The sequence below is a fragment of the Poritiphilus flavus genome (assembly GCF_009901585.1).
In the GTDB taxonomy this organism is placed as follows: domain Bacteria; phylum Bacteroidota; class Bacteroidia; order Flavobacteriales; family Flavobacteriaceae; genus Poritiphilus; species Poritiphilus flavus.
The window spans coordinates 1-115,343 of the sequence record NZ_WXYO01000002.1; the positions used below are offsets into that span (position 1 = coordinate 1).

The window sequence follows — 115,343 nt, forward strand, 5'->3', positions numbered from 1 at the left end:
TTGATTCTAAATATTTTCGGCAATTGATGTGGACTGCGTCCACCGAAGCCCGCTGTTGCTAACCCAAATGGGAATTATTGAGGAAGAATGAAAAGCCCACCTTCGCTCAGTTGGCACTGAGCTATGGTGGGCGAAGGTGGAGCCGGAGGGATTCGAACCCTCGTCCAAACAAGCAACAGCCATGCTTTCTACATGCTTAGTCTTTGTTCGATTTTCGATGTGTAACTGACCAAAAACCGCCCATTACACACTTAGCTTCTTAAGATTTACGCCCTTACCGAAGCCGTAAAAGCGCTATGTTGACATTTATGGTGCCCCTGAGTGGGTCGCCGTCAACAAGGGCTACCCAGGGACATTCAGCTTTCCCGCCTTGCGGGACTAGGCCAAGACTTACTGTAATTCAGTCTGTTAGGCAGCTAAAGCGTAGTTAGACTCGCCATTTAAAAGGTGTGAGTCATGAGATTAACGAGCTGTATCTCAGCGCTCGACATGCTTACATCGCCATTGGTCTCGCTGTCAAAACCAGTCGGCCCCAGTGAACCTGATACGCTGTGCATATCACAGGTGAACTGTCCGGAATCGATCTCGGCATGGAGTCTGACTTCGGGACTTCAATCCTGTTGTTCGTTATCAAAGATCGTATAAGACGAATCAACAAAGGTACGCAATTTCAACAGGATTCAGCCCCACCCGGAATCCGTGTATCAAATGTTTGCGTACCCTCGTGATTCCTTTTATTTTCGTCAAAAATAATACCAGAATGGTCGTATTGCCATTTTGACTCATATCTACAACAACGCATAACTTAATAAACCTATTCCAGCAGTATGAAATTCGGTATCATTCAGGAACGCAAAAATCCGCCGGACCGCCGCGTAGTCCTTTCTCCACAAGCTTGTCAGGCCGTATTACAAGCTTATCCTCAGGCAGAGATCAATGCCGAACCTTCGCCCATTCGCGTTTTTGCCGATGAAGAATACCTTGAAGCCGGGATACCCCTAAGCGATACTATGGAAAACTGCGATGTGCTGCTGGGTGTAAAAGAAGTGCCCATAGAAGCCCTGGTACCTGACAAAAAGTACTTCTTCTTTTCGCATACCATCAAAAAACAGCCCTATAACCGGGAACTACTGCGCGCCATCCTGGAAAAGAATATCGAATTGTACGACCATGAGGTGATCACCAATGCCAAAGGGATCCGTCTGGTGGCTTTTGGTCGCTACGCGGGTATTGTTGGAGCTTATAACGGCCTTAGGGCTTATGGCCTCAAAACCGGACGTTTTGATATGCCAATGGCCATAGACCTGAAGGACCGGCAAGCGCTGATCTCCGAGCTAAAAAAACTACAATTACCAAACATAAAAGTAGTGCTTACCGGAAAGGGTAGGGTAGGGAATGGCGCTAAAGAAATGCTGGATGGAATGGGTATGCGTGAAGTTGCCGTTGAAGATTACCTTCAAAAGGACTTTGACGAACCCGTATACTGCCAGATCGATGTTTTAGACTATAACCGCCGCAAAGACGGAACGGAATTGGGAATGCAGGATTTCTTTGACCATCCTGAGGCATACGAATCCACTTTTATGCGTTTTGCTGCAGTTTCAGAACTCTATATTGCCGGACATTTCTACGGAGACGGGGCCCCTTACCTTTATACCCGTGCAGATGTAAAACATCCGGATTTCAATATACAAGTCGTGGCCGACATCAGCTGCGATATTGACGGGCCTGTAGCCACCACGCTGAGAGCCTCAACCATTGCCGACCCGGTTTATGGATACCATCCCGCAGCAGAAATAGAAGTACCCTATACCAGCCCGCACGCTATAGCTGTGATGGCAGTAGATAACCTTCCCGCGGAGCTCCCAAGGGACGCCAGCGAAGGTTTTGGGGAAGCTTTTGTAAAACATGTTATTCCGGCCTTTTTCAACGGGGATGCTGAAGGCATCCTGGAACGTGCCAGGATGACACAGAACGGAAAGCTCACAGAGCGGTATGCTTATTTGCAGGATTACGTCGAAGGAAAGGAATGATCAGTAGGCAGTTGGCGGTTGACAGTTGGCACAAATCAGTAAACAGTAATCGGTAAACAGTGAACAGTCCTCCTTCGCTAAAGCCTCGTTTACGGTGGTTAGTTGGCAGTTTTCCACATTCGTAATTCAATACATAAAATTCAAAACCTACAACTTAACGCCCATCAACTTAATCTTGAATTTATACTTATGTTTAAACTTGAAAAAGTAAATAGTCCTTCTTCTCTTCGTTAAGCAGGATAAATGGGTAGTGAGCGGTAGCGATATGCTGTGAGCTTCACAATTCCTCAATTTAACAGTTTTACAAATACCCAATCCTTCTAATTTTCACATTGCCACATTTTCTAACTGAGAAATAGTCTTCCTGCTATAAAAATGCAGTACCAAGGATTAACTTGAGTTTGGGGTGGGGTTGAAAACCCCGTGAGAATTGGCGAGCCAATTTTCAGTATGCAGTTAGCAGTCCTCCTTCGCAAAGGCTATGGAGGATGAGATCGGTGAACAGTAAACAGTTGGCAGCAAGCGGTTTCACAGTTTTACGTTTTTACACTTGCTCATTTTCAAATCTTCAAATCTTCAGATTGACAAATCGTATTCCTGCTTTTCAATTGCAGTGCCAAATCTTAACTTGAGTATGGGGTGGGGCTTTGGGCCCCGGTTTCAGTAACCAGTGAACAGTAAATAGTGTTCTTATTAAAAAACATTTAACTGGCATGAACATCACAACGTACACGAACCTGATCCATCCAACCTTCCAACCGTCGAAAATTCCAGCAATCCAAAAATCTAACTGTCTAACAATCCAACCATCTAACCATCCAATCGTCTATCCGTCTAAACATCTAACCATCCACCTATCCAACCGTCCAAGAATCCAACTATCTAACCATCTAACCATCCAATCGTCTTACCGTCCAACAATTCAACCGTCTATCCGTCTAAACATCTAACCATCCACCTATCCAACCGTCCAAGAATCCAACTATCTAACCATCTAACCATCCAATCGTCTTACCGTCCAACAATTCAACCGTCTATCCGTCTAAACATCTAACCATCCACCCATCCAACCGTCCAAGAATCCAACTATCTAACCGTCTAACCACTCAGCCATCCACCAATCTAACTGTCTAACAATCCAACCATCTAACCATCCAATCGTCTATCCGTCCAACAATCCAACCATCTATCCGTCTAACCATCTAACCATCCAACAATCTATCCTCCATCTCACTTCCGCAATGCCAACGATCGGACCAGAACAAATAGCACCCATATAAATCCTCCGAAACCAAGAGTCATAAACCAGGCCTTAGGTTCCTGAATGCTGGCTGTTATCTCAGAGAAAAGTGTCAGAGGCTTGGAAAATACATCCCAGGAATTAAATCGTAAGAATCTACCCATATAGATCCCGAAACCACAGAGAAGACAAATAGGAAAAAGGGCAACTTCTGCCATTCTGCTGGAAAATCGCACTGCCAGAACTTTATAAATATCTAACATTGACAATAAGCCCAGAACCAGGCCGGTAAGTGCAAATACGAAAACCAGGAACAGATCGTACCACAACAAAACAGAACGCTCATTGTGTAAATGTACCAGATCGGTGATGATATAGGGACTATTTGGCAGAAAAAGCAGCCAGAGCCCAAAAACCAAAACTTTCCATCGCCCTCGCAACGCCCAGAGCAAGTTTTTAAATCCCTGGGTGATCAGATAGGGCACAGCTGCCAGAAATAAGTTCCAGACGAGAAAGGAATAGAAAAACGAATGCGTAACATAAATACGGAAAGCCAATAAACTAAGTGCAAAGCCAATGGCCAGGACGAGTTGGGAATGCAGTATGTTCCGTTTGTATAATCTATTGATCAAAACTTTCATAAATGTGGAATTAGTAAATTAAAATATAAGAGCGCTAAAGGCAGATTCAGAAGAAGTAATGCCATTGCGGATAAAAACTCTTGTAACCGCCTGAAATGAATCAGGGCAAATACAAAAAGCAGGAGTAACATCAGTGTACTGGAGAGTGAGGCCAGGAAAAGGAATACGAGCCCGAATCCTATTACTATCTCGTGGTCACTTACCAGGGCGACAAGGAACAGCAGGCTTCCCAATGTCGCGCAGAACAGGGATAGCCTACATGCCGCTCTGCAGCTTCTATGAGTAAAATACTTCGTGGTTTTCATGGTTGCTTATTGAGTTGATACCAGGTGTATTCCTGCCAGCTTCGGTCTGACTCTGATTTGAGGAATGCGACATAGCGGTTTTTCAAGGATTGCCTCCGCATGTCCGGGATTTTAGATTCAGGCTTCATGGAATACTCATACAACAGTCGGCTGTTGCTGGCTCGGAGACTGGTGAGGTAATGTATATCCGGATTTGAGATTGCGTGGAGGTTGTAGTAAGTAATAGCACGGTCCCAGGGCAAAGCGGAACAAAGCATAAGGCAGGCAAACACCAGATTAGTGTTGGTCCTAAGCAGGTACACAAAGCTCTTTTTCTTGACCACCTTGGCATAGGTGGTGGCCAGGCCCATCAGTACCAAAGTCAGGTAAACAAACACGCCAATTCGCTTGTATGTCAACCCAAGAGCGGTGACATAACTCAAATTCTTGATACCCGTAAAAACCACCAGAATGATGTTCAGGGCGATCCATAGAAAGGCCAGGTTTTTGAGTTGCCGGTTCCCTTCAAAAAAATTGAGATCACCTCGGAAAAAATACAGTATTATAGCTATTGCACAGACTATGGAAAACATCAGGGCATAAACTCCCTGGTGTACGGAATTGGAGTAATCCGAATTAGAAACAATGTCCGGACGAAGCAAATAGATAAGATCAGTGATCAGGAAAAAAACCAGTAGCAGATTCAGGGCCCCGAGGATCACAGTTCCTATGGAGTGTTCATTCCGTAATTTAGCTAACAGCTTTTCGGGAAATGCTTCGGAAGGTCTGGGTAGTTCGTTGCTCTGGGCAGCATCCTGTTCAAACAAAACAGTAGGCTGGTAGGGTCTGAGCAGGTGAAGGAACAATGCATAACCCACAAAAGTGCAAAAAACCCAGGGAATGCTTATAAAGCTTAGGTCGATGTCATTTACAAGCTTCTCAAAAACCGGATTGGCCTGCCGGTATAGCATACCAAAAAATAGGAATAGTATAGCTGCTAAACCACCTGCTTTGAGATATATAGCGGTCTTTGGTAAAACTCCTTTGACTTTGTTCTTTTCGGATTTTTGCCGCTCTGCCCTGTTGATTAAGGATGCCCCGGAAAGGTTGAGCAGTCCGACAAAAGCTGAAAGATATGAAGAACTCTCTGGCCCTATATATTTCCCAATGAACATAAACAAGGCGGCAAGACAAGCAAAGATCTGAAAGCCGGATGGCTCCATAAAGACCATCAGAGCGCTGAAAAGATACACCAGGGCATAAGGCCAGGGAAAAGTTTTCTTTCGCCCGAGGGTCCATAATAAGACAACTGCCATTATGGAGATAAGTAAGAAATTAAGACCGATACTTTTGTTATAAAACAGCAGACTGAATATAAGACCGGATAATAAGGAGCTGATATGAATTCTCATAAGAATGGTTTTAAAGAATTGAAAATGCTTTTTGAATTCGTTTTATAGGTTGTTCCAATAGTTTGGAGAAGTCTAACTGGTGGAAAGGCATAGCCGCCCTTCCTCGTCTGAAGGCCTGGAAAAAACGTGAGAGTTCGTCCGGGTAGAGTAGGGTACCTATGCCAATCACCGTAAACAGATATAAACTGCGTTTTCCGTTCCCAAACAGGTAATATTGCATACTGATCTCTTCCGGCACCGAGATACCGGTTCCTGTCAGTACGTGGAACACATCGTGATTTTCCAATTTGGGCTGTATGTCAAAGCTGTGTTGCATCAGAAAACAGGCAAGGTGAAATCCCAGGCTGCTTTCCGGATAGCGGAGCAGTTCCCGGACGGTTACCGGCCAGGGAGCATTTTGTTTTAAAAACCTTTGATAGGGTTTCTTGCTCCACTCGTAAAGACTCTCCAGAATAATTGCTCTCATAAAATGTATAAAGTACTTTGAAAAACAAAGTAAATAGATAAAATTTTTTATTTTCCTATCAGTCTTTCAAGGGCGTCAATGTGTTTTTTGAACGCCTCTTTGCCTGATTTTGTGGCCGTATAGCGGGTGTTCGGTTTCCGGCCAATGAATTGTTTTTCAACTTTGATGTAGGCTGCCTTTTCCAGGGCTTTCGTATGACTCGCAAGGTTTCCATCTGTAGCCCCAAGTAGTTCCTTCAGCATATTGAAATCGGCATAGTCGTTCACCATCAGCACGGACATGATCCCTAACCTGATCCGGTGGTCAAACGCTTTGTTTATGTTGTCTATGATACTCATAACAGTTCCCTGCGGATATCGACCTTAATCCTGCTTTGCCCTGTCGTACCTATAATACATCAGGGTTCCGTATAGTATATGCAGTACACCAAAGCCCATCGCCCAGAAAAACAATCCATAACCCACAAACTGGGTAGCGATAAGACCTAAGACAATATTGGCAATACCCAGGTAACGCACGTCGCCATAGGTATACTTGCTGGCGTTTACACAGGCCAGTCCGTAAAAAACCAAAGTGGCCGGTGCAACAAGGCTGAGATAGCCGTACTGCAACATGGCTATCGAAAAAAGTCCTCCGGCAAGTAACGGAATAAAAAAGTTTATCACAAGCCGCTTGCTGGAATGGTTCCATATCTTTTCCCCCTCCCGCTTTGCCTTACGGATGGAAAGTAGTATACCCGTTCCAAGTGCTAAAACCAAAACACCTCCAGCGATCATCAGTAACTCAATGGTCAGCTCACGTTCCTGTAAGATGGTCTCCATTTCCGAAAGGTCGCTATAGGCACTCATACGGTCTGCACTGATCTTGGAATGCGCCAACCATGCGCCTCCCAATGCATATATTCCGGCCATTACTCCGGAAAGCCCACTGAGGCTTATAAACCGGGACGACTTATTCATCATATTCTTGATCTCGGAAATGTCGTCTAAATACTTTTTTGATTCCATTATATATCAGATTTTAAAGTACTTTGAAAAACAAAGTAAATAAAAGTTTTCGGATATACCAAACCTAGATCGCATAATACGGTGTTTCTTGTTATTCAACCGGGATTGTCCATCGGATAACCGGTTGTACCTTAGGGGCTGTGTAGGCTTTCAGGGCTTTTAAGGCCAGGGTGATCTCTTCTTTTTGTTCTAAAGTCTTGATCTGAAGTGTATAGTTGCCTCCGGCGGGAATGCTAAAGACGGGAGAACTACTGTAGAAGGTGTAGGGCATTTGGTTTTCGAACAAAAGATCGCTGCTGGAAACATTTTCCAGGACCACTTTCAGTATCTGGGTGTTCTCAATATAACTGGCCTCCGTCACATTCAAACACTTTTGAAGCAAAGGTTCCAGGTATTCCGGTTTCCCGATCATTAATGAGTTGTAGACGGCCACGGTTCTACCGGCAAAAAGGGCTTTTTGTATGGACTCCAGGCTTTTTTCCTCGGCAAAAACCAGGGTAATCGGGCGATGGTGTCCTTTTTCTATGTAATCCCATTCAATGAGCCCATGGATGTCGCTGGTCCCCAAAATAGTCAGGTTCTGTTCCAGGGCAATGGAGAGGGATTCCTCAGCATAGTCAAAAGAATTGATGACCTCGATACCGTGCAACTCACCTTTCTTAATGCGTTCTTTCTGAAAATCACTCAAAATAGGCGTTCCTTTAGGACTTTGAGCGTACCAGGCCGGATGATTCCAAAAAATAAAGGCATTCTGTTTTTTAGCTTCCGAAAAGGAAGCAGCCGCCTCTTCCTGCATGAGCGCATTGGCATCTGAAATGAAAACCGCATTGCTATGCCCGATAGGGGCGGAACGGGTGATCTCGGAGCCGTGGATGATCAACAGGCCTTTATCCTTGGCTTCCTTAACTGCGAGCAAATAGGCACGATTGCGGTCCGGGTGGGGTATGTCGTCCTTATGCGGCTGATACTCCAGGTGTTCCGTAAGTGATATGGCATCCAGGCCTTCACGAATAGCCTCTTGTACCCTAATAGTTGGCCAGACATTGCCATCCGAAAATACCGTATGTTGGTGCAAGTCGGTGCTTAGTGTCTTATAACCTTCTATATCCGGATATTTTAGTGGATCCAGTCTTCCATGTCGGTGCTGTCCGGTTAAGAAATTGAGCATCAAAACTGTAGTGAGGAATGTAAAAACGGCTTTCATTTTTTTGGTGGTTTAGGCTAAAGTTAATTAACGGCTTCTTAAAGTCCCAATCCGCAATAGATTGTAAGGTGATTAAATTGTTATTTTTCTAAAGCAGAAAGGAACAAAATCGCAAAAAGTCAAGCGTATATCGAAAGATAACGTTGATTTAGCATTACATAAAGATTAAAATAGTATATTCCGTAGCTTTTTAAGCTTGCGCATGAAGTTTAACTGGATATCAACCGCAGAGGCAGACGATACATTGAAAAAGAGATGTATCGAGCTGGAATACCAACTAAGACCAAAGATTACGCGTTTCCTGATGGCGAGACTGGAGCAGGAGTGTTGTGGTGATTTTTCCTGTTTCTATTTTGATGTAAACCTGGAAACCCGACAGATCAGCATCGCCAATAAAACCCCGGTAAGATATACGCGCCGAATCGCATTTGATTTTGACAGAGAGATCAATCAGCAATCTCTCGTACATTCAGATAAATAGTCAGGGTTCTATCTTGAAATTCAGTATGGGCTTATTATCCATATAAACCGTCAGGAAATCATAACTTCTTTTCAATCTTCGCTTTAAATGGATCTTAGAGATGTAGGCTTTTTCATTTTTCTTTTTGAGTCCCAGTCTTTTGAATTCATCCCGACCATTTATTGTATAGGTCATACCGTGAAGCCTCGGAAGTTCATCAAAGTGGATGTAGTTTTCATCTGGGTTGGATAGACTTAGAATCCCATCTGTTTCGGTGGAGAGCCGAATACCTTTCCTAAAGAACTCCGGATAAAAAATGGGTCCACTGAAAAAGGTACTTGCATTTACCGGGTTTTTGAGCAACTGCCATTCCGGATGAATAGGGAAGTGGGTCTTGACGAATTCTTCGGGTTCGGTAAAAAAATAATGATCTTCATACAGTCGATAGAACCGCTTGCTTTTACGATCCACCAGCCCTGAAGCCCAGGTAGGGTCCATAAGACGCCATTGACCATCCACTTTCACCGCATTCCAGGAGTGATCTTTGAAAATGCTCTGGGGGTTGGTTTTGGTGATCTCCGATTTAGATACCCCGGTTATGATCCTTGATTTGAGTCCGAATTGTTCAAACAACGCATTCAAAACTAAGGAATAATCAATGCAGACTCCTCTTTTAGCATTGAAAGCCCTGTTTATCTTGGATTGTACAAGGTTATCAATATGTGTCTGTGTACTGGTGGGGAAGGCGTATGATCCAAAGGCTTCTCCTCTAAAATCGTCTTCCAAATGCTTGCCATAGGTAAGATTCTGGGTAACCCAGAAAAAAGCCGCCCGGACCCTCTGGACGTCCTCATTAAAGTCATTCTGAATGCGATAGCTCAGGTCTGTAACCGACTCGAAGTCCGGATATCGCATCACTTTGTTGTCTACATCGGAAAAATCCTGGCAAAATACGGCAGCAGGAAAGAAAAGAAAAAATAATATCTTGAACCCCATCTTTTTCATGCACTTAAATATATGAAACCTTCGGAAGAATATATCTTAAAACAATGTGAACCTTTTAGAAGTATAATGCTTCATCTTCAGTCGGTTATAGAACACACCCTACCTGGTGCAGAGCTAAAGTACAAATACCGGATCCCCTTTTATTACATCGATGGAAAGCCATTTTGCTACATGAACCAGACCAAGGATTATGTGGATCTGGGATTCTGGAATTCCGCGCACCTCACCGTATATCCGGAACATATGACCACGGCAGGCCGAAAGGTCATGAAAACGCTGCGTTATCACACTCTGGAGGCTGTAAATAACGAAATTCTGGTCGCCATTCTGGAAGATGCTTATTCGGTTAGGGAGAAAGGGTTTTTTAAGTAGTTGGCAGTGAGCAGTAATCAGTAATCAGTGAACAGTAATCAGTGAACAGTAATCAGTGAACAGTTCACTATCCAATAATCCAACCGTCCATCGATCCAACAACCCAACACCCCAAAACTTAACACTTCCAACTTAAAACCTTGACTTTGTACTTGAGCTTGAACTTAAACTTAGGCTTATACTTTTCCTTGATCACGGTTTCCAAATGAAAGCATTGCAGCAATTCACCCGCCTGCTTTCAAATTGCAGTGCAAAACATTAACTTAAGAATGGGGAGGGGTTTAGAACCCTGGTTTCAGTAGGCAGTGAGCAGTTAGCAGTAATCAGCGAGCAGTAATCAGTGAACAGTAATCAGTTCACCATCCAATTATTTATCTGTCTAACGCTCTATCAATCCAACGGTCCAACCGTCTAACAGTCTAACCATCCAACCGTCTAACGATCCAAACATTCAATCTTCAAATCCTCAAATTGACAAATCGTATTCCTGCTTTTGAATTGCAGTGCCAAACATTAACTTGAGAATGGGGTGGGACTTAGAGTCCCCTTACCAGTAAAACCCCTAAATTTTCAACCCAATAAATAGGCTATTCAACAAAAAGTAGCCTTCCAACTTAAAATCTAACACTTAAAACTAATTACCATCTGCAATTAGCCTTCCTACTATCTTCAAGAATTTTTCTTCAAAACAATGAGGCTGTTATTCTGAATATCCAGGGCGTAGCTAAAGATTTCCTTCAAGGCCTGATAATAGTCCGAAGTGAAGTGAGGCGATTTGATAACCAGATTGTAATATATGTTAAGATTGTTGCCCTTTACCCCGGTATCGAACTTAAGTAAGCCTAGGTTATTAGGTAGTTTTACAACCTTGGGTTCAGGGAGTTCCGCAGCTTCGTATCCATCGGGCAGGATGATGTTCAAGGAATAATTGTAATTCCTGGCATAGCCGAAGTCTATCGGAAAATGACGCTCTTCAGTTATGAACGGATCGCTGTCAAAGAACTTGATCAAAAACGGATCAAGGTATATCTTTTCTTCGCCTGCCAGGCCGGTTATTTCATACTCAAAGCGCTCGGATACCATCTTTTCATCGGTGCGCTCAGGTATAAGTTTGTAAGAGGTGATCTCAAAGCCGTTTCCTACTTCATCCTCCATCTCTCCCAAAAACGCATCTTCATCCTGCTCCGAAATGTTTTTTCTCCGATTGATAGCGTCATACCCGAAAGTTACCACATCAAATATTCCTGAAACCTTGTCGTCTGCAGGGTCCAGCTTTACCTGTGCCCGTACTATATACCGGCTTTTTTCTGCAACAGGTATGTCCGCCCAGTAACTGTCGTTCTTAAAGTCCATCACACGCCCGTAATAGTTCAGGCAGCGGTACGGAAGCATGCCAAAGGGGTTGAACTTGTCCGTCGCATCTAAAAAATAATCCTTGCCATCAATTACGGTCTTGGCCAGCACATAGTTAAAGTCGGACATGACCGGATGTATCTTTTTGGGCATCCCGTGTTTGCGAGTTGATGTCAGCATCAGATTGGTAGGGATACCCGCGGAATTGAGAAGGTTTATCAGCGTAATGTTGATTTCGCCCACATTGCCCTTGCGGTCCTCAAAAGCTTCCTTTACCCTTATATCCCGATAGATCCCGTATTTACCGTTCCAGGTGTAATGGTCCCTCACGAATTTATAGATGTTCTGGGCTCTGCTCAACTCATCCCCCTCCGTTAGCAGGCTTTCCGGTACCTGCTTTTCAAAAAATCCTTTCTTGGTCAGTTGTCTGCCGATATTTTTATCCAGACGGAATTCCTTATCCACATCCTTCCAGCTTTTGGTATAACGATCAGTAACCCCGTCAAAACGGTGGTGTACAGAAAGCTCAAAATCCAATCTGGATTTGTAGTTAGAAGCTGCCAACATAAACTCTTCTTCCTTAAAGGCTGGAATATCTTCCATGGCGTATTGCAAGACCTCGCAATCTGCTGCATTAGGATAACCTTCTACCTGGAAACAGTCTTTTTTTAAGCTGGCGTCATCTTTACTCAACTTAAGTGTACCCACCAGAGTTCTATTGTAGATATAATTGCCGGGAATCCTGGCGTTAAACTCGCTGTACAGCTTTGGAATATGAGATTGAAAATCCCAGCCGTTAAAATGATAAATGAAAGGAGAGATAATTTTGTATTGATATTCTAAAACCGAACCTTTTTTGATGTTGGGGAAGGAAAAGGTCTTTTCCATCCAATATTGATTCACGTCTTTGTGAAATACCTGGTTCTGCATCACGCTGGTCTTTACCGTACCGTTATGCGTGACAGCCCTTAGATTTTTCAATTTTTCCTTGCTGTTTTCTCCTTTGCGCAACCAAATGGAGACAGTACCTTCATCAAAACCCTTTTCGTCCAGTATTTTAATTTTTACGTGGTAGTCCTTAACCACCCGTACCCATCTGTCAATGACTTCGAAGTAATTATCTCCTTTTTCGTAAAGCACCACGGCACTTGCGGATGGATCTTTTTCATAAGAGGTAAAGTTCCTTTCCTCAATATTAAGGGTTCCGAAATTGTCTTTCTTTTTCTGGCCTATGGCGCTCTGGGCACATAGGAACAAGCACAGAAGGGGGAAATAAAGAATTTTCATACAGAATTGGTTTGGTTGTTTTGCAATAACAGTAAAAAGAGGAAAATATTATAAGGAGTTGATAGTAGTCCTCAAAGCGGTCAGTTGTGTTAGTAGTTTTTCCAGCAAGTCCAGATGAAGCATATTGGCACCATCGCTTTTGGCATTTGCCGGATCAAAATGCGTTTCCATAAAAAGGCCGTCCACTCCTGCCGCGATTCCGGCACGGGCCATGGTACTTATGAGTTCCGGTCTTCCGCCGGTAACCCCTGAAGCCTGGTTGGGCTGTTGCAAGGAGTGTGTTACGTCCAGTACCACCGGGGCGTATTGTTTCATTGTCGGTATGCCTCGGAAGTCTACTACCATGTCCTGGTACCCGAACATGGTCCCGCGGTCTGTGATGATGGCTTGCTCATTGCCTGAATCTGTAACCTTACGAACCGCGTGTTTCATGCTTTCCGGGCTCATAAATTGTCCCTTTTTGAGGTTTACTACCCGCCCGGTCTTTGCTGCCGCCACCACCAGGTCTGTCTGCCGGACCAGGAACGCCGGAATCTGAAGCACCTCTACATACTCTGCTGCTTTTTCGGCATCGCTCACTTCGTGAATATCGGTTACCGTAGGTACATCAAAAGTCTCTGAGACTTTCCTGAGGATCTTCAGAGCCTTTTCATCTCCGATCCCGGTAAAGGAATCTACCCTGCTGCGATTGGCTTTTTTAAAACTTCCCTTGAATATATAGGGGATTTTTAGATCCTCTGTGATTTTTACGATGCGCTCCGCGATTTGTAAAGCCATAGTCTCACCTTCAATGGCACATGGCCCGGAGAGTAAAAAAAAGTTGCTACTAATGCTGTGCTTCAGCTTGGGTATTTTGGTAAGATCCATTCGGTAGAATTTTCGGCAAAGTTACAGAATAGAAGTAAAAAGCCCGACCTGTTCCTACAGTATCAATTTCTTGATCTTATCCAAATAACCCCGGCTCACCCTAACCACATCACCGTTAAGCATGGTAACATCATAACTTTTGCCGTATTTGTCCAGTTCCTTGACACCGTTGAGGTTTATTAGTGAGGACCTGTGGACCCTGACGAAATGATTCGGATCCAATTTTTCCTCCAGGGTAGAAATTCCGTAGTTACTGAGATAAACTTCCTTTCCTACGTGCAATTTGGAATAATCACCATATGCTTCAACCCAGAGTATATCCTCCACCGCTATGGTTATCAGTTTCTTGTTGTACTGTACCAGCACCCTTTCCGGATAGGACGGTCTTTCCATGATCAGGCTGTTGGTCAGGGAGGCAACTTGCTCGTTCCCGGATTCCAGCCGTTGCACGGCTACCGCGAAGCGCTCCTTGGTATAAGGCTTTAAAAGATAATCTACGGCATGTACTTCAAAAGCCTGTAAAGCGTATTTATCGTAAGCGGTTGAAAATATGATTCTTGGGATCTCCTCCAGGTGGGTAAGCACTTCAAAACCTGTAAGCCCGGGCATTTGAATGTCCAGAAAAACAATATCAGGTTTGAATTTATTGATCTCCTTAACCGCATCAACACCGTTGTTGGCTTCCCCCAGTAAGACCATATCGGGATAGTCATGAAGGTATTCTTTAATCAGCTGCCTGCCGGCTTTCTCATCATCTACGATAATCACTTTTTTCATATCGCAAATTGGATTTTAAGGCCGTTCGGAATGTTATCCGAAAGCTCAAGCTGGCTCTGATACATTTTCTGAAGCCTGGCCCTGGTATTGGTCAGTCCGATTCCTTTTTCAAAAGCGCTCTTTTTATCTTTTATACCCACTCCGGTATCTGAGATTTCAAATTTAAGACGTTCTCCCTCCTTAAAAACCCTGATACTAATGGATCCTCCCTCTATCAGACTGGAAAGCCCGTGTTTCACAGAATTTTCCACAAGTGGTTGTAACAGCATAGGGGGGATCTTTTCGTCTAGCAATTCCTTTTCCACATCGATACTGATCTTAAGCCGGTCTTCAAAACGTTCTTTTTCAAGATCCAGGTACTTTTTAACAAAATTCAGTTCTTCTCTCAGACTGACCAATTCCTGACCGGATGCCTGGAGCTGATATCGGAACAGGTCTGAAAGCTTTGCGATCATCTGCCGGGTTTTTTCATTTTGAGCTGGAACAGAGGCATTTATGGTGTTAAAGACGTTGTATAGGAAATGTGGATTGAGCTGTGCTTTAAGGGCGGCTAATTCACTCTTTAAAGCAGCCTGACGCAGTTCCCCCTCAATCCTCAATTTGCGTTGGTTCTCGCGGAAATACTCATAAGCGTGAAAAAAACCGAACTGAATAAAGTAAAGCAGAGCAGGAATGTATACATCCCATATTTTTCCACTTCCGCCTAAATGGCCATGACCGAAAAGATCCGCCAGGTAGTAATACAACTGTTGGTTTATGTAAACGAACAGCGGAAGGGTAATGATGTGGGTAAGTAAACGCCATTGTATAGGCTTTTTTTTGATCTTGACAAAGATAAACCACCATATGGGGATTGTGGAAAGTAAGAACAATAGATATTGCAGCCCCCCGTCATCAAAGAATTCAGACAGATCGAAGAAATTTTCACCTGGCCTGATGAAATCCGCCTGGCTCAACCTTAAGGTTAAATAGTACGACAGGGCAAAAAAGAAATAAAAGAGCAATAACACAATGATTTCCTTTACTCTGATACCCCAAAACAACTTTCGATCCATCATAAACTCCGGAATTATGATTATAACGCAAAAGTTAGCCAGAATCCGCTTATCCTGGAAATGATAAATGATAAGTTGACCTATTTGTCGACGAATTGCCCCGGTCATTTTAACGCCCTATAGGCCAGTTGGTCTGGTTTCACTTTCCGAGACTCATCCAAAGGCCAATATTTGTGTATCTATAAAAAAGACGAACATGAGACAGATAAATTTACTGCTGCTTAGCCTTATTTTAATCGGTTTAACCTCAAACGCACAAGACATCACAGGGAGTGTCATCTCCGATCTGAAACAACCTATTCCTTATGCCACGGTATTGCTCAACGCATTTCAGGACAGTAGCTTGGTAAAAGCAACCACTACTGGAGAGGATGGTTTCTTCGCCTTGAAAAACATCAAAACAGGAAGCTACCGCCTTCAGATCAGCAGCGTGGGTTTCGCGACATTCCAACAAAATATCAATCTGGACAATTCAGACGTAAACCTCGGTTTCCTTATCCTGGACACTGCCACAGAGCAATTGTCCGAAGTGACGGTCACCGCGGAGAAACCCATGGTTGAGGTATTAGCGGATAGAACCGTTTTCAATGTACAAAATACGATCAACGCTACCGGGACAAGTGCCCTGGAACTGCTGAGAAAAGCTCCGGGGGTCATTATGGATAATAATGGAGGAATTATTGTCGAAGGAAAAACAGGTGTACAGATATTTATTGATGGAAAATTATCTGTACTTCAGGGGGAAGATCTCACGAATTACCTGGAAAGCCTGCAGGCCACAGATATTGAAGCTGTTGAGATCATTACTCAACCTTCGTCAAAATACGACGCTGCCGGAAATGCCGGCATAATCAATATCAAACTAAAAAAAGACAAAAGCCTTGGCACTAATGGCACCTTTACAAACGGGGCTACTACCGGGGATTTTGTACGCTATAATTCAAGCCTGAATTTCAATACCAGGGGTAAAAAAGGAAATCTTTACGGTACCTACAGCAACCGTTTCGGGAAGACCAGCGGATTTATTAACCTATTAAGAACACAGTCCAATACGCAGTTTGATGCCAGGACAACCAGCATTTACGACAGAAACAGCAACAACCTCAAACTGGGATACGACTACTATCTGAGTTCCAAACACACTCTGGGGGCAATCTTTAATGGCAATTTCAACAACAGCTTCAATACCAACAATACCACTACTCCCATCCGTGAGGCCAGTACGGTGGAAAATGACAGTATACTGGTTGCTCTGAACCAGACAGACAATACCTCCTACAACATCAATGCTAATCTGAATTACCGATATGCCGATTCGCTGGGATACAGCGTAAATATCGATCTGGACTATGGCAGATACAACAGTGACCGGAATGCTTTTCTGCCGAATACTTATTTTGACGGGATGGGTTCTATTGTGATTAGTGAGCGAATTACTTTCCAGGAGACCCCCATAGATATCGACATTGCCACAATAAAGGCAGATTACGAGCAAAAATTCCTCAAGGGCGTACTGGGACTCGGGTTTAAGCTTTCATTTATAACCACCAACAATACTTTTGATGTCTTCAATGAACTTAATGGCCAGCCTATTCTGGATCCGGGCCGTAGTAACCAGTTCCAATACGATGAAAACATTAATGCGGGCTACTTCAATTTCAATCGTAAATGGGGAAAGTGGAACCTGCAATTCGGATTGCGAATTGAGAATACCATTTCAGATGGTAATCTTGAGAGCGCACAGCAGAATGAAGATGACAGGGTTAAACGAAATTATACCGATCTTTTCCCCTCAGGCGGGCTTACTTACCAGTTGAACCAAAAGAATCAGTTTGCGCTGACCTATAGCCGAAGGATCCAACGTCCGAACTATCAATCCTTGAATCCTTTTGAGTATCAGTTAGACGAACTTTCATTTAGCAAGGGAAATCCATTTTTGCAACCTCAGTATACGAACAATATCAAACTTTCACATACCTACAACTACAGGTTAACCACATCCTTGAGTTATACTTACATTTCGGATTTCTTTGCCAGAGTAACTGTGGCCGAGGGGGAAAGCACTAATTTTTTAACTACTCTTAATGTAGCGGATCAGGAGGTATTGAATCTAGGGATATCTTACCCCAAGAAACTGCTGAACTGGTGGGATCTCTATTTCAGCCTGAATGCCTATATCAGTAATTATAAGGCCACCAGTCCGGAATTCCTGCCGGTACGCCAGGAGTCTTTGGGTCTCTATGCGCAAAATACGTTTTCACTACCCAAAAAGTGGCGTATGGAAGTCTCAGGCTGGTACAGTTCTCCATCCATTTGGGGAGGGACTTATCAAACACGTTCTCAGGGTTCACTTAACGTGGCGGTTCAGAAAAGGTTCTACAATGATCGCTTTACAGCCAGACTCGCGGTTAACGACCTCTTGTTTACCGTACCCTGGAGGGGAGTTACCCAATTTGGCGATCTGTTTATTGATGGTAGTGGAGGAAGTGATTCCCGAAGAGTTGCCTTCAGTCTCACTTATGATTTTGGCCGTAGCGAGATCAAAAAAGCGCGTAATCGAAAAACCGGCCTGGAAGATGAACGGGATAGAATATAAGGGTAGCTACAAAAACCCCTCATAATCAATAAGATAAAAATAACATCACTTTGGCTTTTGCTGTAAAAAATAGGCGTATCTTTGCAGGCTGAAAAACGCAGCTATGTCCGATACAAAGAATATTGCCATAATCGCCCACGTAGACCACGGGAAAACTACCCTGGTGGATAAGATCCTCCATTTTTGCCAGCTATTTCGTGAAAATGAAAAGACCGGAGAACTCATCCTGGACAACAATGACCTTGAACGGGAACGTGGCATAACCATTGTTTCAAAAAACGTATCGGTTCAATATAAAAACACTAAGATCAACATCATTGATACCCCTGGCCACGCGGATTTCGGAGGAGAGGTAGAACGTGTCCTGAACATGGCAGACGGAGTGCTGCTATTGGTAGATGCCTTTGAGGGTCCAATGCCGCAAACCCGTTTTGTGCTTCAGAAAGCCATCGGAATGGGATTAAAGCCCTGTGTGGTGATCAATAAGGTAGACAAGGAAAACTGTACGCCGGATGAGGTGCATGAAAAGGTTTTCGACCTGATGTTTGAACTGGACGCTGAGGAATGGCAGCTTGATTTCCCTGTGGTCTATGGCTCAGCCAAGAATAACTGGATGAGTACTGATTGGAAGGAAGAGACAGATTCCATAGAGCCTCTGTTGGAAATGGTCGTGAAACACATCCCGAGCTTTAAGCCGGAAGTCGGAAACACCCAAATGCTAATTACCTCCCTGGATTACTCCTCCTTTACCGGAAGGATCGCCATAGGCAGGTTACAGAGAGGCACGCTTAAGGATGGACAAGCAGTTTCCCTGGTAAAAAGGGACGGCAGTATTGTAAAATCCAGAGTAAAGGAGCTATTTACTTTTGAGGGACTGGGACGAAAGAAGGTAGCAGAAGTGGCCACAGGAGATATATGCGCTATAGTGGGGCTTGACGGTTTTGACATTGGGGATACCATTGCGGATATTGAACAACCGGAAGGCCTTAAGACCATTGCCATAGATGAGCCTACAATGAGTATGCTCTTCACCATTAACGATAGCCCATTCTTTGGGAAAGAAGGCAAATACGTGACTTCCAGGCATATCAAGGAAAGACTGGATCGGGAATTGGAGAAAAACCTGGCGCTTAGGGTAGAGGAAACTGATAGCGCGGAAAAATTTATGGTTTTTGGCCGTGGTGTTTTGCACCTTTCGGTCCTGATCGAGACCATGAGGCGCGAAGGTTATGAATTGCAGATCGGACAGCCGCAGGTAATTATCAAGGAGATAGATGGGGTTAAATGCGAGCCGGTAGAGTCACTTACTATTGATCTTCCGGAGACGGTTTCAGGCAAGGCTGTAGAGATGGTTTCTGTCCGAAAGGGAGAGATGAACAGTATGGAGGCCAAGGGAGAAAGAATGGTTTGCGAGTTTACCATCCCTTCCCGTGGGATCATTGGCCTGCGAAATCAGTTGTTAACCGCTACGGCCGGAGAGGCTATTATGTCGCACCGTTTTTTGGAATATCAGCCGATGAAAGGAGATATCCCGCAACGCCAGAACGGCTCGCTGGTTTCTATGGAAAACGGCAAGGCCATACCTTATTCCATTGATAAACTTCAGGAACGCGGATGCTTTTTTATCGATCCGGGGGAAGATATTTACGAAGGACAAGTGATCGGGGAGAATTCCAGAGGTGACGATATGACGGTGAATGTCACCAAGACCAAGAAGCTTTCCAACGTACGCTCTGCAGGGGCTGATGAAAAAGCAAAGATCGTCCCGGCTATCAAGTTTTCTTTGGAAGAGGCCCTGGAATATATTCAGAAGGACGAATATGTTGAGGTTACTCCGGAACACATCCGCCTGAGAAAAATTTTCCTGAAAGAAGTAGACCGGAAGAGGAATAAGCCGGACTAACTGCCAGTGGTCAGTTCCGGATGACAGATCAGGCAGGCTGTTGCCGCACCCACAATACCAGCGTAATTTTTTAGCTCAGCAGGGATCACTTCGGTCTCTATGGTAATCTGGTCCCGGTATTCTTCAAAGTGTTTGGATGCCCCTCCGCCCAGGATGATCAGGTCCGGTGAGACGATCAACTCCACAATTTCAAGGAATTTGTTGAATCGCTTACCCCATTTTCTATAGGAAAGACCTTCCCTGTCCATAGCGGAACCCGCTGCCCAGGTTTCTATCTTTTCGTATTTTTTGTAGGGGATTTGACCCAATTCAAAATTTGGGATCAGTCTTCCGTCCAGGAAGGCGCCACTGCCTAAGCCGGTTCCAATGGTGATCATGACCACAAAGCCATTCCGCCCTTTGCCAATACCGTAGTTCATAACCGCGTATCCCGCCGCATCCGCGTCGTTGATAACGGTAAAGTCCAGTCCCGTGGCCTTTTCAAACAGCGCCTCAGCGTTAACCCCTTCCCAGGAAGGATGAAGGTTGCCAGGCGTTTTACAGACCCCTTTTTTAATTACTGTAGGAAAGCCACACCCTACCGGGCCCTTATAATCAAAATGTTTAACGATTTGTGCGACCACTTCGGCCATTTCTTCCGGTTTGCGGGATGGAGGGGTGGGAATTCGGAACCTTTCGGTCAGTTTTTTACCTGTTTCCATATGGACCAGGGCTCCTTTGATCCCGGATCCTCCTATATCAATACCAAGAACTTCCATGAAGATTGCTGCTAATTTTGGTTGGTTTTGCCTTTTGGGCTTCAGGGCAAAAATAACAAAAAGATGAGACGAACATAATTTTAACAGCCCAGCTTTCGTTGACCGTACCTTTATCCTGGGTGATTATAGTCCCTCTTTGATCAAATGCACCATCTTAACAACCAAAAATGCAGGCATGTTGACTCGTAATTCAGACTGATTGATCACTGTGACTACCGTTAGTCCGGGTTTTTCCACATAAGCCAGGTAACAGGTATATCCCGGATCGAAGCCACTATGCCCGACGACCCTGCCCGTTTTCCTGTTTTTCTCAAACTGCATCACGCCCAGGCCATAGCCTTTGTGAAAGTTCAACATTTTTTCTAGTGTTAAGGGTGATCGGAAAAGCCTCCCACTGAACACCGCGTTTCCAAATATTAAAAGGTCGTCCACAGTAGTCAGTATCCCGCCGGCCGGATTCTGACGATTGAAGTAATAGGTGAAGGAGGTGAGGTCCCAATCGGTATAGTAACCCTTAAGCATTTTGGACATCATTTTTTCCTCCGGGTTCAGGCTGGTGTTATTAAGACCTAAAGGCACAATAATCCTTTGGTTGATAATGCTACCGATATCTTTGCTCTCCAGTTTCTCAAGGATCATTCCGAGCAGGATATAGTTGGTGTTAGAGTAATGGTATTCTCCGGGGCGACTTGTGGCAGACCCTACGTCCAAGGCAATAGCCACTCTGTCTTCCAGGGTATAGGTGCGTTGTGGATGATTTTTATAGGCCTCCAAATGTGTCTGGGTTTCGTTTAGATAATCGAAGATCCCACTGGTATGCCTGAGGAGTTGCGCTATAGTGATCTTGTTTTCATAAGAAGAACCTTTGTAAAGACTTAGGCGCCTGATCAACTCCTCGTCCAGGTACCGAGTTACCTTATCGGAAATAGCCAGTTTTCCCTCTTCCTCCAATTGTAAAATACATACTGCAACAAAGGTTTTGGTAATACTGGCGGCGATAAAAGCTTCCTTACCGGTCAGAAAGGAATCCCTGCCAAGCCCTTTGTAACCTTTGCTGTATTTCCAGGCTTTTGAGCCAGAGTTTCCAATGGCCGCGATTACTCCGCTTGCCTCCGGGTTGACCTCTAAATACTCGTCTGCAATCGCCTTGAGACTTTCACTATCTGGAAGTTCCTGGCTATATCCAAAGTTCAGCAGCAATAAGGTGCAGGCTGCTAAAAGGGAGTAGATTTTGTTCTTCATCTTATGCGCATGGAGGCTAGAGGTGGAAAACCACATAGCAAAGACAAAGAATTTTACCAGCTGTTACAGCTTAAATTGGGTGGGTGACAGTGTTCTGTGATCAGACAGCCTTCTGGATCACCTCGAAGACCTTCTGGCCATCACATTTCAGGGTTTTGGAGGGATATTTCAGGATCAGGGCGTAGTCATGGGTGGCCATCAGTATGGTACGGCCTGCCTTGTTGATCTCCTGTAATACTTTCATGACCTCAACACTGGTTTGAGGATCCAGATTCCCTGTAGGTTCATCAGCCAGGATGAGTTCAGGGTCATTCAGAAGCGCCCTTGCAATGGCTATACGCTGCTGTTCCCCTCCTGAAAGCTCATGCGGAAACTTAAAGCCCTTGGTTTTCATCCCAACTTTCTCCAGTACCTCCTCTATCTGGGTTTGCATTTTTCCCGGATCCTTCCATCCCGTGGCTTTGAGTACGAATTCCAGGTTTTTATTGATATTTCTATCCGGAAGCAGTTTAAAATCCTGGAATACTATACCCAGCTTTCTCCTGAGAAAAGGAATGTCTTTTTCTTCAAGGGTCTTGAGGTTGAAGCCTACGATCCGGCCGTTGCCTTCCTTCATTGGCAGGTCTGCGTAGAGCGTCTTCATAAAACTGCTTTTCCCACTTCCCGTTTTCCCGATCAGGTAAACAAATTCCCCCTTTTTTACCTCCAGGCTGATGTTGTTCAACACCATATTTTCCTTTTGGTAAACAGCGACGTCCTTTAATGTTAAGATGCTTTCAGCCATGAGGCCAAAGATAATCAATGATTACTTCATTTTACATCGCAGTGTTGAGATCGATTAAAATTGATGTGATGAAAAGGTGATAGGAACAAATCGTTTTCCCAAGGCCATATAAACCGGATGTCCAGGCGTAAAACTGTTGATATTAAAGTGATAAGTTCCCATTTAGTACAAGCCGGAAACCCTTAAAAATATGTTATTTCGTTGGCTAATATACTTCGGAACAATATTTGACGTTATTAAGAGAAAATCCGGTAATTCTTAACGGCAAGAGAACATTATGCGCCAGAAAAACACCGTTTTATTCCTGATATTGGCTGGAGCCTTCTTTCTCGGCCAGGGACAGGAATCAAGGATCTACACACACGACCAGAAGTTATATCAGCAAGCGCTGGCACTGTATAACGAAAAACAGTACCAGGCAGCACAAACCTTATTTGAACAGGTTAAATCCTCCACACGGGATGCTGAAACTGAAGCGAATAGCGCCTACTTTGTGGCAAATGCAGCCGTCAGACTAAACCAGCTTGGTGCAGATCGCCTCATGGAGGATTTTGTCGAACGGTATCCCACATCTACAAAACGAAATTCTGCCTTTTCAGACGTGGCCGACTACTATTTTGAGAATGGTAAGTATCCCTACGCCTTAAAATGGTATAAGAAAGTGGATCAGAGTTCACTTTCCCGAAAGGAGAAGGATCGCTTTAATTTTAATATGGGCTATTCCCTTTTTTCCTCCCGGAAACCCAAAGAGGCGGAGCGTTACATGAGCAAGGTTCAGAACTCTCCCACATACGGTTCCCAGGCTCAGTATTACCTGGGATATATCGCATACCAACAGGACGATTACGAAGGGGCAAATGAGCGTTTTGACCAGATCACAGACCAGGAATTGCTGGACGAAAAACTGTCTTATTACCAGGCGGATATGAATTTCAAACTGGGGAATTTCCAGGAAGCCATAGCACTGGCGGAAAAGCAGCTTCCAAAATCAGACCGCAGGGAGGTTTCCGAACTGAACAAGATCATCGGGGAGAGCTATTTCAACTTACAACAGTATAGTGAGGCCATTCCGTACCTGGAACAGTACAAGGGAAAACGAGGGAAATGGAGCAATACGGACTATTATCTGCTGGGATACTGCTATTATAAGCAGGAAGATTTCGCCAATGCCATCCAACAATTCAACAAGATCATCGGAGGCACGAACAGCGTTTCCCAGAATGCCTATTACCACCTGGCCGAGTGTTACCTGAATCTGGACAAAAAGCAGGAAGCCCTCAATGCCTTCCGGAATGCATCTCAGATGGACTTTAGTCCGGAAATGCAGAAAGACGCTTTGTTGAATTACGCCAGGTTGAGTTATGAGATCGGGAATGCCTATGAGCCGGTTCCTACTGTACTGACTTCCTACCTGGAAAAATATCCCAATGACGAGCATTCAGAAGAAATGCAGGAGTTGCTGGTGGATTCGTACATCACCTCCAAAAACTTTAATGGTGCGATGGAGTTGCTGGAAGAAAACCGGGATTTCGCCAGCAAAGCAACCTATCAGAAAGTCGCTTTTTACCGGGGTGTAGAGCTCTTTCTTGAGGCGGATTACGCTGCAGCTTCGGAAAGCTTTGAAAAATCCTTGAACAATGCTGCCGATGCCCTTTTTGAGGCCAGAGCGAGTTATTGGAAGGGGGAATCGGAGTACCTTTTGAACCGTTTTGACCAGGCACTTGCGGATTTTACCCGCTTCAAACAAAATTCCATAGCAACTTCCACCCCGGAGTACGATGATCTCGATTACAATCTGGGGTACACCCATTTTAAGTTAAAAGATTATGGCAATGCCATAGCCTACTACAAGGCCTATGCAGACAAGCACAGCAGCGGAGAGAAACTAAATGATGCCTATGTAAGGTTGGGGGATAGCTATTTTGTAACCAGCAAATACTGGCCGGCCATAGAGTCTTACAATAGCGCCCTGCAAACCAATGGCCCTGAAAAGGATTACGCTGCCTTTCAAAAGGCGATCAGCTATGGCTTTGTAGGTAAAAATGACAGTAAGCTGGAAGAATTGGGAAGTTTTGTTTCCAGGTATCCCAGGTCTTCCCTCAAAGACGATGCGCTCTTTGAGTTGGGTAATTCCTATATAAAGGCCAACCGTGAGACTGAAGGTCTGCAAACTTATGACAGGCTAATAGGGGAATACAAAAGAAGCCCACTGGTGTCGCGGGCACTGCTGAGACAGGGACTGGTTCACTACAATGCCAGCCGAAATGAAAAGGCGCTTTCAAAATTCAAGACGGTAGTAAGGGATTATCCGAACAGCCAGGAAGCCGTTCAGGCAGTGGCAACTGCCAAACTGATCTATGTAGACCTCGGACGCGTTAACGAGTACGCGCAATGGGTACAAGGATTGGACTTTGTGGAAGTAACAGATACCGAACTGGATGAGGCTACATTTGAGTCTGCGGACAAGCAAAACCTTGACGGTAAAAAGGATGCGGCTATAAGGGGATACGAAAATTACCTCAAAGAATTTCCCAATGGCATTAATGCGGTTAAAGCCAGCTTTAATTTAGCCCAGTTGTACTATGCAAAAAACGAAAAAGACAACGCACTGCCTCATTACCTAACGGTTGTGGACAGCGGTACCAGCGAATATGGGGAACAAGCGCTCACACGTGTTTGTGAGATCTATATCGGTAAGGACGATTATAACAGTGCCATTTCTTATCTGGAACGCCTGGAAGCAACGGCGGATATCAATCAGAACCGGACTTTCGCGAGGTCTAACCTGATGAAGGGCTATTACCAGCAGAAGAATTACGATCAGACCCTGGCTTATGCGGAAAAAGTACTTGCCACTTCGGGTATAGACAATCGTATTAAGAGTGACGCCCAGATCATGATCGCGAGATCGGCCATTCAGACCGGGGACGAAATTAAGGCTGAAGAGGCCTATGCGAAAGTGCTAAAGATAGCCACAGGAGCAACCGCGGCAGAGGCCTTGTACTATGACGCCTACTTTAAGAATAAGGCCAATGAGTACGAAGCTTCAAATAATTCAGTACAAAAACTGGCCAAAGACTATGCCGCATATAAGGAATGGGGAGGAAAAGGTCTGTTGCTTATGGCATCGAATTTTTATGCGCTTGACGATGCCTATCAGGCCACTTATATTCTGGAAAGTGTAATAGCGAATTTCGGCCAGTATCCGGAGATCGTTGCCGAGGCAGAAGGCGAATTAGCCATAATAAAAGCTAAAGAAGCACAGCGAAACTCATCCGTGAATTCGGATGGCAACTAAAAACGTGAGGACAGGCAGGTTATATGCCTTTGTCCAAACCAATATGAGATTGTTCTTTCCGCTTTCCAACCGTGTCGGAAAGAAAGATATAATTGAGAAGAACACATGATGCGACAACAGATCAGTTTGGCGTTCCTGTTTACGGTATGCCTGAGTCAATGGGGGATGGCCCAGGAGCGGGATACCGACATAGGAACGGAGACCGTAACCGTGGTCAGGCCTTATTCCCCTACGGTATCGGATGCCTTTAAGATCCGGTCTACACCGAATCTGAACGATTCCATTGTACTCCAGAAAAAAAAGATCAACTACAGTATCTTTTCTGTGCCGGTGGCATCTACCTTTACTCCGGCCAAGGGCAAGGCAGCCAGGGTGAAGCGAAGTAAGCCGGAGAAGATCTATAATTCGTATGCCTCAGTTGGCTTGGGTAATTTTAACAATGCCCTGGTGGATTTCTATACCAGCCGTGATATCAATAGGGGAGATGAACGAATAGACGTGGCCCTGAATCATCATTCCTCCAGGGGAGATATAGACAATACCCCTCTGGATACGGATTTTTACAATACCAAACTGGAGGCTTCCTATTCCAAAAAAGATAGGGATCTTGACTGGGGAGCTAATATCGGTCTGCAGCATCAGCGATATAATTGGTACGGCCTGCCGGAAAATGTATTTGACGAAACTACTATTAACGCAATAGACGAAGGACAGAATTATTTCACTGCAGAGGCAGGGGCTCATATAAACATAGAAGATTCTGCCTTTAAAAAAGGAGAACTGCTCTTCAGGCGATTTTGGGATGAAGTGGATTCCGGAGAGAACCGGGCAGTTTTGGCCCCGGTATTTGAACTGCCGATAACAGAAGAATTGTTTACCATTAAGACGCGAATCGACTATGTAGGAGGCAGTTTCGAAAACGCCAATGTCAATAACGAGCTAAACAATCCGCCAATAGATTACAGTCATGTGCAGTTCGGTGTTACTCCAAGCCTGCTGATCCTAAGGGATGAACTAACCCTGAACCTCGGAGCGAATATCGTCTATGGATTGGATAATGAAAACAGCGATAACAATTTTTATATCTACCCGGCAGTCACCGCTTCCTATCGCCTCTTAGACGATGTGGCCATTGCCTATGGGGGAGTAGAAGGAAGGCTGCAACAGAATTCGTACTATGATTTTGTACAGGACAATCCCTATGTTTCACCTACCCTGAGTATTCTGCCTACGGATCAGCAATACGATGCTTATGTTGGACTTAAAGGACAATTACTCCCAAACCTGAGCTATAACATTAAAGGCTCTTATACCGCAGAAAACAGAAGGCCACTGTTCAAACTCAATCCGCAAAACCCCTTCCGGGACGACGAAAAGGGGTACTATTTCGGGAACTCTTTCGAAGTGTTTTATGACGACATCAAAACGCTGGGCATTTTTGGCGAATTGAATGTGGATATTAACCGGAATTTTTCCTTTGGTATTAATGCCGAAGTCTATGATTACGACACTGAAACGGATAACCCAGCCTGGAACTTACCCAATCTTCAAGGATCGCTTTTCCTGGATTACCAGATCGGGGAACAGTGGTTCATGGGCGCCAATCTATTCTACGTAGGAGAACGGGAAGACCTGAGTTCTGTCGCGGTACAGGGTGCGGACCCTGAAGACTTCATAACCAATGTATTGACCCTGGACAGTTTCTTTGATGCAAATGCGCATTTGGGATACCGTATCAATGAGCAGCTTTCCGTATTCGCAAAAGCCAGTAATATTGCAAACAATCAATATCAACGTTGGGCGAACTTCCGTGTTCAGAGTTTCCAGATATTAGGTGGAGTAACCTATAAGTTCGATTTTTAAAGGGGTTACGAGAGTTTATTGCCAATCCCTGGGAAAAACTTTAAGATAGTTTTAAACTAAACTTTTCCTAAAGTGTTACCCTGGCTGCTCATAAATTTCTACCTTTTTCCTATCATCAATCATAAACCTGATCAATTGTGAAGAGACGTCATCTCATTACTTCCTTTATTGTTCTCATTTTTCCGGTCATTGTGATCTCCGCCCTTACAAACTACGGTTTTGACAAACCCGTACTGGAAAACGAAAAAACTGAGCAAGTAGAACCAAAATCCGAATTCTCCTGTCATAAAAAGTCTAGCCAGAAACAAGTAGCCACCCCTGGCTCCAGCTGATCCATCCGGGCCATTTAAAATGCCAAGGATTTGGACCAAATAGACAAATTACTCCACAGAATTTGACGTAGTTTAGTGCCTTAAACGAGCACTGAGAATGATCCAGGACTACAAACAGATCAATCTTTATGGTAAAAAAGTCTTTGAAAAGGCCGTGGTTTCACCGCCCTTCAGATTTTTTTATAGCATGCCCGATGAAGCCTGCTTTTTTTACCTTCTCAAAGGGAGCAACGCCGTTTATGCACCTACTGAGAAACAGCTGGTAGACCGGAAAGAAGGTGTGGTCATGCAGTGCGGTAGCTATTTTTGCGATGTTCTGGCCTCGGACGATTCGGAATTTTGCGAGGCAGTTGCGGTGCATCTCCCATTGGAGGTATTAAGGATGATCTACGATAAGGAGTTTCCGGATTTTCTTTTAAAGGTTAACGAAGTGCAACCCCTGCAACTGGAAAAATACGAGTCGTCAGAACTTTTAAAGAGTTATATAGACAATCTGCAATTCTATTTTGACAACCCCAGTATTGTTACCGAAGAGATCCTCAAACTAAAACTGAAAGAACTCATACTGATACTGGCGAAAACGGATAATGCAGAGACCGTCAAGCAGATCCTGGCAGGCCTGTTCACCCGGGTTGAGGTAGAGTTTAAGGCTGTAATTGAAGCGAATCTATACAATAACTTTTCTGTAGAAGAACTTTCCAAACTCACCCACCTTAGCTTGTCCTCTTTTAAACGGGAATTCCAAAAACATTACGGTACTTCCCCGGCCAAGTATATCAAAGAGCAAAAACTGAAAAAGGCGGCCAAACTATTAAAGGTTACCGATCTTAGGGTCTCATCCATCGCTTTCGATTGCGGTTTTTCGGATTTGGCACACTTTTCCAGGTCTTTTCAGAAGTTCCACGGGCTTTCGCCAAGTGATTTTCGACTGAACGTCAAAGACAAATCTTTGGACTGATTGTCCAAAAACTTCCGCGTTGCACGTCTCATCTTTGTAGGGTAATCCAGTGATAACCCTAAATTCAAAAAAATGACAGATGCAATTAAAAAAAACACAGTATTTCTTTTTGTTCTCACCTTCGCAACTACGGTTCAGGCACAAAAGAAAGTACAGCAATTCACGGAATCAAAAGTCCTTGACGTTCCTGCGGAAAAAGTATGGGCTATTGTAGGGGAAGATTATGGAGCCATTGCCTATTCGCATCCCATGATAATGTCCTCTGACTACGTCAATGGTACGCTTAAAGCTGAAGAGGGAGCTGAAAGGGTATGTACCTTCAACAAGAAAGGGACTAAGTTCGTTAAAGAAAAAATGACGAACTATCGCCCAGAGGAGATGAGCTTTACCAACACTGTTTACCAGGCCGGCCGCTTTCCGGTGGACCCGGAATACACCAAAGCCATATACAAAGTAGAAGCCCTTAGCAATGGGCAGAGCAGGTTTACTTTTAGTATGCAATACAGGACCAAACCTGCATTCATGGGTGCCATGGCCAAGGGGAAATTCAAAAAAATGATCCGGGATTATTTTATTGCTGTTGAACATCACGCAAAAACCGGTGAAAAGGTGACAAAAGAAAATTTCAGGAAGATCCGTAAGAAGTATTCTTAGATGCATTAGGCATGAAAATTCCGAACCCCGGCTCCTTCAGGAACCGGGGTTTTGCATTTATAAACCATAGTGATTTGCTCATTACACCCTAATTTTAAGCCACTTAGGCGAAGGATGGCCTTAAAAAAATCACTAAATGCCCCATATTCTGTAATTTAGCTTTAGTGAATTATTAAAGCCTTGAATTTTCGTGAGACCGTTATGGCTACATATCGTCATATCCGCTCTAATTCTTTGGGTTTCGGACGGTTCTGCCCAAAATCTGGTGAAGAACCCCAGTTTCGAAGAATATGAGAAATGCCCGTCCAGTCTGGGTAATTTTGCTTCTGATGTGGCCCATTGGAGCACGCCTACCCATGGATCTACGGATTACTTTAATTCCTGTAGCAAGGCCATGGGTACTCCTAAAAACTTTAATGGAGAACAGCCCTCCGATTTTGGCAAAGGCTATGCCGGACTCTACCTCTATGCTCCTGACGATTACCGCGAATACATCCAGGTAGCCTTGACAGAAACCCTGAAAAAAGGTGTTTCCTACGAACTATCGTTTTACGTAAGTCTGGCCGAACGCTCGGATTACGCTGTAAAGGATTTTGGAGTTTTGTTTTCCAGGGATGAATTAGTGGTAGATATTAAGAAGACCTTATCCCGTATGCATTTGTACCGGCAGCAAGGCAATGCCTACAACAGTATGGAGATCGGATATACGAATTTCTACAGGGATACCAAAGACTGGATACTGGTCAATACGCGTTTTGAAGCCAAGGGTACAGAAAATTACATGACCATAGGTAACTTTCAAAGGAATAACCGCACCAGGAAATTCAAGACCAAACGGGATGCCCGTAAGGGAGCCTATTATTATATTGACATGGTGGAGCTAAGGCAGATCAGGCGGAACCAGAATGATGCTGAAACTGCTATTGCAGAACTCCCTACACAGACTCCAGATTACGAACTCGATAAGTCCATGGTCTTTGAGAATGTACTCTTCTCTTTTGATAAGTATGAGCTAAAAAGCGAAGCAAAGGAAGAACTTAGCAGGATCTATGAATACCTTAGGACCGATACTTCACTTATGATCTACATCGAAGGGCATACTGATACCAAAGGCGGTAAATCCTATAATCAAAGACTTTCGGAAAACCGCTGTCTCGCGGTTGCTGATTTCATGAAGAGTCTGGGACTGGAAGCAGACAGGTTGCGCTGGAAAGGACTTGGGGGTTCCCGGCCAATAGCGGATAACGCCACAGAGGAGGGGAGACGGCAGAATCGCAGGGTAGAATTTGTAATCAGCAAAGCGCCGATCAGGTGATCCCCTTTGCCAGTTCAAAATAATTATATTTGTTGGCTATCCGTTCTTTCAGGCCTATTGCGGCCGCGGAGAACACACGAAGAACCCTTATAGTAATGAAAAAATTCCTGTTCCTGATCATCCTTATTTGTCTAGGATGTGAATACTCCAAAGAAACGGTAGATATGATCGTCCTAAATGCCAATATCTATACCGTTGACGACAACTTCAGCAAAGCGGAATCCTTTGCTGTAAAGGATGGAAAGTTTGTCGCCGTGGGTACTGAAAACCTCATAACCGAAAAGTATAGCTCTGAAACCGTAGTGGATGCTGATGGTAAGACCATCATTCCAGGTATTATAGACGCGCACTGTCATTTCTACGGATTGGGATTAAATCAACAAGTTGTGGACCTGGTCGGCACGGAGAGCTATGAAGAAGTTTTGGAGCTGGTAAAGGCCTTTCAGGAACAAAATCCCAGTAGCTTTATCCGGGGCAGGGGATGGGACCAGAATGATTGGGAGATCAAAGAATTCCCTACCAGGAAGGAATTGGACGAGCTTTTTCCGGATATACCGGTGGCTTTGGAGAGGGTAGACGGGCATGCGTTTTTGGTAAATCAAAAGGCCCTGGATTTGGCGGGCATTGATGGGCAAACTCAAGTTGAGGGAGGAGAGATTGTCAAAGAAGCGGGGCAGCCCACCGGAGTACTCGTAGACAGCCCGATGAACCTTGTTGAAGCGACCATGCCCCCACCCAGCCGGGCAGAGCAGATCCAGGCGCTGAAAGCGGCTCAGAAGATCTGTTTTGACTATGGCCTCACCACGGTGAATGACGCTGGATTGGATCGCTCGGTCATAGAGTTGATAGACAGTTTACAACAGGCTGGTGAATTGTCTATCAGAGTTTACGCGATGATCAGCAATAGAAAAGAAAACCTGGACTATTACCTGGATAAAGGTGTCCGTAAAACGGAAAAACTGCACGTAGGCTCCGTCAAGGTGTATGCGGACGGTGCTTTGGGCTCACGCGGAGCAGCTTTGAAAGAGCCTTATTCCGATCATCCCGGTCATTTCGGCGCTATGATCACTCCTGCCGAAGACATGGAGGAACTAGCCATGCGTATAGCCGCCTCTGAGTATCAAATGAATACACATGCCATAGGGGACTCTGCAAATGTCGCTGTCCTCAGAGCGTATCAAAAGGCCCTGGAAAACAAAACGGACAGAAGATGGAAAGTGGAGCACGCCCAGGTGATCAGTCCCAAAGATTTTGAATTCTTCAAACAGGGTATCATTCCTTCGGTACAACCTACCCATGCCACCAGCGATATGTATTGGGCGGAAGACCGTCTGGGAGAAGATAGGATTAAAGGCGCTTACGCTTTCAGAACACTACTTCATGCAGCCGGATTGGTGGCCCTGGGAACGGATTTTCCAGTAGAAGAGGTAAGCCCTTTTCTCACCTTTTACGCTGCAGTAGCCCGAAAGGACCTCGAAAATTACCCCGAAGGTGGCTTTATGCCGGAAGAAGTATTGTCCAGGGAGGAAACCTTAAAGGGAATGACCATTTGGGCTGCCTACTCCAACTTCGAAGAAAACGAAAAAGGCAGTATAGAGCCAGGTAAATTCGCTGACTTTGTGGTCCTAAGTGAGGATATTATGAGTATTCGGGACGAGGACATTCCCAACGTTCAGGCCGAGCAGGTCTACATAGATGGCCGGATCGCTGAATAAGATTATAATAACAAAAAAACCAGGAAGTAAGTACTTCCTGGCTCATTTCATTTCTGTTTAGAAGGTATGCTAAAATGATATTGGGAGTGCGACCCTTGTGGTGCCCCATCCCATGATCATATGTACACCGCCATCCACTTCCTTATAGGCGATGGAAAAGGCCTCCAACGATTTGTTTCCTTCACTTACTTTGGCCTTTACCCTTGCAACATCAGCAGATTCGTCGTAAGAATAGGCTCCCCATTGGTTGAGTTTGCTGTTTAGAATTACAGTCCACTCTCCATCACCTGGAATAGTAAACAGGGAATAGGTCCCGGCCTTTACAGCCTGCCCGCCTACGGTTGCATCCTTATACAAGGTAATCTCAACAGCCTCGTTGGCTCCGGTTCTCCAAACCTTACCTGCAGGTGCCAGATCCGCCATAGAACGTCCTTTTAATTGAGGTCTGCTGTAGATGACCCGGACACTTTTGTCCGAGATACGACCGCTGGATGGGTAGGAAGCAATGTCCGCAGGGCTCTTGTCCAGACCGCTAAAATCCTGAGCTGAAAGTTGAGTTGTGAATACCATAGCAAATACCATGGTTGCTAGTGTCAATAATTTCTTCATGATAGTGATTGTTTAATATTCGCTAAAGCTAAATGCTTTTTCAATGCTTGGTTTATAAAAAGTCGTTAAAATTTCCTGAGCTTACATAATTCGGATTATTAAGAGTTTATTGGCGCTATAAATTACAATACTAATCTAATATTGAAATATATGTTATAATTTATAACTATATGTTCTATTTATATTTGTTAATTGAAAGTTTCTAAACAACTTTGTATTCTTAACTGATAAATTAAACTATTTATGTGTGGAATTGTATGTGCGTTTGATGTAAAGGAAAGCACCGAGATTTTACGTCCCAGATTATTGGAAATGTCCAAAAAACTAAGGCATAGAGGGCCGGACTGGAGTGGTATTTACGCCGATGAAAAGGCGGTTTTGGCTCATGAAAGACTTGCGATAGTAGATCCCGCCTCAGGGAAGCAACCTTTGTTCAGCCAGGACGGAAAGCTGGTATTGGCAGCTAACGGTGAAATTTATAACCACAGGGAATTGCGAAAGCAATTTGAAGGCCGGTATGAGTTCCGTACGGAGTCTGACTGTGAAGTGATACTTGCGCTCTATAAGGAAAAAGGTCCTGAATTCGTTGATGAGATGAACGGAATTTTCGGTTTTGCTATCTACGATTCAGAGAAAGAAGAATATTTTATTGCCAGAGACCATATGGGGATTATCCCGCTTTATATGGGCTGGGATAAGCACGGTACCTTTTATGTGGCTTCAGAATTGAAAGCATTGGAAGGGACCTGTTCAAAAATTGAATTGTTTCCCCCCGGGCACTATTTGCATAGTGCTGAAGGCGAATTAAAGAAATGGTACAGCCGCGACTGGATGGAATATGAGGCCGTTAAGGAAAACGAGACCAGTATACGGGAGATACGAGAGGCCCTGGAGGCCGCGGTTCACAGACAATTGATGTCTGATGTGCCTTATGGGGTGCTGCTTTCCGGTGGTCTTGACTCCTCGGTCACCTCCGCCATCGCAAAGAAATATTCGCAAATGCGTATTGAGTCCGGTGACACCAAGGAAGCCTGGTGGCCTCAGTTGCATTCCTTTTCTGTAGGGTTGGAAGGGTCTCCCGATCTTGAAGCCGCTCAGAGAGTGGCAGACCATATCGGTACCATACACCACGAGATCAAGTTTACGATTCAGGAAGGCCTTGATGCGATCAGGGATGTGATCTACAACCTGGAAACCTATGATATCACTACCGTAAGAGCCTCTACACCCATGTATCTTATGGCCAGGGTAATTAAGTCCATGGGCATAAAAATGGTACTGTCAGGGGAAGGTGCGGATGAATTGTTTGGAGGGTATTTATATTTCCATAAAGCCCCCAGCGCAAAGGATTTTCACGAAGAAACAGTCCGTAAACTGAGCAAATTGCATATGTACGATTGTTTACGTGCCAATAAGTCATTAGCGGCATGGGGAATAGAAGGGCGTGTGCCATTTCTGGATAAAGAGTTTATCGATGTGGCCATGCGGATAAACCCAAAGGACAAACTGATCAATGGTGAACGTATGGAGAAATGGGTCGTAAGGAAGGCTTTTGAAGATTACCTGCCCGAAAGCGTTGCCTGGAGGCAGAAGGAGCAGTTCTCTGATGGAGTGGGATACAGTTGGATAGATACACTGAAACAGCTTGTAGAAGAGAAAGTAACCGATGAACAATTGGCCAATGCTAAATTCCGCTTCCCCTTGCAGACCCCAACCTCCAAGGAAGAATACTATTACCGGTCTATTTTTGAGGGGCATTTCCCTTCAGATGCAGCCGCTTTAAGCGTTCCTCAGGAAGCTTCTGTGGCCTGTAGCACCCAGATAGCTCTGGAATGGGATGAGGCCTTTAAGAACATGAATGACCCTTCAGGAAGGGCTGTCGCGTTCGTTCACGAAGATGCTTACGAAAAATAACTTTTGAGATTCTGTTGCCTGCCACAGTAAAGGCAGGTTTGTTTTTATTTTAATTAGTCCGTAAGAAGCACCGTTATTTCGGTGCTTCTTTTGTTTGGGATAACGTGGCGGCCGGTATCTGAGAGGCAACTAAAAGAGGTCGTTTCCAGGCCTTATTCAGATAGCGGATTTAACTGAAAATAAGACGATTTTGGCACTGTATTTGAACTGTATATTTTCCACAATTTTTGTTAATAACTTCAATGCTAAAAAAGTCCTAAAAACCTATATTCCATGGGGTATTGGTTATATTTGTAGGATGCCAAAAAACGAAGCAAGAACAACTTTGAAATCTTATGAGTGAAGAAGTAAAACAGAACAATTATTCAGCGGATAGCATTCAAGCGCTGGAAGGGATCGAACACGTGCGGATGAGACCGTCTATGTACATCGGTGATGTAGGTGTCAGAGGGTTGCATCATTTGGTTTATGAGGTAGTAGATAATTCGATTGACGAAGCGATGGGAGGCCATTGTGATACCATCACGGTAACCATTCAGAAGGGGAACTCCATCACAGTGCAGGACAACGGACGGGGAATTCCGGTAGGCCTGCACAAAAAAGAAGGTGTTTCGGCACTGGAAGTGGTAATGACCAAGATTGGGGCCGGTGGAAAATTCGACAAAGATTCATATAAGGTTTCCGGTGGTCTACACGGTGTGGGTGTGTCAGTGGTAAATGCGCTTTCAGATCATCTGAAAGCTACAGTACATCGTGAAGGTAAGATCTGGGAGCAGGAGTACCAAAGAGGTAGGACGCTCTATCCCGTAAAAAGTGTTGGCAATTCCAAGGAGAATGGGACTATTGTGACATTTCATCCGGATAAGGAGATCTTTACCCAGACTATCGAATATAGCTACGAAACCCTGGCAAATAGAATGAGGGAACTCGCCTATTTGAATAAGGGCGTAACCATAAGCATAACTGACGAACGCCAGAAAGACGAAAAAGGAGAATTCCTTTCGGAAACCTTTTATTCCGAAGAAGGACTTAAGGAATTCATCAAATTCCTGGACAGTAACAGGGAACCGCTTATCCAGAGCGTGATCTCCATGGAAGGTGAGAAAAATGGTATTCCTGTGGAAGTGGCCATGGTCTACAATTCAAGTTATACCGAAAACCTGCACTCTTACGTGAATAATATAAACACTCACGAGGGTGGGACGCATTTATCCGGTTTTAGAAGGGGACTTACTACAACCCTAAAGAAATACGCGGATTCCTCAGGAATGCTAGACAAAGTGAAGTTTGAGGTCTCGGGAGACGATTTCCGTGAAGGTTTAACGGCTATCGTATCGGTAAAAGTGGCAGAACCGCAGTTCGAGGGTCAGACAAAGACCAAATTAGGTAACCGCGAGGTTTCTGCTGCGGTAAGTCAGGCTGTTTCCGAAATGCTTACGAACTATCTTGAAGAGCATCCGGACGATGCCAAAATGATCGTTCAAAAGGTGATCCTGGCTGCCCAGGCAAGACACGCGGCCACCAAAGCCCGTGAAATGGTTCAGCGCAAAAGCGTGATGACCGGTGGCGGGCTACCCGGGAAGTTATCGGATTGCTCCGAGCAGGATCCCGGAAAATGTGAAGTATTCCTGGTTGAGGGAGATTCCGCAGGTGGAACGGCCAAGCAGGGCCGGGATCGAAATTTTCAGGCCATCCTTCCGCTAAGGGGTAAGATCCTCAATGTGGAAAAGGCAATGCAGCACAAGGTTTTTGAGAATGAGGAGATCAAGAACATCTATACCGCTCTCGGGGTAACTATAGGAACCGAAGAGGACAGCAAGGCGTTGAACCTTGAAAAACTACGCTACCATAAGGTGATCATTATGTGTGATGCGGATGTGGATGGAAGTCATATCGAAACACTTATTCTTACCTTTTTCTTCCGCTATATGAGGGAACTTATAGAAAGCGGTCACGTTTACATTGCAACTCCACCGCTTTACCTGGTCAAAAAAGGTTCCAAAAGGCGCTATGCCTGGGATGACAAGGAGCGGGATGAGATCATTGAAAGTTTTAAAGGAGGAGCTAGTATTCAACGCTACAAAGGTCTTGGAGAAATGAACGCTGAACAGTTGTGGGAAACCACCATGAATCCGGAATACCGGACCCTAAGGCAGGTCACCATAGAAAATGCGACCGAATCGGATCGGATTTTCTCCATGTTAATGGGTGATGAGGTGCCTCCTAGAAGGGAGTTTATTGAGAAAAATGCCGTTTATGCGAACATTGATGCATAAGAATCTATACTTATACAACAAAAACCCTGACCGTACGTCAGGGTTTTTTAGTTTTATACAAAAATTCTTACACATGAAACGCATAACTTTTCTACTGGCGATTTTTTTGGGTACCCTTTCATGGGCACAATCTAACATTAACGATCTCTTAGCCGCGGGTATTGACGATGCTCAACGCTTTACGAATGACTATCTCGCCCCGGTTTCCGAAGGCGCTATTTATAGCATTTCAGGTAGCTGGTATAATACCGCAGATGCAAAACCCTTAGGAGGATTTGAAATTTCGATCATTGGGAACCTCACTGGGTTTAAAAATAAAGATGATAAGAAGGCTTTTACCCTGAATACCGCAGACTACGAAAACCTGCAATTTACAGACGGTAGTACCTCTAAATTGGTCTCTACTGCCCTGGGTGATATTGAGGGTATAAATGTTGTTGTAACCGATGGAAACGTATTCAGTGAAACTTTTGAACTGCCAAGCGGATTGGCGTCGGAAGACTTTAATTTTCTTCCCTCGGGCTATTTGCAGGCCAGTGTAGGCCTTATAAAAGGAACTGAGCTAAAGGCAAGGTTCCTGCCAAAGATCAATACAGACGATGCTTCTATCAGCCTTTACGGTTTTGGTATTCAACATGATTTTACCAAACACCTGCCTGCGGATAAAGTATTACCAGTAGCTATTTCAGCAGTAATCGGCTACACCCATTTCGATGCGTCCTACGACTTTACGGATACCTCTGTAGTTGCAGGCCAGGATCAGCGTCTGGAAATGGATATAAACAGCTGGGTATTCCAGGCAGTGGTCTCTACGCGCTTGCCTGTGATAAACTTTTACGGCGGACTGGGATACCTTACCGGAAAGTCCGAAACCAATGTTTTAGGAACCTATGTGGTTACCTCAGGACCATTTCAGACTACATATACTGACCCCTTTAGTGTAAGCGCCAATGCCAGTGGAGTAACCGCCAACATTGGAACCAAATTGAAGTTAGGCTTCTTCAGGCTACATGCGGATTATACCATAGCGGAATTCAACAATCTGTCTGTAGGTGTCAATTTCGGGTTTAGGTAGAACAGAAAAATAGCAAATACGATATAAAATGGCCGCTTTTTCAGGAAGGCGGCTTTTTTTTGTGCCCCTATGCTACCGCCAGTCTGTGACTGGTGGTTTTTCTCTTTGTAGGTTTGGAATTACCACGAGATGCCCTACACTACCGCCAGTCTGTGACTAGTGGTTTCTCTTTTTGTAAGTTTGGAATTACCACGAGATGCCCTACGCTACCGCCAGTCTGTGACTGGTGGTTTTTCTCTTTGTAGGTTAGGAATTACCACGAGATGCCCTACACTACCGCCAGTCTGTGACTGGTGGTTTCTCTCTTTGTAGGGTTTTAATTACCACGAGATGCAATTTGGCGGTAGTCAGGGTTGTTTTTGGCGCGGATTACACCTTGTCCGCCTCTGGCGGAAATCCGCACTATCCAGGTTATGAATGTTTACAGTGCTAGTTTTTAAAAGGTTTGCAGGGATTCCTCTAAAAGGGGATCAAAAAAAAACAGCCTTTCATAGCAAAGGCTGTTTTTCGTAACTATATGGAAAAAATAAGGGGATTTTATTCTCTATGTGCCAGCACATTACCGTCACGTTCCTGCAACATAACTCCCTCAGCAGTTTCTTCCATGCTCACATAGTGGTTCGGGATATCAAGGCCGGGATACTTTATAGTATATATCCCATCTACCTGCTCCCATCCGAAATCTGTTTTAATCTCCAGTCCGGAGCCGTTATATCTGTGGTATCGCCCCAGATAGGCATCGTTGAAGATCCATTCCTCCCTGATCGTTTGCTTACCCGCGTCGCTTATATTCTGTGTCTCTACCCTGGACCATATTCCGATTACGGGGTCATTGTTTTCAGGTATTCTTGAACAGTTACTGGCAAATATGATTGCCAGAATTGCCATAAGCGAAATCAGCTTCTTCATTGATCAGTAGGTTTACAGATTTGGGACTCTGTAACTGGGCTAACGGTTCTTCTCGGAGACCTATTGTTATATTTTCGACGTACTGCACAAAAATGGCAACTTCTTCGTTGAACTACCTTTTTTTTTAACAAAAGACCTAAAAACTGACACTTGATATTGTCTATTAAAAAAAAGATATATAAGCGCTTTATGTCAGCCTTTTTTCTGTTAAAATTCGCTATTTTTGGCAGGCTTAAGATTCACTTGAAAATAGAACACATATGAAAGTTACGGTAGTAGGCGCAGGAGCCGTGGGAGCAAGCTGCGCAGAGTATATTGCAATCAAAGATTTCGCATCAGAAGTAGTCTTACTGGACATTAAGGAAGGTGTCGCGGAGGGTAAGGCCATGGACCTTATGCAGACCGCTTCCCTGAACGGTTTCGACACCAGGATCACCGGGACCACCAATGATTATTCCAAAACCGCGGGTAGTGATATCGCTGTAATTACCTCCGGGATACCGAGAAAACCGGGGATGACCAGGGATGAGCTGATAGGGATCAATGCAGGGATAGTAAAAAGTGTTGCGAGCAGCCTGTTGGAGCATTCGCCGGATACCATTCTCATAGTGGTAAGTAATCCTATGGATACCATGACCTACCTGGTACATAAAACAACTGATCTTCCTAAAAACCGTATCATTGGAATGGGAGGAGCCCTGGATAGCGCAAGGTTTAAATATCGCCTGGCAGAGGCCATGGAAGCCCCAATCTCAGATATTGATGGTATGGTTATAGGCGGTCACAGCGATAAAGGTATGGTGCCGCTTACACGACACGCGACCCGTAACAGTGTTAAAGTATCGGAATTCCTGACTCCTGAGAGGTTGGAGCAGGTAGCCGCTGATACTAAGGTCGGAGGAGCTACACTTACAAAATTGCTGGGAACAAGCGCCTGGTACGCTCCGGGAGCGGCAGTTTCCGGACTGGTACAGGCAATTGCTTGTGACCAAAACAAAATGTTCCCGTGCTCCGCTTTACTGGAAGGAGAATACGGCCTTAATGACATCAGCATAGGAGTGCCTGTTATCCTTGGAAAAAATGGTATTGAGCGAATTGTGGAGATAGAACTGGATGAGGCTGAGATGGCAAAAATGAAGGAAAGCGCTGAGGGTGTAAGTGCCACCAACGGCCTGCTACAAGTGTAGTTAAACCCCCTGAAATTAATAGTTTAAAGGCGCCCGTGAGCTCACGCGGCGCCTTTTTGTTTAATGTACAAAACCCTTAAATATATTGTCAGTTCCTAGGGGAAATGATATATTTGCACGCTATTTACAAATACCATTTATATATTCCATTTTTAATCAAAAGTGACTCATGCAGAATAAAGGACTCATAAAGCTCTTCGCTTTCCTGTTTGGAATTGTCAGTATTTATCAGCTTTCATATACTTTTATCACAAGCAAGACAGAAAGTGAGGCTTCGGTGTACGCTGCTAACAGCATTCCTTCTTCAGAAGAGGATTATGTTGCGAAAAGGGAAGCATTGGAGGCCCGATATCTTGATTCTATTTCCAAGGATCCGATCTTTGGTTATACCAGCTATGAGGATGCCAAGAAAAAGGAGCTTAATAAGGGTCTGGACCTCAAGGGAGGGATCAACGTTACCTTGCAGATCTCCGTTAAGGACATTCTTAAAGGCCTCGCGAACAACACCAAAAATCCAGTTTTTAACAAGGCCCTGGCTGACGCTGATGCAGCATCAACAAGTAGTGACGATACCTACCTGAATCTGTTCTTTGACGCTTTTGAAGCCATTAAAGGGGATGTAAACCTCGCTTCACCAGACATTTTTGCGAACAAAGGGCTTAGCGATGAGATCAATTTCCAGATGACAGATGATGAGGTAAAGCCTATCATCCGCAGAAAAATAGATGAATCCATCGTATCAGCATTCGAGGTACTGCGTGAGCGTATTGATGGTTTTGGTGTAACACAACCGAATATACAACGAGAGGGTAATTCCGGCCGAATTGTGGTTGAACTACCCGGAGCAAGGGATATCGCCCGTGCACAGGATCTGCTTTCCAGCACGGCGCAATTGGAGTTCTGGGAGACCTATGAACCCGGAAATCAAAGCCTTATCGGCTTCCTGATACAGGCTAATAATGAACTTAGAAGCATAGTCGGAGAGACCGAAGAGGTTGAAAAAGAAGAATCGGAAATAGATTCTTTGCTATCTGACGTGGCCCAGGATTCATTGGACCTCAGTACAGAAAGCAATCCGCTTATCGACAAACTTCAAATACCCGGACCTGGTTTTGCCATTGGTGTTGCGGCCTTAAAAGATACCGCTGAGATCGGTTCTTACCTTAGACTGCCACAGATCCGAAGGTTGTTGCCTGCCGATGTACAATTCACCAAGTTTTTGTGGGAGCGCCCATCCAAGGATTCTGAAGTGGCCGCCTTGTACGCCCTGAAATCCAATAGGGAAAATGCCCCTAGGATCAGTGGCGATGTGGTAAGCGATGCCAGAGATCAATTTGATCAGTTTAACCGCCCTGCAGTGGGTATGGATATGAATGTCCGTGGTGCCAAATTATGGGAAAAGCTGACCAGTGAAGCCAACCTGAACAACACGGGTATCGCAATTGTTCTGGACAATAAAGTATATACGGCCCCTGGAGTTTCTCAAGTGGGGGGGATCTCCGGAGGTAGTTCAGAAATTACCGGTACTTTCACAGTGAATGAAACCAAGGATATTGCCAACGTTTTGAGAGCGGGTAAATTACCGGCCTCAGCGGAGATCATTGATTCCTTCGTGGTAGGTCCATCGCTAGGGCAGGAAGCCATAGACAGCGGCTTTATGTCTTTCCTTATCGCCATGGTATTCGTGCTTATCTGGATGATCTTTTACTACGGTAAGGCAGGGGTTTTCGCAGATATCGCGTTGGTATTCAATATACTTCTGATCTTTGGAGTGCTTTCCAGCTTAGGTGCAGTACTTACACTGCCCGGGATTGCAGGTATCGTGCTTACCATAGGTATGTCTGTGGATGCTAACGTACTGATCTTCGAACGGGTTAAAGAAGAACTTGCCAAAGGAAAAGGAAAAGGCCAGGCAGTTGCAGACGGTTTCAGCAATGCCTTGTCATCCATTCTTGATGCTAACATTACAACAGGGCTTACGGCACTTATACTGTTGGTCTTCGGTTCCGGACCCATCAAAGGTTTTGCGACAACCCTGATCATCGGTATTCTAACCTCCCTGTTCACCGCCATATTTGTGACCAGGTTGTTGGTAGACTGGTACCTTTCCGGTAAGGGCAGGTCCCTGGATTTCTCCACGGCAATTACCAAGAACTTGTTTAAAAACCTAAGTATAGATTTCCTTAGCAAGCGAAAAGTCGCCTATATCTGCTCAGGAATTCTGGTAGCTGTCGGGGTCTTCTCACTGTTTACACAAGGATTGGATCAGGGTGTGGATTTCGTTGGAGGACGAAACTACCAGATACGTTTTATCAATCCAGTAAACCCTGCGGAGATCACATCTGAGCTTACCGAAAGCCTGGGAAGTGCCAGTGCCAAGACTTTTGGTGATGCCAACCAGATCATGGTAACCACAAAATATAAGGTGGATGTTCAAGGTACTGAAGTAGACGATGAGATCCTGGACATTTTATACACTTCTTTGCAGAAGTACCTGCCAGACGGAACTACTTATGAGGATTTTATTCCCGGTGGTACGAATGGAGATGTAGGTGTTCTGAAATACCGAAAAGTTGGCCCTACCATTGCTGACGATATTAAGAAGAATGCACTTTGGGCCATAATTGGATCCCTTGCCGTTGTCTTCCTTTACATCTTGTTGAGGTTCCGTAAATGGCAGTTCTCCCTTGGAGCCGTTGCAGCGGTTTTCCACGATGTTCTGATCGTTTTGGGTATATTCTCCCTGACCAGTCAGATCATGCCTTTCAGCATGGAGATAGACCAGGCATTTATAGCTGCTATTCTTACCGTAATCGGTTACTCTCTTAACGATACCGTGGTGGTCTTTGACCGTATCCGGGAAATTGTTGGCGAGAAAGGATGGCGGTCCGGAAGTAATATCAACCTGGCACTAAACAGCACCTTGAGCCGAACTCTGAACACCTCGCTTACCACCCTGGTAGTTCTTCTTGCCATCTTTGTGTTTGGTGGCGAGTCCCTTAGAGGATTCATGTTCGCAATGATCGTTGGTGTTATAGTAGGTACCTATTCTTCTGTGTTCATCGCTACTCCTGTGATGTTCGATACGCTTAGGAAAGTGATAACCAAGGCCAAGCCGGCGACAGCCTGATAACAGCCTTATAACGATATACAAACCGTCTTATTCAACCCTGAAGTAACTTTTACTTCGGGGTTTTTTATCGATCATTTCCTGATACCTTCAGACCCTTTGGAAGTAGGCAGCAAATCTAATTTGGACTCCGGTTTTAGCCCGGGCTCCGTCCTATGAGACACGAACACAATGGCGGTGCGACTCTCTTCAGAGATCTTGTTGACCAAAGAGGTAACCAAACGGGCACTTTCATCGTCAAGGCTGGCTGTGGGCTCATCGAGGATCAGTAAGAGCGGATGTTTTATCATGGCCCTGGCGCACATGATCAGACGTTGCTGTCCAGTACTTAGTTCGTGAAAGTACTGCCCTTCTTTCCCATCAAACCCCAATAAGCTAAGCCATTCACCCGCAAGCCGCTTTTGCGCCTCATTAGGGGTTACATATAGGCCTATGGAATCCATCAAGCCTGAGATCAACATATTCTCCAGGCTGTGATACCCCCGAAAGCGATCTACCATGGCAGGAGTAAAATAACCGAGGAACCTTTTGAGGTCCCAGACACTTTCTCCGCTTCCTTTTTGGTGCCCGAAAAGGAACAGGTCCTGCCCATAAGCCTTGGGGTTATCTCCGGTAATCATGGATAACAAGGTAGTCTTTCCGCTACCGTTTGGTCCGGAGAGCTGCCAGTAATCACCACTCCGGATCTCCCAGTTGATATTGTTTAAAATTGGTTTCGGACCATAGCTCACAGAAACATCCTTAAAACGTACCAGCAGTTCATCCCGGTATTCGATCTCCTCTAATGGAAGTGGAATATTACCGTGGAAAGGCTCTTTGGCCTCTTTTAAATTCCATGCAGACTGATCCTTAAAGAATGCGAGAGATTTCCCGTTTAAATGACAAAATCGATTGCAAAAGGGAAGTATGTCGGATGTCCTGCTCAACAGTAATACAGTAACGACATTCTCGGAAACTTTGGAAAGGGTTTCCTTTAGCTTTTGCTGAGAATCCCGGTCCAGATTGTCAAAAGGGTTATCCAGAATCAGATAATCCGGGTCTGATTCCAGGATATGGCGAAGCAGGACCTTTTTGCGCTCCCCACTGCTCATGGATTGCAGGCTCTGATCGGTATGAGCCGTCAAGATCTTCTGATCATGCCTGATCTCCTCCTCCATAAAAGCATCCAGCCTGCTCTTGGAAAAAAGCGCTCCCTTTTTATCTCTCAATAATTCAAATTCCTCTAATTCGCCCTTGAGCAAACCCGAGATAAAAAAGCTTCTATCTGATCGATTGTTTATAAGAATTACCCAATGCGGAATAGAGATCATGTTTTGCAGTTAGCGATATAAACGGCCCATAGCTGTCCAAGCCCAACAAATATAAGACTGTCCGCCAAAACTCGGAGAATCTCAACCAAAAGCATTGGGAAGTTCAATAAAAATGAAGCCGGTTGGTGACGAAAGTCATTCTTCCGGCGAGGGGAAAATCGGAGTTTTGTAACCTGGGTTACGACCCGAGTGAACCGCTGGATATAATTTTATAAGCGTAACAAATAAAATATCAAACTATGAAGATTGAACAGATATATACAGGATGTTTGGCCCATGCGGCCTACTACCTGGAAAGTAATGGAGAAGCGGCAATTTTTGACCCGCTTAGGGAGGTGCAACCCTATATAGACCGGGCAGCCAAAGACAATGCGAAGATCAAGTATGTCTTTGAGACACATTTCCATGCGGATTTTGTAAGTGGCCATTTAGACCTTAAGAAAAAGACAGGAGCCCAAATCGTTTTCGGACCTACGGCCAAACCGGGCTACGAAGCTTATATCGCAAAGGATAACGAGGTTTTTGAAGTAGGTGATTACAAAGTTAAGGCCATACATACACCTGGCCATACCATGGAAAGTACTACCTATCTTTTGATAGATGAGAAAGGCAAGGAACATGGGATCATAACAGGCGACACTTTATTTATAGGAGATGTCGGCCGGCCTGATCTTGCCCAGCACGTTGTAGAAGATCTGACCGAGGAGAAGTTGGCAGGACACCTTTACGACTCTTTGCGAAACCGTATCATGCCTTTAAATGACGATCTCATCGTTTATCCAAATCACGGAGCAGGATCGGCATGTGGTAAGATGATGAGCAAGGAAACCACCGATACTTTGGGACATCAGAAAGCCGTGAATTATGCGCTCAGGGCCGATATGACCCGGGAAGAATTTATAGAAGAACTCTTAACCGGGCTGACTACTCCTCCGGGTTATTTTCCTCAGAACGTTCTCATGAACATCAAAGGGTATGAAAGTCTGGATACCGTGCTCGAAAGAGGTGAGAAGCCGTTAAACGCGGAAAGCTTTGAGGCTGTGGCCAATGACAGTGGCGCCCTGGTTCTGGATACCCGTGACGCTTCGGATTTTGCAAAAGGTTTCATCCCTAATAGCGTTAATATCGGACTTGAAGGAAGTTTTGCCCAATGGGTAGGGGAGATGATTCCCGATGTAAAACAAAACATACTGTTGGTCACCTATGCAGGGAAGGAAGAAGAGGCCATAACGCGACTTTCACGGGTTGGTTATGACAATACCCTGGGATACCTGGAAGGCGGATTTGAACAATGGAAAGACAGCGGGAAAGATTATGAAACGATTCAGCGAATTAGCGCTGAGCAATTAGAAGCTGATTTTGATCAGGAGAACTCTTTGCTATTCGATGTTAGAAAGAAAAGTGAATACGATTCAGAACACGTCCTGGGTGCGGTGAATGTGCCCTTGAATGAGATCAATCAGCATCTCTCTACATTTCCAAAGGACAAGGAATTTATAATCTATTGTGGTAGTGGATATCGAAGTATGATCGCTTCTGCCATATTGAAACAGAGGGGCTGGCAAAATTTCGCAGACGTGACGGAAGGATTTAAAGGAATTTCAGAAACAAAAGTTCCCAGGTCCGAGTACGTTTGCCCGACAACAATGTTATAATTGGTGATTCAAGATGTTTTGTTGAGTTGTTAAGGGGGGTGATCTATTTGTGGTCACTTCCCTTTTCGGCTAACCACTTCAGTTTCAACTTGTCTTCCAATTCCCTGTGTAACACGGGTTACGCTCTAATCCTTTGGTGTAGAGTATCTTTAGTAATAACCAAAGAATAAACAGTATGCAACGACATTTTCAAATTCTGGTCATTGGCGGAGGTACAGGTGGAATTATGGTTGCCTCTCAGCTTAAGAGAAAGAATAAAAAGCTTCAGATAGGACTGATTGAGCCCGCGGATACACATTATTATCAGCCGGCCTGGACCTTGGTCGGAGCGGGGACCTATGATTTCAACAAAACTGCCAGACCAATGGCAGATATCATACCCTCTGGGGTAGAGTGGATCCGTGATAAGGCAGCTTCACTGGATCCGGATCACAATTCTGTGGTTTTGGCTTCCGGGGATGTTTTGGGATATGATTATTTAGTGGTTGCGCCGGGTCTGGTAATCGATTTATCATTGATAGAAGGACTTGAGGAAGCCATAGATATGGGCGTGGTTTGCAGCAACTATATCGACCCTGAACACACCTGGGAAACCATCAGGAATTTTAAGGGAGGCAATGCGGTATTTACGCAGCCAACCACCGTAATCAAATGCGGTGGCGCACCTCAAAAAACCGCTTATCTCGCCGCGGATTATTTTCGTAAACAGGGAATTTTAGACAAGACTAAGGTCATTTTTGCAACACCCGGAACGGTTATTTTTGGAATAGATCAGATCCGAAAAACCCTGACAAGGGTCATTGATCGCTACGGCATGCATTTTAAACCTTTTTATGCTCCATATAAAATAGATCCTCACCGAAAAGTAGTTTACTTTAAGTATACCGCACCTGAGGAAAAGAAACAGCTTATCAAAGAAGACAATGTTCTGGGTGAGAAAATGACTGGTGATTCAGTGGTAGAAGTCCCATTTGACATGCTACATCTGGCCCCTCCGCAGGCACCACCAGGGTTCGTGAAGGATTCTAAACTTTCAAACGATGCCGGATGGCTGGATGTAGATCATCATTCCCTTCAGCACAAGCGCTATGCCAATATTTTTGGAATAGGGGATGTAGCTGCCTTACCAACCGCCAAAACAGGTGCGGCAATCCGGAAACAGGCTCCAGTGGTCGTGGAAAATATCCTAAAACTTATAGCAGGGACAGAAGCTACAAACAACTCTTATAATGGTTATTCTTCTTGTCCGCTGGTAACGGCTTATGGCAAAATGGTCCTGGCGGAATTCGACTATCAGAATAACTTTACCCCAGACCCCAAATTAAAGCGCATGCTGGTATTCAATAGCGCAAAGGAACACTGGCGACTTTGGATGCTTAAAAAGTATGCCTTGCCCTATCTGTATTGGAATAAGATGATGAAAGGGAAAAGTGTCTAAGTAGCATTGACAATTCCGGAAGCGTTTTTCTAAGGTACGAACTGGAGTTCCTTAATGGCTTATCCTAAAAATATGTACAGGGTTGTTCTTGTAGACCGTGGTTTTGTCTAGCTGCATGCCGTTGGCGACAGCTACTTTTTGGGACGGGATATTGTCTACGTGAATAATAGAGATGAGGCTATTGGAAAATCCCTTTTCAAAGGCGAAATCTCTGCACTTTCTAGCCGCTTCGGTAGCATAACCCCGGCCCCGGAAAGCCGGTAGCAGGGAGTAGCCTATCTCCAGCTCTTCTATATCGTCCACGTTCTGTACCAAAAGCCCGCAGATCCCTATGAGCTCAGAACTGTCTTTTGCGATAAGCGCATTCATTCCACCCAGCCCTTTTTCATAGCGCTCAAAAACCCTTTCAAACTGTTCCTGGCAGGCCACCCTGGGATCTTCAGCCAGGCCTTCCCAGAACTCGGTGCTTGCAGGATCGTGATAAAATGGCAACCAGGAATCGAAATCTTCGGGGCTCAGCTTCCTGAACCACATGCGTTGGCTCTGCTCGCCTTCTAATAAAAACCGTGTCATAGATCAGAAGTTTTACGAATCCATCGATCGGTCAGGTCCCATAATTCCTCTTTGAACCTTTCCCTGAAAAAACCGAAATGCCTTAGTTTACCCAGTGCGGATCTATGCGGTTGATAGTGCAACCTTTCCGTATTTGAAGAGGTGAACTGGGCGGTTAACCAATCCACTGCCTTTTGCGGCGCGTATTCGTCCCTAGGGAAACTCAGTGACAGTACAGGAGCTTCTATCCGATCAAAAAAGTAACTATTCTTATCGTAAAAATGCATCATATAACGTGCCCGCTTCCCCCATCGTTTCCATTCATAGGCCATTTCTTTCGGCAGGTTCTCAAACAGGCCCAGTTTTTTGGCCGGGAAGTAACCGTAAATGGGGGTCAAAAACGGAATCATGGCATACCAGAATAGGATCATCTTAGGCTGGTGTATACCTTCAAAGTACCTCCAATAACCACTTTGAGAGGCAACCATGACAATTTTATCGATTTCCCGATACTGCGGATTAAATCCGACTATCTGTCCACCAACACTGTGGGTAAGCAGCACGAGCTCGTATTCGGGATGTTTTTCTCTGGCAAAGGCAACCATCGCGGCCTGATCATTAAATCCCCAGTTTTTTAGGTCGAATTTATTTTCTTTTAACTGGTCTATCTTTCCTCCGGATTTGCCAATACCCCAATAGTCGAAGGTGTAGACCACATAACCCAGTGTTGAAAAATATCGGGCAAACTTATGGTAGTATCCCTGAAGCACTCCAGTTGCCGATGAAATGATCATCGTCTTTTGGTTTGAACGCTCCGGAACGAACTCCGTAGCCGCTAGGATATGACCTTGGGTTGTGGGGATACCCAATTCCCGGGTTTGCATGGTGCTGGGGTTATAGTTTCTGATAGCTTATGCTGTCCGTTACCTTTAGGTTGAACTTTTGTACCAGGCCGGCGTTTATTTCCAGTACATATTGCACCGGGACTTTGGAAGGTAGGCCGGTTTCATCCATGGGTTTAGCATTCTCCTGGAAACTGACGATCTTGAGATCCTCATCAATAAAGATCAGGTCTAAGGGGATATTGGTATTTTTCATGTAGAAAGAATGCATGGCTACATCAGGAAACACGAACAGCATGCCATGGTTAGGTTCAAGGACCTCGCGATACATCAGTCCGGTTTGGGTTTCGTAATCGGATTCGGCAATTTCAATATCAAACCGGGTAATCAGTGAGTCTGTGGCTGTGTCGAAGATCTGTAGTTCCCCCTCTTTGGTAAAGGTGATGGGTTCCGTTTCTACTACATTTTTGGCCTTGTCCTTACAGGCTGCGAAAGCCAGCAATAAGGCCAAACCCCAAAAAACCATTAATCTTTTCGAACCCTTCATACTGCTCTTGTTTTTAGGACAAAGCCCTAAGCCTTAGCCGCCTTCTTGTATCCTTTAAACATAAAATAAAATCCAACCAGAATAAATGGAATACTTAACCACTGGCCTGTTGATAATAACCCCAAAGATTCTTCAAAACCGCCCTGGCTCTTTTTTACGAACTCCACAAAAAATCGGATAGTCCAAAGCAGGACCAGGAAAGTACCGAATAGGAAGCCTGGCTGGTCTTTCTTGTCTGTTTTCCAATACAGGTAATACAGCAGGGCAAAAACAAAGATATAGCAAACTCCTTCGTATAACTGAGCGGGATGCCTAAAGGGTATAACTTCCAGGTACTGGGCAAATTTCGGGTTATTTTCCAGGGCTTTATAAGCCGCATTGGCCGTTTCCTCCCCCGTTATTCTAACGGCTTCTGAGGCTGGCATATCGTCGGAATCTCTCACGAAGCGGGTAGCAAAGGCAAAAGTTTCATCAACCTTCTTCCCGTTGATCTCGGAATTGAAGAAGTTACCAAGCCTTACAAAAAAGGCTCCACTGGCCACAGGAATGACCACCCTGTCCAATATCCAAAGCATTTTGAGATCTTTATACTTCCTGGTGAGCAGGTACATTCCAATAATGATCCCTATGGCCGCCCCATGGCTGGCCAGACCTGTAAACCCGGTAAACTCATAACCATCTATGATCCCGAAAAGCGAACCGCTCGCCCGCTCCCGAATGGGCAGAAGAATTTCCAGCAGGTGATCCTTATAATACGGCCAGTCGTAAAAGAAAACATGTCCTAAACGAGCTCCAAGCATTGTGGCCAAAAGGGTGTACACGAAAAGCGCATCGAGCTGCTGCATCGACTTTTTCTCGTTCATAAAAATGCGTTTCGTCAGAAACCAACCTACTGCAAAAGCTACTATCCACAAAAGATTGTAGTACTTGATCTGAATAAATCCAATTTGGAAAAGGGTCTCATTCGGATTCCACGTAAAGCCAAGGAAATACATAGAAATATTTTTGAGGCGCTAAGATAAGAAAATTGAACTTGCTTGATAGGGTGGTGAAACGGTGAAATTGTAAAACTGTGAAATTGTAAAATTGAGGATTTGAAAATGAGGAATTGGATTATTGGATGGTTAGATTGTTGGATTGTTTAGATGGTTGGATAGTTAGACGGTTGGATTGTTGGACGGTTAGATCGTTGGACGGTTAGATAGTTAGATGGCTGGACGGAGGATTGTTGTCGAATTATGAAGTTTAAGTTCAAGTCTAAGTTTAAGTCCAATTAAAGGGTTTTGAGTTATGGATGTTGGATTATTGGATGTTTGGACTATTGGATGGTTAGACGGTTAGACTGGAGCGTTTTTGTTGAATTATGAAGTTTAAGTTCAAGTCTAAGTTTAAGTTCAATTAATGGGTTTTGAGTTATAAGTGTTGAATTTTAAATTTAAAGACTGCTTACTGATTACTGCTTACTGATTACTGATTACTGTTTACTGTTTACTGCCTACTGAAACCGGGGTTCCTAACCCCACCCCGAAACTAAGTTAGTGGTTTGCACTGCATTTTTATAACAGGAAGATCAACATATGGCTATGCTTTCATTTGAAATCCAAGCTCAAGTACAAGTTTAAGTGTAAGTGAAAATTTTTGAAATGTAAGTGTTGAATTATGAATGTGGAAAACTGCCAACCGCCAACTGCCCACTGATTTTATCCTCCGAAGCTTTAGCGAAGGAGGACTGTTCACTGCCCTCTAAAACCGGGGTTCCTAACCCCACCCCGCAATTAAATTAGTGGTTTGCACTGCATTCTAAAAGCAGAAAAGATGTGGATTAAGTTTAAGTACAAGTTTAAGATAAAGTTTAATTGAGAGATTCTGAGTTTTAGGTGTTTGATTTTAAATCCGAAAGTAATGTTCACTGCTTACTGATTACTGTTCACTGCCTACTGATTACTATCAACCAACAACCAACAACCAACAACCATCAACTACCAACCCCTCAAGGTACCGGATCATAACCGGAACCTCCCCAGGGATGACAGCTGAAAATTCGCTTTAACGCCAGCCAACCTCCCTTAAAAAGTCCGTGTTTCTGGAGTGCCTCTACGGTGTATTGGGAACAGGTTGGGGTATAGCGACAACTAGCCGGTGTAAGTGGTGAAATAAGGTTCTGATAGACCCTTACCAGGAAAATGAAAGGGGCGATCAGCAGTTTTTTCATAATTGAGAATTATATCCTATTGGGTCTGGAAGTGTTTACCTATTTCCTAAAGCACTGTAAAACTTGTTCCTTCCTTGCCGTCTTTTAACTGAATCCCGATTTCGGCAAGTTGGTCCCGGATCTTGTCCGAGGTTTCAAAATCCCTGTTGCTTCTTGCTTCGTTTCTTAGTTGTATGAGCAACTGGACCACGTCCGCAAGTTTATCCATACCTGAGCTGCCGTTGTTCTTTTTCTCAAGTCCAAGGACATCAAATACAAAAACATGCATCAGTTGTTGTAACAAGGCCCTGTCTTCTTCCGAAATAGAACGTTTACCTTCCTTTAAAAGATTGATCTGCTTTACGGCCTCAAACAGATGTGCGATCAGTACCGGAGTATTAAAATCGTCATTCATGGCATCGTAACATTTCTGTCGCCATGCGGTGACCTCAAAATCCGCTTCGGCCTGCTGCGATGTACTTCCCTTCAATTTTTCAAGAGTTTCTATGGCCTCCATTAAGCGGATAAATCCTTTTTCGGAAGCCAGCAGGGCCTCATCGCTGAGATCAAGAATACTCGTATAATGAGCCTGCATCATAAAGAAGCGAACTACCGAAGGTGAAAATGCTTTACTGAGAATGCTGTTCTCACCGGTAAATATTTCGTTTGGCAGAATATTATTTCCTGTGGATTTCGCCATTTTCCTGCCATTCAGGGTGAGCATATTGGCATGCAACCAATACTTTACGGGGGCATGGCCGTTACTTGCCTCAGCCTGTGCAATCTCGCATTCGTGGTGCGGGAATTTCAAATCCATCCCACCTCCGTGAATATCAAAAGTTTCCCCAAGGTATTTGGTGCTCATGGCAGTACATTCCAAATGCCATCCTGGAAACCCGTCACCCCAGGGAGAAGGCCAACGCATAATGTGTTGTGGTTCCGCTTTTTTCCAAAGAGCAAAATCCTGTGGATTCCGCTTTTCGTCCTGGGCGGTAAGCTCCCGGGTATTGGCTATCATATCCTCCAACTTCCGACCGCTGAGTTTCCCGTATTCATAGGTCGTATTGAATTTTTGAACATCAAAGTAAACGGAACCATTGGTTTCATAGGCAAAACCCTTTTCCAGGATATCTTTTATGATCTCTATTTGCTCAATGATATGCCCGGTTGCTGTTGGTTCTATACTTGGGGGTAAGAAATTGAACTTTTGCAGGATCTCATGGAAATCCACCGTGTAACGTTGTACCACTTCCATGGGCTCAATCTGCTCCAGCCGTGCTTTTTTGGCAATTTTGTCCTCACCTTCACCAGCATCGTCTTCCAGGTGGCCGGCATCAGTAATGTTACGCACATATCTCACCTTATAACCCAAATGCCTTAAATACCGGAAGATCATATCAAAAGACATGAATGTCCGGCAATTCCCCAGATGCACATTACTGTAAACCGTTGGGCCGCAAACATACATGCCAACGTGGCCCTCATTGATCGGCTCAAAGAGTTCTTTAGTTCCGGAAAGTGAATTGTATACTTTAAGCGGTTGACTTTTGTATAACTGCATCAGAAATTAAGAAGGTTAAAAATTAGTGTCAAGGTTGATGTAATCCAAAAACTCCCTTCTCACAGCTTCCTCCTTAAACTTCCCTCCATATTCCGCAGTTACCGTACTGCTTTCGATATCGCGTATCCCCCTGGAGTTTACACAAAGGTGCTTGGCATCAATAACGCAAGCAACATCCTGAGTACCCAGTACTCTTTGCAGTTCACGGACGATTTGAATGTTCATCCGCTCCTGAACCTGAGGCCTTTTGGCGAAATAATCAACGATTCGGTTCATTTTAGACAGTCCAACCACCGTGCCGTTGGAGATATAGGCTATATGTGCTTTCCCAACAATGGGTAGCAGATGGTGTTCGCAGGTAGAATAGACGATGATATTCTTTTCAACCAGCATTTCGCCGTATTTGTATTTGTTCTTGAAAGTGGATGATTTGGGCTTTCGCTTAGGGCTCAATCCACCAAAAATTTCCTCCACATACATTTTTGCGACGCGATTCGGGGTTCCCTTCAGGCTATCATCCTCCAGATCCAGGCCAAGCGTAAGCATGATCTCCCTGATATTCTCCCGTATCCGTTCTATTTTTTCCTCATCACTTAATACGAAGGCGTCTTCCCTGATCGGGGTTTCCTCAGAAGAAGAAACATGGTCATTTCCCATGGCTTCAAAACGCTCTTCCAGCGTGCTGTCAAATTTCATCTAAATCAAAGTTTAACGAAAAGCAAAGATATACATTATATGCCACTTTATAGCTTGTTTGGGCCTATACACAACATAAATTAGTGTTAACAAAGCCCACTTTTTATTTTAGTATCATCCAAATCTACAGCTACTTATGAAGTATTGGAGCCTCGTTTTGGCGGTTGTTGCATTTTTTGGAAGTCATTGCCTTTCTGCTCAAATATCAGTGGATTGTGGCAATGCTGTACCCATTTGCAGCAATACTCCCGTTAATGGGGGTACTCAGGGCTATGGCATTGATGATTTTAACGGGGCTTTATCCAGTGGTTGCCTGGAGCAAACGGTTACGGGCGCCATTGAATCCAATTCCGCATGGTACCGCTTTAGAACAGGGGCTTCCGGACAATTAGGCTTCAATATAGGCTTTGATACTTCAGAAGATTGGGATTTTGCCCTTTATCGGGCCTCGGATTGCAATAATTTGGGCGATCCGGTACGATGTAACTTTTTTGACAATCAGGATCAGGAGGCTTTTATGGGAGTAGGGGAAGACCCTTCAGGGAACACCAATTCCTACTTATATGAAGATTGGTTGCAGGTTACCGCAGGTGAGGATTACTACCTCTTTATCAACAATTTCAGCAATAGCAATTCCGGTTTTTCCATTCAGTTTTCAGGACAGATATTCGAAACGAACCCCCACGACGCTTTAGATTGCTCTATCATCAACAACCTTCTGGGGCCACCATTGGCCGCTTGCGACAGTGAAACGGTAATACTGGATGCCACTACCACCGGAGCTATAAGTTATTCCTGGTACAATGACTTGGGCAGCGGTTATCAACTGATCAGCGGGCAGACATCGGCAACGCTTCACGTAACTCAATCTGCCATGTACCGTGTTGAGATTGTGACCTCCGGCGCGAATATTATCAGTGACGTACAGGTGGCCTTTACCACGGCGCCCATCACTTTTGCACTCAATGATGAGGTGGTATGCTCCGATATTACCAATTTTGACCTAAGCACTAAGGATGCAGAGGCATTAGGAACCCAAAGCTCCTCTGAATATGTGGTTTCTTATCATAGCAGCTCGGCAGATGCGACCTCCGGCCTTAATGCCTTAACTGTGGATCACCTTGTAAACCCGGGCTCCGAAACTATTTTTGTCAGGACTACATCTTCGGCCAATCCCAATTGCTTTGATGCTTCCACCAGTTTTCAGCTCACAGTGGTAGAGACCCCTCCAATAGATTTTCAAACAGAGGTGTTCATTTGTGAGGCCAGCAATGGTGTTGCCATCGGCCCGGCCAGTTCCAATCCACATTTCAGCTATTTATGGGATACCGGAGAGACTACCTCCAGTATTTTTGTATCCCAGGCAGGCACCTATTCACTTACTATAACAAATAATCAAGCCGGACTGTCATGTACGACCGATGCGGACATTACCCTTGTGGTATCTGAAACCCCACGTATTTCCGAAGTGATCATAGATGATCTTCAGGCGGATAACCGGGTGGAGATACTAACGGATGTCGTCGGCGAATTCGAGTATAGACTGGATAACGGAGAATACCAACCGTCTAATGTTTTTACCAATGTAGCCCCGGGCATGCATTCAGTGAGTATCAATGACCTCGGAGGATGCGGTACGGTAACAGAGACCATTACCGTAGTTGGTTTTCCCAAGTTCTTCACGCCAAACGGGGACGGTTCTAATGATGAGTGGAATATTGTGGGTATGTCCACCCTCGAAAATCCGGTGGTCCAGGTCTTTGATCGTTATGGAAAGCTGCTAAAGCAGTTTACCGGAGACAGTCCGGGTTGGGATGGTACTTTTTTAGGACGGCAATTACCGGCAACTGATTATTGGTTTAAACTTACTTATACCGATATGAATGGGCAGGTGGTTGAGGCTAAATATCTTAGCAATCATTTTTCCCTGAGGCGATAGTTTTTCGGTTTTTGAAGCCTGTTTGCGGTTTGACGATTAACCGTAGAAAAAATCGGACGAAATATACTAAATCCGTGAGGTTTGAGTTATACTATATGATTATTTGTAACGATAGCCCCACGATCTATGCGAACACTTATTCTTCTTATGTGTTGCCTGCTCCTATTTGTTTGTGGAGTACAAGCACAGAATTCTCCTGATTGTCGTACTGCTATACCCGTTTGTGCCGATGCGCCTATCATGGCAGAGGCAGATGGGAACGGAGATATTAATGATTTTGACCCGGATGCAATACGAAGGTCGGGATGTTTGGAAAAAGGTAGTGTGGCATCTGCAAATATCGAGAATAACACCTCCTGGTATGTTTTCAGGGCTGGAACAGACGGGAGGATCGGTTTTGATATCGAAGCCTTACCCGCAGTAGGAACGGGCCCTATTACGGCCGAATGGGATTTTGCCTTATACGGTCCGGATGTGGATTGTACAGATATCTCATCAGGTACAGCAGATCCCATACGTTGCAACTACGAAGTTAATGATACACCCTTTACCGGAATTGGAGTGAATCCGCAAACCGGGCAGGAGGGAGCTCCACACCTTACCGGAAGCCAGAATACTTACGATGAGTGGCTGGATGTTCAGGCCGGAGAGATCTACTATTTGCTTATTAATAATTTCAATACAAACTTTGACGGGAATCCGGAACCTTATATACTGACCTTTACCGGGACTTCGGTGGATGCCGACCAGGATAATGCACTGGATTGTACTCTGAGAGATGAATTTTTGGGACTGGATATTGTTGCCTGTGTGGGGGATCCCGCCATTACGCTCAGCGCACTGAATTCACCTGCAGGGGCAGATATTGGTTCTGTGATCTGGACAGTAGATTATGATGATGACCGTACCATAGACGCCACGCTTGCCGGAACCGGCCCTTTTGGAGCTGAATTGATTGTCGAGAGCCTGAGGCAGAACTCCGGTCGCTATTTCGCTGAGATCACCACCGCCTCCGGAACACCGCCTATAGTAACAGACCCTAGTGGTATCTTAATAACCTTTTATGACATTCCTGTACTGGATAGGGTAGACATTTTGGACGATCTGTCCGATAGCAACAATATTGAGGTATTTGTTCAGGGTGACGGGGATTATGAATATGCCATTAACGGAGGAGAGTTTCAGGATTCATCCGTATTCCTGGATGTGCCTCCTGGAGAAAATACCCTGATCATCAACGACAAGAACGGCTGTGGTACCACAGAGCCTATTCCTTTTCTCGTTGTGGGATATCCTAAGTTCTTTACACCCAACGGTGACGGCATTCACGATGCGTGGAATATTCTTGGTATAGAAACCCTTACAGACCCTGTGGTTTTCATTTTTGACCGATATGGGAAATTGTTGAAACAACTGGATGAGACCACCATTGGTTGGGATGGAACTTTTAACGGCAGGCCTATGCCATCTTCAGACTATTGGTTCCGCCTGGAATACTCCCGTGATGAGGACGGTGCCCTGGTTGCCAATACCATTAGAACACATTTTACCCTGAAGCGATAAAAAAAGCCCTGATACCAATGGGAATAGATATCAGGGCCACTTACTCAGCTAGAAAACAATCTTAAAAATTCAAGGTATAGCCAAGTGTTATGTTTGTATTGGTACGATTGACCAGTGCCGGAGTAGTTACACCAACATCAAATAGCTGCTGGTTGACTTCCTGCTCCGAACGGCTGAATGCAAGGTCTAACCGACTTCCTCCAAAATTAAATCCAATACCTCCTGAGAATCCGGTCAGGTCTCCAATGGTAGTTTCATCTTCATAAGGGCTTTGTTCCAAACGGTATCCACCTCTTAGACTAACCGCATCGATACGGTATTCGCCTCCTACCCTGAAAGTAGAAACCGGACGCAGCTGTTCTGCGATCACCTGATTCACCTGGGCAAAGCTGGGATCTCCTGAAGGCCTCAACTCCGCTTCAGTAAAATCCTGGTATCCGTAATCGAAACTAAGTAGTCCTTCTTTACCGAATACTATGGCAAGGCTACCTGTAAGTTTCGCAGGGGTCTTGACCCGGTATTCTTCAAAGAGGTTGATAATATTAAAATCAATGAAGTTTATCTCATCGTCCGCAAGGTCTGAATTGATTCGCTGAGAGGTATCGTCTGTAAGCCTGTACCATGTTGGGGATTGATAGCTTCCTCCCACACGGATATTATCGTTGAGTTTGGCAATGGCCCCAACAGTGAACGAATAGCCGTAACCTTCGGTTCGCAGGAAGTTATCAAATCTTGTGGTCTGAATAGGGGATGCAGGGTCATAGCCTGTCTCGTCAAAGAGGGTTACCTGTTCATATAGTACGGAATGAAAGTTGGCGGAGGCCCCCAGGTAAAGATTATCCTGGTACTGACCCGCCAGGTTTATAGTGAACTTACTGTTAAATCCTGATGTAGACCGGAAGTATTCCTGGTTTACTGTGCTGTATTGAGCATTGGAAACATATTCCGTATTGTCGTTATTGTCGGGATCAACCGGATCTATTAATCCTCCAAAATATCCAAGGAAGGCTTGCTGGGTGCCAAAGCCGAAGCTGGAGCCTATGTCCAGATAGGCCTCCTCGATGAATTCACCGTCCTGCAGCAGCAGATTACCGAAAGGGGTACCCTGGGCAAAACCAAGGAAATAACCGTCAATTCCCTGGTTGCTGTTCCCGGAGACCAAAAACTCATTGTCAAAGTTATTTACGAGGTCATAGTTAAAAGCCAGGGAAACTTTTTTCCAATTGGTATCTCCGTTACTTTCGAATACAAAAACACCTCCAACCTGGTTCAACTCAATGGAGTTGAGCTCATTGTTGGTGAAGCTGTTAAAATAGGTAGCCTCATTATCAGTATTGTAGTTGCTACCTGTTATGGTGATCAGGCTGTGATTGAATACAGCCGAACCCGCGGGGTTAATATTGATCGCGGACATGTCTCCTCCAAGCGCTCCAAAAGCGCCACTCAGGGCCTGAAAACGTGCAGTTCCCTGTAAATTTTCGGTACTGTATCTCAGTACATCGGTAATGTTCTGGGCATTCGCCGCTGTACATACCATAGCCATTATGAAAACAATATATCTTTTCATTATATCAAGAATTTGCTAGTAACTGTTAGTAGGGTATTAAGACCTTCTTCCGCCGCCTCTTCCACCGGAAGACCTTCCACCGGAAGAACGCGATCCTCCGCCGGAGCTTCTGTATCCACCAGAACTTCTGGAACCACCTCCGGAGCTTCTAAAGCTTCCTGAACTTCTGGAACTTCTTCCTGAACTTCTGTAGCCGGAACTTCTTGGAGCGCTGTTCCTGGATCCGCTGTACGAACTCCTCGAACCGGTACGTCCTGAACTCCTGTAACTCGAAGAAGACCTTGAGCCTCTTGAGTAGGCAGAACCGCTCGACCTACGTGTGGCACTGGAATAGCTCCTTCCGGATGTTGTACCCGAAGAAGAACCTCTTCTATAGGTGCTGCTCCTCGGGGAATTTCCCCTGTAAGACTGAAATGAACGTGAAGAATTGTATCGGGGTGCCGATCGAGTACTTCTGCTGGATCTATAAGACCTGTTTCTCGCGATAGCATCCGCACTGACAGACCTTCTTGCGGTAGTTCCGCTTCTACTATATCTGCTGCTACGGGAAGTCGCACCGCTCCTGCCAATATTAGATCTTCCACTGTTAGTTCGATAACGTGAGGTATTTCCACTTGTCCTGGCACCCAGATTAGAACGCCCTCTAAGGGAATTCGATGCCAGCGCGTTATTTCCGTAATATCCACGTCGGCTTCGGTTGTAACCAAAATTGTTATAGAAGCCTCGTCCGCCTCGTCCGTAGTAAGGATAGCCCCAGCCTCCTCCCCAGATTCCGGCATAGCCCCAGTTGTTCCAGCCCCAACCCCAGGCTCCGCCCCAGCCCCAGTTGTTCCAGCCCCAGGCGCCTCCCCAGCCCCAGTTATTCCAACCCCAGCCCCATCTAGGCCAGGCATTCCATCCCCAACCCCAGTTGTTCCATCCCCAACCATTCCAAAGCCAGGGTGAGCCAAAGCCCCATCCCCAGTTGTTCCATCCTCCCCAGTTGTCGTAGACATTTATGGTAACATTGCTACCACTGTCTCCCCAACCGGCATATCCATTATAGTCGTTGTTGGATTCAAAATAGTTTTCTCTGCTGTCTAGTTCGAGGCTATCACCTTGTACACCGCTGTAGTAGTCATCCACATCGGTGAAGATCTCATCATCATCCAGGATCCTATCCAACTCATCGGCCTTATTGCCAAAATAATCACCATAAACACCGTCACTTTCCTTTTCCTGAGTTTGAACCCTGGGTCTTGTTTGCTGTGGAGCACGCTCCACCACAGTAACCCGTTCGGTACCCTCAGAGTAAATACCGTCGTCGTAATAGGAAGCCTGCTGGTAAGAACCGCAGGAAACCAGTACCAAAGACAGCAAAACGATCAGTGTGGCGTTTAACGCTTTAGGTTGGGGTAGTGATTGCACCATGGTCGTAAATTTATATTGTTGAACATACTAAAAATAGTTAGTTTTACCGAACTATTTTTGATGATTAAGTCACAAGTTTTGTGCCAAAGTACTTTTAATGGGTAAAAATTTAACGAAGCGGAGCGAAGACTATTCCAAATGGTATAACGAGCTCGTGCTAAAGGCAGACCTTGCCGAAAACTCAGGAGTTAGAGGATGTATGGTAATCAAGCCCTATGGCTTTGCGATCTGGGAGAAGATGCAGGCGGGCCTGGATAAGATGTTTAAGGAAACTGGCCATGAAAATGCCTATTTCCCAATTTTTATTCCAAAGTCCTACCTGAGCAAAGAGGCCAGCCATGTTGAGGGCTTTGCCAAGGAATGTGCCGTGGTTACCCATTATCGCCTAAAAAACGCCGAAGACGGGAGTGGCATTGTAGTAGACCCTGAAGCTAAGCTGGAGGAGGAACTGATCGTAAGACCTACCTCTGAGACCATAATCTGGGACACTTACCGAAAGTGGATACAATCTTACAGGGATCTGCCATTACTCATCAACCAATGGGCTAATGTGGTGCGCTGGGAAATGCGAACCCGACTCTTCTTAAGGACCGCCGAGTTTCTCTGGCAGGAAGGACACACTGCTCACGCCACAAAACAGGAGGCCATAGACGAAGCCGAACTGATCCTGAAGGTGTACGCCACCTTTGCTGAAGAACATATGGCCGTACCGGTGATCCAGGGGATCAAAACAGAAAGCGAAAGATTCGCAGGAGCAGTTGAAACCTATTGTATTGAGGCCCTGATGCAGGATGGAAAGGCGCTTCAGGCAGGGACCTCTCATTTCCTCGGCCAGAACTTTGCCAAGGCCTTTGATGTAAAATTCGCCAATAAAGAAGGGAAGCAAGACCACGTTTGGGCTACTTCCTGGGGGGTTTCAACCAGACTGATGGGTGCCCTGATCATGACACACAGCGACGATAATGGGCTGGTATTGCCCCCGAAGCTCGCACCAATACAGGTTGTGATCGTTCCTATTTACAAAGGACTGGACCAGCTTGATGCCATTTCTGAACGCGTAGCGCCTTTGGTAAAAGAACTCCGGTCTAAAGGGATTTCCGTAAAATACGACCATCGCGATACGCACAAACCCGGATTCAAGTTCAACGAATATGAGCTGAAGGGTGTGCCTGTGAGGCTTGCTATAGGGCAAAGGGATATGGAGAACAATACCTTTGAAGTGGCCAGACGGGATACCCTTGAAAAAGAGACAGTAGCCGCTGATGATCTGGTAGCCAGAATAGAGACATTGCTGGAAGATATACAAACGAATATCTATGAAAAGGCCCTGAATTTCAGGGAAGCGCATATCACTACTGTTGATACTTATGACGAGTTTAAGGAAGTGCTGGAAGCGAAGGGAGGATTTATCTCGGCACATTGGGATGGAACGGCTGAAACCGAGGAACGAATTAAAGATGAGACCAAGGCAACAATTCGATGTATTCCACTTGATGGGGATACTGAGACCGGAAAATGTATGGTAACCGGCAAGCCTTCTGAGAGGAGGGTACTTTTTGCCAAAGCGTATTGATTAGCGCGGCCGTTCTCTATACAGCTATATCCTTATGCCGATTCCTTAAAAAATTGAGTACAAGGTGTTGTGCTAGTGAAAAATAATTGTATTTTTGCACCTGCCTAAACCGAAAGTACAGGGAAAGCAGTGCGAATTCGGGAATGTTATAGTTTGTTCTTTGTATATTCGTTCATCCCATATGGTACTTAATAATGGCCCGTTCGTCTAGGGGTTAGGACGCCAGGTTTTCATCCTGGTAACAGGGGTTCGATTCCCCTACGGGCTACTAAAGTTCATTGATAATTGAAAATACTGATCCGTGCCTAGGGCCGGTTGGGATTTCAATTGTTCATTCATAGTGTAACGGCCCGTTCGTCTAGGGGTTAGGACGCCAGGTTTTCATCCTGGTAACAGGGGTTCGATTCCCCTACGGGCTACAAAAAACAAGGATGTGATTCGGAATGCACACATAAGATCTGATTCCGGTATCGCAGATGAGAAATTGTAACTAAGAATATGGCAAATCATAAGTCTGCATTAAAGAGAATTCGAAGAAACGAAGCGGTACGCCTGCGTAACAGGTACCAGCACAAAACCACTCGTAACGCGATTAAGAAGTTGCGTGGTGAAACTGATAAGAAAAAGGCAGAAGCCCTTTTACCAACCGTGGTTAGCATGATCGATAAGCTTGCAAAACGCAATATCATCCATGCAAACAAAGCGGGTAACCTGAAAAGCAAATTGATGAAGCAGGTAGCTGCATTGTAATAAACATACGGTTTCTCATACAATCTTCCCCTGAAGTATTTTTTACTTCAGGGTTTTTTGTGCCCCATATTGTCCGAGGATTTGATTTATTCCGCCTTGCAATAAACTTGCAGTTTCCAGTACCAGATTGATCCTGATGTAAAACCGTCAGGATTTTTTATGCCTTGTAGTGATCAGAGATATATTGCATTGCACTTTCCTGACTTCGGGCTGCAAAGTCTTTATAGCGCCGGTGAACATCCACGATTTCGTCCAAAGCATCTGCTATCAGCTCCTTGTTTTCCCAATGGTTCAGTGCCTCAACCACCGTTTCCAGGCACCCTTTCTTATAAGAGATCTGCCCCAAAACATGAATTAGCGTATTCCTGACCCTGCTGGTCTCATCGAACTGTAACTCCTTTAGCATATCTAGTATATCCTGTGGATGTGTCCTCCCGCGAAGTTCTATTCCGTGACAGATCTCACGCCTTACCTCTTTGTCTTCATGTTTCAGGTAAGTAGCCGCCCATTTCAAAGCTGCTTGTGGATTTTTCTGCCCCATCTTCTTCAGGGATCCGATGACTGCATTTCTTACGGAATGATGTTCATCAAATAAGGCGCGATCAAAAAGAGGTTGAACACTGTCAAAATCTGTTTTTCCGATTTCTCCGGCAGCATTTACAGCGGTTTGTCGGACTTTAGGCAGCTCTGAATGGGACAACCTCCTTAAATATTCCAATATTTTGGACTGCAATTCGCGGTTTTCAAGGTAGATCCTTTCGATATTTAGGTAGGCGGCCTTGCGTATATAGGTATCCTCATCCCTAAAGTAGTTCAAAAATGCGCCCTGCTCATTATTTCGGAGGTCGCTGAGCAATGCAGATTTTATCTTTGCAACCAGTGCCGTACGCCGAGGTTTAGAGAGATCGTAAAATCCCATAATGCGGCCGATCCTTATTGGTAGATCCGGATGATCTCCCCGTTTCCCTTACCCATAACACTGCGGATATAACCTCTGAGCATCTTTTCCATGGGGATGGGATGATGCCCGGGAAAATAATCAGCATACTTTTCTACGGCATCCTCAACCAGTCCGGAAGAGACCACATTGACCCTATGCTTGTTTTCCAACTCCAGGGCCAAAGCCTTTACAAAGCTGTGAAGAGCCCCATTGACCATGGCCGCGCTGGTGGTCATAGGAACAGGATCATCTGCAAGTATGCCTGTGGTGAGTGTGATGGAACCCGAAGGTTCCAGGTAATCTAATCCGATGCGTACCAGGTTCACTTGCCCCATCAGTTTAGAACGCAGTCCAATATAGAAGTCTTCTTCGCTTAATTCCGTGAAAGGGGCCCATTTAGCTTCTCCGGCCGTACAGATAATGGCATTTACTTTGCCAATCTCTTCAAATAAGGCCGCGATGCTTTTAGAATCGGCCAGATCCACAGAAACAGGGGCACTGCTTCGTCCCGCGACCAAGACCTCGTTGTCTTTCCTAAAGTGGTTTACAACTTTTTGTCCGATGGTTCCGTTGCCACCAACTACTACAATTTTCATATAACATTTATTCTGAAACCAATTTTCTTCTTCGCATCATCAAAAATCCCGCTATTATACATACATACATCAGGAGGATCAAGGTCAGTTGGATCTTTCTGATGTACAGGGGTTCCCTTACCATATGGATCGCACTAAAGTGCCTGTATATCTTAATTGGCAGATATCCGGTGTAAAAGATAAGCATTCCCAGGCCAATCCAGGACATCAGGTCTTTGCGATGAAACCATCGGCCACTGCGTTTTTGTAAATCCACAAAATAAAAGATTATTGCCGTGATCAATACCAGGGCACCAATGACGTAGATGCCTATTTGAGCTTCGATCATGAAGTCCTGGAACATAGGGTTGATCAAACTAACAATTAGAAATATTGCTCCTAAGATCAGAAGTAATTTTTTAATGGAACCATCCGGTAAATAGGCCCTGAAAACGTAGATGAAATACGCAAAGAAAACAATGTTGTAGATGTTGTAAATGACCATATTGTAATCCGCATAAAAGTCATTAAACACAAAACTGTATTTGTCATCATGCCTTATGATCCACCCCAATATCTCATTTAGAAAGGTATACATCAGCAATACCGGAAAGAACTTTATCGGGGTATCGTAATATTTAGGATACTTGAATAGGGCAAATAAAAGAGCTATACCGTAAGCCGGTATGGAGGAATTCTCTAAAAAATTATTCAAAAAGTCCAGAAGCGGGGCTTTTAGATCCTAATAATTAATGGGGGGGAGGTACCATTTGCGACTCATTCATAAAAGTACTCAGATTCCCCTGGAATGGGGCTGCCGCACTATTGAACTCATAAGGGATCATAGAGGCGTAAGCCCGTTGTTGGCCGCTTTCCGTGTTGCCCATTCCTTGTGGGTCTATTTCTTCCAGCTTTTTGTTCAGCAGTACAGGTACAACTTCGTCCTGGGAGAGTTCCCTGAGGTAGAACGCATAGTCCTGTTTATCCTGTAAGGTGGAAGGCACCAGTATAAACGAATTTTGCCTGGGGTGTACCACGGGTTTCCCATCTTCAAAAGTTTCCTTGTCCCCGTAATTCGAAAAATAGATCCGCAGGGTGGCTATTTCCACATTGGCCCTTGCAGCTTGCTGCTCAATATAATCCAGGTATTGTTTTAGGGTTTTATAATCGTAATAGCCGTAACGGGCCACATCAAAAGAATCTTTTTTCACCTCTGCCTGATCCTGCTGCATCTGCTGCTGTTTCTGATCGTACTCCCTGTCCCTTCCGTCCAGCGAGTCCTCGTACATCTGTATGAGTCTAGCACGCCTGTCGGTATAGGTATTGTACATTTCCCGGGCTTCTTCCACACCTACGATCTGATCAGGAGCCTTTACTTCCGGCTTCTCCCCATCCGGATCCTTTTTACAGCCTTCAAAGGATATAAAGGCAATACACAAAAGGGTCATAAGTAAAGCTTTGAAGAAAGTTCTTTTTCTCACATTTTCCATGGTTCCTTGTTTTTAAGGGTTATTGTTATCAATTTCTGAATTGGATATTGGGGGGAAGCTTTGGTTGTGATATTAAATGTAGTATATATTCTTTTGAAATCGTTTAATACCTGTGGAAATTCGATATAAGGCTGAAGGTAAAAAAAATCCCGGAAGTCTGAAACCACCGGGATTATGATTGGAAAAATATTGTTAATCCTTATTGACTCATCGTCATCAAAAACTCTTCGTTGTCACGCGTTTGTTTGATGCGTTGCTCCATAAACTCCATGGCCTCTACAGGATTCATATCCGCGAGGTATTTGCGCATGATCCACATTCGCTGGATGGTATTTTCATCGAGCAACAGATCGTCTCTACGCGTACTGGAAGAGATCAGGTCTATTGCAGGGAATATTCTGCGGTTACTGATACGACGGTCAAGCTGCAATTCCATATTACCGGTTCCCTTGAATTCTTCAAAGATCACCTCGTCCATTTTTGAGCCGGTTTCTGTAAGTGCTGTGGCTATAATGGAAAGTGACCCGCCGTTTTCAATGTTTCGTGCCGCACCGAAAAAGCGCTTCGGTTTGTGGAGGGCATTGGCGTCAACCCCACCGGATAATACCTTACCTGATGCTGGCTGTACGGTGTTATAAGCCCTGGCCAAACGGGTAATGGAATCCAACAGAATAACCACATCATGTCCGCATTCTACCAGGCGTTTTGCTTTTTCAATTACGATATTGGCCACCCTTACGTGTTCAGTCGCTTCCTTGTCAAAGGTGGAAGCTACAACTTCTCCACGAACGTTTCGTTGCATGTCCGTTACTTCCTCCGGTCTTTCATCGATCAGGAGGATGATCTGGTATACTTCGGGATGATTGGCGGCAATCGCATTGGCGATATCCTTGAGCAACATGGTTTTACCAGTCTTTGGCTGGGAAACGATCATACCCCTTTGCCCTTTCCCAATGGGGGAGAACAGGTCTATGATCCTGGTTGAGATATTGCTTTGCTTCTCCGCGAGTTTGAACTTTTCCTTTGGAAATAAGGGTGTTAGATGTTCAAATGATACGCGATCCCTGACTACCTGCGGATCCAGGCCGTTGATCTTGTTTACCTTGATCAATGGAAAATACTTTTCGCCTTCCTTGGGAGGACGCACATTGCCCAGGACGGTATCCCCTGTCTTCAGGCCAAATAGCCTGATCTGGGATTGGGAAACATATATGTCGTCCGGAGAAGAGAGGTAATTGTAATCAGAAGAACGCAGAAAACCGTAGCCGTCGGACATGATATCCAGTACACCTTCGCTTTCGATGATACTGTCAAACTCGTATTCCGGTTGCTTGTATTTATTTTTCAGGTCCTTGTCAAAGTTGCTGCTTTTTTTATCCTGGCCATTCTTACTGTGATGACCTTTTTTGGGCTGATTCTTATGCTGTCCCTGACTTTTCTGATGTTCTTTTTTAGTGTCTTTTTGTTGCTCCTTAGGTTCTTCGGATACTTGAGTTTGGGGAGCTTCAGCTACCATGGCTCCGTTGGTCTGGGAATCCTTTTTGCTGTGCTGAGCTTCTTTTTTTACCCGGGCTCTTTGAGGTCGTTGCCTTTGGGGCTTTTCTTTTTCTTCAGTCTTCTTATTTTCCTGAACTGCCTGTGGGTTACTCGCCTGTACGTCAAGGATTTGATAGACCAAATCTAATTTTTTAAGGGTTTTGAATTTAGGAACATTCAAACCCTTTGCAATTTCCTGAAGCTCGGGTAGCTTCTTTGCTTTTAAATCTGAAATTTCAAACATTAAATGATGTATAAATTCTACGTGTTACAAAAAATGAAGTGTATTGTTATTTGGGTATTACTCGGGAAAGATATCCCTTATTGGTAAGTGCTATAACGAATAACGAAGCAATAATACAAATTATTTTCAACATTTGATCGTATATGCCCCATTTATTTGAGGTTTTGGCCCAAAATTTGTGAGCCCCAATGGACTGCCCAGAACTCATTTTTTTGGGTTTTCATAGTAAGTTTATAAAAAGACACGTATTTTTGCCCTTCCAAAATAAGGCGATGATCCAACGCATACAAACAGTCTATCTTATACTAGTCGCTCTTTTAGCGGGTGGTCTGCCGTTCGGGCTATCGCTTTGGACCAATGCCGAAGGTGTACAGCAATACGCCGGCAGTGTTCTTTGGATTTCCATTGTTTTTTACGTGGTGGCAGCAATGGCTCTGCTATCCATTTTTTTATACAAAAACAGGCAAAATCAATTCTTCCTAAACAGGTTGAATATTTTGTTGAACCTTTTTTTACTAGGATTTTTCGTTTACCGATCGCTAAACTTATCCGGAGAGGCCGCGGTCTCTGAGAAGGGTATTGGGATGCTGATTCCTGTATTTTCTATCGTTTTTTTGGTCCTTGCCAATAGGGCTATTAAGAAGGATGAAGATCTTGTAAAATCTGTTGATCGCCTACGTTAAACCTAACATCTTAGTAGTATTAGTGCGTACCCCCTGACGAGCTCTGACTGGTCAGGGGGTTTGCATTTCTAGCATGCTGTTCGCTTTTTCCGGCGGATCCTTATTACTAACCGGAATCTGATTAATGGACTAGTTTGCCTCCTTATACGCTGCTCGTAACCAGATTATAAGTTCTTCGTCTACCTCGTCCGGAGCGGTAAGCTGCACCCGGTGAGTACACATGGTCCCGAAAGGGCCGGAATTACCAAGACGTCCTGAAGCGGGCGTATTCCGGAGCTTAAGGCCAAGATCAATTCTGCTCTTTGTGGCTGGTTTTATAAGTGCAAACTGTTTTTTCCTGATGATACTTACGGAGGATTTTTTGGGTGTTTTTACCACATCACCTCCAAATGTTTCCACCACTTCAACAAGCTTTTCGTAAATGGGGATCAAATTTTCCTTGCCCTGGTATTGCTTCGTTAAAAGTTCTTCAGCGCTGTCTTGCTGCTCTTTTGACAGTAAAACAATAGTGTTGGCAAAACCATGGGTAAGCCCGTGCTCCTTTTTTAGGAAATTCATAGCGTCAGAGTGTTTTGAAAATGACTTTTGACGGAGTATTTTTTTCCATTCTTCCAGGGATTTTCCCGTTTTTTCCGGCATGTTTGCGATCATGGTTTGCCTGGCTTTATCCATAACAAGTGGTTTTTAGAAATTATACATTCAGCTCTGCTTTCGTGATAACCAAAAGACGTCTAATTTCAAAGTAAAGGGATTGGCTGTTAGCGGGATAGTAAAAAATTAACCTTCGCGGTCCAGGGGGAAAAAATTGGATTCTTCTTCTTTGTGGAATTCTTGCCGTATGAATTGCCGGGGATTAAATCCGGAAAACGCCTTGAACTCTTTAATAAAATGCGATTGATCTGAGTAACCACAATCATAGGCAATTTGAGACCAGCTGATCTTCTCCTCTTTTTGAACTTTTGCCAGAATATCATTGAATCTGAATATGCGGTGAAGGATTTTAGGGGTAAGCCCACAATATCGCTTAAACTGTTCAATAAGGTGCTTTTGGGTCTTTGGATAACGCTCTAAAACCTCTTTGAATGGGATCCCAGGTTTCTGGATGAGGTCCTTGGCCACCGCGGTCATCTCTGTTGCGGGTACCTTTTTTTGATCGAAACGCGATTCCAGCCAGCGGCCCGCAGACTTAAATTTGTCCTGAGAATCCGACCCGAGCAGTAACTCGTTCCGGAAATCAAAAATGCCTTCCCCCAGGATATCCTCTGCCGGAACCACACGGTTGTTAAGTTCACTCATAGGGATATGCAGAAAAGGCATTCCACCGTAGGCTTTAAATTGCACAACGAACATTTCGGATCTGTGGTGGGCAGAAATGGAAATATGGTTTTCGTGCATGCCGGAGATCCAGACCCTCGTATAGGTCTCCTTAGGTTTAAGAGTATCGTTGTGGAAAGTGTTCCGTGGCATATCGTCCAATTCAAAAATGAGAAAGGAATGCCCTGTTGGGACCACACGTTCTATAGAGTGATCAGGAATAAAATCCTTGAAGTGAAACACCGCTTCGATGTATTCGTTAAAAGGAGCAGGAACTGGATAATGATTGAATATCAATTTCTAAGTGGTCAAAGGATCAGCTTAAAAGTACTAAAAACTCAACGCTTGCCCAATTCAACTACCTCCAGGTTCTCAATCTTCTTACCGTCTATGGTAAACCTGAGCATGGTTCTGGTCTGATGGAATCCGTGTTTACCACAAGCTCCCGGATTCATATGTAAAAGGTTGAATTTCTTATCCCACATTACTTTGAGGATATGCGAATGGCCGCATATGAAAAGATTCGGGGCTTTAACGGATATTTCCTGCCGCACCCTGGGATTGTAACGATCAGGGTAGCCGCCTATATGGGTAATCCAAACATCTACCTCTTCACAAAAAAAGCGAAGGTCCAGCGGAAATTCCCTTCGGACCTTATCATCGTCAATATTGCCGTAAACAGCTCTCAGGGGATTCAAACTGCTGAGCGCATCTGTTACCCCCAGGTTTCCAATGTCTCCGGCATGCCAGATCTCATCTGCCTTGGCCGCGTAATCCAGGATACGATCGTCCATATGCCCATGAGTATCGGAAAGTAGCAGGATGTTAGTCATATTTTAGTTGATGGTTGATAGTTGATAGTTGATGAATAGACTATTAGACCGTTCTGACAGCAAGATAGATCTAACATGGATTTAAAGTTGAAAAACAAGTTTAAGTTCAATTGATAAGTTTTGAGTTGTTGGTGATAAATTTTAAATCTTTAGCTACTGTTCACTGTTCACTGTTCACTGTTCACTGTTTACTGATTACTGTTCACTGCCAACTGAAATCGGGGTTCTAAACCCAACCCTGTGATTAAGGTAGCTGCTGGCACTGTAATTTAAAAACAGAGGGGATATTTTTTAATTTCAAATACAAGCAAATGTTCAAATTATAAATTTTGAGTTGTTGGTGTTAAATTTTAAGTTTAAAACAACAGCTCATTAATTACTGTCTACCTATTATCTACCCCTCGACTGCCCGTCCGAATGCCTTGGCCGGGCGGACGCTCGAACTGACATCGTCAACATTAACTGCTCACTGCTTACTGCCAACCGCCTACTGTTCACTGATTACTGCCCACTGTTCACTATATTTATCCTTCCTAAAGTAGCATAAATCCTTGAGATATTTTATTGTATTTTCTTATTTCGGTAAGTCGTATCACGGATGGCAACGACAACCCAATGCTCTGAGCGTTCAGGAGGTGATGGAGGATGTATTTTCTACCCTTTTGCGTAAACAGATATCACTTACAGCCGCCGGAAGGACGGACACCGGAGTGCATGCGCGAAAAATGGTGGCTCACGCGGATCTGGATCTACCTGAACAACCGGAAGAACTCGTAAGAAGGCTTAATTCCTTTTTGCCGGAGGATATTGCCGTTTATTCTTTTATTCCAGTAAAGGAAGATGCTCATGCCCGGTTTGATGCCATTGAAAGGTCTTACGAATATTGGATAAGCCCAAAAAAGAATCCGTTTTACATGGACACCGCCTATCACCTCAGAAGTCCGCTTGAGCTTTCGAAAATGAACGAAGCTGCTTCACTGCTCCTTCGGTTTGATGATTTCGAGTGTTTTTCCAAATCGAATACGGATGTAAAAACCTTTCTGTGCGATATTAAAAGTGCGGGTTGGGTCGAAGAAGAAGACCGCATAGTCTTCAGGATTACCGCGGATCGTTTTCTTAGAAATATGGTCCGGGCCATAGTGGGTACCTTACTCGATGTGGGTCAGGGGAAGATCAGCGTAGCAGATGTTAAGACAATTATAAAAAGTAAGGATAGGAGCAAGGCAGGGGTTTCCGTACCAGCAAAAGGACTATATTTGACGGAGGTAAAATACCCCGACAGGATTCTGAAAATAGATGGATAAAGATACCGGAAAAGCTTTTGATTTTAGATTGTTTAAAAGGGTAATGGCGCACACCAGGCCCTACCGGCTTACCTTCTTTGGGGTGGCTCTTTCTGCTATTTTGCTCACCCTCTTCGCGGTTCTTACGCCTTATCTGGTCAGGAGCATTATTGACGATGCGATCAGTAACAGGGATTCGGAACTATTGCTCTACCTCTCACTTGGGATGTTGGCCGTTTTGATCGGGCAAGTGGTATTCCAGTTACTTTTTAACTACTATGCGAACTGGTTGGGAGAATCTGTCATCAAGGATATACGGATCAAGTTGTTCAAAAGAATGCTGGGTTTCAAAATGCAGTATTACGATAATTCTTCCATAGGGGTATTGGTAACCCGGGCCGTGGCAGATATGCAGCGTATTGGTGAGATATTCAGTCAGGGCTTTTTTGTGATCGTAGCTGATCTGCTCAAAATGCTGGCCGCCGCTTCCATCATGCTAATCTGGAACTGGAAACTGGCACTGATCGTATTTGCGGTACTACCGGTTATACTATACGCCACCAGACTTTTTCAACAGGCGATGAAAGTTGCCTTTATTGAGGTCCGGGCACAGGTTTCCAATCTGAATTCCTTTGTTCAGGAACGGATAACCGGGATGAAGATCGTGCAGTTGTTCACTCGAGAGCGTATTGAAAGCAAGAACTTTCGCGAGATCAACGAAAAACACCAGAATGCCTGGCTAAAGACAGTTTGGTACAATTCATTCTTTTTCCCGGTAGCCGAGATCGTTACCTCTATAGCTATAGGTTTGGTGGTATGGTACGGAGGATTGCAAAACATCGCCAACATAGGTGAAAACCTGGCCGGAACTATTTTTGGATTTATCCTTTTCATAGAAATGCTTTTCAGGCCTTTAAGGCAAATTGCGGACAAGTTCAATACGCTGCAAATGGGTATGGTCGCGGCTAACAGGGTGTTTAAGATCCTGGATACGGAGAGCCATATTCCGGATACCGGAACTTTACAAAAAGACGACGTCAGAGGAACTATAGAATTTAAGGATGTTCGATTTGGATATCTGGAAGACGAAGAGGTATTACACGGGGTTTCTTTCAAAGCCAATGCCGGAGAAACCGTTGCTATCGTAGGGGCAACAGGAGCCGGAAAATCTACCATAATAAACCTGTTGAACCGTTTTTACGAGATCAACTCAGGAAGTATACTGGTGGATGGCATAGACATCAAGGACTTTAGCTTGTCCTCCCTGAGACAGCATATAGCCGTTGTTCTTCAGGATGTCTTCCTATTCGCGGATACCATCGCCAATAATATCACTTTGAGGAATGACAGTATTTCACTGGAATCCATAGAATCGGCGGCCAAACAGATCGGGGTACATAATTTTATACAGAGCCTGCCGGAAGGGTATCAATACAATGTAAAAGAGCGGGGTACCATGCTTAGTAGCGGTCAAAGACAGCTTATAGCCTTTCTCAGGGCCTATGTGAGCAATCCTAGCATACTGGTTCTGGACGAGGCTACATCTTCGGTAGATACCTATTCTGAGCAACTGATCCAGAAAGCCACGGAAAAGATCACGGAAGGCAGGACTTCCATCATCATTGCACACCGATTGGCAACCATCAAAAAAGCGGATAAGATACTGGTCATGGATGCCGGAAGGATCGTAGAGACCGGAACTCATAAAGAACTTCTAAAAAAAGGGGGTTATTACAGCAACCTCTACGAAGCACAGTTCCTGGCTGAAGAAGTTGCCTGATTTATTTTGGTAAGTAATCGGAAAACGAAAGCACGCCGGTAACGATTAATACCAAATTGATCAACATTCCCATCATAAAGAAACCAATCCCGAATAAGAACAAAAACAGCAGCGATCTCCCAATGCTCAGTCTTCCATTAAGCCTGTTCAAAATATACACCGCCAATAAAGCCATTAACAGTATAAACACGTAGGAAGACTCCAAATACATTGTGGGAGCGAATATCATAACCAAAATAGTGAATGGAAAACTAGCCAAACTGTAGTGTGCCAGGCTATAGATGCCAACCACCAGGAATTCTGTAAAATTGTAATTGCGCTTATTAAATAGTATCCATCCCAAAAAGCCAAGTATCGGTATATAAAGCAGGAAAACGAAGGAGCTGAAATCAAGGGATACTGTCATTATTTTCTCGGCCACCTCCGGGTTCAGGGCATTGCCCATATCTCCCGTAAAGATATCGTCCCAGAAGACCTTCCGCATCAGGAAAAGAGAAAGCCCCGATACGGTCAGGGCGATTCCCAGGTAACTCACCGGATTCAGATATTTTCTGCGAATACCGGCGACATAACATCCAATAACTTCCTGAGGTTTGGTAAACATGTGTTTAAAAGTCATCAGGAAGGTGTTGTCCATGTTGAAATACCGCTCAGTAACATCGTACCAGAGGTTTTTCAGACTAAGACGGTTGCGTATCACTTTAGCCCCGCAAACCGGGCAATAGTTGTAATCCGTACGCAGGTCCGTCCCACAATTTTTACAAGCCATTCGGTTGGTCAGTTATATTAGGTCTTCTCTTATTTGATTGCTTAGTTCAGTTAGGTCGTTATACAACATGAATTCTCCGTTCTTAATATAGGAGATCTGTCCGGTCTCTTCACTTACCACTAAGGCAAGAGCGTCTGTACGTTCTGTGATACCCACGGCTGCCCGATGCCTTAGCCCAAACCTGAGCGGTATGGATCTTTCTTTAGACACCGGCAGTATAACCCTTGTGGCCACAATATGGTTGTTTTCAATAATAGCAGCCCCATCATGTAAGGGACTGTTCTTATAAAATATGCTCTCTATGATGGGTTGATTCACCTCCACGTTCATGGAATCTCCAGAGGATTTCACAAAATCCAGGGAGTTGTTTCGCTTTAGTACCAGGATGGCCCCTGTCCTGCTTTGGCCCATTCTTTCACAAGCTGCCAGTACGGCCTCTACATTAAGCTCCAGGGAAACACCCTCCTGTTTGAGGAATTTCAACCTCTTCATGAAATTCCTCTTATTGGCGAAATTAGTAGACCCTATCATCAACAGGAACTTCCGGATCTCCTGCTGAAATACAATGATCAGGGCGATCAAGCCCACCTGCATAAAGCCACCTACCATACTGCTGATCATTTTCATGTCGAGCAATTGGGTGAGTTTCCAGAACCCCCAGACGATCACTATGCCAATAAAGATATTGATGGCGACGGTACCGCGTACTAATTTGTAGATGTAATAGAGAAGAACTGCGACAAGGACAATGTCTATGATATCCGTTATTCCGAACTCCAGAAAATCTAAAAAATCCAATCCTTGTTGTTTTTGTAAAATTAATCAAAATAGGGAAACAAAAAATCAGCCTTTTCCTACCGCAATTCTTCAAATAGAACAACACATTCCACTGCCTCCTTCACATCGTGCACCCTCAATATTGAACTTCCCTTTTCCAGAGCTACCATATGTAAAGCTGTAGTACCGTTTAGTGCTCCGGATGCATCCGTGTTCAGTTTTTTGTAGATCATGGATTTTCTGCTTAATCCCGCAAGTATGGGCACCCCAAGGGTCTGAAAGCGGTTCAGGCCCCTGAGAAGCTCGTAGTTCTGATTTAAATCCTTGGCAAAGCCAAATCCTGGATCCACGATCAAATCCTTAATACCCGATTTTCTGGCCCCAGCAAGTTTTGCAGAAAAGTAATAGAGCAGATCTTCTATCAGACTATCATAAGCATTGAGTTGCTGCATGGTTTGCGGAGTACCTTTCATATGCATCAGGATATAAGGGCAATTGAAGGCGGCAATGCTCCTCATCATTTCCGGGTCACCACTGCCAGCGGTAATATCGTTGATCATGGCGGCTCCCATTTCCAGGCTGTTTCTGGCTACATTGCTTCTGAAGGTATCAATGGAAAGCAAAACTTCCGGGAAATTTTGCAAAATCAATTCCACTGCCGGAAGTACGCGCCGGAGTTCTTCTTCCTCACTTACTTCATCGGCACCCGGCCTGGAGCTGTATCCTCCGAGATCGATGAAATCGGCTCCTTCCAGGATCATTTTTTCAACCTGATGCAAAAGGGCTTTGTCCTCCTGGTATCTACCACCATCGTAGAAGGAGTCCGGGGTCAGGTTTAGGATTCCCATCACCCTGGGTTGGTTGAGGTCTATAAGATTTCCTTTACAGTTGAGGTACATAGGCTAAAAACCAAAGTCAGCGCTTCCTTAAATCATAAGAATAACTTTAGGCGATGAACTTTGACGGTTACAGAATTTTGAGCGAAATTTACGCAAATTACAAGGAACTCAATGCAGCAAACCTCCGAACAATACGATGCCGTAATTCAGACTTGCAGAGAACTGTTTTCAAAGAAGATGAAGGATTACGGCGCCGCCTGGCGGATTTTACGATTACCCTCTTTAACGGATCAGATCTTTATAAAAGCCCAGCGGATAAGAAGCCTGCAGGAGAATCCGGTACGTAAGGTAGACGAAGGCGAACGCTCAGAGTTTATCGGGATCATTAACTACGCCATTATGGCCCTTATCCAACTGGAGAAAGGCGTTGCTGATGAACCTGACCTGTCCGTAGATGAAGCGGTACGGCTTTACGATGAACAGGTGGCTGTGACTAAAGCGCTAATGGAAAAAAAGAACCACGATTACGGTGAAGCATGGAGAGATATACGGGTAAGTTCACTAACAGACCTCATATTGCAAAAGCTGCTCCGGGTAAAACAGATTGAAGACAACAAGGGCAAGACCCTGGTAAGTGAAGGCATAGATGCCAATTACCAGGACATGGTAAATTATTCCATATTTGCCATGATACATTTAGACTCCTAAAAATTTATGAGGTCCATATTTGCAGAACAAATGGAATTATTGGCAACGGCCAAGACCAGCAGCAGCTTTAACCGGAGTTCGGGATGTATGTCAAACTTATATATCTTGTCTAAATGAAATATCTCGTCGGTATCAGTAGGGTAGTTGTAGGGGTCCTCTTCATCATAAGCGGCTTTATCAAACTTAACGATCCGGTTGGTTTTTCCTTTAAATTGGAGGAATACTTTAGTCCAAGTGTACTGGATCTGGGATTTTTGGTACCCCTTGCCCTGGCGATATCCATATTCATTGTCATATTTGAGGTGCTTTTAGGTGTTTTTCTTCTGGTGGGATTCCAACGGAAATTTACCGTCTGGAGCCTGCTGCTGATGATATTGTTTTTTACCTTCCTGACCTTTTATTCTGCTTATTTCAACAAGGTTACGGACTGTGGTTGTTTCGGAGATGCCATAAAGCTAACCCCCTGGGAATCTTTTAGTAAAGATGTCGTTCTGTTGGTATTGATCGTTATTCTATTCGTGGGTAGGGCTTATATTAAACCTTTATTTCACAGAAAAACCAGCCTGGGCATAGTATTAGCAGCCGGGCTACTGTGTTTGGTATTTGCATATCATGTTTTAAATCATTTGCCATCTATTGACTTCAGACCCTATAAAATTGGTGCTAATATCCAGGAAGGCATGGGAGTGCCAGAAGGTGCGCCCAAGGCCATTTTTGAATATGCCTGGAAGTTCAACGTGAATGGTGAAGAGAAAGTCATTGTCACTAATGGGGATTACCCCACCGTTGATGGGGAATTCGTGGATGTGGAAACCACTGAGATCCAAAAGGGATATGAACCACCTATTCACGATTTTACCATAGAACAGGAGGGAGTAGATTATGCATCGGACCTTTTGCAAGAGGATAAGTTGGTCATGGTTGTCGCTTACGATCTGGTAAAAAGCGAGCTGGAGGCATTTGAAAAGGTAAAGACAACAACAGATGAGGCGATTCGCAAAGGATATAAGGTAATTGGAATGTCTGCATCTAATGAAGAGCAGACCTCAGGAGTTATCGCAGATCACCGATTGAATTTTGAGTTTTACTTTACAGACGAGACTACGCTAAAGACCATAGTACGATCCAATCCCGGTGTCCTGGTTTTGGAAAAGGGTACCATACTGGACAAGGTGCACTACAACGACCTGGAAAACCTGATTTTTAAAGAATAGAAAAATATATCACTAACACCATAGCACTAGAAAAATGAGAAATAAAGTTGTTGCGGGGAACTGGAAAATGAATAAAACGATGGCTGAAACCGAATCGCTTTTACACGAACTATCGGCTAAATTACCGGACACTTCGGCTGAGGTAATGGTAGCGCCTACATCGGTAAACCTGGCAGCTGCAGTACATATGCTGGAATCATCAGCAATAGAAACCATTGCCCAAAACATGCATTTTGCGGAAAGCGGGGCGTATACCGGTGAGATTGCAGCGGATATGCTCTTAAGTATTGGCGTAAATACCGTCATTTTAGGGCATTCCGAACGAAGGGCCTATTTTGGAGAAACCGATGAGCTGCTGGCGGATAAAGTGAAAACCGCGCTCAACAAATCCATGCGTGTTATTTTCTGTTTTGGAGAGGAGTTGGAAGAACGACAGGCAGGCAGTCATTTTGAGGTTGTAGAGCGGCAACTAAAGAACGCCCTTTTTGATCTTCCGGCGGAGGCCTGGAAGCAGATCATCCTTGCCTATGAACCCGTTTGGGCCATAGGTACCGGTGAAACAGCCAGTCCGGAACAGGCTCAGGAAATGCACGCCTTTATTCGCGAGACCATAGCCAAGGCCTATGATGCTACACTGGCTGATTTGGTAACTATTCTGTACGGGGGCAGCGTTAAACCTGGCAATGCCAAGGACATTTTTTCCAAGCCTGATGTTGACGGCGGATTGATCGGGGGTGCCTCACTGGTAGCGGACGACTTTATCGCCATCATCAAAGCCATCTGATAGGGTGGGAGACTACTACCTGGAATATCGTTTTCACATAGTACCCAGGGAACCTGCGACAGAAATACTGATAGCCGAGCTTGGGGAATTAGGCTTTGAGAGTTTTGTAGAGACCCCTGAAGGATTGCTGGCCTATATTTCAGAACAGGATTGGACAGAAAACCTGCTGGACCAGGTACAGATCTTTGCCAACAAGGATTTTAGCATTACCCATGAGCGCAGGGAGATCCCTCAGGAAAACTGGAATGCGGTTTGGGAGCAGAGTTTTGAACCCATTGAGGTTGGGGACTTATGCGTAGTTAGGGCCCCTTTTCACGAGCCACGCGGGGTCAAATACGAGATTGTCATTGAACCCAAAATGAGTTTTGGTACCGGGCATCATGAGACCACTTATTTAATATTGCGGCTTTTGATAGACCTTAATTGCGAGGGGAAGACGGTACTTGATATGGGTTGCGGTACGGGTGTATTGGCCATTCTGGCGGCTATGAAAGGCGCAGATACCATAGATGCAGTAGATATAGACTCCTGGAGCTACGAGAACACCTTGGAAAATAGCAGGAGAAACGGGCAGGAACGCATCGCCGTATATCAGGGAGATGTAAGTGTCCTGGAAAAGGGCAAGGAGTATTCACTAATTTTAGCCAATATCAACCGGAATGTATTACTTACTGATATTCCGGCGTATACCGAACATCTAACCTCCGGTGGCCTGATGGTCTTGAGCGGTTTTTATACGGAGGATCTGCCTCTGATATCTCAATGCTGTGAAGAAAACGGTTTGCGGCTGGATAACACACTTCAAAAGAACAATTGGCAAGCCGCAGTTTATCGATTATCCTAAAGAGAATTAGGATAATTCCTACAAATTCAGCTAATTTTTAGTATTTTATAGGTGCATTTCAAGTAATTACCTCAAATTTTTATTGAATGAAAACACGTATAACCTATGAAAATTCTAAAAACCCCCACAATTTTGTGCCTTTTGGCGCTATTCTTATGGTCCTGTCAGGATGAAGTCGCGGAACCTTTTGAAAGCACTGTTCCGGAAAGCAATGAACAGGCTGAACCCTTAGAAGTTACGGAAGAAGTAGTAAGACTCCTAAAGACGAATTATTTCAACTCCGGCGAGATCGAAGTAATAGGCTTCTACCTTCCTGATGGTAGTGTGGAGCAGCGTTATCTGATAGAAGGAGATATCAGTTTTTCCAAAGATCAACTGGAGGCTCTCGCCACACTTAAAACCCCTGATTCCAGGAATTATCATACCAATAACCTTGTGAATCCCAGAACGCTGACGATTATTGGCTATACCGGCGGGCAGTTTGCGCTTTCAAGCAAGGAGCGTACCGCCCTGCAATGGTCAGTGAACAACTATAATCGCTTAAACCTGGGCATTCGATTTAGCCTGAGTTTCGGGACAAACTTTCAGGACAAGGATATGGTAGTCTATTATAATCCTAACGAATCCGGAAGCGGCGGAGTGGCGGGCTTTCCCAGCAATGGAAATCCGAATAAATTTATCCAGATATACGGTCTGGATGGCTTTTCCACCAATGTAAATGAACATGTTATAACCCATGAGATGGGGCATTCGGTTGGTTTCAGGCATACCGATTGGCAAACCAGGCAAAGTTGCGGAGATAACATCAATGAAGGTGTTGGCTCCGTAGGAGCCAATCCCATCCCCGGAACTCCGGCAGGATATGACCCCACTTCACTGATGTTGGCTTGTTTTAGCTCCAGCGAAGACGGTGAGTTCAACAACAATGACATCATTGCACTAAACTACCTCTATTAGTTTGATAATAGAGGGTAAACACTACTTGCAATGCGATAAAAGTGCCCGGACCGGGCACTTTTTCTAATGTTAGCGTTTAATTAAAAAGCCAAGTCACAAAAATTGCTATATTCGTAAAAAATCCGCATCCATGGGCACTAGAGAAAAAATCTTAGAAGAGCTCCTTTTGGAAGAGGAGATCCACGATCAGAATGAGATCGTCTTGTTTAACGATGATGTCAACACTTTTGAGCATGTCATTGAAACACTGATCGATGTTTGTGACCACACTGCCGAGCAAGCGGAGCAATGTTCCTTAATTGTTCATTATAACGGTAAGTGTACAGTGAAGACCGGCCCTTATGACGAATTAAAACCGCGCTGCAGCAGACTGCTTCAGGCAGGTCTTAGTGCAGAGATCGTTTAGCCCGGTTTAAGATAAGATCCCTATACTTCTTAATGAGGTAACTTGCCTCGTAATAACCCGTACAGAAAAGTCCCAAGTACGGCCCCCAGTATGACCAGTAGCATACTTAATACTCCGGTTCCCAGCAGCACGAACATAGGACCGGGACAAGCCCCTGCCAGCGCCCACCCTAAACCGAACAGACTCCCGCCGATAAGATAGCGTGCAAACCCCATATCTTTGGGAGGAAGCTGAATTTTGTATCCATTGATGTCTTTAACCTCATTTTTCTTGACGATCAGAAGACCCAATATTCCCAGGAACACTGCCGAACCAATAATACCGTACATATGGAAGGATTGAAATTTGAACATTTCAAATATCCTGTACCAGGACACTGCCTCGGATTTTACCAATACGATCCCAAAAAAGATCCCTGTAAAAAAGTATTTAAGGAACTTCATCAGCTAAAAATTAAAGGGTATAACACATGTACCATTAACAATCCTCCTATAAAAAAACCGATCACGGCTATAAGGGAAGGCAGTTGTAAATTGCTAAGACCTGTGATCGCATGCCCGGACGTACAACCGCCGGCGTAACGGGTCCCGAAACCTACCAGGATCCCCGCACCGATCAGGATCAGCAATCCTTTAACGGTCAACAGTTCTCCCCAATCGTAGATCTCCGCGGGAACCAAAGCGGCACCGGCATCTTCAAATCCCAGGGCTTTAAGGTCGGCCACAGTCGCGGGGTTTAGATCAATTACGGAATGATCCGAAAGAAAGTTTGAAGCCAGGTAGCCACCGATCAAGGCGCCTATGACAACCACCAGATTCCAACGCTGTGCCTTCCAATCGAATCTAAAGAATTCGCTGTATTTGCCTCCTCCCGCAATGGAACAGAGCGTTCTGAGGTTGGAAGACATTCCAAAGGTCTTACCAAAATACACCAGCAGCAACATCACCAGTGCAATAAGTGGGCCTGATATATACCAGGGCCAGGGTTGAAGTATATATTCCATAAAATGAGTTTAGGCAAAAATAAGTCAGTTGCCCGAGCCGGAATGTAATCTTTGTTACGCTCGGTAATATAGATATGGGGGATTAAAATAAGGGCAACCTACTACTGCTTCTGGTATACCTCACTTTGGATATTAGGAAGAGCCTCTCCAATGGTATTGGTCAGTCGCTCTCCGCTTAGGGTGTATAGAATAGTAGTTCCTCCTGAAAAGAGTGTTACCTGACTTCCTGAGGACTGCCAGGTCCCTGATGTGGAAGTCCTGAAAGTGGAGCATCTTATATCAAATAGATCTCCGGTTATGGAAACCACGTTAACACCATCCAGGTCCAGATCCCAGGTATTATCAGCATTAAAGGAAAGTGTGCCCGAGATACAATCAAGTTCTTCCGTGAGGTTTGTAGAAGCCGTTCCGTCCGAGTTTACGTCCTGTGGCGGGCTGACGTTGAGTTCTATCAATTCCCAATTTCCTATAAGCTCCTGGAGGTTGCCACCCGGTTCGGAAGTATCATCATCTGATGAGCATGAAAAAAAGGCCATACTCATCAATCCCAACATACTAAATCGTTTAAAAAGCCTCATAACATGCAATTTTTTATCAAGTATAAGCATTTAATCCAGAATTTAAAAGGGGTAAGGCCATAGAAGTCAGGTATTTTTTGTTATAAAATCATTCGAACGTTTCCGGCATACCCGATGTGAATATCGCTATGTCATATATTTTTAGCAAAGCTTATTCATCAAAATTCTCCACCGGTGTTATGAAATAATTGATATATCAACTATATTTGTATCAATGAAAGAAACCAAGGCAGTACCCCGTTTGGAAAATGTGCTTTTCTATGTCATGGAAAAGACCATTAAATCCTACCGGCAATTTGCTCAGCGACAGCTAAATGCGATAAATAAGGAAATCACCATTGATCAGTGGCTGATCCTTAAGACCCTGGATGACAACCCGGATATTACCCAAAGGGAGATCGCAGAAAGGGTATTTAAGGACCATGCGTCGATCACCAGGATGATAGACCTTCTGGTCAAAAAAGGTTTTCTCAAGCGATTTTTCAATCCGGAAGACCGAAGGCGTTACGGTTTGAAGTTAACGCCAGAAGGAAGGCTTGCACAGCAGCAATCCATTCCCGTGATCATGCGGAACCGCGCCCAGGCGTTGCAAGGCCTTAGTGATAAGGAAATACATACGCTTCGCAATCTGCTGCAAAAGATCACAGATAATTGTACGAATCCATCAAATCAGAAAATAGAACAATAAATCAAAAAATGTGACAATCATGAAAATGTTACGCTTGCTTTTAATCGTGTTGTTGTGCGGGGCGGTGTTGCCGTCCCGTGCGCAATATGATCCGGAACGGATCTCCAAACAGGAACATCAAGAAGTAATTGATTCCATTACAGCAATTTTGGAGGCCAATTACGTTTTCCCAGAGGTAGCTCTGAAGATGAACGATCATCTGAGAAAAAGACTTTCAGATAATGCCTATCGGAAGGTAAATGATCCGTACAAATTCGCTGAAATGCTCACTGAAGATATCAGGTCTATCAGCAAAGACCTGCACTTAAGGGTGCGTTTTGATCCTGAGAATATCGCCCGAAGAAGAAACGCGTCAATATCAGCCGCAGACAGTATAGCCTTGGCCGAGAGAAGGCTGCGAAACGCCAAAGCCGCTAATTACGGCTTCCGGGAAGTACGCATCCTGGACGGAAACATCGGTTATCTGAATTTAACCGGCTTTTTTAACGTGGACGAAGGAGCAGGCGCCACTGCAAGGGCCGCCATGAACCTCTTGAGCAATGCAGACGCCCTGATCATTGATCTTAGACAGAACGGTGGCGGCAGCCCTTCAATGATCCAGCTGATAACCAGTTATCTTTACGGTCCGGACAGGGTTCATTTAAACAACTTTTACAACAGGCATAGCGATGAAATCACTCAAACCTGGACCTTGCCTTTTGTCCCGGGAACCAGGAGGCCGGATATCGATGTTTACGTGCTGACCAGTTCCGGCACTTTTTCCGCAGCAGAGGAGTTCAGTTATAATCTCAGGAACCTGGAGCGGGCTACTCTGATAGGCGAGGTCACTGGTGGAGGAGCACACCCTGGCGGAACACAAATTGCTACCTCCCGCTTTACCATTTGGGTACCGGATGGGAGAGCTATCAATCCTATTACCAATACCAATTGGGAAGGTGTGGGTGTTGAACCGCACATCAAGGTACCGGCCAATGAGGCGTTGGATGTAGCTAAAATTACTGCTCTTGAGACGATCTTGAAGCGCAATGAAGGTCAGGATAGCTATCATCTGGAGTGGGCATTGGAAGGATACCGCTCAGCCAAAGAAAAAGTGTCTCTGGAAGCGGGAACCATGCAGTCTTATGCCGGAAGCTATGGCCCCAGGAAAATACATTTTAAGAACGGTGCACTGTATTATCAAAGAGAAGGTAATAACGAATACAAACTAATACCCATGTCTAAAAGCAAATTCCGTATTGATGAAATTCCGTATTTCAGAATACAAATGCTGGAAGAAGGGGGTGAAATTGTGGCCATAGAGGGCTTGTACAGTGACGGAAGAACGGACAAAAGCCTAAGGACAGGAAAATAGTGGTATACCTATCAACCTAATGCAGACCCTTGAGTTACTTTAAGGGAAAAGCCCGCTACAAGCGGGCTTTTGTTTGCTGCCTTTCCTCTTATTTTGGTCCACAGATCAGGGGATACCGGAATCGATCGAATATCGGGTCTGACTCCTGATAGCAAATTCCTTATATTTAGTCCCTCAAGACTTCCCCAGGTCATGAAAACAATTTGCTGTTTGTTTTTGTTTATCCTTACTCTATCCCTGTCTGCACAGGAGGTGGACCTCACAAATACTGTCCAAGCCCTAAAGCTAAAGATTAATAACTCAGAAGATGTTGAACGCCTGATGTGGATGGATAGTCTGTCCAGATTGATCTATAGCCGAACGGATCTCGGTTACGATTCCATAGCCAGGAGCACCATTGATTTCGCCCTGGAGTTAGACTCCACACGCCTGGCCCTGGAACAGTCCCGCATACTGATGATATATACCTGGCAGGAACTAAGAAAACCACAAAACGCTATAGCGTTTTTCAATGACCTAAAGGAAAAACTTCCGGCCAACCAGCATTTTTTTGAATTGAGTGGAGTCTACACTCAGGCCGCCCGGAACTATACCATGCTCAACCGTCTTGAAAAGGCTCTTGAAAATTATGAGCAGGCTTTTGCCTATGCCGTTCAGGCTAACAACCAAACCCAAATGGGCATTATTAAAAATGTAATGGGCAATGTGCTGTCTTTGATGGGTGATTTCCAGGGGGCAGCTGCCGCATTGCAGGAATCCTATGAAATTTTATCGGAGAGTGATCCGGAAATGGGATGGCGCCCAAAAGGCAACCTGTCAGTACTTTATTCCCAGAACGGGCTGCAGGAGGAAGCCAAAAAAATAAGATTGGAGATCATTGAAGAGGCTAGGGGATATGCAAGCGAAAAGAACAAAAATGAAGTACTAAATAGTCAGTTTTTTAACCAGGCCTTTGACGAGATGCTCAATGGTAGCCAGAAGGAACGGATCCGATTCCTGGATTCCACCAGGGTGTACGCCTTTAAAAACGGTTACAAATATCACGAACTACAGGTATTGGTGGCCCAGCTGAGTGCCTACTCAGAAAACGGGATGCTGGATAAAGCCGAAGCAGTTAAGAAGGAGTTGGATGAGCAAAGGGAGGAAGGTGAAAGCTTTGAACTGGATGAATACAACCTGGCCATGGCGCATTATGAATTTGCAGTGGGCAACTACCAGAGAGCGGCTCGTCTGGGAGAAAGAGAATATGAAAAGCTAAAGAATTCCCAGTTCTATGAGGGTATTTATATGTCCCATGGCTTTTTAGCCAAAGTGTACGACAGCTTGGGAAATTTAAGCAGGGCCCATGAACATCTCCGGGCCCACCATAAAATAAAGGACTCCATAGAGACTGTCCAGAAGGCGAACGGTTTTTCCTATTACCAGGCCCTATACGAGGCAGAGAAGAAGGATTCGGAGATCGCCACCCAGAAGTCGGAGATCGCACTGCTGAACGCCAGGAACCGGGCGCAGAACATGTGGATCACTTTCGGCGGTCTGGGAATACTGGCTGTGCTGGCTATCCTTTACCTGGTATGGGTACAGAATGCCACCAAAAGGAAACAGCAGGCTCAGGCCCGCTTCTCCAGGAACCTGATCAAGGGTCAGGAGGAGGAGCGTACCCGTGTGGCCAGAGAATTGCACGACGGGGTAGGGCAAAAGCTGATGCTGTTGGCCAAAAGGTCAAAGTCCGGCGAGGATGCAGCAGTAAAATCCCTGGCGATGGATACCCTGGAGGAACTGCGAAGCGTTTCCCGCTACCTGCATCCGGCCACCCTGGAGAAGTTGGGATTCTCTGCGGCTGTGAGGGCGATCATCGATGAGGTGGATGCCAACACAGACATCTTTTTTACCCATAGCATTGAAGATGTGGATGACCTACTTAATGATGAGAAATCTCTGCAACTCTACCGGATCATGCAAGAGCTATTGAACAATATCGTAAAGCATTCAGAGGCCGGGTCGGTATCGGTAGACATAGAAAGGAAGGCCGGTACGATAGAAATCGTGGTGAAAGACAACGGGAAAGGCTTTAGCTTCAAGGAGAAAATCCGCGACAGTGCCAGTCTGGGCATGCGAACCATCCTGGAACGCAGCAAAATGGCCGGGGCCAAACTCCATGTGGACAGCGAGCTATCAACCGGAACTACCGTCTCCCTGGAAATGCCGGTATAATCTCGCTTTCTTACCAATTCCAGAATACCGAAGCAGTTGACCATTATTGTTGATTCGGGTATTAAGAGACCTGAATGCTTTAAAACTTCTCATTTTCAGGTTTTACTAAGGTCCCGATAGGCCGTACGTGCTAACACGTATTTTTTACGTGCTCTTTCTTATTTACCTGATAAGTGGTCCTGAAATAACTTGCATACTCAAAGAACCACCATAATAACAACCCTTATATGCTATAGAATTCAATAAGTGAGCTTAGCACAATTATGAAGGGGAAAGAATTTGGAATAATCGTAAGAATGAAGTCTTTGAGAAATTATAGTAATAAATACCACATATCGGCGCATTTCAACATTTATTACTCGTGCTTTTTTCTTCAGGTATTGTTGCCTGATATTCAATTATATTTTGCTAGAAGTTTTAAGGCAGGTGTTTTGAGAAGGCTTCATTTTTCTAATAGTGAATTCTCGCCAAGCTCGAATTGATTACAGCAACAAACAAGTTGAAAAACTAAAGTAAGACCAAATGGAACCACAACTAAAGGCTTTTATTGTTGAAAACGAGGTCTCATATGGAGGCCTGGTTTTTGTTCTGCAAAAGTATTTCCCGGAAATTGATCTGCTCGGTTATACCGAAGATGTTGAGAAGGCCTCGGATCTAATTCAAGCGCTTAAGCCGGATATCGTTTTTCTGGAAATAGAGTTAGAAAGTGGCTGTGGTTTTCAGATAATTAAAAGCCTGTGGAGGCAATGTAATTTCGTGATCATATCTAATGTTGACAAGTATGCCCTTCAAGCGATTACCTATGATGTCACTGCCTACCTGATGAAACCTCTGAAGCTGGATGACCTTTTGTTGGCGGTTAACAAAGCAAAACATAAAGTGAAGCTTTCTCAGGAGAAACAACTTCTGGAAGAGGGAAAAGAAAGCTACGAAGAAGGTGCGAATATTTTAGCACTGCCCTCTATAGACAGGATTGAGCTGATTGAGAAAAAGCATATAGTTTATTTGAAGGCAGAAGGACGATATACCCGATTCTTGTTAAGCTGTGGACTGAGCAAATTGGCTACCAGAAACTTAGGGGAATTTGAAAAACTCCTGGATCCCAAGACGTTTTTTAGAACGCACCATTCTTATATCGTAAACTTTACCCAGGTACAAAACATCAATAAAACGGGTGGAAACTACCTGGAATTGAAGGTGGGAGAATCCATACCTGTTGCCAAAAGAAAACTGAAATCACTTAACAGGTTTTTGAAGATCAAGTAGAAAGAACATCCAGAGTCTAAAATCAGGCCTGCACAGCTACGAATAAGATGTGGTAAAGGTCTACCCCAATAATAACTTCTTTAAATGACCATTTCCAATGAAGTACTTCACAACATTCCTTTTGATTATTGGCATAATTGCCTGCAGCTCCAAGGCTAGTGAAAAGAAAAGCACCTCCGGGATTACCCCTGCAACCCCGATAGCAAATCCGGAATCCCCTAATATCAGTATCCAGGTGGATGGCTTTGGGGAAGGCAAGGTCTACCTGGTCGGTTTCTATGCGGATAATCAGTATGCTGCTGATTCTACACAGATGAATGCCAACGGACATGCCATCTTCCAGAACGATCAACCCTATAAGCCTGGCTTTTACATGGCCTACTTTGCCAATGATAGTACACTGCAGTTGCTGGTGGACGAGGATCAAAGTTTTGGCTTGAAAACCCAGGCCAATAAGTTGGTGGATAGTATGGTAGTGCAGGGAAGCCTGGATAATGAACTGCTCTACGAGAATTTGAAATATGAACTGGGCTATCAGAGAAGTTTCCAACCCATTTCAGACCGCTTAAAAAACATGCAGGAAATTGATCTGAATTATGCCTATTTAAAAAGCCAAAAGGACAAACTCATTCAAGAGCGTCAGGACCACCTGAATGACCTGTTTGCAAAGCATCCGAATTCCTTCTTTACTAAATATAAGAAGGCAGGCCAGAACCCGTTGCTAGCTGATAGCGGTGGTCCGGATGGCACTTCGGATCAGGCCAGAGTTGCCCGGTATCGCTCCAGGTTTTGGGACAAAATGGACTTTAGCGATATTCGATTGTTGTACACACCGGTGGTTACCAATAAACTAAAACGATATATTACCCGGTTAACGCCCCAGCATCCGGATTCTATAAATAAGGCGTCAGACTATTTGATTCAAAAAGCGCTGAATTATCCGGAGTATTTTAAGTTTTTTGCCAATTGGATCGCCCTGAATTACGAGCCTTCCAAGACCACATTTATGGACAAGGAGGCCGTATATGTCCATATGATCCAGAACTATTTCACCCATGAGCGTGCCTTCTGGTCTGATTCAACACTGGTATCTGCATTGCAACAGCGGGCCGGCGAAATGGCTTCCAGTTTGGTAGGGAAAAAAGGTCCTGATGTAGTATCCAGGGATATTAATGGCCAAACCAGGTCTATTTACGATATAAAGTCTCCCTATATCATTGTTTACATGTATAACCCAAGTTGTGAACATTGCATAGAAGAGACCCCCAAATTGATACAGTTTTACCATGAATGGAAAAATAAGGGAGTAGAAGTATTTGGTATAGCCATAGATACCGATGATACTGAATGGCGTGACTATGTGGCCAAAAGTGGTATGCCCTGGACCAATGTTTTTGATCCTACCAACCGCTCCATATACGGAAAATACTATGTAGATATTACCCCTGAGATCTACGTCCTAAACCCGGAACGAACCATTATCGCCAAAAATTTGCAGGTGCATCATCTGGCCGAGGTGATCAATCAGGACAGGATGGAATATCGGTAGAGCTACAGTTAGTTTAAGAGGCCTGGCGGCCCAATAAGCATGGTACCATGTTGATCAATGACCACAGCCATTCCATTTCCCGTTCAAAGGATGTTACCGGTATAGACCTGGATGTTTAAAACCCAAAGCAATGTTGAAACAAGCTTCTAAAGAATCTTCAGAAAATGTGTCAACGGATATTGACCCGGGGCCCAAGCCCTGGTACTCCTGGCTTTTACTAATTGCCATAGTAATATTTGCCATTTATCTGAGATACGAGGACTTTTCTGTTTGGAAAAAAGACAAGGCAAATTTCCAATATGAGGGAGAGTATCAAATGGCCAATTTTGACAGCTATTACTATTTACAGATCGCCAAGGAATTACAACAAGGAACTTATGACTCCCACCAGGAAAAAAGACGTGTCCCTAATGGTGCGCAAAACCCGGTGATTCCTCCCTTACTTCCTCTTTTGGCTGTTACCTTAAGTAGTGTAAGCAATGTCCCTGTGGCAACCGTAGCGATTTTTCTTCCTGTGGTCCTTGCCTCACTTTTAGCTCCGCTGGTATTCATGTTTAGCTTAAAACTTCATTTTAACAGAATCGCGGCTTTGGTCGCGGCTCTGTTTTCAATCCTTTCTCTGACCTATATCATCAGGAGCCGTATCGGAGTATTCGACACAGATTCTTTAAATGTAGTTTTTGTACTGCTAAACAGCTATTTGATCTATCAATTTGCTGAGATAAAGGACAAAAGGAGATACCTCTTCCTCGGTCTGGCGGCTTTGAGCGCTTTTTTGTTTTATATCTGGTGGGACACGGCCAGCAGTGTGGTCGTCATTTCCGCCCTGTTTCCATTGACAGTTGCATTGCTCTTTTTTTATAAGACAAAAAGAACACTATTGAAATATGGTGTCATCCTGCTTCTGTTGTCCGTCAGCGCTTACTTTATAGGGGACCAGATCGTCCTTTTATTCAAATTACTGTTCGATAATATAGATGCCAGGTTTCCGAGGAACATGTCTATTTCTGAATTAGACTCGGTAAGTATTGCTGACTTTATACAAAAGACATCGTCAAACACCTTTCTATTCATATGCATGCTTATTGGGTTGGTAGCTCTGTGCAGAAAGCTAAAGTTAAAGTCGCTTTTTTTTGTTGTTCCGATCCTGATGGCCATTGCCGCTTTTTTGGTCGGTAATCGATTCGTTTCCTTTGCCGCTCCGATTTTAGGGTTGGGTATTGGCTATGGAGTGCAGATGCTCTTCAACCAAAAGAAGTCCATAAAACCGAAAATAGCCACTATCATCGCCATAGGAATAGCGATAATAGGTATTGGAAGTAGTTATAAGACCATTACGGCTGGGCATCAAAAAACTGCAGCCTCTCAAAATATATCGCTATTAAATGCACTTAAACAATACACTCCGAAAGGATGCAATATTTGGACGGATTGGGATCTGGGCTATCAAATACACTACTACCTGAATAGGGGCACTTATGCGGATGGTGGATTTACAGATGGTGAAATTTCGTATTATGCTTCCTTTCCTTTTGCCGTGGATAACCTCACAGTGTCGGCGAACTTCATGCGATTCTATAACGAAAATGGAATAGAGGGAATGAATGTGCTGTACAATTCCCTTTCAGGAGTTGAGAATACGTTCATATTTCTAAGGGAAGTGCTGTCTTTAAAGCCTAAGGAGGCCGAAACATGGTTGATGGAGACACATAAAGAGGGACTCCTTCCGGAAACGGATACCCTAAAAACTCCCCGTCAATGGACCTCATTTTTATTCCCGAAAGCTACTGAGGATATCTATCTGTTCATTCACTATAGAATGACGCAGACCGCCGCCTGGTTTAAGCAGGGAAATTCAGATCTAAAGACGGGCGAAACCAAAGGACTACCGCTTTTTCTGACTTTTAATGCCTTAAGAGAACAGGGTAATGAAATTAAAAACAATCAGGTGAGTTTGAACCGAAACACCGGGGTAATGGACTATTTTAACCAGAAGAGGTACTTTCGCTCCCTTGCCACTTTTACAGGGGATACCATAGAAAGGCAATCTTATGGGTTATCCCGTCGTCTTTCGAACTCCGGAAAGGACAATCGTTTCGTTTTTCAATGGGACAAAAGAACTGGATTTGGTGCAGCCATGTCAGCCGAAATGGCCAACACGACGCTGGTTAAATTGTATCTGTTACAGGAAAAATCACCACATTTCGAAGCTGTTGTCCTGAACAGCCCGGAATACCAAATATGGAAAGTAAAGGGAAATGCCTATGAGATCGAATAAGAAGATTGCCGTGGTTATTCCCTGTTACAGGGTTTCCAGACACATAAAAGAGGTCATTTTATCCATACCTGCTTTTGTGGACCACATTTTGGTTGTGGACGATGCATGCCCGGAATATAGTGGAGCCATCGCGGATGAGATAGGCGAGCAGAGGGTGCGAGTAATATTTCATGAGAAAAACAAGGGTGTTGGCGGAGCTGTTATCAGCGGTTTTTTAAAGGCTGTTGAGTTGGGTTGCGATATTGTGATAAAGATGGATGGCGATGGCCAAATGGATGCCAATCAGATCCCCATACTAATACTTCCCTTGCTGGCTGAGCAGGCGGATTATACCAAAGGAAATAGATTTCACGACTTTACAGCCCTGAAGAGCATGCCAAAAATCAGGCTTTTGGGCAATAGTGTGTTGTCTTTTGTGGTAAAAGCAACCTCCGGCTATTGGAACCTGATGGACCCCACAAACGGCTTTTGTGCCATTTCTTATCCCGCATTATGTGAGCTTAAGCTGGATAAGATCGACAAGGGATATTTTTTCGAGACCGATATGCTTATCCATTTGAACCTAATCAATAAAGTGGTAATGGATGTTCCTATTGCCGCAATTTACGGGAACGAAATCAGCAATCTACGCATAAGGAACGTCCTGTTTAGTTTTGCGATAAAAGCATGGAAAGGACTGCTTAAAAGAATTTTTTATAAATACTATATCTACGATTTCAATATGGCCTCTATCTATTTTCTAATTGCAATTCCGCTACTTGTATTCGGTCTTGCATTTGGAGGATACAGATGGAATATGGGAATCCTGGAGAACTCAGAGAACAATGCGGGTACCATCATGCTGGCGGCCTTGCCGATTATTTTGGGAATTCAATTCTTGTTGCAGGCCATTAATATAGATATTAGCAGTATTCCTAAAAAAAGCGCTGATTCGTATAGGTCAGATCACATAATGAGTTTTGCCAATAAGAAGAGGAGCGAAAAAAGCTTTTCAAGCTAATCACAGCATAGCCACAGGCTATCCCTTAGCGCAAAGAGGTTTCCCTGAAGGTCTTCCAGCATCTCAATATCTATTGCCGTCTGCATGCGTACCTTATCATTCAACATTTCAGTGCCAGGGTAGGTGAGCGTGTACACTCCTTCTTCCTGAGACCATTTGAAATCTGTTTGAACGATCTTTTGGTTATCCTGATATTGGTGATGCCGCCCGAGATAGGCGTCATTAAAGATCCATTCCTGCCGAAGTTTACTATTTTTTTCGTTCTGCTCTTCCTTGCTCCAGATCCCTATTATAGGATCGTTGTTCTCCGGAATCTTTGAACAGTTGCTGGCAGTCCAAAGGCTGATGATGACCAACACGTAAAGGAGCTTTTTCACTGGGTATGGTTTGGTTATCCTGCTACGGAATACCTTAAGTTACCCATGAGTGGCTATAGCTACAAACCCCGTTTCATAAGTGGCTTGTTGTAATTATAAGTGGTTTGATTTTGAATCTTAACTAACTCAATTCAGGGAAGATAACTTGCCAAAGGTGTTGAACAAAAAGCATTGTTATTCCTTAGGAAGCAGTCCTTCTTCGCTATCCTGTGCAAGGGATACCAATCCGCCCAGGGCCCCAAGGTTCATGGAATCCAGTGCTGAACTTGGAACTATTACCATGGACCCCTTTTCTTTTAGACCTTCAAAAAGCATGTTCATTCCTCTGAGATGTAAGGCCACCGGGTTCTTTTTATAGCGCTCACTGGCTTCCGAAAATTTATGTGCTATTTCAGTTTCGGCGGTCCCGAGAATAACCCTTGCCCTGCGCTCGCGCTCTGCCTGGGCCTCTTTACTCATAGCATCTGCCAAAACCTGTGGGATGATGATATCCTTTATTCCAACGGTCTGACAGGTTATTCCCCATGGATTGGTGTTGTGATCCAGGACCTTTTGTAAGTCCAACGCGATCTTTTCCCTTTCCTGAAGAATATCAGCCAATTCATGCTTGCCGATGATATCCCTTAATCCTGTTTGTGCGATGTAAAAAATAGCACGTTCATATTCCTGCACTTCCAAGGCGGCCTTTTCCACGTCCCAGACGGTCCAATAGACCACTGCATCTACATTGACCGGAACCGTATCTTTTGTCAGGGTCTGTTCGGCCTTAAAGTCGGTAACCCTCACCCGCTGGTCTATATACTTGTCTATCTGGTCAATAATCGGGATGATAAAAAATATACCCGGGCCTTTAAGGCTTTTGAATTTTCCCATCCTCAGTACCACCGCCTTTTCCCATTGATCTGCAATATGTATGGAGCGGGATATAAAGAGGGAAACCAATAACAGCAATGCCAGGGACTGTATGTTTATGATGTCCAGATAGTATAGGGCAAAACATATTACTGATGCTGTTAGCATTACCGTTGCGGAAATAGGATTCCACAATTTTTTCCTGACTGCTTTCATATCATTGTTGTTTTTTTAGTTGATCGATTATGTCATCTACAGAAAAGCCATAGCTGTAAGCAATAGAAGAGAATTCACTACATATATCCTTTAGTTTTTCCTCTTTTTCCCTGGCCGATATTTTAACCTTGTTTTCGTTGATAAATGTTCCGGTACCCTGATGGGTCTCCAGAATATTCTGGATTTCGAGTTCCTTGTAAGCTTTGGCAATGGTATTTAGATTGACCTTTAATTCCACAGCCAGAGACCGGACGGTGGGCAGCTGCTCTCCTGTCTTCAGGTTTCCGGAGGCAATCCCAAATTTGATTTGATCAATGATTTGCCTGTAAAATGGGATTCCGGTCTTAGGATCCAATCTAAATTTGATCATTGTACTATTATAACATTGTAATATATGTATAGTACAAATATACAATAAAATTTTAAATGAAAGAATATCAGTTGGATAATTTAGATTTTTCAAGAATGGTACGGTAATTGCAATATTTATGTAAACAAAAACGTTTACAATTAGTAAATAAATTTGTTTACTTTTTTTATATTTACTTAGTTTTATTTTAATAACCGGAAATATGTTGCCTAGATTAAATAAAGTAAAAGGAGTACATCCCGGTGCTCTGCTAAGAAGGGAGTTAGCGCTTAGGAATATTAAGGGTTCTGACTTAGCGGAATCTGTTGATGAACATAAGCAAACAATAAGTGCAATCCTTAATAAGAGGAGGGATATCAATGCTAAACTTTCAATCAAGCTTTCAAAAGTGTTCAAGGTGGAAAAGGATTATTTCATGTTATTGCAAGCAAGCTATGATGTCAAAAAAGCAAATGAAAGCCTTCAGAGGGCTTCTACCAAAATGGAGAGTTTTAGAAGTGTTTTGTTTTGGGATACTGATATTGATAGAATTGATTGGAATAGAAATAGACATTCTATAATAAAGAGAGTTCTGGAAAGGGGAAATCACGCAGAAATAAGCGAACTTATTTCAATCTATGGAAAGAAAACTATTTCTAAAGAGGTCAGCAAAATTAAAGGAAGAACCCTTCCTTCATTACGTAAGAATCTCAAAAAATATGACCTTGTCAATTGATGAATTTGCATTTTAATACTGTTTCGAACCTCCTTATGACTTCCCTTGACAAGTTGATGGAGATCGATGAGTTGGACGAATTTCGGCTCGTTGGAGGTACTTCCCTGAGCTTACAGATGGGGCATAGGGAATCTGTGGATATTGATTTATTTACAGACCAGGAATACGGAACCGTAGATTTCAATAAAATTGACGAAATACTCAGAAAGTCCTTTGTATATGTAGACTCACTTCATTTAGGCGACGTAACTATCGGAAAATCCTATTTTGTTGGAGAAAATCGAGAAAACCTGATCAAATTGGATTTGTTCTGCACAGATAGTTTTGTATTCCCAATAGTTCAACACAATAATCTAAGGATGGCCAGTATGGAAGAGATCGCTGCGATGAAATTAGAAATTATTGGACAGGGAGGACGCAAGAAAGACTTCTGGGATCTACACGAATTGATCGGCCGATATTCTCTAACTGAATTACTGGAATTCTATGTTCGAAGATATCGATATGGTTATACTCAGGATGAAATAAAACAAAAGCTACGTGATTTTAGTCAAGCTGAAGATGACTTGCCTCCAATATGTCACAAAGATAAAAGTTGGGAATTGATTAAATTGGATTTTGAAGACCTTGTATAAATTAAAAAGCAGAAATCCCCCTATCTTATTTATGTTTGGGTTTGAAATGTTTTAGGTTGGTTTACTAAGGATTTCGCCAGATCAGATCCTTCGAAACCTTGAATTTGACAAACCTGGGGTTTTCATAGGATCCCGGGTTTGAAAAGGATGTTTTTCTATCGATAAATTCAACCATCATGTCTAAGAACTCATTTCTTCCCATCACTCACACCTTACTGGGAAGCACTCCAAACTTTTCCTTGAAACTTTTTGTAAAATAAGACATATTGGTGAAGCCAACCGAATAGGCAATTTCCGAGACCGAACCGACCTTTTGTTTCAACATGTTCTTAGCCTTTTTTAATCGGATCTCATTGACCAATTGCCCGGCGCTTTTGTTGGTGAGCGCTTTGAGTTTTCGATGTAATTGTGCCCTGCTAAAACCTACTTTGGAGGCAATATCTTCCACTGAGAGCAACTCATTATCTATATTATCTTTGATAATTTTCACCACTTTTTGCAGAAAAGTATCATCCACAGAACTCAGGTTTAAATCAGATATGGCAACTAAGTCAAGCGACTGCAGATGTTCCCAAACCTTTTTACGTGCATCGATCAGATTTCTGACACGCAGCAATAACTCATCCGCATTGAATGGTTTGGTAATATAGGCATCTGCCCCTTGTGTTAGCCCCGCCATTTTGCTGGATTGTCCTGCCTTGGCAGTCAACATGATAACTGGAATGTGGCTGGTTTTTATGTTGTTCTTTAAGGAACTGCACAATTCGTAGCCGTCTTTTTTGGGCATCATAACATCGCTGATGATCAGATCGGGTATATGCTCAAATGCCATTCTTTCTCCTTGCAGCCCATCATTAGCAGTGAGAACCTTATACCGATCTTCCAAAATCTCTGAAATGTGACTTTGCAGATCCTGGTTGTCTTCCACCAACAGAACCACTTCTTCCTGAATTGGTTGAACCAAGGGTTCGGCAATGGAAACTTCAGTTTCTTTCAAAGGAGGGGTTTCTAAATCTGAAGGTTTAGAAATGTCTTTCTCTATCCTTACGGATTGCGGAAGACCTTCCGGCAGTATAGGAATTCTCAGTTTGAAAGTGGTTCCCCGGCCCTTTTCGCTATGTACACTGATTTGTCCGTTATGCAAATCAACCAGTTCCTTGGTTAGGGCCAGGCCTATACCGGATCCTTTGGTTTCGGTCCCTTCCACACGATAAAACCGATCAAAGATCCGATCGATCTCCCTTTTGTTCATGCCATTGCCGGTATCGCTGATCTCTATTGAGATGTTTTTATCCGTATGCCCAATATTCACACTAACCGCACCCCCTGCCGGAGTATATTTAAAGGCGTTGGAAAGCAGGTTGTTGATTATTTTTTCCAGTTTGTCCTTATCGTAATAGGCCAGCTCAGGTTCACTTGAAAAATGGGTGTTCAAACTGATATTTTGACGCTCCGCAAGGCTTTCGAATGAGAAAATATGTGACCGTAGAAATTGGATCAAACCTCCCTTACTCAGTTTCAGGTACAGATTACCACTTTCAATTTTAGATAGATCCAACAGCTGATCAACCAACATTTGAAGGCGCATGGTATTCTTCTTAATAACGCCAAAGGTCTTGTCGGATAAAACAATGGATTTATCACCCCTGTCATCCGAAGATTTTTTCGCTTGTTGCAGCGGGCCGTTTATCAAAGTCAAAGGGGTTCTAAATTCGTGACTGACATTGGCGAAAAAGCGGGTTTTAACTTCATCCAGATCTTTCATTCTTTGTATTTCTGCGAGAGACCGGGCAGCATTCAAACGTTCAAGTTCATTCTGCTGGTTTATCTTCTGGCTGCGATAAGCAATGCCGAAGGAATAAATGATAATCTGCAGGAACATGCCTGTTCCGTATGGGTCAAGTCTGAAAGGAGGTCTTATTATTCCCATAGACCACAGTGTACCGATGATCAGAAAAATACTGGCAATCAGGGAGCCGATACCAAAGTATCTTGCGAAGAGATCCTTTTTAAGGGACAGGACGATAGATAGTATGAGGCTTCCAAAAGTGTAAAGGTTCAGAAACTGATAATGAATACCGGGTCCTGTAAAATGAATGTTCGGTTTAAAAAAGATCACATAGAGTGTCATCAGAACAATTTCAATCAATACAAAAAAGGCCAACCCCAGAATGAACTTGTCCAGAAGAGGGAACTTACGTTTTGATTCTATAAAAGAGCGGCCAAAGAACCAGAAGGTAAAAAAGATGCCGTTGGCGAAGAACATCCAAAAAGGAAATCGGATGTTTTGTAAAACACCAATTATAAGTCCATTGGCCATCGCCTGGGTAATCACACAGAAAAATAACCACAAAGAGAACCAGAAGAAAATGGATTCTTTTAGATAGATGTATTGTAACAAAAAGAACAGAAAAACAATAAATGTTACTCCGAACAAAAAGGTATTGAAAGAGTTGTGGAATTGATAGATCTGATGGTAATAAGGCTGATCCGGGCTTCGCGCGCTTAAATTAAAGTAGGCCGGATAACCAAAACTGTTTCCTCTGGCTCTAATAATAAGTGTAACGGTTTCCCCAACCGGTAATTCTTGCAGTTTGATGCTGTTTAAGACCCAGCTCCCTTTTGCGGCTCGTTCTTTTTTGGAATACTCTACTCCGGTTTTTTGGTGGAAGATCAGTTTGCTCCCGGCATAGGCATAAACATCAACTTTGCCGTTGCTTTTGGTCCAGGCGGGCGGCCCTATCATTTTATCCTCAAAATGCAGCATCCAGTTTGTCAGCGTGTCCAGGGCCTTTACTCGTAGTTTCCCCCAATAAGTGAGATTGCTATTGAGAAGACGGGGTAACTCATCTCCTCTGCTAAAATGCAGAATACTGTCCCGGAGCAAGTATTCCGCCGAAAGACTGTCTGTGCTATCAGTGTAAACCTGCAGCTGGCTATTCAAATCGTGAACCGGGTATTGCGGGTCAATTTCATAAGTGTCTTGCCCGGATACCAGGTTCACAAAAAACAGGAAAATCGGAATGTAGTGGAGTTTAGCCATCATATTTAGCAAGAAAAAAGATAATGAAATTTCTACAGGGTAGCTACTGTATGCTAAGTTCGATGGTATTGATGGTTTGCACTAACAGCTGTGTATCATGAAATGACACTTTTGTCTCCTCTTGAAAAGTTTGAATCAAATCTACCAGAATCTGCAACCTGACTGTCAATCCACATTGATCCCCAGAGATACCTTTGACTTCATTGAATCAGCACAATCAATTTAGAGTTTAACTAAAAGCATAAACAATGAACAGAAAAACATTTATAACCCAATTAGGAGGAACAGGACTTGCGGCCATACTGCCTGTTGGCGTACATGCCAGCTCAAAAAGATCCATTAAATCATCAATTGATACAAAGGAAAAAGTAGTTCGCGCGAATGAAGGTACAGAGCTGCGAATATTTGGCAATCCGCAATGGCAAAAAGTAGTAGGAGCCGATACGGATAATCAGATCTTCGAATGGATTGATGACCTCAGTCCCGGATCAGGCATACCACCGCATATACATACCAAAGAAGATGAGATCTTCAGGGTACTTAGCGGGCAGGTAGAATTAATGGTCGACAATAAATCTACCATTTTAGGAGAAGGCGATATGGCGTATGCTCCTAAAAATATAGTCCATTCCTGGAAGGTCATAGGAGATCAAAAAGCCAGAATGTGGGTCAGTGCCTTTCCCTCGGGGATGGAACATATGTTTAAGGAATTGAATGATTTGCCACCAGGCAAACCGGATTTCGAAGAGGTGGTCAGAATTTCTAAGACCTACGGGATAAAATTCCTGTAATAGTAAATAAAAATAAATCCAAATATGTTTATCATGAAAAAGAGTAAATATTTAAATGGAATTACGGCTTTAGTGCTTACCGTGTTGATTTTCGGTTGCGAAAGTGATGACAGCGATAACAACCCGGTAGCTGAGGCCTGGGAACTGGAAGTAGAACAGCTCAAATCTGAGACTTTGCAGTTTATGGATTTTAGTGTAGCGGAGAATGAAGGAAGGATAGATGTCTCAGGTTACGTCCCTAATATGGGGCATCACTATTTGAATCCGGCATTAGTTGATGGCACCTTTGAATTGGACAAACCCGAAATCATCCTTTATGTGCCGGACCAAAATGGTGGTATGCAAATGGTAGCTGTCGAATACGCGATCATCCCGGAAAACCCGGATAATCCTGGAAATCCACCTGAAGGATTTACAGGGGATCAGGATGTTTGGCATTTTAACGAAATGGTAGGGCAATGGCAATTGCATGTCTGGACTATACTGGAGAACCCGGATGGAATATTCGCTCCGTTTAACCCTGCCATAGGCGATTAGCCAAAGATTTGTATTAGCTATTTAAACCGAAGCGCTACTGTTTCGGTTTTTTGTATTGGAAAAACATTTTAAAGGATAAGAAAATCAGTATTTTAAGGAAAAGGTGTATCCCAATTGGGAGAGTAGTGTAAAAGTTATTAAGCAAGTGGTAGAAAGAGGTTAAGTAAATACCATAGACTTAGTAGCTAAGTCTTGGAAATATACCAGGAAAGTAAGAATGGGATATTAAGTATTTCGGAGGCATATACTTAATAAGTGAGATACATTCGATAAGCATATGGAATTATCGGTCTTTAAAACCGAAGAGTAGGCCATACTCCATGGAGAGATTCTAAAACTCCAGGTAATTGTTGACTTACTTTGAAGAAAAAGGCCGTCGAATTTTTTACAAAATAGGAACCTTAAGTTATTTATAGAGTATTTTTTTGATTTCCTCTGTAATTTTGATTGTCTTGACGCCATGTAGATTTGACAACAGAACAATTGTATAATTATCATCGGTAAGGTGAGTCAGAATTGCACTAAAGCCATTAATACTTCCCGAATGACGAACCCATTTAGGCCCGCTATGTTTATCTGGGAGGCTGACGAACCATCCATAGGCATAATTGTCCTTTGTTGGTAGTGAAGGGGTAAACATGACATCCATGTATTTTTGGGAGAGCAACTTGTTGGAAAACAATGACAGACTGAACAAAAATAAATCCTCCACTGTCGATACAATATCCCCGGACCCTTTTACTATAGATTGGTCCCAGGGAGGGGCATTTATTACTTCCTTTCCGGTATTTGCATAACCTTCTGCCCTTTGGTCCAGTATGGTTCTAAATTTGGCAACGCTAGTATTGTCCATTCTGGCTATATCAAAAATCTCAGTTTGAAGTATTTCAGCAAACTCTTTTCTTTTAACCTTCTCCAGAATGACTGTAAGTAAATAATATCCCAGATTACTATATTTAAAATTAGTTCCCGGCTCAAACTTCAGTTCCTTATCCTGAAAATAAGCCAACATCATCTCTTGGGAATGGCCCAGACGTTCCAGGTTCCATTCAAAACCAGGAATATCCGGAAAATCAATTATACCAGAAGTGTGTGATAAAAGATGGTGTATGGTGATTTTATCACCAGGTGTTTTCGGATAATCGGGTAAATAATCGGTAATCCTCTTGTTCAAATCCAATAATCCCTCCTCCACAGCTTTAAGAACTGCGAGAGCAGTAAACGGCTTGGTGACAGATCCTATCTGAAATTTTGTGGATATGGTATTTGGAGTTTTCCATTCCATATTCGATTCTCCGAAGGCATTCTGATAAATAATTTTTCCATGCTTGGCAACTAATGCAGCTCCTTGAAAGCTTCTCTTTTCGAATTCGGAGTTTAACAATGAATCTATTTGTTCATATTCTTCGCCTTCAACAATTTGACCTTTGCAAAATATAGATGTTAACGCTAAGAAGAAAACAAAAAGTCTTTTGAACTGGGATTCATACTTTCTCATGATGATCTGATTGTTAAGAAGTAGACTTGTACTTCTTATAGAGAGCTTAAAATTCAAAACGTTACATCATGAAACAATTTATTTTTTTGCGATTCGAAAGGGTGGATTAGTGTTACTTGCGAAAAGATTGTCAAATTCCAGGAATCCATCGCTCCTGGATTACTTGCTCCCTATTGAAATTAAATAGTTTAATCCCTACTTATATTTCACTTTTCATTAAAACGCCTTAAGCCAATACCACGTTTGCCTGAGAAGTCATCCTTTCGTAAAACTGTAATATTATTCACTGAGGTTAGTGATGATAGAGAATCACCACTCTTGAGCAATGAAAGGACATATTAACGATAAACATTTATTGATCCCATTTGTCCATCAACGGTTACCGCACTAGCTTCAATCCTGAGTATGGAACTTTCCGAAAACTTTGGAACCTCAATAATGGCCTCCCCCTCTTCATTGGTTTCCAGATCTGGACTCCAAAACAGTAGATTGGATTTTTCTTTACGTTTTTTTGAAAGCTTCCTGCGGTCTGGTTTAAAATCAACCAAAGGTTCAAATCCTTTAAAACTCATCTGCCCTTTTCTTTTCGAGGAGGACTCCCGATCTTTTCCTGTCCTGGTATGTATACTGATTACTCCTCCGGCAGCTCTCGTTCCGTACATAGATGCTTCGGGTCCGGTTAGCAGTTCAATTCTTTCAATATCTATTGCGGAGACCAGGCCCATAATGCCGTTCAAGGAAGTTCTGACTGGTCCTCCCAGGCTTAAGCCTTGATCCTCTTGTGCCAGTGGAAATCCATCCAATACGAACAAAATGGGTCCGGAAGTAGATAGTAGCCTTACGGATGGGGCAAAATCAAAATTTCCAAAGACCATTACCCCAGGGATCTCAGAGATCATTTGTGCTATAGATCTCGGTCTTTTTGGGTTCTGGTAAGTAATTCTACTTTTAATGACCTCAACGCCATATACGGAGGGGGTATTCTTTCGTTCTTTAGGTTGATCTTTGTTTAATTCCACTTCCTGAAGCTCAATCAATTCATCGGTCTCACCAGTTTCCAATGCAATGTCATCGGTGCTTTTTGATTTAGCGGCTAGCTCAATACTTTCAGCGTATTCCGGTTCTTTCGCATCAGAAGAAGGACCTGATCCTGCTTCTTCTTTCTGCAGGTCTTTTGTGTTAATCAACTTAACACGCCTGGATTTGGATTCTTCGCCACTAGTTCTAAGAATTAAGTTTGCATCGCCATAAAACTGGAGTTCCTCCAGACTTAATAAGCCATCGGCATCAGTCTGAACCTCTTTTAGCCAAATCTCATCTTTGGTCTTAGCCATGATCTGGATTTTGGTGTTACCTAGCAAATTATTGTCCAGATCATACGCATAACCTTTAAGTTCCAATCCCTTTTGAATTTTATGCTTTAAAGTACTTCCTATTTGGTTTTCGCCTGGGGTATTGTTTTCAGGAATTGCTTGGTGTAACTGTATTTCCAAGTCCTTTTGAAAACGTTCTTTTCTGTCTATAGAGCTGTTATCTTCATCTGTTAAACTTCTTCTTACTGCATGATCTTTGGCAAAATCAGTATGGTTCACGCTTACAGCAAGGGATGTTTTTACCGGAGCATTGGATTTGTCAGTCACCTTTATCTTGAAGGTATTGGTATCTGAGCCTGAAGAAACAGGTTCTAAATGGATATTGAGTTTCCTGGTATCGATCCAAATAGGCCTTCTGGCCAATTCCGTTCCAGCCTCGTCCATTAGTTTTAGTGTAAAAATTCCTGAGGGGAAATTCTTTTTTTGAAACTCGAGTTTCAAGGTCTTATTTTCCTTTAGATCCAATTGGCTCTCAAAATAATTTACGCCACCGGATTCCCCTACCAATTTGATATTGGATTTAGCGCTTTCCCGGGCAGCCGCGATCTCAATTTTAACTTTTTCCACATCCAAATTATTTACCTGAAGTAAATAACCCCGAGTTTCTGCATCTGGTATTTTGTGGACGGAACCGTCATCCAGTTGCAAATAGTATTTTCTATCTTTTTTAGGTTTAAGATCAGCAGACGCTATTCCGGGAGAGAAATTTTGTGCAGTTGCCACCTCACGGTTCATATCGTCCAATATTTTACTGGCTTTTGGATAACTCCTGGTATCTGAAGATGGAAGCTGAATGATCAGTTTATTCTTAAACTCGCTCAAGATCGTTCCTCCTTCACTTACAATAGTGATGTTGGATGTATTGTCAGCCTTCAACTCATCAGATGTTGGATAACCCACAAAGATTTCCTGTTGCGCGATTAAATCTTCATCAAAGTTTTGCATCCAACGGGTATAGGCTTTGAGATTATATTTACCGGGATGAATGTCTTTTGGCAGTTCCAAATATCCGTCTACCACCCCATTTATAATCTCATGGAACTGACTTTGAATTATATCTCCCTTGCTGTTTAGTAATTCCACAATCAAAACAGTACTTAGACTGTACCTTTTTTGATCGACACCGGTAAGATGGTAACACTTAAAAAACAGATCCTTTGAGTTACCCAGATAGGGATTTGCGATATGCAGGGTAGTTCTTTCCTTTAAATGTACTAAGGAATCAGATAGAATATTTTGAAAATTATCCATTGATTCTTTTCTGTCGATACTTGAATCAAGGCTTTGTCCTGAAACAACAATAAACAATAGCAAAAAGTTCAAAAGACAGACGCGTTTTAACACTGCGTTGCTTTTCTGGGTTATCGAATGGGTTGGGCCAATACTCATAGATAAGAAGTTTCCTATTTAAAGATAGGACTTTAAAAACTTATCTTAATTCACTTTAACAATCCTTAAAGGAATTTCAGATTCCCCTTAGCAGTGCATGAGCACTATCGGCATCTAAAGAGGAGTATTAACGAGCAGAGAACAGCTACTACAGCTTAAGAGGTTATAGATTCTTCATCGGGAATATTCTCTATACTGTAAAAGATCTTAAGCCCCAGTTTTTTGGCTACTTCAACATCCTGATCCGCACCTTTGGACACCCCTTCAATTCGCAAAACAGCATCGCATTTGGTCAATAATCTATGGGCCACAGGGTACTGGATTTCTGTGAATATTTCGTCACCCACCTCTTTTGAGCCCGCTAATTCAATCAATGGATTAGCCACCCATTCCCCTATCATGGGGATATGCCCTTTTCGGAACAACGGAAGCGCCATGGCTTCTAACTTGTCCATGTTTTTCTTGATTAATTTAGGATCATTCCCCGTGCCGCTACGGTAAGGTCCGGCTATTAATATCATCATGTCCTTTGATTTTCTGTAAAGGACGGAAGAAGATGGCTAATAAAACTTAAGATAGTTTAAGTCGCTTCTTTTTTTCTTTTGAAACTGCTCAAGAACTCCGGGGTGATACCCAGATAAGAAGCCAGATCCTTTTGTGTTATCTTCTCGCTTATCAAAGGATATTTCTCAACAAATCTGGTATATCTTTCTGCTCCGCTAAAGGTAATATTATCCAGGGCCCTTAGTTGTTCCCGGCAGTAAGCGTTTTGCATCAGGATTCTAAAGAACCTCTCAAATTTTGGAATTTCAATAAAAAGGTTTTGCAGCCTATTGTAGTCAAGGGACCAAAGCCTGCTATCTTCCAGGGCCTCGATATTCAGCAAGGCAGGTTTCTGGTTTATAAAACAGTACATATCGGTAATCCACCAATCTGCAATACCGAACATAATGGTAGATTCCTTACCCTCCTGGGTAGGATAAAAGGCCCTTAAACTTCCGGATCGAATGAAATAAATATTCCGACAGCTATTCCCCTGTTCCAGCAGCATTTCTTTTTTGGCTATGGACCTTTCTCTAAGCTGACTGGTGAAATACCTCTTTTCCGCTTCATTTAGCGCAATGTGTTTTTTGATATTTTTTAATATAAGTTCAAAGTCCATCCTCTACCATGAAAATATCTAAGGTAATCATTTAGGTAGGAAAAGTACCTATTGTCCAAAGTCTACCGGGAATGTTTTGATTATTACCCAAAAGGATTTATTGCGATTGTTTGCTGTTAGCTTATTGCAGTCAAAACGGTTAATTTTAGGTTGGGGAGGGGATTGGGAAATCCCCCGGCTTTTGACCAATTAAATTCAGGTCTGTCCTTGAGACCTTGCCTCAACCTATTTGTCTCTCCTCTTTACACGGATTATAAGATATAGGGATTATATGAGAAGTATTGAATGGGTAGGATGATATTGGAATTCCATCTAACTTTAGGGCATGATTCCACAACACATTGCTGAAAGAAAAGGGGCAAGAAGCCTGAAAGATCTGAGTCCGGAAGTGATTGAATATCTTAACGCCGGAAAAATAGAGACTAAAAACCTTATAGAATGGTTGGCAACAGACCAACTTGTTTTGCTAAGAACGGTTTTGGAGTCTGCCAAAAAGTTGGACTGGCACGATTCTTTCGCAGCGGCTGTCAACGCTCAAAAAAAGCCTACCGCTAATAGCAACACCAAAATAATAGGTGAGACCTTCATTCAGCTTACCGACTCCAATTTTGTTAAAATGAATTTGTCAAATCATCCAAGCGATATTGTTCGTTGCTGGAGCTGCTGGGCGGAAAGCTTATTTCAGAATTCAATAGAGAATTTGTTGAAAGCGATGAAACCTTACGCCGCCGATGCCCATTTTGGAGTACGTGAAGTAGTTATTTTTGCTTCCAAAGAACGTCTAATCGTAGATTTAGACAAGGCCATGGCTATCTTATCGGGATGGATTTCTGACGAAGATGAAAATGTTCGGCGCTATGCCGTTGAAGCCTTACGCCCGGTGGGAGTATGGACCAAAAAGATCCTTGAATTTCAGGAAAATCCCGAAAAAGGGTTACACATTCTGGAACCCTTAAGATCGGATTCCTCCAAATATGTTCGGGATTCTGTGGGGAATTGGCTAAACGACGCCAGTAAATCAAAACCGGATTGGGTCCAGGCCGTATGCAGTAGATGGAAAGCAGAATCGGCTACTAAGGAAACGGCATATATTCTCAAAAGAGGGTTGCGGACAATTGAAAAAAATAAGTAGGCAAGAGGGATTGTTTAAGCCCTTACATGCTCTTTGCAGAGAATAGCGCTAAATTTTGAATGGGGAAGGATTCAGGAATCCCACTCATAACAGCATTTGTTATTAAGGCAGATTTTCTAATTCAGCTGGTCAATGAGCGAATATTTAGATAGTTTTTTTCACGAATTCCCGAATGATGTTTCCTTCATAAATAACTCTGGTTCAGCGGCATAAGAGTTTACACATATTTTTGCTACAACGGTTTTTAAACTTGAGGAAAGCTTCAAAAAAGCAAAAACTATCCTCATGAAATACGGGTAACATGAGAAGTTGGTCTAAAAAGTTGTCCTAAATCCCCTGCTGAGATCGTCAATTTTATGAGATGAAATATTGACTGGCCAAGGGGTTGGTCCATAAAGCAGCCCCATTAAAGAAAATCTGAGTGGGCATAAATTCATTTATAGATTAACAGATATAAAATAACTAAACCAATGAAAACCATTGTCACCCTTTTACTGATGGCCGTTGTGGGCATTCAAATCTGCAATTCACAAAGTTTTTTTGAAAAAGTCTCAAATCTAAAATGGAAAGGTGAGGGAGAACTTATGGGAAGTAAGGCATCCTTTAAAATGGACTGGAAGCCTATTCTGGACGGTAAATTCTACCAACTAACATTTCAAAATCAACGCGAAGAATCCAAAGAATATGTTTTCAAGGCCAGGGGCATTTATCGAGTAGGGGAAAGCAATAATGTTAGCGGTAGCTGGTTCGATTCAAGAGGATATTCATTTCCTCTTAAAGGTGAAGTTTCAGAAGACGCACTTATGGTGATCTGGGGTTCACCGGAACTTGAGCAAGGAAAAACCATTTACACGATTAAAGACGGTTCCACCATTTTTGTGGAGGACTATGTTTTAAAAGATGGGGAATTCATAAAATTTGGAAACGCCGAGTACAAACCAAACAATTAGGTTCAGGCATCGCAATGGGGAAGTGGTATACTGCTGGCTTTTTACAGTGAGAAGCCTTAAATTAAAGCGGGGAGGGGAGTAGAACTCCCCAAACTATGTAGGCAAAAACAGTTTTGATGGTCTAACTAAGCCAAGCCCTGCTCAGCAGACGAAGAATTACCTTTTCACCATAGGATCAATCCACCAAAAACCTATCTATTCATCCCCGGTCTTTGGCGTTGGTGGCATGCTATGGTTTATCATCTGACGATAGATCTCTACTTTCCCGTCATCTCTCCTCCTGTATAGAGATAAACCCTTACCTCTTATGAAATTAGGCTTGTCTTCATAGGTCCACGCTACATAGTATTCCCCAAATTTTAAAGCATAATCGCCAAGTTCTACGACTTTGATTGCCCATGTCGCCAAAGAATCCCTTGTAACTAAAGGGTTGTAATGAGCATGGAAATAGTCGGAGATCCTATCTTTTCCAATAAAAGGTGGATCGTAATAGGTCATGTAAATGGCGTCTTCTGAATAAGATTTCAGTTGCTTCGCCGCATCTCCTGTTAAAACAGCCTGATATACGTATTTTCGAACATTTTCAATATCCCTTTCCCATTGCGTTTTGGGTATTAAACGATCCGTATCTAAGGTTGCTATCTCAACAAATTGCAGATTTTCGGCTTCAAAATAATGCGAAGCGCCCCAAATATGGGCTACTATTTTTGGGGTTTTATCATCAATAAGCTTCCAATAAGTAAGGTATTTTCCATTATAATCGAAAATGACGTTGTTAGGTGTTCTATACTTATGCTCAAAAGTGCCCAATTCTATATACAAATGCCCTATTCGTTGCACTTCAAAGGCGTCTTTCGTATAAGAAATGGTTGCGGATTGTTTAAAGAAATCATCATAGTAGCTTGAAATGCGAGGAAGTCCGCTTAATGTCTTATGATATTCAGGCAGGATAAAGCTTTCATTATCGAAAACCTCATCAAGTAAGTCCAAATTCTCTCCCTCAATGGCTGCTGCGAGGGTCTGACTTTGATTTTTAATCAGTACCTCATCAGTTTTTTTAGTTTGTAAAGCAAATGCCTCAGCAACAAAGAACAAAGTCAGTACACTCTTAATAATATGCTTCATTTTCATTGATTATCTTTCTATTTGGTTATGCAATCCAATATGCCGGTAAATCTTAAGGGAGTTGTCTGGCTGTCGCTTCCAAAGTCGGATTCCCTTGCCTTCATTGGTGCCCGAATTTTCTTTGAAGCGCCAATCCACTTCAAATAGGGAATACTCCAATATGTGATCTTCCAAATAAACATATTCGTAAGGCAGGACCTTAATATGGTCAATTTCTACGTCCCCTTTGTGGTAATCCTTTAAGTATGGTTTCAGAACCTCAAGGCCTACTTTGGCTTTATCAGCAAAAGGGTAGAATATGGCATCTTCAGCATACAGATCAATTCGCATTTGAGCATCCCAATTTTTAATTGCTTTTTCCCCATAGGCGGCATAAGCTCTTAGCTCAAGATTGCCGTTATTCGCAGGAACAATACCTTTGTCTACTACCACATATTCCTCCTGTGTTAATTCCCGGTGGTATCCCTGGGCATAAGCATAAAGCTTATAACCCCCTGTGGTTTCCTTCCAGATGCACCAAAACTTTCCATTTTGTTGAAAAGGCTCTTTTAGCCGGGGACTTTTGATCTTTTGGGAGAATAAACCTATCTCTATCTTGTAGCCCGGTAGCTCAATGACCTCTTCTATCAAGGGGTTTAACGCCACAATCTTATATTCATCAAACACTTTTTCGTAGTAAGCCAATATCTGCTCATGCCCCTTCAGTGTCTTTTGATATTCCAGCATAAATATCCCATTAGGATGGATGTAGTTTCTTAAATCGTCTTCATTTTGGTTTTTAAGGGCATCAAAAAAAACCTTGCGTTCCCTGTCCGTATTGAACCCTTGCCTTATTCTGTTGAAAGTACCTTCATAAAAAAGCCCGGTAGGTCTGTGGTTATTATCATATTGTATTGACCGCATATTATAGCTGTCTTTTGAGATCCAGCTGTAATGGTATATGCGATACGTATTGTTGGGTTCACCCTCGAACCGTATCTTAAGGGACAAATCCCCTTTTTCATCAAAAGTTCCCTGACCCACTCCCGCTCTTATGGTTCCAAAACTGGACAAATGAGAGACCTCCTTTGTATTGGGGTTGTACGACCAAAATATATGACCGTTTGGTTCCGGTCCATCAATGATCGATAGTAAACTGTTTTGCGTGTTCAGCTGCCTGGAAACAGTATGGTGGTTAGCTATTCTGATGGTATCTGTCTTATCTCCCCAATTTTGAATCCACCTATCGTCTTTTAGCGTCCACTCTCCCATAAATCTTGTGAAAGGGTTTTTAGAGATTTCTATGGAATCCATGAGTTGCTCGTGGGAAGGCTTTCCATTTAGTTCAAATTCTATAGCCGTTCTTTGCGCCAAAGCAACACCAAAGGACCAAAAACAAAAGATGAGTGTTAATGTCTTCATTCTTGATAGGGTTGAATGATTTCGTGAATAGTGGCCCAACCTGTCGGACTTTCGTCTGAACGCTCAAGTATCAATAACGTCCGTCCCCTGAAAACGAAGGGTTCATCCCCGTTTTTTGGAATTAGTCTTAAGGCAAAAAGCATCTGTTTAATTACCAGGTCGTTTTTATAGATGAATTTTTCCGTGACTTTTTCATCCAGGAATTCCAGATCAAAGCTTTCCATAGTAGACTTTAAGCCGCTTAATACTTCTTCCCGACCTATTTGCAGATTGTTATACGCCAAAGCCTTGGTCACCTCAGGATGGTGGTATAATTTGATGGTCTCTAAATCTGCATTTTTAAATGCTTCCCTTACCGCCATCCCGGTCTCCGTAATTTGTCTTGAAACCTCTTCTTCTGTTGGCTTGTTGCTGGAACAACAGTAGAGTAAAAGTGTCAAGGGAATCGTTAAGATTGTTACATTCCGCCAGTATAATTTCATAGGCTTTTGTTTATTTTGACCAAAGGAAATGAAGTTCCGGGCCATGCGGAAATGTTATTGCCAAATGGAGCTGCCTGGTTGACAAGTTGAATGGTTTTCCGGATATCAGACAAAAAAAGCGGGTTTAAGATCTCGTATTGTATTTCGTCATTTATTCGGTACACCTTGTCAATTCGATAGGCCCCAACTGTCAGGTCTCACCCGTTTTTTGACTAATTTTGTTCGAATGGTTCTCTCTAAAACATTGAAATCCATAATCGCATTTATTAGCAGGTACAAATTGTATCATCTGGCATTTTGGTCTTTGTACCACTACTTCTGGTGGGCACTCATGAGTGGTAGCGCGGTTGAGGCGGTGCAGAATATCTTCTTTTCAGCATATTCTACAAAGTTTATTTTCTATGTGGTAATGCAGGCATTAGGGGTTTATTTTAATCTGTATTTCTTAATCCCGCGGTTTTTACAGAAAGGGAACTATTTGGTTTACATCCCGATGTTATTACTGACAGTGCTTACTACTTCAGCCGGGATTATTGGGGGTTATTATGTCAATGCTGCCGTGGTGGGCCTCCCTTTTGAAGAGCTTTTTAAGATAGCACCTACAGAGTTCTTTACTTTATTCAAAAGCAACGCGCTACCATCAACCCTGGCAAGTATGACCCTGGCCATGAGTATTAAACTGACCAAGAACTGGATGGCCTCTGAAAAGCGCAGAAATACCATTGAAAAGGAAAAACTGCAAACCGAACTTAAATTTTTGCGTTCCCAGTTCAATCCTCATTTCTTGTTCAATACCATTAATTCCATTTTTGTGCTGATACATAAGGACCAGGATAAAGCCTCAAACTCTTTGGCAAAATTCTCTGAATTGCTTCGATATCAATTGTATCAATGCAACGAACCTTTTATTCCTCTGGAACAGGAATTGGATTATCTAGTCAATTTTATTGAACTGGAAAAGCTAAGGCAAGAGTCGGAGCTTTTGGAATTAAATGTTGATCTGGACAAAACAACTTCCCTCACTTTGGAAATCGCCCCTTTTCTAATGATACCTTTTGTGGAAAACGCTTTTAAGCATGTTTCGTATCATAAAAACGCTAAAAATTGGATTGATATCCAGTTACGACTAGAACAAAGCAACTTACAGCTAATGGTCTCTAATAGTAGGAATCCCCTTGTAGTTGAAAAGGAAAATGGAGTTAATGGGATAGGTTTGGCCAATGTAAAGCGCAGGCTGGAGTTACTGTATCCGAACGCCCATAAGCTGGAGATCATTAAGGATAATCTGCAACACGCCATAAAACTAGATCTTAAACTACAACAGCTTGAAGTTGTAAAATCTCAAATAGCCTGACAGAATGATACGATGTGCTGTAATAGATGATGAACCCCTGGCTCGGGAATGTTTGGTGAATTACATCCAAAAAATTGATTTTTTGGATTTGGTAGGTGAAGGGCCAGACCCTACTGCCTTGTTGAATATTGCAAATAGGCAAACGCTGGACCTTGTATTCCTCGATATACAAATGCCGATCATGACCGGAATTGAGTATTTAAAGTCAACCAAAGTGAGGCCAATGGTAATCCTGACCACTGCGTATCCCAGCTATGCACTTCAAGGATTTGAATTGGACGTCCTGGATTATATGGTCAAGCCCATAACCATGGAACGATTCCTAAAAGGTGCCAACAAGGCGAAGGACTATCTTTTGCTTGCTAAGGGTGACAATAATGCCAATAAGAGCGGCGCTCCTCCGGAATATTTTTTTGTGAAGTGCGAAAGTGTATATGAAAAGATATTCTTTGATGAAGTGGAATATGTGCAGGCACTGCAAAATTATGTGGTCATATACACTTCAGGCAGCAAGTACGTAACGCTTATGTCTATGAAGCGCATAGAGTCGCTTTTAGGAGCTTCGCAATTTATTAGGGTCCACAAGTCCTATCTGGTTGCATTGGACAAAATACAAAGTGTAGAGAATACGCGATTGCATTTAACTTCAGCGACCATTCCCCTAAGTCGAAATTATAAGATTAATGTCTTTGAACACGTTCTGAACAAATCGTTTTTAAAGAAGTAGATCTCTTACACCTGGGATGAATTCCAGGTGAAACAAATGCTGTATTCATGTATAAATTTTGTGGTTGATCTGATCTTTACCTGATTGTCCGCTATAAGACCAGTTTCTATTGGCTCATCTAAACCGGTTTACCTTTGGCCAATTCTTGGGCTGAATACCTAAAGCAGTTTACTAGCACTAAAACTGTTGGTTTTTTACAGAGAGGAGGCCTAAATTGATATTGAGGAGGGGATTGGTAATCCCCATTTTAAAAGCAAAACCAGAACTTGGCCAATTACTTCACTTTGTTGGCATCCAAGGTATTTTTGTATTTCTGGGACCGTACCGACTCCGTGTGGTTAAACACCTTTTTTCAGGACTATTGACAGACCTTAACGATCTGGATAATCTCAGATGGACTTATTATTTGGGCTCCATATCCGGCACTATTATAGGATTCCTTTTGCATAGATTTAAATACTTCTGGAAGATCCAATCCATGGGCATAAGCGGGTAATTTTGTCAGAAATTATTAGTGTAACAGGTTGATGACTTTGCATGCATGAATCAGGAATGTGTCGCTTTCAGCATTTGAACTGCCACAATCGCATAGGCGGTATTGCAGGATCTGCCAAAGGAATTGTACAACTGTTTCTGCCTCATGAAAATCACCTTAAATAAAAGAATATTTGCAATGAAAAATGAAAACACTCCTCAAGATCTACCATGGTGTGAATATCCAAAGGCTTCTGAATTGGAACGACATGGTTTGATGAAGTTGCCGAACAAACTAAGGACCATCTGCTGGAGCAAAGTGAAAAAGTATCGAACCAATACCTATGCCATAAAAATGTTGGGTTGTCTAAATGATCCCCAAATATTGGAAATGGCCAGAATGGTAGCTGATTCTTTTGGAAAGAACGAACCTATGAATCGGCATATCAATATGCCAAAACAAATACCGGATGAACTTAAAAACTATCTTCACAGAGACCCATTTGGCAGCGCATTTTTTGGAGAGTGGTCCTCGGAAAATTTGATGTATTGGTTCATACGAATGTTTATACTTACCGATCCGGCAGATCCGATTGACAAGGTAGAGATTAACAGGGACCTAAAGAAAATGTCGCTTACCATGCTTGGTCCTGATTCCAAAATTTTGGGCGGAGCATATAATATTACAGTATGCGAAGAGGAAGACGGTTTCAGGGAGTTTGATCCAATTCTCAGAGCTGTATTTACGGTAGATAAACCTATTTTCGATTTTATATTTTCTCAAGAGCATCTGGCTATTCAGCTGCTAAAAAGTAAGTATTTTGAATTTAAGAAGGCATTAGAGAATGGAGAGGTAGCATCTCATTTTATGGTTGCAAAGTGTCCGCAATTACCTAAAAAGCATGCCTTCGAGTTAGTGGCTGCTTCTGCAGAAGTATTAAAAGTTCAGGGATTCAAATATATAATGGTTTGCGCTACAAATCAATGGACCGGTGCGGCTTGCGAGGCACTAAACGGAACAAGAGTACATTTTGCTCCTTTTAGGACAGAAAGACTAATTGCAGATGCTTTTAGCGCTTCTGAATCAGAGCCCTATAGCAGTGATGGCTTTATATCAGATAAAGATAGCGGAGCAATGCTTTATGTATTGAACCTTAACTAATTCTGTCTACTTAAAACTTTAGGATATCAATAACAAGTAAGAATCTATCATTTGATAATTTTGCAAGCGTTGTACTTATTATACTTCAGAAAACTGCAGC

At 43.6% G+C, this 115,343-nt stretch carries 100 protein-coding genes, 2 tRNA genes and 1 other RNA gene; 50 read left to right on the forward strand and 53 right to left on the reverse strand.

Annotated elements, in window-relative coordinates; genetic code table 11:
• Nucleotides 1-134: 134 nt before the first annotated feature.
• Nucleotides 135-534: a transfer-messenger RNA gene (gene ssrA, locus GTQ38_RS03480) on the reverse strand.
• A gap of 293 nt (nt 535-827) precedes the next feature.
• On the opposite strand from ssrA, the gene GTQ38_RS03485 reads away from it, so the two are divergent.
• Nucleotides 828-2,033 (forward strand): NAD(P)-dependent oxidoreductase, encoded by a 1,206-nt coding sequence (locus GTQ38_RS03485; protein ID WP_161434097.1) that lies wholly within the window; start codon nt 828-830, stop codon nt 2,031-2,033.
• Between the two features lie 1,230 nt (nt 2,034-3,263).
• On the opposite strand, the gene GTQ38_RS03490 is transcribed toward GTQ38_RS03485, so the two are convergent.
• The 7 genes from GTQ38_RS03490 to GTQ38_RS03520 form a co-directional block, all read right to left on the reverse strand.
• Nucleotides 3,264-3,914 (reverse strand): DUF1361 domain-containing protein, encoded by a 651-nt coding sequence (locus tag GTQ38_RS03490; protein WP_161434099.1) that lies wholly within the window; start codon nt 3,912-3,914, stop codon nt 3,264-3,266.
• Nucleotides 3,911-4,219 (reverse strand): hypothetical protein, encoded by a 309-nt coding sequence (locus GTQ38_RS03495; protein ID WP_161434101.1) that lies wholly within the window; start codon nt 4,217-4,219, stop codon nt 3,911-3,913. Before GTQ38_RS03495 ends, GTQ38_RS03490 begins: the two co-directional genes overlap by 4 nt.
• Entirely contained in the window at nt 4,216-5,610 is a 1,395-nt protein-coding gene (locus GTQ38_RS03500; RefSeq protein WP_161434103.1) for a DUF4153 domain-containing protein, read from the reverse strand. The genes GTQ38_RS03495 and GTQ38_RS03500 overlap by 4 nt, the downstream gene beginning before the upstream one ends.
• A 10-nt stretch (nt 5,611-5,620) precedes the next feature.
• Complete coding sequence (locus tag GTQ38_RS03505) at nt 5,621-6,076, reverse strand: Coq4 family protein (protein WP_161434105.1); 456 nt, start codon at nt 6,074-6,076, stop codon at nt 5,621-5,623.
• 47 nt (nt 6,077-6,123) lie between these two features.
• Nucleotides 6,124-6,414 carry a winged helix-turn-helix domain-containing protein gene (locus GTQ38_RS03510; RefSeq protein ID WP_161434106.1) on the reverse strand — a complete coding sequence of 97 codons (291 nt, stop codon included), beginning with the start codon at nt 6,412-6,414 and terminating at the stop codon, nt 6,124-6,126.
• Nucleotides 6,415-6,438: 24 nt separating this feature from the next.
• Nucleotides 6,439-7,083, reverse strand: a complete 645-nt coding sequence (locus tag GTQ38_RS03515) for a hypothetical protein (protein WP_161434107.1) — start codon at nt 7,081-7,083, stop codon at nt 6,439-6,441.
• Between the two features lie 91 nt (nt 7,084-7,174).
• A complete protein-coding gene (locus GTQ38_RS03520; RefSeq protein ID WP_161434108.1) occupies nt 7,175-8,287 on the reverse strand; it encodes an Sb-PDE family phosphodiesterase in 1,113 nt (370 codons plus the stop codon).
• A gap of 202 nt (nt 8,288-8,489) precedes the next feature.
• Here GTQ38_RS03520 and GTQ38_RS03525 point away from each other — a divergent pair, with 202 nt between their 5' ends.
• Nucleotides 8,490-8,768, forward strand: coding sequence for a hypothetical protein (locus tag GTQ38_RS03525; RefSeq protein WP_161434109.1), 279 nt, complete (start codon nt 8,490-8,492; stop codon nt 8,766-8,768).
• On the opposite strand, the gene GTQ38_RS03530 is transcribed toward GTQ38_RS03525, so the two are convergent.
• On the reverse strand, nt 8,769-9,743 hold the full coding sequence (locus GTQ38_RS03530) for a transglutaminase domain-containing protein (RefSeq protein WP_161434110.1): 975 nt from the start codon (nt 9,741-9,743) through the stop codon (nt 8,769-8,771).
• Nucleotides 9,744-9,764: 21 nt separating this feature from the next.
• Here GTQ38_RS03530 and GTQ38_RS03535 point away from each other — a divergent pair, with 21 nt between their 5' ends.
• A complete protein-coding gene (locus GTQ38_RS03535; protein ID WP_161434111.1) occupies nt 9,765-10,124 on the forward strand; it encodes a DUF1801 domain-containing protein in 360 nt (119 codons plus the stop codon).
• A gap of 669 nt (nt 10,125-10,793) precedes the next feature.
• On the opposite strand, the gene GTQ38_RS03540 is transcribed toward GTQ38_RS03535, so the two are convergent.
• From GTQ38_RS03540 to GTQ38_RS03555, 4 genes are read right to left on the reverse strand one after another with little or no spacing between them, the layout of a single operon-like run.
• On the reverse strand, nt 10,794-12,764 hold the full coding sequence (locus GTQ38_RS03540) for a DUF3857 domain-containing protein (protein WP_161434112.1): 1,971 nt from the start codon (nt 12,762-12,764) through the stop codon (nt 10,794-10,796).
• Between the two features lie 48 nt (nt 12,765-12,812).
• Nucleotides 12,813-13,631 (reverse strand): 3-deoxy-8-phosphooctulonate synthase, encoded by an 819-nt coding sequence (gene kdsA / locus GTQ38_RS03545; protein ID WP_161434113.1) that lies wholly within the window; start codon nt 13,629-13,631, stop codon nt 12,813-12,815.
• A 54-nt stretch (nt 13,632-13,685) separates the two neighbouring features.
• On the reverse strand, nt 13,686-14,408 hold the full coding sequence (locus GTQ38_RS03550) for a LytR/AlgR family response regulator transcription factor (RefSeq protein ID WP_161434114.1): 723 nt from the start codon (nt 14,406-14,408) through the stop codon (nt 13,686-13,688).
• A complete protein-coding gene (locus tag GTQ38_RS03555) occupies nt 14,405-15,466 on the reverse strand; it encodes a sensor histidine kinase (RefSeq protein WP_238857785.1) in 1,062 nt (353 codons plus the stop codon). The genes GTQ38_RS03550 and GTQ38_RS03555 overlap by 4 nt, the downstream gene beginning before the upstream one ends.
• 193 nt (nt 15,467-15,659) lie before the next feature.
• Here GTQ38_RS03555 and GTQ38_RS03560 point away from each other — a divergent pair, with 193 nt between their 5' ends.
• Together GTQ38_RS03560 and typA are read left to right on the forward strand one after the other, a co-directional pair.
• Nucleotides 15,660-18,059 (forward strand): TonB-dependent receptor domain-containing protein, encoded by a 2,400-nt coding sequence (locus GTQ38_RS03560; RefSeq protein ID WP_161434115.1) that lies wholly within the window; start codon nt 15,660-15,662, stop codon nt 18,057-18,059.
• A gap of 103 nt (nt 18,060-18,162) precedes the next feature.
• A complete protein-coding gene (typA, locus tag GTQ38_RS03565) occupies nt 18,163-19,962 on the forward strand; it encodes a translational GTPase TypA (protein ID WP_161434116.1) in 1,800 nt (599 codons plus the stop codon).
• On the opposite strand, the gene ppgK is transcribed toward typA, so the two are convergent.
• The 3 genes from ppgK to GTQ38_RS03580 all read right to left on the reverse strand — a co-directional run bounded on the left by ppgK (nt 19,959) and on the right by GTQ38_RS03580 (nt 22,746).
• Nucleotides 19,959-20,720, reverse strand: a complete 762-nt coding sequence (ppgK, locus tag GTQ38_RS03570; protein WP_161434117.1) for a polyphosphate--glucose phosphotransferase — start codon at nt 20,718-20,720, stop codon at nt 19,959-19,961. The two genes, typA and ppgK, sit on opposite strands and share 4 nt — an antisense overlap.
• A gap of 123 nt (nt 20,721-20,843) precedes the next feature.
• Nucleotides 20,844-21,962, reverse strand: coding sequence for a serine hydrolase domain-containing protein (locus GTQ38_RS03575; protein ID WP_161434118.1), 1,119 nt, complete (start codon nt 21,960-21,962; stop codon nt 20,844-20,846).
• Nucleotides 21,963-22,062: 100 nt separating this feature from the next.
• Entirely contained in the window at nt 22,063-22,746 is a 684-nt protein-coding gene (locus GTQ38_RS03580; RefSeq protein ID WP_161434119.1) for a cell division ATP-binding protein FtsE, read from the reverse strand.
• A 277-nt stretch (nt 22,747-23,023) separates the two neighbouring features.
• Here GTQ38_RS03580 and GTQ38_RS03585 point away from each other — a divergent pair, with 277 nt between their 5' ends.
• From GTQ38_RS03585 to GTQ38_RS03615, 7 genes are all read left to right on the forward strand, one after another.
• The gene (locus GTQ38_RS03585; RefSeq protein WP_161434120.1) at nt 23,024-26,044 is read left to right on the forward strand and encodes a tetratricopeptide repeat protein; all 3,021 of its coding nucleotides are present in this window, start codon (nt 23,024-23,026) and stop codon (nt 26,042-26,044) included.
• A 108-nt stretch (nt 26,045-26,152) separates the two neighbouring features.
• The gene (locus tag GTQ38_RS03590) at nt 26,153-27,907 is read left to right on the forward strand and encodes a TonB-dependent receptor (RefSeq protein WP_161434743.1); all 1,755 of its coding nucleotides are present in this window, start codon (nt 26,153-26,155) and stop codon (nt 27,905-27,907) included.
• Between the two features lie 137 nt (nt 27,908-28,044).
• Entirely contained in the window at nt 28,045-28,239 is a 195-nt protein-coding gene (locus GTQ38_RS03595) for a hypothetical protein (RefSeq protein ID WP_161434121.1), read from the forward strand.
• A 97-nt stretch (nt 28,240-28,336) separates the two neighbouring features.
• Nucleotides 28,337-29,197: a helix-turn-helix domain-containing protein gene (locus tag GTQ38_RS03600; RefSeq protein WP_161434122.1), complete on the forward strand. Its 861-nt coding sequence runs from the start codon at nt 28,337-28,339 to the stop codon at nt 29,195-29,197.
• 72 nt (nt 29,198-29,269) lie between these two features.
• Nucleotides 29,270-29,851, forward strand: coding sequence for an SRPBCC family protein (locus GTQ38_RS03605; protein WP_161434123.1), 582 nt, complete (start codon nt 29,270-29,272; stop codon nt 29,849-29,851).
• Between the two features lie 190 nt (nt 29,852-30,041).
• Complete coding sequence (locus tag GTQ38_RS03610) at nt 30,042-31,166, forward strand: OmpA family protein (protein ID WP_317169036.1); 1,125 nt, start codon at nt 30,042-30,044, stop codon at nt 31,164-31,166.
• 95 nt (nt 31,167-31,261) lie between these two features.
• Nucleotides 31,262-32,881, forward strand: coding sequence for an amidohydrolase (locus tag GTQ38_RS03615; protein WP_161434124.1), 1,620 nt, complete (start codon nt 31,262-31,264; stop codon nt 32,879-32,881).
• 69 nt (nt 32,882-32,950) lie between these two features.
• Here GTQ38_RS03615 and GTQ38_RS03620 read toward each other — a convergent pair whose 3' ends face one another.
• A complete protein-coding gene (locus GTQ38_RS03620) occupies nt 32,951-33,490 on the reverse strand; it encodes a DUF2911 domain-containing protein (RefSeq protein WP_161434125.1) in 540 nt (179 codons plus the stop codon).
• Nucleotides 33,491-33,733: 243 nt separating this feature from the next.
• Here GTQ38_RS03620 and asnB point away from each other — a divergent pair, with 243 nt between their 5' ends.
• From asnB to GTQ38_RS03635, 3 genes are all read left to right on the forward strand, one after another.
• Nucleotides 33,734-35,404: an asparagine synthase B gene (gene asnB, locus GTQ38_RS03625; RefSeq protein ID WP_161434126.1), complete on the forward strand. Its 1,671-nt coding sequence runs from the start codon at nt 33,734-33,736 to the stop codon at nt 35,402-35,404.
• Nucleotides 35,405-35,739: 335 nt separating this feature from the next.
• On the forward strand, nt 35,740-37,680 hold the full coding sequence (gene gyrB / locus GTQ38_RS03630; RefSeq protein ID WP_161434127.1) for a DNA topoisomerase (ATP-hydrolyzing) subunit B: 1,941 nt from the start codon (nt 35,740-35,742) through the stop codon (nt 37,678-37,680).
• A 73-nt stretch (nt 37,681-37,753) separates the two neighbouring features.
• A complete protein-coding gene (locus GTQ38_RS03635) occupies nt 37,754-38,755 on the forward strand; it encodes a DUF6588 family protein (protein WP_161434128.1) in 1,002 nt (333 codons plus the stop codon).
• A 537-nt stretch (nt 38,756-39,292) separates the two neighbouring features.
• Here the strand turns inward: GTQ38_RS03635 and GTQ38_RS03640 are convergent.
• Nucleotides 39,293-39,664: a hypothetical protein gene (locus GTQ38_RS03640; RefSeq protein WP_238857786.1), complete on the reverse strand. Its 372-nt coding sequence runs from the start codon at nt 39,662-39,664 to the stop codon at nt 39,293-39,295.
• Nucleotides 39,665-39,924: 260 nt separating this feature from the next.
• Here GTQ38_RS03640 and mdh point away from each other — a divergent pair, with 260 nt between their 5' ends.
• Together mdh and secDF are read left to right on the forward strand one after the other, a co-directional pair.
• The gene (gene mdh / locus GTQ38_RS03645) at nt 39,925-40,851 is read left to right on the forward strand and encodes a malate dehydrogenase (protein ID WP_161434129.1); all 927 of its coding nucleotides are present in this window, start codon (nt 39,925-39,927) and stop codon (nt 40,849-40,851) included.
• A gap of 169 nt (nt 40,852-41,020) precedes the next feature.
• A complete protein-coding gene (gene secDF, locus GTQ38_RS03650) occupies nt 41,021-43,981 on the forward strand; it encodes a protein translocase subunit SecDF (protein WP_161434130.1) in 2,961 nt (986 codons plus the stop codon).
• 74 nt (nt 43,982-44,055) lie between these two features.
• On the opposite strand, the gene GTQ38_RS03655 is transcribed toward secDF, so the two are convergent.
• On the reverse strand, nt 44,056-45,291 hold the full coding sequence (locus GTQ38_RS03655) for an ATP-binding cassette domain-containing protein (protein WP_161434131.1): 1,236 nt from the start codon (nt 45,289-45,291) through the stop codon (nt 44,056-44,058).
• Nucleotides 45,292-45,530: 239 nt separating this feature from the next.
• Here GTQ38_RS03655 and GTQ38_RS03660 point away from each other — a divergent pair, with 239 nt between their 5' ends.
• Nucleotides 45,531-46,946 carry an MBL fold metallo-hydrolase gene (locus tag GTQ38_RS03660; RefSeq protein ID WP_161434132.1) on the forward strand — a complete coding sequence of 472 codons (1,416 nt, stop codon included), beginning with the start codon at nt 45,531-45,533 and terminating at the stop codon, nt 46,944-46,946.
• Nucleotides 46,947-47,121: 175 nt separating this feature from the next.
• Entirely contained in the window at nt 47,122-48,384 is a 1,263-nt protein-coding gene (locus tag GTQ38_RS03665) for an NAD(P)/FAD-dependent oxidoreductase (RefSeq protein ID WP_161434133.1), read from the forward strand.
• A 51-nt stretch (nt 48,385-48,435) separates the two neighbouring features.
• Here the strand turns inward: GTQ38_RS03665 and GTQ38_RS03670 are convergent, their stop codons facing one another.
• The 7 genes from GTQ38_RS03670 to folE all read right to left on the reverse strand — a co-directional run bounded on the left by GTQ38_RS03670 (nt 48,436) and on the right by folE (nt 54,773).
• Entirely contained in the window at nt 48,436-48,957 is a 522-nt protein-coding gene (locus GTQ38_RS03670) for a GNAT family N-acetyltransferase (protein ID WP_161434134.1), read from the reverse strand.
• Nucleotides 48,954-49,820, reverse strand: a complete 867-nt coding sequence (locus GTQ38_RS03675; protein ID WP_161434135.1) for an alpha/beta hydrolase family protein — start codon at nt 49,818-49,820, stop codon at nt 48,954-48,956. Before GTQ38_RS03675 ends, GTQ38_RS03670 begins: the two co-directional genes overlap by 4 nt.
• A gap of 10 nt (nt 49,821-49,830) precedes the next feature.
• Entirely contained in the window at nt 49,831-50,325 is a 495-nt protein-coding gene (locus tag GTQ38_RS03680; protein ID WP_161434136.1) for a DUF192 domain-containing protein, read from the reverse strand.
• Between the two features lie 26 nt (nt 50,326-50,351).
• Complete coding sequence (gene lgt, locus GTQ38_RS03685) at nt 50,352-51,320, reverse strand: prolipoprotein diacylglyceryl transferase (protein WP_161434137.1); 969 nt, start codon at nt 51,318-51,320, stop codon at nt 50,352-50,354.
• Between the two features lie 995 nt (nt 51,321-52,315).
• Nucleotides 52,316-52,537, reverse strand: coding sequence for a membrane protein insertion efficiency factor YidD (gene yidD, locus GTQ38_RS03690; RefSeq protein ID WP_161434138.1), 222 nt, complete (start codon nt 52,535-52,537; stop codon nt 52,316-52,318).
• Nucleotides 52,538-52,583: 46 nt separating this feature from the next.
• Nucleotides 52,584-54,077 carry a cysteine--tRNA ligase gene (gene cysS / locus GTQ38_RS03695; protein WP_161434139.1) on the reverse strand — a complete coding sequence of 498 codons (1,494 nt, stop codon included), beginning with the start codon at nt 54,075-54,077 and terminating at the stop codon, nt 52,584-52,586.
• 15 nt (nt 54,078-54,092) lie between these two features.
• Nucleotides 54,093-54,773: a GTP cyclohydrolase I FolE gene (gene folE, locus GTQ38_RS03700; protein WP_161434140.1), complete on the reverse strand. Its 681-nt coding sequence runs from the start codon at nt 54,771-54,773 to the stop codon at nt 54,093-54,095.
• A gap of 136 nt (nt 54,774-54,909) precedes the next feature.
• On the opposite strand from folE, the gene GTQ38_RS03705 reads away from it, so the two are divergent.
• Together GTQ38_RS03705 and GTQ38_RS03710 are read left to right on the forward strand one after the other, a co-directional pair.
• The gene (locus GTQ38_RS03705) at nt 54,910-56,712 is read left to right on the forward strand and encodes a T9SS type B sorting domain-containing protein (RefSeq protein WP_161434141.1); all 1,803 of its coding nucleotides are present in this window, start codon (nt 54,910-54,912) and stop codon (nt 56,710-56,712) included.
• 126 nt (nt 56,713-56,838) lie between these two features.
• Entirely contained in the window at nt 56,839-58,275 is a 1,437-nt protein-coding gene (locus GTQ38_RS03710; RefSeq protein WP_161434142.1) for a T9SS type B sorting domain-containing protein, read from the forward strand.
• Between the two features lie 61 nt (nt 58,276-58,336).
• Here the strand turns inward: GTQ38_RS03710 and GTQ38_RS03715 are convergent, their stop codons facing one another.
• The gene (locus tag GTQ38_RS03715) at nt 58,337-59,842 is read right to left on the reverse strand and encodes an OmpP1/FadL family transporter (protein ID WP_161434143.1); all 1,506 of its coding nucleotides are present in this window, start codon (nt 59,840-59,842) and stop codon (nt 58,337-58,339) included.
• Between the two features lie 36 nt (nt 59,843-59,878).
• Nucleotides 59,879-61,252: a hypothetical protein gene (locus GTQ38_RS03720; RefSeq protein ID WP_161434144.1), complete on the reverse strand. Its 1,374-nt coding sequence runs from the start codon at nt 61,250-61,252 to the stop codon at nt 59,879-59,881.
• 97 nt (nt 61,253-61,349) lie between these two features.
• Between GTQ38_RS03720 and proS the strand changes: the two genes are divergently transcribed.
• From proS to rpsT, 4 genes are all read left to right on the forward strand, one after another.
• Entirely contained in the window at nt 61,350-62,825 is a 1,476-nt protein-coding gene (gene proS, locus GTQ38_RS03725) for a proline--tRNA ligase (protein ID WP_161434145.1), read from the forward strand.
• A 196-nt stretch (nt 62,826-63,021) separates the two neighbouring features.
• A tRNA-Glu gene (locus GTQ38_RS03730) sits at nt 63,022-63,093 on the forward strand.
• 79 nt (nt 63,094-63,172) lie between these two features.
• Nucleotides 63,173-63,244: transfer RNA gene (locus tag GTQ38_RS03735), tRNA-Glu, on the forward strand.
• 79 nt (nt 63,245-63,323) lie between these two features.
• Nucleotides 63,324-63,575 (forward strand): 30S ribosomal protein S20, encoded by a 252-nt coding sequence (gene rpsT / locus GTQ38_RS03740; RefSeq protein WP_161434146.1) that lies wholly within the window; start codon nt 63,324-63,326, stop codon nt 63,573-63,575.
• A gap of 157 nt (nt 63,576-63,732) precedes the next feature.
• Here the strand turns inward: rpsT and GTQ38_RS03745 are convergent, their stop codons facing one another.
• From GTQ38_RS03745 to rho, 5 genes are all read right to left on the reverse strand, one after another.
• On the reverse strand, nt 63,733-64,494 hold the full coding sequence (locus tag GTQ38_RS03745; RefSeq protein ID WP_161434147.1) for a HEAT repeat domain-containing protein: 762 nt from the start codon (nt 64,492-64,494) through the stop codon (nt 63,733-63,735).
• 14 nt (nt 64,495-64,508) lie between these two features.
• Nucleotides 64,509-65,111, reverse strand: a complete 603-nt coding sequence (locus GTQ38_RS03750; protein WP_161434148.1) for a short chain dehydrogenase — start codon at nt 65,109-65,111, stop codon at nt 64,509-64,511.
• Nucleotides 65,112-65,118: 7 nt separating this feature from the next.
• Nucleotides 65,119-65,805: a hypothetical protein gene (locus GTQ38_RS03755; RefSeq protein ID WP_161434149.1), complete on the reverse strand. Its 687-nt coding sequence runs from the start codon at nt 65,803-65,805 to the stop codon at nt 65,119-65,121.
• A 34-nt stretch (nt 65,806-65,839) separates the two neighbouring features.
• Nucleotides 65,840-66,580: a hypothetical protein gene (locus GTQ38_RS03760; protein WP_161434150.1), complete on the reverse strand. Its 741-nt coding sequence runs from the start codon at nt 66,578-66,580 to the stop codon at nt 65,840-65,842.
• Between the two features lie 199 nt (nt 66,581-66,779).
• Complete coding sequence (gene rho, locus GTQ38_RS03765) at nt 66,780-68,360, reverse strand: transcription termination factor Rho (protein WP_161434151.1); 1,581 nt, start codon at nt 68,358-68,360, stop codon at nt 66,780-66,782.
• Nucleotides 68,361-68,632: 272 nt separating this feature from the next.
• Between rho and GTQ38_RS03770 the strand changes: the two genes are divergently transcribed.
• A complete protein-coding gene (locus tag GTQ38_RS03770; protein WP_161434152.1) occupies nt 68,633-69,043 on the forward strand; it encodes a DUF4293 domain-containing protein in 411 nt (136 codons plus the stop codon).
• A 129-nt stretch (nt 69,044-69,172) separates the two neighbouring features.
• On the opposite strand, the gene GTQ38_RS03775 is transcribed toward GTQ38_RS03770, so the two are convergent.
• The 3 genes from GTQ38_RS03775 to GTQ38_RS03785 all read right to left on the reverse strand — a co-directional run bounded on the left by GTQ38_RS03775 (nt 69,173) and on the right by GTQ38_RS03785 (nt 71,190).
• Nucleotides 69,173-69,715 (reverse strand): DUF4287 domain-containing protein, encoded by a 543-nt coding sequence (locus GTQ38_RS03775; RefSeq protein ID WP_161434153.1) that lies wholly within the window; start codon nt 69,713-69,715, stop codon nt 69,173-69,175.
• Nucleotides 69,716-69,820: 105 nt separating this feature from the next.
• Nucleotides 69,821-70,654, reverse strand: a complete 834-nt coding sequence (locus GTQ38_RS03780; RefSeq protein ID WP_161434154.1) for a helix-turn-helix domain-containing protein — start codon at nt 70,652-70,654, stop codon at nt 69,821-69,823.
• Nucleotides 70,655-70,695: 41 nt separating this feature from the next.
• On the reverse strand, nt 70,696-71,190 hold the full coding sequence (locus GTQ38_RS03785) for a metallophosphoesterase family protein (protein ID WP_161434155.1): 495 nt from the start codon (nt 71,188-71,190) through the stop codon (nt 70,696-70,698).
• 551 nt (nt 71,191-71,741) lie between these two features.
• On the opposite strand from GTQ38_RS03785, the gene truA reads away from it, so the two are divergent.
• Complete coding sequence (gene truA, locus GTQ38_RS03790) at nt 71,742-72,494, forward strand: tRNA pseudouridine(38-40) synthase TruA (protein WP_161434156.1); 753 nt, start codon at nt 71,742-71,744, stop codon at nt 72,492-72,494.
• Entirely contained in the window at nt 72,487-74,253 is a 1,767-nt protein-coding gene (locus GTQ38_RS03795; RefSeq protein ID WP_161434157.1) for an ABC transporter ATP-binding protein, read from the forward strand. The genes truA and GTQ38_RS03795 overlap by 8 nt, the downstream gene beginning before the upstream one ends.
• A gap of 1 nt (nt 74,254) precedes the next feature.
• Here GTQ38_RS03795 and GTQ38_RS03800 read toward each other — a convergent pair whose 3' ends face one another.
• The 3 genes from GTQ38_RS03800 to folP are packed head-to-tail and all read right to left on the reverse strand — an operon-like array spanning nt 74,255 to nt 76,698.
• Nucleotides 74,255-75,022: a DUF3667 domain-containing protein gene (locus GTQ38_RS03800; RefSeq protein ID WP_161434158.1), complete on the reverse strand. Its 768-nt coding sequence runs from the start codon at nt 75,020-75,022 to the stop codon at nt 74,255-74,257.
• A 12-nt stretch (nt 75,023-75,034) separates the two neighbouring features.
• Nucleotides 75,035-75,820 carry a diadenylate cyclase gene (locus GTQ38_RS03805; protein WP_161434159.1) on the reverse strand — a complete coding sequence of 262 codons (786 nt, stop codon included), beginning with the start codon at nt 75,818-75,820 and terminating at the stop codon, nt 75,035-75,037.
• 56 nt (nt 75,821-75,876) lie between these two features.
• On the reverse strand, nt 75,877-76,698 hold the full coding sequence (folP, locus tag GTQ38_RS03810; protein ID WP_161434160.1) for a dihydropteroate synthase: 822 nt from the start codon (nt 76,696-76,698) through the stop codon (nt 75,877-75,879).
• Nucleotides 76,699-76,809: 111 nt separating this feature from the next.
• Here folP and GTQ38_RS03815 point away from each other — a divergent pair, with 111 nt between their 5' ends.
• The 6 genes from GTQ38_RS03815 to GTQ38_RS03840 all read left to right on the forward strand — a co-directional run bounded on the left by GTQ38_RS03815 (nt 76,810) and on the right by GTQ38_RS03840 (nt 81,551).
• Nucleotides 76,810-77,346, forward strand: a complete 537-nt coding sequence (locus GTQ38_RS03815; RefSeq protein WP_161434161.1) for a DUF1599 domain-containing protein — start codon at nt 76,810-76,812, stop codon at nt 77,344-77,346.
• Between the two features lie 113 nt (nt 77,347-77,459).
• Entirely contained in the window at nt 77,460-78,560 is a 1,101-nt protein-coding gene (locus tag GTQ38_RS03820; protein WP_161434162.1) for a BT_3928 family protein, read from the forward strand.
• A 34-nt stretch (nt 78,561-78,594) separates the two neighbouring features.
• Nucleotides 78,595-79,344, forward strand: a complete 750-nt coding sequence (tpiA, locus tag GTQ38_RS03825) for a triose-phosphate isomerase (protein WP_161434163.1) — start codon at nt 78,595-78,597, stop codon at nt 79,342-79,344.
• A 4-nt stretch (nt 79,345-79,348) separates the two neighbouring features.
• The gene (gene prmA / locus GTQ38_RS03830; RefSeq protein WP_161434164.1) at nt 79,349-80,188 is read left to right on the forward strand and encodes a 50S ribosomal protein L11 methyltransferase; all 840 of its coding nucleotides are present in this window, start codon (nt 79,349-79,351) and stop codon (nt 80,186-80,188) included.
• A gap of 105 nt (nt 80,189-80,293) precedes the next feature.
• Nucleotides 80,294-81,145, forward strand: a complete 852-nt coding sequence (locus GTQ38_RS03835) for a M57 family metalloprotease (RefSeq protein WP_161434165.1) — start codon at nt 80,294-80,296, stop codon at nt 81,143-81,145.
• 130 nt (nt 81,146-81,275) lie between these two features.
• Nucleotides 81,276-81,551 (forward strand): ATP-dependent Clp protease adaptor ClpS, encoded by a 276-nt coding sequence (locus tag GTQ38_RS03840; RefSeq protein ID WP_161434166.1) that lies wholly within the window; start codon nt 81,276-81,278, stop codon nt 81,549-81,551.
• Between the two features lie 29 nt (nt 81,552-81,580).
• Here GTQ38_RS03840 and GTQ38_RS03845 read toward each other — a convergent pair whose 3' ends face one another.
• The 3 genes from GTQ38_RS03845 to GTQ38_RS03855 all read right to left on the reverse strand — a co-directional run bounded on the left by GTQ38_RS03845 (nt 81,581) and on the right by GTQ38_RS03855 (nt 83,132).
• On the reverse strand, nt 81,581-81,994 hold the full coding sequence (locus tag GTQ38_RS03845; RefSeq protein ID WP_161434167.1) for a DUF6691 family protein: 414 nt from the start codon (nt 81,992-81,994) through the stop codon (nt 81,581-81,583).
• A complete protein-coding gene (locus GTQ38_RS03850) occupies nt 81,994-82,554 on the reverse strand; it encodes a YeeE/YedE family protein (protein WP_161434168.1) in 561 nt (186 codons plus the stop codon). The genes GTQ38_RS03845 and GTQ38_RS03850 overlap by 1 nt, the downstream gene beginning before the upstream one ends.
• 101 nt (nt 82,555-82,655) lie before the next feature.
• Nucleotides 82,656-83,132, reverse strand: a complete 477-nt coding sequence (locus GTQ38_RS03855) for a hypothetical protein (protein ID WP_161434169.1) — start codon at nt 83,130-83,132, stop codon at nt 82,656-82,658.
• 214 nt (nt 83,133-83,346) lie between these two features.
• On the opposite strand from GTQ38_RS03855, the gene GTQ38_RS03860 reads away from it, so the two are divergent.
• The 7 genes from GTQ38_RS03860 (at nt 83,347) to GTQ38_RS03890 (ending at nt 93,478) form a co-directional block, all read left to right on the forward strand.
• Entirely contained in the window at nt 83,347-83,820 is a 474-nt protein-coding gene (locus GTQ38_RS03860) for a MarR family winged helix-turn-helix transcriptional regulator (RefSeq protein ID WP_161434170.1), read from the forward strand.
• A gap of 19 nt (nt 83,821-83,839) precedes the next feature.
• A complete protein-coding gene (locus tag GTQ38_RS03865) occupies nt 83,840-85,171 on the forward strand; it encodes a S41 family peptidase (protein WP_161434171.1) in 1,332 nt (443 codons plus the stop codon).
• Nucleotides 85,172-85,363: 192 nt separating this feature from the next.
• Nucleotides 85,364-87,385 carry a sensor histidine kinase gene (locus GTQ38_RS03870; protein WP_161434172.1) on the forward strand — a complete coding sequence of 674 codons (2,022 nt, stop codon included), beginning with the start codon at nt 85,364-85,366 and terminating at the stop codon, nt 87,383-87,385.
• A 522-nt stretch (nt 87,386-87,907) separates the two neighbouring features.
• Complete coding sequence (locus tag GTQ38_RS03875; RefSeq protein WP_161434173.1) at nt 87,908-88,651, forward strand: LytR/AlgR family response regulator transcription factor; 744 nt, start codon at nt 87,908-87,910, stop codon at nt 88,649-88,651.
• A 97-nt stretch (nt 88,652-88,748) separates the two neighbouring features.
• Nucleotides 88,749-90,200, forward strand: a complete 1,452-nt coding sequence (locus GTQ38_RS03880; protein WP_238857787.1) for a TlpA family protein disulfide reductase — start codon at nt 88,749-88,751, stop codon at nt 90,198-90,200.
• Between the two features lie 130 nt (nt 90,201-90,330).
• Nucleotides 90,331-92,478: an STT3 domain-containing protein gene (locus tag GTQ38_RS03885; RefSeq protein ID WP_161434174.1), complete on the forward strand. Its 2,148-nt coding sequence runs from the start codon at nt 90,331-90,333 to the stop codon at nt 92,476-92,478.
• A complete protein-coding gene (locus tag GTQ38_RS03890) occupies nt 92,465-93,478 on the forward strand; it encodes a glycosyltransferase family 2 protein (protein ID WP_238857788.1) in 1,014 nt (337 codons plus the stop codon). Before GTQ38_RS03885 ends, GTQ38_RS03890 begins: the two co-directional genes overlap by 14 nt.
• On the opposite strand, the gene GTQ38_RS03895 is transcribed toward GTQ38_RS03890, so the two are convergent.
• The 3 genes from GTQ38_RS03895 to GTQ38_RS03905 all read right to left on the reverse strand — a co-directional run bounded on the left by GTQ38_RS03895 (nt 93,475) and on the right by GTQ38_RS03905 (nt 95,293).
• Nucleotides 93,475-93,855, reverse strand: coding sequence for a hypothetical protein (locus tag GTQ38_RS03895; RefSeq protein ID WP_161434176.1), 381 nt, complete (start codon nt 93,853-93,855; stop codon nt 93,475-93,477). The genes GTQ38_RS03890 and GTQ38_RS03895 overlap by 4 nt on opposite strands.
• A 174-nt stretch (nt 93,856-94,029) precedes the next feature.
• Nucleotides 94,030-94,923, reverse strand: a complete 894-nt coding sequence (locus tag GTQ38_RS03900; protein ID WP_161434177.1) for a slipin family protein — start codon at nt 94,921-94,923, stop codon at nt 94,030-94,032.
• Between the two features lies 1 nt (nt 94,924).
• Nucleotides 94,925-95,293 (reverse strand): GntR family transcriptional regulator, encoded by a 369-nt coding sequence (locus GTQ38_RS03905; protein ID WP_161434178.1) that lies wholly within the window; start codon nt 95,291-95,293, stop codon nt 94,925-94,927.
• Nucleotides 95,294-95,495: 202 nt separating this feature from the next.
• Between GTQ38_RS03905 and GTQ38_RS03910 the strand changes: the two genes are divergently transcribed.
• Together GTQ38_RS03910 and GTQ38_RS03915 are read left to right on the forward strand one after the other, a co-directional pair.
• Nucleotides 95,496-96,008: a HigA family addiction module antitoxin gene (locus GTQ38_RS03910; protein ID WP_161434179.1), complete on the forward strand. Its 513-nt coding sequence runs from the start codon at nt 95,496-95,498 to the stop codon at nt 96,006-96,008.
• A gap of 35 nt (nt 96,009-96,043) precedes the next feature.
• Complete coding sequence (locus GTQ38_RS03915) at nt 96,044-96,643, forward strand: nucleotidyl transferase AbiEii/AbiGii toxin family protein (RefSeq protein ID WP_238857789.1); 600 nt, start codon at nt 96,044-96,046, stop codon at nt 96,641-96,643.
• 205 nt (nt 96,644-96,848) lie between these two features.
• Here the strand turns inward: GTQ38_RS03915 and GTQ38_RS03920 are convergent, their stop codons facing one another.
• The gene (locus tag GTQ38_RS03920; protein WP_161434181.1) at nt 96,849-99,689 is read right to left on the reverse strand and encodes a hybrid sensor histidine kinase/response regulator transcription factor; all 2,841 of its coding nucleotides are present in this window, start codon (nt 99,687-99,689) and stop codon (nt 96,849-96,851) included.
• Between the two features lie 245 nt (nt 99,690-99,934).
• Between GTQ38_RS03920 and GTQ38_RS03925 the strand changes: the two genes are divergently transcribed.
• Entirely contained in the window at nt 99,935-100,477 is a 543-nt protein-coding gene (locus GTQ38_RS03925; RefSeq protein ID WP_161434182.1) for a cupin domain-containing protein, read from the forward strand.
• 33 nt (nt 100,478-100,510) lie between these two features.
• Nucleotides 100,511-101,014, forward strand: a complete 504-nt coding sequence (locus GTQ38_RS03930; protein ID WP_238857790.1) for a hypothetical protein — start codon at nt 100,511-100,513, stop codon at nt 101,012-101,014.
• 406 nt (nt 101,015-101,420) lie between these two features.
• On the opposite strand, the gene GTQ38_RS03935 is transcribed toward GTQ38_RS03930, so the two are convergent.
• From GTQ38_RS03935 to GTQ38_RS03950, 4 genes are all read right to left on the reverse strand, one after another.
• A complete protein-coding gene (locus GTQ38_RS03935; RefSeq protein ID WP_161434183.1) occupies nt 101,421-102,512 on the reverse strand; it encodes a serine hydrolase domain-containing protein in 1,092 nt (363 codons plus the stop codon).
• A 338-nt stretch (nt 102,513-102,850) separates the two neighbouring features.
• Nucleotides 102,851-105,136 (reverse strand): TonB-dependent receptor, encoded by a 2,286-nt coding sequence (locus GTQ38_RS03940; RefSeq protein WP_161434184.1) that lies wholly within the window; start codon nt 105,134-105,136, stop codon nt 102,851-102,853.
• 293 nt (nt 105,137-105,429) lie between these two features.
• Nucleotides 105,430-105,798 (reverse strand): TIR domain-containing protein, encoded by a 369-nt coding sequence (locus GTQ38_RS03945; protein WP_161434185.1) that lies wholly within the window; start codon nt 105,796-105,798, stop codon nt 105,430-105,432.
• Nucleotides 105,799-105,854: 56 nt separating this feature from the next.
• Nucleotides 105,855-106,436 carry a Crp/Fnr family transcriptional regulator gene (locus tag GTQ38_RS03950; RefSeq protein ID WP_161434186.1) on the reverse strand — a complete coding sequence of 194 codons (582 nt, stop codon included), beginning with the start codon at nt 106,434-106,436 and terminating at the stop codon, nt 105,855-105,857.
• Nucleotides 106,437-106,761: 325 nt separating this feature from the next.
• On the opposite strand from GTQ38_RS03950, the gene GTQ38_RS03955 reads away from it, so the two are divergent.
• Both GTQ38_RS03955 and GTQ38_RS03960 read left to right on the forward strand, forming a co-directional pair.
• On the forward strand, nt 106,762-107,568 hold the full coding sequence (locus GTQ38_RS03955; protein ID WP_161434187.1) for a DNA alkylation repair protein: 807 nt from the start codon (nt 106,762-106,764) through the stop codon (nt 107,566-107,568).
• A 470-nt stretch (nt 107,569-108,038) separates the two neighbouring features.
• Nucleotides 108,039-108,518: a hypothetical protein gene (locus GTQ38_RS03960; RefSeq protein WP_161434188.1), complete on the forward strand. Its 480-nt coding sequence runs from the start codon at nt 108,039-108,041 to the stop codon at nt 108,516-108,518.
• 195 nt (nt 108,519-108,713) lie between these two features.
• Here the strand turns inward: GTQ38_RS03960 and GTQ38_RS03965 are convergent, their stop codons facing one another.
• Genes GTQ38_RS03965 through GTQ38_RS03975 form a run of 3 tightly spaced genes read right to left on the reverse strand, consistent with a single transcriptional unit; the run spans nt 108,714 to nt 111,526 of the window.
• Nucleotides 108,714-109,643 (reverse strand): YybH family protein, encoded by a 930-nt coding sequence (locus tag GTQ38_RS03965; RefSeq protein ID WP_161434189.1) that lies wholly within the window; start codon nt 109,641-109,643, stop codon nt 108,714-108,716.
• A 9-nt stretch (nt 109,644-109,652) separates the two neighbouring features.
• The gene (locus tag GTQ38_RS03970) at nt 109,653-111,044 is read right to left on the reverse strand and encodes a Cif family virulence factor (protein WP_161434190.1); all 1,392 of its coding nucleotides are present in this window, start codon (nt 111,042-111,044) and stop codon (nt 109,653-109,655) included.
• Entirely contained in the window at nt 111,041-111,526 is a 486-nt protein-coding gene (locus GTQ38_RS03975) for a nuclear transport factor 2 family protein (RefSeq protein WP_161434191.1), read from the reverse strand. Before GTQ38_RS03975 ends, GTQ38_RS03970 begins: the two co-directional genes overlap by 4 nt.
• 226 nt (nt 111,527-111,752) lie before the next feature.
• Here GTQ38_RS03975 and GTQ38_RS03980 point away from each other — a divergent pair, with 226 nt between their 5' ends.
• From GTQ38_RS03980 to GTQ38_RS03990, 3 genes are all read left to right on the forward strand, one after another.
• Entirely contained in the window at nt 111,753-112,880 is a 1,128-nt protein-coding gene (locus GTQ38_RS03980) for a sensor histidine kinase (protein ID WP_161434192.1), read from the forward strand.
• A 4-nt stretch (nt 112,881-112,884) separates the two neighbouring features.
• Complete coding sequence (locus tag GTQ38_RS03985; RefSeq protein ID WP_161434193.1) at nt 112,885-113,607, forward strand: LytR/AlgR family response regulator transcription factor; 723 nt, start codon at nt 112,885-112,887, stop codon at nt 113,605-113,607.
• 673 nt (nt 113,608-114,280) lie between these two features.
• Nucleotides 114,281-115,243 carry a hypothetical protein gene (locus GTQ38_RS03990; RefSeq protein ID WP_161434194.1) on the forward strand — a complete coding sequence of 321 codons (963 nt, stop codon included), beginning with the start codon at nt 114,281-114,283 and terminating at the stop codon, nt 115,241-115,243.
• Nucleotides 115,244-115,343: the final 100 nt, after the last annotated feature.

Excerpts from the sequence above, each read along its gene's own strand:
- GTQ38_RS03710 (WP_161434142.1), top strand. The coding sequence starts at position 56,839 with ATGCGAACACTTATTCTTCTTATGTGTTGCCTGCTCCTATTTGTTTGT.
- GTQ38_RS03905 (WP_161434178.1), bottom strand. The coding sequence starts at position 95,293 with ATGATCAAATTTAGATTGGATCCTAAGACCGGAATCCCATTTTACAGG.
- GTQ38_RS03705 (WP_161434141.1), top strand. The coding sequence starts at position 54,910 with ATGAAGTATTGGAGCCTCGTTTTGGCGGTTGTTGCATTTTTTGGAAGT.
- GTQ38_RS03800 (WP_161434158.1), bottom strand. The coding sequence starts at position 75,022 with ATGGCTTGTAAAAATTGTGGGACGGACCTGCGTACGGATTACAACTAT.
- proS (WP_161434145.1), top strand. The coding sequence starts at position 61,350 with ATGGGTAAAAATTTAACGAAGCGGAGCGAAGACTATTCCAAATGGTAT.
- GTQ38_RS03915 (WP_238857789.1), top strand. The coding sequence starts at position 96,044 with ATGACTTCCCTTGACAAGTTGATGGAGATCGATGAGTTGGACGAATTT.
- GTQ38_RS03535 (WP_161434111.1), top strand. The coding sequence starts at position 9,765 with ATGAAACCTTCGGAAGAATATATCTTAAAACAATGTGAACCTTTTAGA.
- GTQ38_RS03540 (WP_161434112.1), bottom strand. The coding sequence starts at position 12,764 with ATGAAAATTCTTTATTTCCCCCTTCTGTGCTTGTTCCTATGTGCCCAG.
- GTQ38_RS03675 (WP_161434135.1), bottom strand. The coding sequence starts at position 49,820 with ATGCAAACCCGGGAATTGGGTATCCCCACAACCCAAGGTCATATCCTA.
- secDF (WP_161434130.1), top strand. The coding sequence starts at position 41,021 with ATGCAGAATAAAGGACTCATAAAGCTCTTCGCTTTCCTGTTTGGAATT.
- GTQ38_RS03940 (WP_161434184.1), bottom strand. The coding sequence starts at position 105,136 with ATGGATAATTTTCAAAATATTCTATCTGATTCCTTAGTACATTTAAAG.
- GTQ38_RS03860 (WP_161434170.1), top strand. The coding sequence starts at position 83,347 with ATGAAAGAAACCAAGGCAGTACCCCGTTTGGAAAATGTGCTTTTCTAT.
- GTQ38_RS03865 (WP_161434171.1), top strand. The coding sequence starts at position 83,840 with ATGAAAATGTTACGCTTGCTTTTAATCGTGTTGTTGTGCGGGGCGGTG.
- GTQ38_RS03485 (WP_161434097.1), top strand. The coding sequence starts at position 828 with ATGAAATTCGGTATCATTCAGGAACGCAAAAATCCGCCGGACCGCCGC.
- yidD (WP_161434138.1), bottom strand. The coding sequence starts at position 52,537 with ATGAAAAAACTGCTGATCGCCCCTTTCATTTTCCTGGTAAGGGTCTAT.
- GTQ38_RS03510 (WP_161434106.1), bottom strand. The coding sequence starts at position 6,414 with ATGAGTATCATAGACAACATAAACAAAGCGTTTGACCACCGGATCAGG.
- GTQ38_RS03525 (WP_161434109.1), top strand. The coding sequence starts at position 8,490 with ATGAAGTTTAACTGGATATCAACCGCAGAGGCAGACGATACATTGAAA.
- mdh (WP_161434129.1), top strand. The coding sequence starts at position 39,925 with ATGAAAGTTACGGTAGTAGGCGCAGGAGCCGTGGGAGCAAGCTGCGCA.
- GTQ38_RS03635 (WP_161434128.1), top strand. The coding sequence starts at position 37,754 with ATGAAACGCATAACTTTTCTACTGGCGATTTTTTTGGGTACCCTTTCA.
- GTQ38_RS03560 (WP_161434115.1), top strand. The coding sequence starts at position 15,660 with ATGAGACAGATAAATTTACTGCTGCTTAGCCTTATTTTAATCGGTTTA.
- GTQ38_RS03745 (WP_161434147.1), bottom strand. The coding sequence starts at position 64,494 with ATGGGATTTTACGATCTCTCTAAACCTCGGCGTACGGCACTGGTTGCA.
- GTQ38_RS03965 (WP_161434189.1), bottom strand. The coding sequence starts at position 109,643 with ATGAAGCATATTATTAAGAGTGTACTGACTTTGTTCTTTGTTGCTGAG.
- GTQ38_RS03955 (WP_161434187.1), top strand. The coding sequence starts at position 106,762 with ATGATTCCACAACACATTGCTGAAAGAAAAGGGGCAAGAAGCCTGAAA.
- GTQ38_RS03795 (WP_161434157.1), top strand. The coding sequence starts at position 72,487 with ATGGATAAAGATACCGGAAAAGCTTTTGATTTTAGATTGTTTAAAAGG.
- GTQ38_RS03900 (WP_161434177.1), bottom strand. The coding sequence starts at position 94,923 with ATGAAAGCAGTCAGGAAAAAATTGTGGAATCCTATTTCCGCAACGGTA.
- GTQ38_RS03970 (WP_161434190.1), bottom strand. The coding sequence starts at position 111,044 with ATGAAGACATTAACACTCATCTTTTGTTTTTGGTCCTTTGGTGTTGCT.
- GTQ38_RS03990 (WP_161434194.1), top strand. The coding sequence starts at position 114,281 with ATGAAAAATGAAAACACTCCTCAAGATCTACCATGGTGTGAATATCCA.
- GTQ38_RS03835 (WP_161434165.1), top strand. The coding sequence starts at position 80,294 with ATGAAAATTCTAAAAACCCCCACAATTTTGTGCCTTTTGGCGCTATTC.
- tpiA (WP_161434163.1), top strand. The coding sequence starts at position 78,595 with ATGAGAAATAAAGTTGTTGCGGGGAACTGGAAAATGAATAAAACGATG.
- GTQ38_RS03910 (WP_161434179.1), top strand. The coding sequence starts at position 95,496 with ATGTTGCCTAGATTAAATAAAGTAAAAGGAGTACATCCCGGTGCTCTG.
- GTQ38_RS03925 (WP_161434182.1), top strand. The coding sequence starts at position 99,935 with ATGAACAGAAAAACATTTATAACCCAATTAGGAGGAACAGGACTTGCG.
- GTQ38_RS03930 (WP_238857790.1), top strand. The coding sequence starts at position 100,511 with ATGAAAAAGAGTAAATATTTAAATGGAATTACGGCTTTAGTGCTTACC.
- GTQ38_RS03715 (WP_161434143.1), bottom strand. The coding sequence starts at position 59,842 with ATGAAAAGATATATTGTTTTCATAATGGCTATGGTATGTACAGCGGCG.
- GTQ38_RS03505 (WP_161434105.1), bottom strand. The coding sequence starts at position 6,076 with ATGAGAGCAATTATTCTGGAGAGTCTTTACGAGTGGAGCAAGAAACCC.
- GTQ38_RS03875 (WP_161434173.1), top strand. The coding sequence starts at position 87,908 with ATGGAACCACAACTAAAGGCTTTTATTGTTGAAAACGAGGTCTCATAT.
- asnB (WP_161434126.1), top strand. The coding sequence starts at position 33,734 with ATGTGTGGAATTGTATGTGCGTTTGATGTAAAGGAAAGCACCGAGATT.
- GTQ38_RS03885 (WP_161434174.1), top strand. The coding sequence starts at position 90,331 with ATGTTGAAACAAGCTTCTAAAGAATCTTCAGAAAATGTGTCAACGGAT.
- GTQ38_RS03640 (WP_238857786.1), bottom strand. The coding sequence starts at position 39,664 with ATGAAGAAGCTGATTTCGCTTATGGCAATTCTGGCAATCATATTTGCC.
- GTQ38_RS03550 (WP_161434114.1), bottom strand. The coding sequence starts at position 14,408 with ATGAAAAAAGTGATTATCGTAGATGATGAGAAAGCCGGCAGGCAGCTG.
- GTQ38_RS03775 (WP_161434153.1), bottom strand. The coding sequence starts at position 69,715 with ATGGATAAAGCCAGGCAAACCATGATCGCAAACATGCCGGAAAAAACG.
- GTQ38_RS03520 (WP_161434108.1), bottom strand. The coding sequence starts at position 8,287 with ATGAAAGCCGTTTTTACATTCCTCACTACAGTTTTGATGCTCAATTTC.
- GTQ38_RS03670 (WP_161434134.1), bottom strand. The coding sequence starts at position 48,957 with ATGACACGGTTTTTATTAGAAGGCGAGCAGAGCCAACGCATGTGGTTC.
- kdsA (WP_161434113.1), bottom strand. The coding sequence starts at position 13,631 with ATGGATCTTACCAAAATACCCAAGCTGAAGCACAGCATTAGTAGCAAC.
- folP (WP_161434160.1), bottom strand. The coding sequence starts at position 76,698 with ATGTACCTCAACTGTAAAGGAAATCTTATAGACCTCAACCAACCCAGG.
- GTQ38_RS03615 (WP_161434124.1), top strand. The coding sequence starts at position 31,262 with ATGAAAAAATTCCTGTTCCTGATCATCCTTATTTGTCTAGGATGTGAA.
- GTQ38_RS03490 (WP_161434099.1), bottom strand. The coding sequence starts at position 3,914 with ATGAAAGTTTTGATCAATAGATTATACAAACGGAACATACTGCATTCC.
- folE (WP_161434140.1), bottom strand. The coding sequence starts at position 54,773 with ATGAAATTTGACAGCACGCTGGAAGAGCGTTTTGAAGCCATGGGAAAT.
- GTQ38_RS03600 (WP_161434122.1), top strand. The coding sequence starts at position 28,337 with ATGATCCAGGACTACAAACAGATCAATCTTTATGGTAAAAAAGTCTTT.
- GTQ38_RS03855 (WP_161434169.1), bottom strand. The coding sequence starts at position 83,132 with ATGAGGCTTTTTAAACGATTTAGTATGTTGGGATTGATGAGTATGGCC.
- GTQ38_RS03870 (WP_161434172.1), top strand. The coding sequence starts at position 85,364 with ATGAAAACAATTTGCTGTTTGTTTTTGTTTATCCTTACTCTATCCCTG.
- GTQ38_RS03495 (WP_161434101.1), bottom strand. The coding sequence starts at position 4,219 with ATGAAAACCACGAAGTATTTTACTCATAGAAGCTGCAGAGCGGCATGT.
- GTQ38_RS03785 (WP_161434155.1), bottom strand. The coding sequence starts at position 71,190 with ATGACTAACATCCTGCTACTTTCCGATACTCATGGGCATATGGACGAT.
- GTQ38_RS03585 (WP_161434120.1), top strand. The coding sequence starts at position 23,024 with ATGCGCCAGAAAAACACCGTTTTATTCCTGATATTGGCTGGAGCCTTC.
- GTQ38_RS03575 (WP_161434118.1), bottom strand. The coding sequence starts at position 21,962 with ATGAAGAACAAAATCTACTCCCTTTTAGCAGCCTGCACCTTATTGCTG.
- GTQ38_RS03530 (WP_161434110.1), bottom strand. The coding sequence starts at position 9,743 with ATGGGGTTCAAGATATTATTTTTTCTTTTCTTTCCTGCTGCCGTATTT.
- GTQ38_RS03980 (WP_161434192.1), top strand. The coding sequence starts at position 111,753 with ATGGTTCTCTCTAAAACATTGAAATCCATAATCGCATTTATTAGCAGG.
- gyrB (WP_161434127.1), top strand. The coding sequence starts at position 35,740 with ATGAGTGAAGAAGTAAAACAGAACAATTATTCAGCGGATAGCATTCAA.
- GTQ38_RS03850 (WP_161434168.1), bottom strand. The coding sequence starts at position 82,554 with ATGGAATATATACTTCAACCCTGGCCCTGGTATATATCAGGCCCACTT.
- GTQ38_RS03660 (WP_161434132.1), top strand. The coding sequence starts at position 45,531 with ATGAAGATTGAACAGATATATACAGGATGTTTGGCCCATGCGGCCTAC.
- GTQ38_RS03920 (WP_161434181.1), bottom strand. The coding sequence starts at position 99,689 with ATGATGGCTAAACTCCACTACATTCCGATTTTCCTGTTTTTTGTGAAC.
- GTQ38_RS03820 (WP_161434162.1), top strand. The coding sequence starts at position 77,460 with ATGAAATATCTCGTCGGTATCAGTAGGGTAGTTGTAGGGGTCCTCTTC.
- GTQ38_RS03880 (WP_238857787.1), top strand. The coding sequence starts at position 88,749 with ATGAAGTACTTCACAACATTCCTTTTGATTATTGGCATAATTGCCTGC.
- GTQ38_RS03720 (WP_161434144.1), bottom strand. The coding sequence starts at position 61,252 with ATGGTGCAATCACTACCCCAACCTAAAGCGTTAAACGCCACACTGATC.
- lgt (WP_161434137.1), bottom strand. The coding sequence starts at position 51,320 with ATGTATTTCCTTGGCTTTACGTGGAATCCGAATGAGACCCTTTTCCAA.
- GTQ38_RS03975 (WP_161434191.1), bottom strand. The coding sequence starts at position 111,526 with ATGAAATTATACTGGCGGAATGTAACAATCTTAACGATTCCCTTGACA.
- GTQ38_RS03950 (WP_161434186.1), bottom strand. The coding sequence starts at position 106,436 with ATGGACTTTGAACTTATATTAAAAAATATCAAAAAACACATTGCGCTA.
- GTQ38_RS03985 (WP_161434193.1), top strand. The coding sequence starts at position 112,885 with ATGATACGATGTGCTGTAATAGATGATGAACCCCTGGCTCGGGAATGT.
- GTQ38_RS03680 (WP_161434136.1), bottom strand. The coding sequence starts at position 50,325 with ATGAAGGGTTCGAAAAGATTAATGGTTTTTTGGGGTTTGGCCTTATTG.
- GTQ38_RS03665 (WP_161434133.1), top strand. The coding sequence starts at position 47,122 with ATGCAACGACATTTTCAAATTCTGGTCATTGGCGGAGGTACAGGTGGA.
- rpsT (WP_161434146.1), top strand. The coding sequence starts at position 63,324 with ATGGCAAATCATAAGTCTGCATTAAAGAGAATTCGAAGAAACGAAGCG.
- GTQ38_RS03605 (WP_161434123.1), top strand. The coding sequence starts at position 29,270 with ATGACAGATGCAATTAAAAAAAACACAGTATTTCTTTTTGTTCTCACC.
- GTQ38_RS03815 (WP_161434161.1), top strand. The coding sequence starts at position 76,810 with ATGCAGCAAACCTCCGAACAATACGATGCCGTAATTCAGACTTGCAGA.
- ppgK (WP_161434117.1), bottom strand. The coding sequence starts at position 20,720 with ATGGAAGTTCTTGGTATTGATATAGGAGGATCCGGGATCAAAGGAGCC.
- GTQ38_RS03620 (WP_161434125.1), bottom strand. The coding sequence starts at position 33,490 with ATGAAGAAATTATTGACACTAGCAACCATGGTATTTGCTATGGTATTC.
- GTQ38_RS03890 (WP_238857788.1), top strand. The coding sequence starts at position 92,465 with ATGAGATCGAATAAGAAGATTGCCGTGGTTATTCCCTGTTACAGGGTT.
- GTQ38_RS03760 (WP_161434150.1), bottom strand. The coding sequence starts at position 66,580 with ATGGAAAATGTGAGAAAAAGAACTTTCTTCAAAGCTTTACTTATGACC.
- GTQ38_RS03845 (WP_161434167.1), bottom strand. The coding sequence starts at position 81,994 with ATGAAGTTCCTTAAATACTTTTTTACAGGGATCTTTTTTGGGATCGTA.
- GTQ38_RS03500 (WP_161434103.1), bottom strand. The coding sequence starts at position 5,610 with ATGAGAATTCATATCAGCTCCTTATTATCCGGTCTTATATTCAGTCTG.
- typA (WP_161434116.1), top strand. The coding sequence starts at position 18,163 with ATGTCCGATACAAAGAATATTGCCATAATCGCCCACGTAGACCACGGG.
- GTQ38_RS03580 (WP_161434119.1), bottom strand. The coding sequence starts at position 22,746 with ATGGCTGAAAGCATCTTAACATTAAAGGACGTCGCTGTTTACCAAAAG.
- GTQ38_RS03770 (WP_161434152.1), top strand. The coding sequence starts at position 68,633 with ATGATCCAACGCATACAAACAGTCTATCTTATACTAGTCGCTCTTTTA.
- GTQ38_RS03655 (WP_161434131.1), bottom strand. The coding sequence starts at position 45,291 with ATGATCTCTATTCCGCATTGGGTAATTCTTATAAACAATCGATCAGAT.
- GTQ38_RS03515 (WP_161434107.1), bottom strand. The coding sequence starts at position 7,083 with ATGGAATCAAAAAAGTATTTAGACGACATTTCCGAGATCAAGAATATG.
- GTQ38_RS03945 (WP_161434185.1), bottom strand. The coding sequence starts at position 105,798 with ATGATGATATTAATAGCCGGACCTTACCGTAGCGGCACGGGGAATGAT.
- GTQ38_RS03750 (WP_161434148.1), bottom strand. The coding sequence starts at position 65,111 with ATGAAAATTGTAGTAGTTGGTGGCAACGGAACCATCGGACAAAAAGTT.
- rho (WP_161434151.1), bottom strand. The coding sequence starts at position 68,360 with ATGTTTGAAATTTCAGATTTAAAAGCAAAGAAGCTACCCGAGCTTCAG.
- GTQ38_RS03555 (WP_238857785.1), bottom strand. The coding sequence starts at position 15,466 with ATGATGGATCGAAAGTTGTTTTGGGGTATCAGAGTAAAGGAAATCATT.
- GTQ38_RS03840 (WP_161434166.1), top strand. The coding sequence starts at position 81,276 with ATGGGCACTAGAGAAAAAATCTTAGAAGAGCTCCTTTTGGAAGAGGAG.
- cysS (WP_161434139.1), bottom strand. The coding sequence starts at position 54,077 with ATGCAGTTATACAAAAGTCAACCGCTTAAAGTATACAATTCACTTTCC.
- GTQ38_RS03960 (WP_161434188.1), top strand. The coding sequence starts at position 108,039 with ATGAAAACCATTGTCACCCTTTTACTGATGGCCGTTGTGGGCATTCAA.
- GTQ38_RS03935 (WP_161434183.1), bottom strand. The coding sequence starts at position 102,512 with ATGAGAAAGTATGAATCCCAGTTCAAAAGACTTTTTGTTTTCTTCTTA.
- GTQ38_RS03590 (WP_161434743.1), top strand. The coding sequence starts at position 26,153 with ATGCGACAACAGATCAGTTTGGCGTTCCTGTTTACGGTATGCCTGAGT.